The following is a 115,343-nucleotide window of genomic DNA, read 5'->3' on the forward strand; positions in this document are numbered from 1 at the left end:
AATACTTGTTTGTCCACCTCCTGATACGATTTATAATCGACCTGTAGTATTCGATTCTTTAATTGTTGAAATAATTGCAAGCTGTCCATCTTAAAATGCGAAGGATTTATCAGATAAAACAGCTCTAACAAGGCGTTCTGATCTTTGGGCTGCAAGGCGTAAGAATTATCATTTACCGATACGGTATGAGATTCATCCTTAAGGCTAAATATGGCCTGGCCAAGCAGAATATTCTGCACCTTTTGGAAATCGAGCTCAACCCCTGCGAAATCACTTAGTAAATCGTAATCTCCATCAAAATATTCGTTGTCGAGCTTACTGTAAAATCGCACCTTTTCGGGTGTGATCATCATTCGGGCTAGGCCTAATTTTGCACTTAACCAAATCACTTTATCCTTTTCAATTCTCAGGTTGAAGGTAGAGCCTTGTTCCTTTTGATTTTGAGTTATATCGATTCTTACTTTAGCCTGAAGTGTTTCGAAATCGGTATCATTTTTTTGATGCTGTTTTATAACCTGCTTAGCAGATAGCTTATCACTTGCTTCGCCTGAAGCAATTACGCTTTTAGCCGATTTACAGTTAACCAGCAAAAGCATAAGTATGAAAATGGTCGCTATTTTACTACTTTGAAGTATTCGGTTATACGTCATTTATTGTTGGGCTTTTATGGCTTGCGCCTTTTTAGCAAACGTTTCAGATTTACTAATATTATTTAGGGCTCGGTAGGCTATACTCAATTCTGAATAGAAGTCTGCTTCCATTTGTGGATTGTCTATAAGAAAATCTAATCCTATTTCTAAACTCTCTACAGCCTTATTAGAATTGCCTTGCTTATTATTGGCTACAGCGTTCACAAGATACAAAATGGGTTGGGCCGGATAAAGCTCTAAAGCCTCTTCACTACCATCTATTACAGCGTTATAATCTTCAATATCGAGTTGTAAGAGCAGCACATCTTTGATTAGCTTAAAATCGTTCGGATTCTGTTTTAAAGCTTCTTTAAAATTTGCCAAGGCCTTCACCTTGTCGCCTGCTTTTAAATAATATTGCCCCAAATCACTATGTGTTTGAGCGTCTTTGTTTTCATCAACCAAGGCAGTAATATCAATCAAATCTTTTTCATACTCTGGATTTCTTGATACAAAATTCACAAAGTCCTTTAACACCTTAGCCTTCGCTTCGGCATTAATTTCTGGACTCGTTAGTGCAATTTTCACGGAACTAATAGCGTCTTCAACCTTGTCGTCTTCGAGGTAAAATTTATAAAGTGCCAAATGAACAAACTTCGAATCTGGTTTTACTTTTAATAGGTTTTGTGCTGCCTTATAGGCCTTCTTTTTGTTTCCGGTTTGGCTATATCTATAGATGAGTTTTAAATGATTCTCCTCGTTATTTGGGTTATTAGCAATGCGTTGTTCTAGATTATCTATGCGGTCATCAGCGTTACCTGTAATGCTATAAATCTCGTTTCTCATCGCATCTCTAACCTCACTTACACCGAGTTCTTCATCAAGTTCGTCTAGGAGATCGAGTGCTTGTTTGTAGCGCTTTTCGCGAATATACAACGTGGCAAGATCCTCCTTGTAATCAGGATGATACTTCACCAATTGTTTTATCGTTTTGATGGCATTATTAATGTCTTCTTGTTGAAAATATACATCGTACAGCTCATCTAAAAACCACTCATTATCGGGCTGCATATTAATGGCTTTCTTAAGATTATCTTCTGCGGCTCCGAAGTTTTTCAGCTTATTGTAGTTCTTACCAAGTTCGAAATAAATAACAGGACGTTTACTATCTAAGTTTAAACATTTGTGAAGCGCTTCAACTGCTCTGTCATAGTTTTCTATGCCTTTTTGTTTTAAAGCTTCAAAAAAGTACTCTTGAAATTCGTCTTCAACATTACCCAAGTCATCATCTGGTCGTTTATTAAAATCGACCTGAGCAAATGTAGGTTGTGGAATAAGGAGTATTCCAATTATAAAAAACAATATGTGTATTGTTTTTTTCATGAGTGCTTAGTGTTCTTGTAGATAGGACGAACAATTTTTATTCCAAAACTGAATAATCGCCGATACTAATTTTGGTAAAGCCGCCGTCATACTTTACAAAATTACCAATCATTGCTTCATCTAAATTAGCGTTTTTGATCATAGTTTGGTTTTGAATTAAGCTATTTTTAACGCTTGAATCCTCGATGACACAATCTTTACCGATAGAAACGTAAGGGCCAACTGACGTATTGCGCAGAACGGTTCCTGCTCCTATAAAACATGGTTCAATGATCGTTGAATCCTCTAAAACCACAGAATCGTGTATCAATTGTTCTTCATCGTCTGAATGTAAAAACCCTAACATCTTAGCGTTAGTCTCTAGGGTAACATTCTTATTTCCACAGTCCATCCATTCGTCCACTGTTCCTGTTTTAAATACTTTACCATCTGCCATCATGCGCTTTATACCATCGTTGATCTGGTACTCTCCACCATTCATTACATTTTCATCCAAAACTTCCTGAAGTTTTTCTTTTAAAACTGCCACATCCTTGAAATAATAAATTCCAATCACGGCCTGGTCGCTCACAAACTCACTAGGTTTCTCTAAAAGTTCAACGATGCTATTGTTAGCATCGAGTTTAACAACGCCATAAGCTTCAGGATTATCAACACGTTTAGTCCAAATCACACTATCCGCTGAAGGGTCTAGGTCGAATTCTGCTCGGATTAATGTGTCTGCATAAGCAATTACAGCAGGACCGGAAAGTGATGGCTTTGCACTCATAATAGCATGGCCTGTACCTAGAGGTTGGTCTTGTCTATAAATTGATGCTTTGGCACCTAAATCTTCTGCTAATTGCGATAAACTTTCCACAACATCGTCACCAAAAAATGCAGGATCTCCTAAAACGAAGGCGATCTCATCGATAGGCTGTTTCAATACCTTAGCAATATCTTTTACTAAACGGTGTACAATGGGTTGTCCTGCAACGGGAATTAATGGTTTTGGAACGGTTAAGCTATGTGGTCTTAAGCGAGAGCCACGACCTGCCATGGGTACTATTATTTTCATAGGTATGGGTTGATTCGATTATTGATTTTAATTCAATTTGATGTTTTGTTCTTTACATATTTCTTTAAAACGATCTTCCTTGTTTTGTTCTTCGAACATATTATATAAATACTGCATCACTTTTTCGGCATCGGCAACATAAGGAGATCCGGCTTCTTTATAAAGTTTGTAAGCCTTTATAATGCTATTTAAAGAGGGCTCTAGTTTATTTGAATACATATACGACAATGAAAGTCCGTAGTGGCCTTCTGGGTTATTGGGATAGGCCTCTATTAACTTATTATACCAATATGAAGAACTTTCATAGTCTTCCTTATAATTATAAACTACAGCAATATTCATTAAGGGTGTTGGATTTAATGAATCTATCGCCATCGATTTCTTATAGGCCTCGATAGCTTTGTCATATTGGTGCAACTCTCTATACGTTCGCCCTAAATTATCCCAGGCAAAGACAAACTTATCATCGAGCTCAACGGCCTTTTTGTAGTTTTTTAGGGCCTTTTTGAAATTACCTTTTTCACTTTCGGAAATACCTTTGTTGTAGTACTCTGCGGCTTCTCTGTTTGACGAATAGGAAAATAACTTTTCTTCATCATTAGAAAAAGCAACTTTTTTAAGAGCCGGACAATCATTAACAAGTACGCGTTGTATATCAGAAATGATTCCCTTCATAGCTTCAACAGTGTTAAGCTCTAGATCTCGAATGGCCTTAGTATCAACAACACCTTGGGTAACACATTCTGATATATAGTTATTTTTTTCTTCCGTAGAAATGGTGGTTGGAATTTCATTTATACAAAGGCAAGCAGCATCAGCAGCCTTTCTCAAACCCTCATCATAACGTTGGTTTTTTGCAATTTGGTCATTATAGATCTCACAATTCTTTTCTAATAACTTCACCGCTCTTTTTCGGTCTTTATTAGTGATCTTATCTGAAGTTCCGTCAGTATTTAGAGTGATGCTCGAATCTTTATCCGTAGGAATTTCATTTAACAAAGCTCCTAGAACACTCGCCTTGTAGCAATCATTGAGTTTATCTTCGAAATTATTAGCAAGCTCATTTGCCTCTGCGTTTTCAAGGCATTCGCACATAATGGTTGCCATGATTTCCTCTTTTTTCAGCTTTTTTTCTTGACCTTGGACATTAATTGATCCAAGGAAAAAGATGAGTGTTATTATTTTAAAAATGTGCTTTGTCATATGATCTATTATTTGGTACCTGTGCTTCCAAAACCGCCTTCACCACGCGCTGTTTCTGAAAGTTCTTGCGTTTCATCCCATTCGGCGCGTTCATGTTTAGCAATAACCAACTGAGCTATTCGCTCGCCATTTTGGATGGTAAAATCTTCATTAGAAAGATTGACTAAAATTACGCCTATTTCACCTCTGTAGTCAGCATCGATAGTGCCTGGCGCGTTAAGGACTGTAATCCCTTTTTTGGCTGCCAAACCACTTCTTGGCCTTACTTGTGCTTCGTAGCCGATTGGTAGTTCAATAAAAAGACCGGTGCCCACTATTGTGCGTTCCAGAGGTTTTATAACGCGCGATTCTGTAAGGTTAGCTCTAAGGTCCATTCCGGCTGAAGCTATAGTTTCGTAATGAGGTAAATTATGTCTGGATTTATTAATTATTTTGATCTTCATGATATCACCTTTTAAACACTTTTCTTAGTTGGTTCTTTTCCAACAGAATAACCAATCCCAAAAATACAATTAACATAGCAATACCTGCAATATAAACGCCGCGATATTTGTAAAAAGATAAGATTGAGAATCCGATTGAAATTAACAGATAGAGTCCGATTTTTTTTAGGTTATATGGAATGGGGTAGTATTTCCTTCCGAAGTAAAAAGACAAAAGCATCATACTAGCATAAGCCACCAAGGTAGCGACTGCTGAAGCTTTGTAACTATATTCCTTAATAAACACCATATTGATCACCAAAGTAATAATGGCACCTATGACGGAAATGTAAGCGCCAAATTTCGTTCTGTCCGTAATTTTATACCATACTGAAAGATTATGATAGATACCCAAGCAAAAATTGGCCAATAAGATAATTGGCACGATCCACATGGCTTCCCAATAGGCATCACTGCGGATTATAATAGGTTTTATTAAGTCCGCGAATACCACAACAGTTAAAAGGATCACTGAACCAAACGCAACAAAAAATTCTAAAATATTAGCATAGTTTTTTTGTGGGTTTTTAGTTTTCGCATGGCTGAAAAAATAAGGTTCTATTCCTAAGCGATAAGCGGTAGCAAAGAGCGTCATAAACAGCGCTAACTTATAACATGCCGAATACATACCAATATCAGTTTCCGCCTTATCTGGTGGCAATAATTCTTTAAGTAAAATACGGTCGAACGTTTCATTGATAGAGAAGGCAACTCCCGCTATTAATACCGGAAAAGCATAGCGAAACATACGTTTCCAAAGGGCTTTATCAAACTGAAATTTGATCTTTGTATAAAATGAAATCATGGCCAGCAATGTTATCGCACTGGCTGCCAAATTGGCAATGAATATATAACTGATCTCAAAGTTTGGCTTATAAATACTTTCAAATATGCCTTCTGATTGAGCCAGGTTTTTAAGTGCCAATAGGAAGAATAAATTAAGACCAATATTAACGATTACGTTCAGAAGTTTAATGGCCGCATAGCGCATAGGCTTTTCGTTGGCCCTCAGCCAAGCAAACGGAATAATAACCAAGGCATCGAGTAATAGAATCCAAATGACAAGATTGATGTATTTCACATCGATATTTATGGTATTTGCTATTTGATCTTGCCCTAATAAAGCAATGGCAAAAAAACCAAACGACGATACAATTAATGAAATAGTACTGGTACTTATAACCTTGGCTTTATCATCTTCCTTATTAAAAAAACGGAAAAAAGCCGTTTCCATCCCATAGGCTAAAATCACATTAAATAAAACGAAATACGAAAAGATTACGGATACGGTACCATATTCGGCCGGATTTTCTAAAACAACCTCGCTTGTGTAAAGCGGTACCAACAGAAAACTCAACATTCGTGGTAGTACTGTGGCTAATCCATAAATAAAGGTTTGTTTAAAAAGAGATTTAAATCCGCTCAAGCTTTGTGATAATTGTAGGCCTTAAAAATATTAAATATAATGGCTTAGTGGGTGACTAAAAATAAAAAAGCCTTACCGCAAAGTAAGGCTTAATTTGTAGTTATTAAAACTAGTTATCGTCGTCTTCTTCATCTAAGGATGCCATTGTATCAGTACCACTTCTGGTGTAAATAGAAGGTGGTCCATTTTCGTAGTAGGTACCTGCAACCTCATTTAGAGTTTTGATTTTACAATATTTTGTTTGACCATTCTGAATATAACTGATCACACATTCATTATTATTAAGGTCGAATGGATAATCCTGTGGCTTATCAGCAATTCTAAATGTATAATGACGTGAAGGGTGCTTTAATACGGCCATGTATTCTTTTCCCTTTGGGGTAATTTTACCTTTAAGATTTCTGAAGTAGATCTCGTCTAATTCGATACCATTTTCAACATCTGAAATTGGAAGAAACAGATTAATCCCTGTGCCACCAACTTTGATACCTGCGTACCACTCTTGAAAGGTTATTGACTTAACATTAAAAGGAGTTTGATCTTCAAAATTAACAGCGGCTACTTTAGAACTGCCACATTGATATACTAATGACAATGTGAGCACCATAACAACGGCGTAGGTCGCCTTTTTTAGCTTTTTCATTATAGGTAGGTTAAGATTTGGAAAAGCAATATATATAAATTCAAATGAAATAATCGATGTTTTTCACTTGAATTCGATAAACGGTAAATCTTTGTAAGGTATTTATCAAAAATACCCGGCTCATAGAACCGGGTATCTCTTAAATTATGTTCTGAATTAATTATTCAGAAGGAATGTATTTTAATTATTTAAAGCCTCAGCACCACCAACGATCTCAAGAATCTCGTTAGTAATCGCTGCTTGTCTTGCTTTATTGTAGGTCAGTTTTAACTGATCTCTTAACTCGGTAGCATTATCGGTCGCCTTATGCATTGCTGTCATACGCGCACCATGCTCAGAGGCAAATGAATCTCTTATTCCTTTGAACAATTGCGTCTTTAATGACTTCGGAATTAAGGTCTCAACAATTTCTTGCTTAGAAGGCTCGAAGATGTAATCTAAAGCTACGTTTGAATCACTTTCAACTGGTGCAATTGGTAAAAACTGCTCTGTCATAACGATTTGAGTAGCTGCATTCTTGAAGCTGTTGTAGATCAATTCAACCTTATCATATTCACCTTCAACAAACTTATCCATGATCATCTGTGCAATCTCTGCAACATTATCATAAGTAAGATCATCGAATACTTCACTTTTGTTCGCGATTACTTTACCTGATTTACCAAAAGCATCATTAACTTTCTTACCAATTGCAAGAATCGATACTTCCTTATCAGCATAATCAGACATAAGTACATTAACCTGCTTGATAATATTTGAATTGAAGGCACCTGCTAATCCTCTGTTTGAAGATATTGCCACTAAAAGTACCTTATTCACCTCTCTTTGTTCAGCGAACTTACTTCCACTATCAGCGTCTAATGTTGCACTTAGACTTTGAAGTAATTCTGTTAACTTATTAGAGTAAGGACGCATTGCTGTAATAGCATCCTGAGCTTTCTTTAACTTAGCAGCAGATACCATCTTCATGGCACTGGTGATCTGCATCGTTGAAGATACCGAAGATATTCTATTACGTATTTCCTTTAAGTTTGCCATTTCTTTTATTTGTCATTCCACAGTTGTAGTGGAATCTTTTTTAATTTCAATTACGGTTTATGAGTCTTCCTACAGGAAATTTCAATTATACCGTATACTTAGATGACATTTCTTTAGCTACACTTGTAAGTGTATCGATCACCTCGTCAGTTAATTTACCAGACTTTAGTGTATCAAGAGCATCTCTATGCTTAGCGTTTAAGAATTCGATATAATCTCTTTCAAACTCTTTTACTTTCTCAACAGGAACATCTCTTAATAAGTTCTTAGAACCTGCATAAATAATCGCAACCTGATCTTCTACGGTAAATGGATCGTTTTGAGCTTGCTTTAAGATCTCAACGTTTCGTCTACCTTTTTCAATTACGTTTAATGTTGCAGCATCTAAATCAGAACCAAACTTCGCGAATGCTTCTAATTCACGGAACTGCGCCTGGTCTAATTTTAATGTACCTGCTACTTTCTTCATCGATTTGATCTGAGCCGAACCACCTACACGAGATACTGAGATACCTACGTTAATAGCTGGACGTACACCAGAGTTAAATAAATCTGATTCTAAGAAAATCTGACCATCTGTAATAGAAATTACGTTGGTTGGAATATATGCTGATACGTCACCTGCTTGCGTTTCAATGATCGGTAATGCTGTTAAAGATCCGCCACCTTTTACCAATGGTCGTAATGACTCTGGTAAGTCGTTCATATTTTTAGCGATATCATCATCTGCTATAACTTTTGCAGCACGCTCTAATAATCTTGAGTGTAAGTAGAAAACGTCACCTGGATACGCCTCACGTCCTGGAGGACGACGTAATAATAATGACACCTCACGATATGCTACCGCTTGCTTAGATAAATCATCGTAAACGATTAATGCCGGACGACCAGTATCTCTAAAGTACTCACCGATCGCAGCACCTGCAAATGGTGCATATACCTGCATCGGAGCAGGATCTGATGCATTTGCAGCAACGATTACTGTATAAGCTAAAGCGCCTTTATCTTCTAAAGTTTTAGCGATGTTTGCAACAGTTGAGGCTTTCTGACCAACAGCTACATATACACAGAATACAGGCTCACCTGCATCATAAAATTCTTTTTGATTTAAGATGGTATCGATACAAACTGTAGTTTTACCAGTCTGACGGTCACCAATTACCAACTCACGCTGACCTCTACCTACAGGGATCATGGCGTCTACCGACTTAATACCTGTTTGTAAAGGCTCATCTACCGGCTGACGGAAGATTACACCTGGCGCCTTACGCTCTAATGGCATTTCGTATAAATCACCACCGATTGGACCTTTACCGTCAATTGGGTTACCTAAGGTATCCACAACACGACCAACCATTTCTTCACCTACTTTGATAGAGGCGATACGGTTTGTACGCTTTACTGTAGCACCTTCTTTAATTTCTTTTGAAGGACCTAATAATACGATACCAACGTTATCTTCTTCAAGGTTAAGAACGATACCTTCTAATCCACCTTCGAATTCTACTAGCTCACCGTATTGTGCGTTCGATAATCCGTAAGCACGTACAATACCATCACCAACAGTTAATACTGTTCCTACTTCGTCTAATGAAGCACCTGCTTCAAAACCTGAAAGTTGTTGTTTCAAGATTGCTGATATCTCAGCTGGTTTTACTTCTGCCATCTCAATTTTAGATATTAGATGTTAGATTTAAGATGTTAGACATCTGATCTAAACTATTTATTTAAGCTTAATTTTTAGTTAAAAATCTTCGTTCTGATACATTATCAGAATATTTTTCTTTCAATCTTTTAATATTCTTCGTCGATAACTCGCCGTCAACGACAATTTTCGATTTATGCATCATTCTGATCAGTTCTTTTATACTGCCTTCATCAACTTCGAATGCTTCGTCTAAGTCTTCAATATCCAAAAACTTAAAAACTGAATAGTAATGATATATTTCTGTGTCTTGACCAGGAACTGGGTTTCTTACGGCCATATGTTTTCCTGTTCCAAACTTTTCTAACGATACTGAGAGAAACTCTACGTCATCTAAGGTTGAAAAAAAGTATTTTGATCCATTAACTTTTTCGACCTTTAAAAACTTCACCTTGTCTACATAGACAAACCCCTTTTTCATTTTTACTTTTTGAGCACTTGCATTGTAAGCAAATACCATTAATAGGGCAACGATGATTGTTTTAGTGAGTTTCATATTGATTTAGTTTAGTGTGAATTCTCTCTTCAATTTATTGAGCTTGTTAGCAATACTCGCGTCGTATTGTAAATCACCTACACGTAAAATGAAACCACCTAGTATAGATTCGTCTACTGTGTTCTCGATTTCTGTAGTTTTACCTGTTAGCTCCTTTACTTTGGCTAGTATTTTTTTCTCTAAAGCTTCCGTTAGTGGGGCCGCTGAAGTTACTTTTGCTACTTGCGTGTCTCTTAATTGATCGTATAATTGAATATACTTAGATGCAACATCTCCTAATAATGCAATTCTTTTATTTGCGATCAGTGTATCAATCAGGCTTGAAGTAGCTGCGTTTACACCAGAAAAAACTGATGTTAAAACCGCCTTCTTATCTGAAGATCTAATCACAGGGCTTTGAAGCATGGCGCCTAAATCACTGTTTTCTGCAATTACAGAAACGATTTGTTTCATGTCTGTATTTACAACTTCAGCAACCTTATTGTCTGATGCCAAGCTAAGTACTGCTTTTGCGTAGCGTATTGCTGCTCTAGACTCTGCCATTTATTATTAGTTTAATGTTGTTTCAACTAACATATCTTCAACAAGCTTCAGTTGCTTGTTTTTGTTAGATAATTCTCCTTGTACAACCTTTTCTGCAATATCAATAGATAAACCTGCAACATGGCTTTTTAATTCTGCCATAGCTACTTTCTTTTCTCTTTCAATTGCTTCCTGAGCTTTTTCAATAATCTTGCTTGCCTTTTCTTGAGCTTCTTGTTCTGCTTTAGCTATAGTTTGCTCTCTAATTTCACGAGCATCCTTTAATAGCTTTTCTCTTTCAACTAAAGCCTCCTTTAATAATCTTTCATTATCTGCAGTAAGATTCTCCATTTCGCGCTTAGCTTTCTCTGCTGAATCTAATGCATTCTTTATACCGTCTTCTCTTTCATTTAATGAATTGATAATTGGCTTCCATGCATATTTAGCCATTAAGAAAATAAGGATAACAAACAATACTGTTTGCTTAACAAAAAGGTCTAGAGAAAAATTTTCTAATAGTTGTTCCATAATTTTTTTTGTAATCTTTAAAATTAATTATCATTCCCTGCAACCAACCGTTACAGGGAATGACGTTTAGGATTATTTACCTAAGAAAATCGCAGCAAATGCAAGACCTTCTAAAAGTGCAGCGATGATAATCATCGCAGTTTGAATCTTTCCGTAAGACTCTGGCTGACGTGCTATAGCTTCCATAGCACCTTTACCAATTTGTCCAAGTCCGATACCTGCACCAATAACGATTAATCCAGCTCCTATTAAATTAAGAGTTCCAGTCATGATAATTGATTTAAATAATTAAACAAATTCTTCTTTTATTAATGATGTTCGTGCTCTTCAACGGCCATACCGATAAACAATGCTGATAACATTGTGAAAATGTACGCCTGAAGAAAGGCAACTAATAATTCTATTAGTGTTATAAATAATGACAATACTAATGACAACGCTGTTGATCCGTAGATCGTCATATCTTTTTGAAAGGTCATACCGATAGCTATTAAACTCATCAATACGATATGCCCTGCTGTTATATTTGCAAATAAACGTACCATTAATGAAAATGGCTTAATGATCAATGTACCTGCCAATTCGATAACCGCTAAAATTGGTCGAATTAAATAAGGTACACCTGGCATCCATAATTGGTGCATCCAGAAATCTTTAGTACTTGACGCTAAATAAATCACAAGTGTTAGCACTGCAAGTGCAGCTGTAACTGCTAACTGACCAGTTACGTTAAATCCGAACGGTAATAAACCTAATAAGTTTGAAATCCAGATAAAAAAGAACGTCGTCATTAAGAAGCCCATAAACTTTCTATACTTAGGACCGATGTTTGGCTTGGCGATCTCATCTCTTACGTAAACCACTAAAGGCTCTAATACTCTACCGAATCCTTTAGGAATATCTCTCTTTCTGTATTGCTTAGCTAAACCACCAAACATTAAAAACATAAGTGCACCTAATAATAAAATTCCGAAAACACTTTTTGTTATAGAAAGATCAATAGGTTTTGTGGCGTTCGTTGGATGGTGTTCTGCGTCGAAAGCAACAGTAGTTTCACCTTCCTTTAATTCGTAAATATGACCATGAAGATTTACAAAGTTAGACTCACCTTTAGTAACAATTGTTTTTCCTTCTTCATCATGGTGAAATTCTGAAGACATAAACATTGATAATCCGTTTTCCCCATAAAGAATAACAGGTAATGGAAAACCTACGTGATGTTCCTCACCGTCAGAGAAATATGAAAATAAATGGAAATCGTGAGAGTCTTTAACGTGATGCTTAATGTACTCATTAATTTCTTCAGGAGTGTTAACTGGATCGCCTTCTTTGTTGTCTCCTCCGCCTCCGTTTGCATCTGATGCAAAACCAATATTAAAAGCTGATAAAAATAATGCTGCTAATATTATGTTTTTAAAGGTGTTTATGCTCATTATTATGGTCTTAAAAATACCTTACTTTAAATTCGGTGCAAATGTACGTACATTATATGAATTGACAAACACTAAATTTGATATAATTTCAAAGTGCTTTTTTGTGCGTAAAATATCGACTTTTTAAGCCTTTTGAAGAAATTTGGAAATGGCATAAACTTCGAAAAAAAGATATAAGAAATACGGCACGAAAAAATTGAGAAAATCGGGTTGCGTATTCTCGAAATCTGACAACAAAAATGGAAGCAAAAATATGATGGATAATGCTATTTTTGAGAAGGTCAGAATCATGAATAAATTGATAATATTCTTTTGTCCGGCGGCGAACCTGTAGTTGATAATGCTGAAAAACAGTAGGGTTACAACAAAATGAAAGGCATAGATCTGCCATAGAGGAAAGAAGAATTCTACCGATGATGCAAATTGATATAACACATAGCTATGTGCTCCAAACAGAATACCGCTTACGATCAATAACTTAAGAATAAACGACAGTTGTCGTTTCTTAAATGTGCTCATTTAATTGTCTTTTGAAAAGATAGATTTTACCAAAAATGCATTCACAAATTAGGCCTGTCTTTCTGGTCTTTGAGGTGCTGTTCCGGCAGGTTTTTGTTGTACAGGTTCACTTGGTAAAGCTTTTACGGTACCCTTCATGCTACAGGTTGCATTAAATGTAGCGCCTGGTTCAACAGCTAATTTACTGGTGTGAACTTCGCCTTCAATATGTGCTGTAGATTTTAGAGATAATGTTCCCGACAGAATTAGTTTTCCTGAAAACTTTCCTTCGAAATCAGCGTTTTCACCTTGTAATGTGCCTTTTATATAACCCGATTTTCCGATCACTATTTTTCCTGAAGTCTTAACGTTTCCTTCTACGGTTCCGTCTATTCTAAATGGCCCTTGGCTGGCAATATCACCAACTATTTTTGTGCCTTTTGCTATAATATTCTGTTGCGTACTTGTTTCCATACTGTTCTGTTGTTTAGGTTTTTTGCTGTCTGAGGAAAACATCGTTACTATAGTTTTTTATTTATTCTAATTTGAGATAAGCATTCAAATTCTTATGGCGTTGAATAATAGCATAGTTAGGTGAAGAGATCGCAAAATACTCTTTGGTGATCTTAGGTTTAACCGGTCTTCCGCGGTCATCTTTTTCATCTGCTACCAACAATTGCGCAAATCCACTTGCACCTTGAATACTGGTTAGCCCGTGCACTACTACAAAGGTAGTATTTTCATCATATACATCTTTTGAAGTGCTTAAGTCAAAGTATGTTATCTTTTTCTCAATTTCTTCATCTAAGATCTTCATGAATTCGTCAATGTCTTCATCCGAGCCATTTTCAAACTGATAAACCACATTAAAATGCTTTGGCTTATCATCTGGAATGAATTCCTTTTTTGCTAAGGCCGGTATAGCATTCTCTAGTAATTCTTGTGCCTTTCTACCTTCTTCTGTATTGGCATAAGTTAATGCGATATAATCAATGCCTTTTTTATAGGCTTCGAATCCGTATAATCTACCACTGGCAGATGCTTTTAATATTTCGAACTTAGGCACAAAATCATCACCTTCTAATCGCTTGATCTGAACTTCAGCCTCTGCAATGACCTCAGCGTACTTTTGCTCATCGAACTTATTGTAAAGGTTGGTATAGATCACCTCTGGACTATTAGCATCTTTGGACAATTCTGATTCAGGATTTAATAGGATCTCAGCATAGCGTGAATCTGGATAATTCGCAATAATGTCAGCCTTCATGGCTTCGGCCTTTCTTGATAATCCAAGTTCAGAATATATTTTGTAGAGGTTATATTTTGAAGGCAATATAAGTCGCTCTTCCGGAGAATTCTGTAGTAAGTTTTCAAAGCGCGATTTTGACAACTGTAGCTCTCTAAATTTTTCTTTGTAGATAATTCCTAATTGATAATACGCGAAGTTTCTTTCTCTAGCCAGATCATCAATTACTTCTTGATCTGTTGGAAGTGTGGCGATATAGGTTTCAGGATTGTACTGTGCTTCGTTGCCAGTGATCTTCGTAATGCTGTCGTTACTTGTAACGCCTTTTAAGCCAGCACTCTCGTTTGATAGTCTCCAATTATCTTGAAGTTTACGATCACCCCAAATTTTTAAAAATTCATTCTTTCCGTAGGCTACTGTTGTTTGATTATAGAAGTAAAACTTACTAGTGCCTCCTTTATCTGTGAATTCTCCTGGTAATCCTTTAGGTGTTAATCCTCCTCTCTGATTAGGATTTGCCGCAACGGTATTCTGTTTTATTTCAGCTTTCTCACGAGCTTCTTCAAGTCGTTTTTCCTCTTCTAAGGCTTTCGCTTTTAGGTCTTCGGTATATTTAGTATAGATGGCTAGTTGTTCTTCTTTCGGAAGACTGATCATGTAGAGAATACTATCGTTTGTTTGAGCTATGCCTTCGTAATAAATAACATCATCTAAATTTTCACGCTTTCGCTTAATTACTCTAAAAGGCTTCGAATTAGGAACCATCGCGGTCATGGTACTATCGTAATATGCTCCAGCCGTTTTATAGATATTTCTATCGAAATACATGTTCCCAAGTGTTTCGTAATTGAGAGCGCGTAGATATTTATCTGAACTGATCTTCCTTAGGGATTTATTGTAGTATGCCTCGGCCAAACTATCGGATGCGCCATTGCGATGATATTCTGCAATGCGATAATATATTTTATCTAAAAATGGACGGTTTTCTCTGTTTTCCTCCATTTCAGTAAGGTATTCTTCGAAGGCTACCACATCACCATCTAACATATCGAAATTATAGGATTTCTGAAGATGCGCATTAATGTAAAATGCTCTTGGTATTTTTCGGTGCATATCGATAATGGCATCGAATTCTAAATTGGCGCTATCCTTTTCTTTAAACTCATTATAAAGTTGACCTCTAATAAAATGATAGCGTGCTTTCTCGCGTTTCACCTTCGTATTTTCTGCGGCAATACCGAGTAAGGCTATGGCACTATCCTTTTGCTTTAGATTAATATAGGCCTGAGCTAGTGCTGCAGTAGCGTCAGCCAAATCCTGACCCTTAATCACGCCTTCTTCTTCAACCAGTAATCGACTTAAGCGCTTAATAGCCACCTCATCGTTGTTGAGTCGCATATTGGTTTTTTCACGCCAGATCTTTACTTGATTGATCTTGTCGCTAGTTGGATATTTATTCAGAATATTATTGAATGCTGCCAAGGCTGGTACAAAGCGCTGATCGTAATAGCGTGCCTGACCTAATAATAGATAGGCTTCATCGATCTGAGGATTTTTTTCCTTACCGTCGATGTTCATGCCGTGTTTCTGAATGGCCTTAATAGCTTTTTCTTCAGCACGCTCAAAATCTGCATTTTTGGCCTGCCCCGGAAGAAAGACATCGTCGTTAACCGTCATTCTTTCAACGGGTAATAATTCCCAAAAATTTTCAGTAAACGCATTATTTACAGCGTCCTTGCCACGTTCAAGCGCAATATTACCATTGTAAAGTATGTTGTATTTGGTTCCTAAGGCATGAAAATTTCTGTTGATAAAAGTATTCTTTTTTCGAGAACAACTCTGAGCAATCATCGCCATTAAAAGGACTAGTAATATGGTGTTTCTGCGAATCTTCAACGTTGGTTCAATTTAGTTTATAGATAACTGAACTATTGGGGTTTTAGTGTGCTAAGTGGTAAAAATAAGCATCTTTTTGAATTTTCGATATTATTAAACTGTTTTTCGAGGAATTGCGTGCTATTGACAAATAAAAAAGCCCATGATTACTAATTAATCATGGGCTTCAATTAAAATTGATTGGCTGATTTACTCTTCTTCTTGAGAAACACTCATGTTACTAGCAAAATGTGCTTCTAATTCTTTCAAAGTAGTTGGGTTGGTTTCTAAATCTTTTACGACGTCACCTTTTTCTAACACCACAATGCGTTCACATACATCGGTTACATGCATAAGATCATGGCTAGAAATTAAAATCGTCACCCCTTGCTTTTCTGCTAAATCCTTTAAAAGTTGCTTTAACCGTATTTGAGTTGTTGGATCAAGGTTGGCAAAAGGCTCGTCTAAAATGATGACTTCAGGATTACCAATTAGGGCAGCTACAATACCTGCTTTCTTTTGGTTACCCTTACTTAGGTCTCTTAGGTATTTTTTCTTCCCAAGAATTTCACCATTAAAGAAGTCTTCAAATTGAGAAGTTAATGCATCGACATCAGCTTTGTTCTGACCGCGTAGATCACCAATAAAATAGAAATATTCGTCTGGCGTTAAATACCCAATTAAAAAACTTTCGTCTATAAATGACGAAGTAAAGGGTTTCCAGTCTTCACTTTGATCTACCACCACGCTGTTGTTGGTAATATTACCTGTAGTTGGTTTTATAAGGTCTAATAACAGGCTGAAATATGTTGTCTTACCAGCACCGTTATTTCCAACCAAACCAAAACTTTGGCCTTTTGGAATACTTAATTCCTCTATATTTAAAACAGTTGTACCGTTATAGGATTTTGAAAGGTCTTTTGTATATATCATGTTATGAAATCTTTTGTTATTAATTGTCTTGACTAAAGGCGTCAATCATTTTGTATTTTGAATCTAAATAGCGCTTGGTTATCATTTTCATCAGTCGCTTATGAAGCACGATCCCCGCGACTCCCATAAGAATCAGTAGTGCTATTCCTGCCTCGAAACCAACTAACCAATTCATTAAAGCGAATATAAGCATAGGTAAGATCATTAATGGCAAACCAATGATCCATTGTACGGCTCCCGTTCCTTGATAGTTAAAGGCTGCACGCTGGTTAAGGTCGATCTTTTTTCGGTTGAACGAACCACCATAGAGCATTACATGCGAATTAACACCTACATTATAAACTGCTGCTGCGAAATGAGCGATTAATATCTTCCAACCAAAATAAACATAAGGAATGCTCAATACGAACATAATACCCACACTAAGAACCATTAGCACAAATTTTGATCTCAAATATTGTTCATATTTAATATTCTGGCTCATCAGCATTTTGTAGTATCCACTATCCCATGCAGGAATAAACTGTCCGAAATTGATAAGGAAAATTCCGGTAACGAAAATACCTATGAACGGAAACAGCCAAACCATATCTTTATACATCGGTTGAGGATAGAAGAACAAACCGTAAACCAAACCGATAACCATAATAAATACCGATGATTTAGTGCGTTTATTTCTCCAAATAAGTTTCAGATCTAATTGCATAAATGGCGCTATATCTCCAAAACGTTTGGTCCACGATAAGTCTGCTGCTTTGACTTCCTGAACTTTCGATTTTAACGAGCTGTCAAGAAATAATTTGCTTTTCAATATTTTGAAATTGTACCAATAGCAAACCAATAAAAAACCAATGGGAATTAAAATTAAAATCGGATTATTGGCCACTGCTATCAAGGCATTACCAATAGTAGCCTTAATTGGAACTACGTTAAAATAATCTAGGCCATATAAGGTTCCTACGATTGCTATAAGCGGTAAAAAGGATAATTCTGTTTCTGCTGAAAAAGCTTCAATAATAAAGTTTACGAAGTTAATGATCAGTACCAAGATGATCATGGTGAACATCCAGGTTAAGATCATTGAAGAATCTTTGCCATCTATCATTAACATTATACTAAACGGAATGATGGCAAACAGTGGTAAAAAGTTAAAGAAATTCAGCGCTGATTTTCCTAAAACATAATTAACAACCGTAGATCGTTTAATTGGGAGCGTAAGTAACGGCTTTACACTCATAACAGGTAGTTTCTGCAAAAAGAACCGCATCATGAGGTCTGCAATAATCCAGAAGAATAAAAACCCATTCGCCACAACGAAAGGGTCTTCATCGGGATATAATTTTTTCAGAATTGGGAGTAACCCAAAGCCTAATCCTAAAAATATCACGATAAAATAAAGTGCAAAAAATACTAAAAGAATATTGAGGCCTAAACTCTTTTGCCAATAAGAAGAACGGAAATACTGCTTCCATTCTAAATTAAGAAAGTGTTTTATCATAGCTTTTGGTTAGTGATTTTGTTGGGTTAGTATTAAATATTGGTAATTTGTTACAAGAGAACATAAAATTCTGTGGCAATCCCAGATGTATGTTTCTGTCTGCTAATTGATTATTCAACAAATTCAAAACGGTTTCTATAATATGCCACCATCTGCGTATAGACTTTCGCCAAAGCAAAAAGCAATACCATCGAGAAACCTGCGATTAGCGCTAGGACTATTGTTTTTTGTTCTAATATGTTCTTATAAAAGATAGAGACAAAATAGAATAGTTGAAAAAACATACCACAAACAAATCCCAATCGCTCTATTGACGAATATCGATCTAATTTGAAAAATTTCATACCCGAAAAATAGGTAATAGCAAATATTACGAAGCCTATAATAGGAGCTGACAAAATGTAAGGGACAAATACAACACTATTCACATTTATACTCATAAGGTAGATCGAAGCAAATGAAATTGCAAAAACCAGAATGCCATAAAATGATAGCATAGTGCGACCAATTGCTTTTAGAATTTTTATTTCGGCTGCTCTTAAAAATTTCTTGTTATTCTTTAGTAATAATGACTTGTTCTTTACCATATAATCCTTAAATATGAAATAAAAATCGCGCTTATCACCATTACTAATTCGTTCTTCAATGTTTGAAGCTACATGGTCTACCATCTCTAGACGAATATCGATATGGATAATATCAGAGTTTTCTAGATAATCATTTATAAACTGAATTTGTTCTCTACTCAACTTCATCTTAAGCTAATTTTGAGTTTACCAATACCTGCATGGTTTTAATATATTCTGCAAGTTCTGTCAACTTATTTACGGTTTCGCGATTACCCATCGAAGTAAGTTTATAATACTTCCTAAGACGATTATCAACTTTAGTAACTTCGACTTCTAATAATCCTTCAGCCTCTAATTTGTGCAAAGCAGGATACAAAGCACCTTCAGTAATGTTAAGCTCACCATTAGTAATGGCTTTCACCTTTTGTGTAATCTCATAACCATACATCTTATGATGCACCTGAAGCAATTTTAATATTATGGTATTGAGACTTCCTTTGTATAATTTTGAATTACTCATAAGAACTTCAATTTGAACAACAAAAATATACATAATTTTCTTATGCATAAATTTCTTATGTATATTTTTTACGATTTAGCTTCATTTTTAAGAAAAGATTAGGTTTAGTACAGACTAAATCCCCATGTGTTGATTAAGAGATTCATTATTTTTGCAAAAAAAATTTCGCTATGGCACAATTTCATGAGCTTCAAATAAAGTCTATAGACAAGGTTACAGACAAATCTGTAGCTATTTCTTTTGATATCCCAGAACACCTGAAATCTAATTTCAAATTTGAAGCCGGACAATATATTACCCTTAAAACACAAATTAATGGTGAAGACGTCCGCAGAGATTACTCCATCTGCTCATCACCAACTAGCGAAGCCCTCACCGTTGGTGTAAAGGCTGTAGAAGGTGGAACATTTTCGGTATATGCCAACGAAAAATTAAAAGCTGGCGACACTCTTGAAGTTGCTGAGCCAAACGGACGATTTACATTTGAAGCCAACGAAGTTAAAACCAGAACTGTTGCAGCCTTCGCTGCCGGCAGTGGTATTACTCCGATATTGAGCATTGCAAGAACACTTTTAGAAGGTGAACCTTTTAGCAATTTTATATTGGTTTATGGTAACAAGACCTTATCCGATGCCATGTTTACAAAAGAACTTCTAGAGCTTAAAGAAGCGCATGGTAATCGTTTTCATATTCATTTTATATATAGCCAGGCACAAGAAGAAGATGCGCTTTTTGGACGTATTGAAAAAAGTACGGTAAACCTCATCGTCAAAAACAAATACAAAGGAGTTACAATTGAAAAGTTTTACCTGTGCGGACCAGAAGCAATGATTCATACCGTGAAAGATGTATTGCTCGAAAATAATATTAAAGAGAAAGACATTCTATTTGAATTATTTACAGTTCCTGTGGAGACTTCAAATGATTCTAATGTTGAAGTGTTAGATGGCCATTCAAAAATTAAGGTGATTGTTGATGAGGAAGAATTTGAATTTGAAATGTCTCAGGAGCAATCTATTCTTGAAGCGTCATTAAAAGAAGACATTGATGCACCTTACTCTTGCCAAGGTGGTATCTGCAGTAGTTGTATTGCACGATTAACCGAAGGCGCAGCCACTATGCGCCAAAACAACATTTTAACGGACAGCGAAGTTGCGGAAGGTTTAGTGCTAACCTGCCAGGCGCATCCAACAACTGCAACTATTACAGTTGATTATGATGATGTGTAGGTTGGATGGTTAGAATGTTGGATCGTTGGATCCTTAGATCTTTAGATTATTAGATTTTTGGATACTTTCAAATTATCCTTAGTTTTAGTCGTAAAATAGAATTGGCTTCAAATTTGAATAATCAAAGAACAATAGCGAAAAAGCGATTTCGCATTTTAGCATTTTTCATGGACTTTATAATTTTTATAGCCATTGGATGGGTCATCGCCTATTTAACTGACAGTTTATATGATGATGGCTTTGGTTTTGAGCTCTCTGGCTTGCCAGCTTTACTGATGTTTTGTATTGGTTTTTTTCTTTGGCCCATAAGTGAAGCCATTTTTGGTCAAACTATTGGAAAACGATTTTTTGATCTAAAAGTGGTTAGTGATAATTTAAAACCTATTGGTTTCGGACAGGCCTTTGCACGTTTTTTTCTCGGATTTGTAGATTACTGTTTTCTTGCCGGTATAATCGTTGCTGCTTTTAACAAACATAACAAACGAATTGGTGATCTTGTCGCAAACACTGTGGTTATAAAGTATAAATATTCTAGTTAACTACAGACTGTATTTTCTTTACGATATCCTCCACAACAACACTTCCAGCAGCATTTTCATAACCTTCTGGATATTTATTTCCGTATACAGACGTTGGTATCTTCGGATACTGTGTTCTATCAGCAACCAAAGCATAATCTTCTGGTTGATTGAAAGGTGTAAAACCAGCATAAGGATGGGTTACGCCCCAAATGGTAATGACCTTCACACCAAGCATAGCCGCTAAATGGCCATTCCCAGAATCCATAGACAACATCACATCGAGATTAGAAATCAATGCTAATTCTTCTTCTAAACTTAATTTGCCGGCCACGGATTGCGTATTTTCAAACGTCGCTTCAACCGTTTTTAAGTATTCTACTTCTTTTCGACCACCACCAAAAAGTATAATATTATAATCTTTCGAAAGTTGATCAATAACAGCTTCCATTTGTACCAAAGGATACATCTTGCTTTCATGCGCTGCAAATGGCGCGATTCCAATAGTTTGCTTTTCAGAATTTGAAATAAAAGTACTGAGATTTGAAGTCAGATTTACTTTTTCAGGAAATTTTGGAACAGACAGGTCAATAGGAAAACCCAATTTTCCAAAGACATCAGCATAGCGTTGATGGGTAGTTTTTAGTGGTTCAAACTTTTTTCCTGTTGTAAGTGCTTTTTTCTCAGGACGTCCTTTATCAATTTGAACTAATATCTTTCCCGCAAAGAAGAATTTTAAAATCTTCGTTCTTAAGACATTGTGCAGGTCGGCAACCACATCAAATTGTAAGGCTTTGAGTGATTTTGAAAGTTTGTATAAACCAAAAATACCTTTGTGTTCTCCTTTAAGGTCTGCCTTGTAAAAGTTGACATTTTGAAGACCACTGAACATAGGTTCAAAAAAACCTTTTGAAACAACCGTGATCTGTAGTTCAGGGTGTTGTTCGGTTAACGCTCTCAACACAGGCACTGTCATAGCTACGTCTCCCATTGCTGAGAATCTTATGACCAGTATGTGTTTTGGTTTAGGCATTTATTTCAGAATGTGAGATCCTGAAACACGTTCAGGATGAGCTATTATTTCTGTCCTCTAAGTACAGGATTAAGCTCATCATCGTTGTACATCTTCATTTGCTTATACACTTTCATATACTTATCGCCATTAGCAATGTCATTAAGCAAATCATCAATAGCCGTACTTAAATCTACACGCTGCTCTAACAAGACGTCTAATTTCTTTTGGCAAGCAGCCTTGTGTGCGTCTGTAGCATCTTCTCTAACGGTTTCGAGGTGCATATGATAGATCTTCAGTGCTAAAATTGAAAGACGATCTATAGCCCAAGCCGGACTTTCAGAATTTATTTTAGCATCGGCTTTTACTTCAACGTCCTTGTACTTGTCTAGGAAATAACTATCAATAAACTCAACGGTGTCTGTTCTGTCTTGATTTGATGCATCGATCATACGCTTTAACTTTAAAGCCGCCTCTGGATCGATATTTGGATCTCTAATGATGTCTTCATAAGCCCACTGAACAGTATCTATCCAACATTTTCTATAAAGTAAATGAGCGATAAGGTCGTCGTTTCTGTCGTACTTATTGGTAAAAGGCTGATCTACGGTATTTAAAACCTTGTAGGTTTTAATAACATCCTGAAATATCGTATTGGCTTTTTCTGAAAACATATTTTGAATCATTTTAGAATATGCAAATATACTTTGAATTATTAACTTAGCCATTGAACTAATTGACCATTTATGCATATTCATAATCTTTCTGAAACGCCTTCGATATTAAATTCATTTATTTCTGAAATTCGGGATAAAAACATACAAAATGACAGCATGCGATTCCGAAGAAATATTGAACGCATTGGCGAAATCTTAGGTTATGAGTTAAGCAAATCTCTTAACTACGAAGCACATCAGGTTGAAACACCTCTTGGCACTTCAGATACCGTATTGCATAAAAAAGACATTGTGTTGTGCTCAATTTTAAGAGCTGGTGTCCCACTTCATAATGGGCTGCTAAATTACTTTGATTCCGCCGAAAACGCTTTTATTTCAGCATACCGCCAGCACAAACATAATCCTGAAAGTTTCGAAATCGTAGTAGAGTATTTAGCTTGTCCAAGTTTAGAAAACAAAACCTTAATTCTGGCCGATCCTATGTTAGCCACCGGACAATCTATGGTAGCAACATTTGAAGCGCTAAAACCATTTGGCACTCCTAAAGAAGTACACCTAGTCAGTGTTATCGGAGCTCAAAAGGGGGTTGATCTGGTCACCGAAGAATTTGGGTCGGATTCGCATCTTTGGATTGCAGCTATCGACGAGACTCTAAATAACAAAGGCTATATAATCCCAGGATTGGGCGATGCGGGTGATCTGGCCTTCGGAAATAAATTACAACAGTAAGCTTAAAATAGGCGCAATAAGTAATAAGGTAACAAACACTTCCTTAAACCAACTGTCTGAAATGACTTCGATATAATTCGCCATGATTATTGAAAACGGCACAAATAAGAACAAAAACTCACTTCCGTTTTTTAACGGCGCAATGATCGCCACTAAAATGGCAATTATTGCTGCCCAGGCTATGAGGAAAAAAGATGGACGAAGCTTTTTGTTTTTGTCTGGAAGTATTCTGAAAAAATAAATTAGCGTCCAAATAAACGCCGTAAACAGTATAGTGAATATAAGTATATGGTCTATGCTGTTATATACTGTGAAATCTAAGCTTGCATAACGTTGAAAATTTGTACCGGTAACATAGGTGTCGTGAACAATGATGTTGTAAGCTACCAGCATTAACACTACTGAAATCAACCCAACAAATGGAATGATGGTATTTTTAATGTCATTTTTTGAATGGTAGATCAATGCTACTATGACCAACGCAAAGAACAAAATGGCCCAAAAATAAAATAGCGTTGCCAGCATGATCCAAAAGCCAGCATCAAAAAGTTTCTTTTTAACATGAAGGTTAGAGTGCAAACTTATAAGGCGTCTCAGCGCGAAGAGGACTAGTAAGTTGGCGCATAGCAGCTCTAAATGTTTCAATGCTTCGGGGAACATCCCAAATAACAAACCAAAGGTCATTATAGCATAGCTATTCTTTTTGGTTAAGGTATTTTTTGAGATAATAAAATCTAAAATGAAAAGCGAAAAAAAAGCAATAAACAGCTTTGCAACCGCCTTTAAAGATTGATCTAATTCATTAAAAAGCAGGGCAAAATTTGAAATCACGAAAACGATCAGAATGAAAACTGCAACTATAATAATATTTATAGGCTTAGATTTACTAAAAACACTTGTAATCATTTACTGTTTTTGTATTTTTGCATTCGATCGTGCAGTTTCATTAATTCTTCGGAATGCTAAAAACTGCTGATTTATTTAAATCATGAACGTTAAACTCGTACTTGCGAGTAAATTTATAAAGTTATGAAAGATTTCTTTTACGGAATACAAGATTTATTTGTTGATTATCTTTTCGCTCCATTCGATGCCTTAAGAGCATTTGAATTAGAGAATTGGTTTGGTGCCAATATTATGTCTTGGATATTCTTATTAATTGGTATGGTTGCCTTTGTTTATTGGATGATGCAACTTGCCAAGTACAACGCCAACAACGAAGAAGATAAAAGTGTTACGGCACACTCTTACCTATAAGGTTTAGAGGTCGAATCCGATATCTTTACGATAATACATCTTATCGAAGCATAACAGATTTATGCTTTGATAAGATTTTTTTATGGCCTCTTCGTAATTACTGCCATAAGAAGTAATTGCCATTACACGGCCGCCTGAAGTTACTACTTTACCATCGCGAGACTGTGCGCCAGCATGAAAAACAATAGAGTCTTTTACTTCATCTAGGCCAAAAATCTCTTTACCCTTCTCGTACGCTTCAGGATATCCACCAGACACAAGCATTATGGTAGTTGCTGCGCGATTATCAATTTCGATTTCGATTTCAGATAGAGTTCCTTTCGACATAGCTTCGAAAATATCTACCAGGTCATTTTTAAGTCTGGGTAATACAACTTCTGTTTCAGGATCGCCCATTCGCACATTGTATTCTATCACCTTAGGATCGTCGCCCACTTTTATGAGACCAATAAATATAAATCCAACATAGGGCAGATTATCTTTCTTTAAGCCTTCAACCGTAGGTTTTACAATTCGGTGTTCTATTTTATTTAGAAATTCTTCCGAAGCAAAAGGTACAGGTGAAACGGCACCCATTCCGCCGGTATTCAAACCTGTATCGCCTTCACCAATACGCTTGTAATCTTTGGCTGTTGGGAGGATTTTATAGTCTTTACCATCCGTTAAAACGAAACAACTCAACTCAATTCCGTCTAAAAATTCTTCAATAACAACCTTGGCGCTTGCATTCCCGAATTTGGCATCAACCAGCATATTTTTTAATTCAGATTTTGCCTCGTCCAAATCCTGAATGATAAGTACGCCCTTACCTGCAGCTAATCCGTCGGCTTTCAAAACGTAAGGCGGCTGTAGAGTTTCTAAAAATTGGTAGCCTTCTTCAATATTGTCTTTGGTAAAACTGCTATAGGCTGCAGTCGGAATTTCATGACGCTTCATAAATTCTTTAGCAAACTCTTTACTTCCCTCTAATTCGGCAGCGGCCTTTTGCGGTCCAATTACTGAAATCGATTTTAGGTCCTCGTCTGCTAAAAAATAATCATGAATGCCTTGTACTAACGGATCTTCCGGCCCTACAACAACAAGATCGATATGGTGTGTGATTACAGCATTTTTTATGCCTTCAAAATCAGTGACAGAAATATTAAGGTTTGTTGCTATTTCGGCGGTTCCGGAGTTTCCTGGGGCTACAAATAACGAATCACATTTTTCACTTTGTGCAATCTTCCAGGCAAATGTATGCTCTCTTCCTCCAGAGCCTAGTACTAAAATATTCATGGCTTAATTTTGTTTGGGCAAAAATAATTGGTTTTGATTTGAAAAAAGAATTAATTTTCGGAAACCTTTTTAGGCCTTAAAGATCTTGCAGTTATTCGATTTATCTCTTAAACTAAACGGCTTTGATATTGACAAAGCCAAGCGTGCTTTGTCTGATATTCAGGCGCTAAGCGATCTTGAATTCACCGAATACGTCGCTAACAAAAAAAGAGACATCGTTGCCTTTCATTTAGAGCATAATGACTTTTATAAGGGCTTTGCTAAAAATGCTAATGCTAACGACTGGCAATCTATACCTGTGATGACGAAACGTCACTTGCAACAACCCTTAGAAAATAGATTAAGCACTGGTTTTCATAAGAAAAACATCTACATAAATAAGACCTCGGGGAGTTCTGGAGATCCGTTCATTTTTGCTAAAGATAAGTGGAGCCACGCGTTGACTTGGGCAGAAATTATCAACCGATTCTCTTGGTATGGTATTGATTTCAATGCTTCAAAACAGGCGCGTTTTTATGGTATTCCATTAGATAAGAAAGGTTATTATAAGGAGCGTTTCAAGGATTGGTTGAGTAGTCGCTATCGGTTTTCTGTTTTTGACCTGAGCGATGCTGCTTTTTCACGAGCATTAAAAATCTTTAACTCCAAAAAGTTCGATTACATCAACGGGTATACGAGTCCGATCGTTCAATTTGCGAAATACCTTCAGCGGAACAATATTGTTCTAAGTACGGTTTGCCCAAGTTTGAAAGTGGCTATTGTTACTTCGGAGATGTTATTCGATGATGACAAAGCTCTTTTGGAAGCGCAATTTGGTGTTCCGGTTGTTAATGAATATGGGGCTTCTGAATTAGATCTGATCGCGTTTCAGAATCCTTCAGATGAATGGCAAATGAATAGTGAAACCTTATATATTGAAATTTTAGATGATAAGGATCAGGTATTACCTTATGGTGAAGAAGGTCGAATCGTAATCACTTCGCTCTACAACAAAGCGCACCCATTTATCAGATACGATATAGGTGATATTGGTGTTCTTGATGAGCAAAGTACGCTCAGAAAACCCATTTTAAAGAAGTTGATTGGTCGTACCAACGATATAGCTATTCTCCCAAGTGGAAAAACAGCAGCGGGTTTAACTTTTTACTACATCACCAAGAGTGTGATTGAAAATGATGGCAATGTTTCTGAATTTATAATTGAACAAACAGCTTTAGATCAATTTGTCGTTAAATTTGTTAGTCGAGAGCCTTTGTCTGACGAGCAAAAAACCAAAATATCAAAAGCCATGGAGCAGTATTTAGAACCAGGCATATTCATTTCATTTGAGCGCGTAGATGTTCTAGACCGATCGAAGTCGGGAAAATTAAAGCAGTTTACCTCCTATGTCAGCTAAAACCAAAGAAGATTTAATGATCATTACGAGTTATTTTCCGCCCGAAATCGGTGCGGCATCAAATCGTATTTTTCATTTGGCTGACGGTTTAAAAAACAGCTATAATGTGCATGTGGTAACACCGTTACCTAATTATCCTACCGGGAAAATTTTCAAAGATTATAAAGGAAAATTCAAAGCAAAATCAGAGGAGAACGGCATTATTATTAGCCGAATTTGGTTGTACGCTAGCAAGTCGAAAAATAAGTTCTTGAGGCTATTTGCGATGCTATCTTACAGCTTCAGTTTGATGTGGTTTTTTATGTGGAATAGAATTCCTAAAAAGGTCATCATTCAGTCTCCGCCATTACTTGTAGCATTTACTTGTGTATTCTTTTTAAGGTCTAAAAAAAGAAAAGTAATTCTGAATGTAAGTGATCTTTGGCCAAGTGCAGGTTACGAATTAGGCGCGCTGAAACTAAACTTTAGTTATAGGTTATTGCAAAAACTTGAAGCCTTCAATTACAAAAACGCAGATCTAATATTAGGACAGAGCAATGAAATACTAGCGCACATTAAGTCCATTACCAAAAAACCTGAGCTTTTTCTTTATCGTAATTTCCCTGATATTGAATTCAAGGAATTAAATGAATCATCCTCGGGCACAAACAGATTAAAAATTGTTTATGCCGGTCTATTAGGAGTAGCTCAAGGCATATTAAAAATGTGTCAAAATTTAAACTATGAAGGCATAGAACTTCATATTTATGGATCGGGAGCTGAAGAAGAAGCATTACAAAGTTTTATTGCTATCAATAAGGAACTCCCTATTGTGTTTCATGGACGCGTCGACCGATCAGAATTGCATAAAGAGCTCCTCAAATATGACCTTGCAATAATTCCACTACTTAATAGAATTTATGGTTCTGTGCCTTCAAAAATCTTTGAATATGCTAAACTAGGCTTACCTATGCTATATTTTGGTGGTGGAGAAGGCGAAACCGTTATTACTGATCATCAATTAGGTTGGGTGGCTGGAGCTACAAATTATGAGCAATTAAATACAACAATCAAATCTATAGATAGGTCTCAGATCAACCTTCAAATGAAAGAGCGCATTCAGAAAACAGCTTATGAAAACTTTGATTTCGGGGTTCAATTAAAAAGCCTACAAACAGTACTTTAATACGCTTTGTCCTCGCCTTTTATCGCATTAATAAAGGTTTGAAAAATAATCTTGAAATCGAGTAGTAACGACCAATTTTCGATGTAAAAGATATCGTATTTAACTCTTCCGATTATATCTTTATCTGTTTCAACCTCACCTCTAAATCCACTTACTTGAGCCAAACCAGTAATACCAGGTTTTACAAAATGACGTACCATAAACTTATCGATCTTCTTAGCATACATGTTTGTATGACTCACCATGTGAGGTCTTGGGCCAACCACAGACATATCACCAAAAAGCACATTAAAGAATTGAGGTAGTTCATCTATGCTTGTTTTTCTGATAAACTTGCCCACTTTGGTAACGCGCTGATCGCCTCTGGTTGCCTGATACAGATGTGCGTCCTTATTGGGGGTCATTGAACGAAATTTATAGCAATCAAATTCTCGATAGTTAAACCCATTTCGAGATTGTTTAAAAAATACAGGGCCTTTTGATTCTAATTTGATCAGTATAGCAATTAACGGGGTTAGCCATGATAAAACAAAGACTATCACAATACTTGAGAAAAGGATATCGAAAACACGCTTAATTATGGTGTTCACGGAGTCCTCTAATGGGATTGTTCTTAAGGTTAGAATTGGTATATAATCGTAATATTCGTAGCGTAGCTTTTTTGAATAGATCTCTTTACTGTCTGGAATAAATTTCAGGATCTTAAGGTTGTTATCTGCGAAATCAACGAGATCAGCAATTTGAGAATTTGTAAGTTCAGAAATTGAACAATAGATTTCATCTACACGTTCGTTAAGAACAAATTCGAAACATTCTTCTAGGGATAATTCTTTGTCTTTAAAGTTGAATGTTTTTTTATGCAGATACCCATACTCAGGGTTTTTATTGAAGAAATTTTCTAAGGCTAAGGTTTTTTTGTTGAGTCCAAAAATCACTGTTTTCCTGTAGTTTCCACCAAAAGAGACCCTATATTTCTGTAATAAATAATAGATCGCAAATTTAAAAATGGTGATAAGTAAAAAACAGAATAATGTGTATTTTACTATAGGTCTGGGGTAAATATCTAGTTCATGATAAAGCCCAGAAAAGGCAAAAACGAAAAGTGAGAACAAAATGGCCTGACCCACAATTAGTGCCAAAATATTTATTGGCCTTGTGTATCTATAAACTTGATAAAACTTAGAATATATGGACAACAGAACCCAGCCTAACGAAATGAAAACCACAAATATTAAGGGCTCTTTGTCATTTACTAAATATAAAATTCCAACAGCGTTAATTATACTTAGATCAATTAAGTATGAAATAGGTCTTAAATATCCTGAGTATCTACCGTGTTTAAATAAGCTCAAATCCTGAAACTAATTTGAAGAATGATTTGCTTGGCCAAAATCGCCTGACTAAATATAATCTAAAATAAGGCTTAAAAAAACTTATTCTACTAAATGTTTAAATATAGAATAGAAGGCTGCTTTATCTTCCTATTGAGCTGTAAACGAAACCTTCCTTTTCCATATCTTCCAAATCATATAAATTTCGACCATCAAAAATTACATGATTGTTCATTAGAGACTTCACCTTATTGAAGTCTGGCGTTCTAAAAATACTCCACTCCGTACAGATTACTAAAGCGTCTGCATCATTTAAGGTATCGTACATGTTACTGGCAAAGCTAATTTTATCACCAAGTTTACGCTTAACATTTGGCATCGCTTCCGGATCAAACGCTGTGATCTCAGCACCTTCATTCAATAACTCGTCAATCATATATAATGATGGCGCTTCTCTTATGTCGTCTGTTTCAGGTTTAAAGGCCAATCCCCAAACAGCAATTTTCTTTCCGTTTAAATTTTGATCAAAATAATTTTTGATTCTCGGTACTAAAATTGTTTTCTGTTTGTGATTAACATTAATTACCGAATCTAATATTTTGAAATCGTAGCCAACATCCTGACCAGATTTGTGAAGTGCTTTTACATCTTTCGGGAAACAGGATCCACCATAACCAATACCAGGAAACAAAAAGCGTTTACCAATTCTTGAGTCAGTGCCCATACCAATTCTAACCTTGTCTACATCAGCGCCAACCATTTCGCAAAAGTTAGCAATCTCATTCATGAAGGTAATTTTGGTAGCTAAGAAAGAGTTCGCTGCATATTTAGTAAGTTCAGCTGATCTTTCGTCCATCACAATTATTGGGTTCCCCGATCTTACAAAAGGCTTATATAGCTTTTTCATGACCTCAGTAGCGCGTTCAGAGCTCGAACCAATAACGATACGTTCAGGCTTTAAAAAATCATCCACAGCAAAACCTTCTCTTAAAAATTCAGGGTTTGAAACGACATCAAACTCTATATCTGTATGCTTAGCAATAGTTTCTTTTACTTTATCTGAAGTCCCTACAGGAACGGTACTTTTATCGATGACTACCTTGTAATTTTTAATCATCTTACCGATGTCTTCGGCAACACCTAAAATATACTTTAAATCAGCAGAGCCGTCTTCATCTTCAGGTGTAGGAAGCGCTAAAAAAATAACATCGGCAAATTCTAGTCCTTCGGCTAAAGAAGTTGTAAACGTTAAGCGTTTTGCTTTAATATTTCTTTCAAATAATACATCTAAGTGCGGTTCATAAATTGGAACTTCACCAGACTGCATTTTTTTTACTTTTTCTTGATCAATATCTACACAAAGGACTTCGTTACCAGTTTCTGCTAAACAAGTACCTGTAACTAATCCTACATAACCTGTACCTACTACTGAAATTTTCATGTTATGGTTTTAATTTGAGTTCGGGGCAAATGTAATGAAGTAAAGTTATTTTTTAGAAATCTTTATCTTTATTTCGATTAACTATAAGCTTTTATAGTTCTTGCAACTTGCTAAACATCTTCGAAAGGATTTTATCTTTAGAAAATTGGTCGATAACAAAATTTCTACAATAATCACCCCTGTTTTTCGCCTCCTCTTTGGTTAGTGATGTAAGCTTGTCTAAATGCCCAACTACGGCATTGGAATAGTTGGAAAAATAATACCCTCCTTTAGAGGCTTCAAAAATAGATTTCACCTCAGATTTATCGTTTCCGATAATAATTGATGGTTTTGCACTAGCCATCATTCCTAGAACCTTTGAGGGCATTACAGAATCTATGATTTCTGTCTTCTGAAATAAAATATGAACATCTGCACTGCAAAGTAAATCTGAAAGTTCATCGTAAGGAACCGGTGCATAAATGCTTACATGCTCTAACTCTTTTATCCGATCTGCAAGCCACTCTCTTTTAGATCCGTCACCGACTACAATGACCTCATATTTCTCGCTATCTATATCATTACAAAATTTCAAGAATACGCTCCAGTCTTGCTTATCTCCAATATTGCCCGAATATAGAATTGTTAGTTTTGAAGATTTAAGATACCTATGTTGTTTAGATTGCTGAGGATCAATTTTATCTTCATCAATCCAATTAGGTAAATAGTATTGCTCAACAGACGTCTTATCTGATAATTTAGCCAACATACTTTGGCTAATGGTACTAACGACATCAGCTTTAGAAAAAAGTCGTTTTTCTAATCTAAAAAGCAGGGAGGCGATGCCTTTTATTTTTTTACCCAATCCTGTTTGAAACGCAGCATCAACCTCAAAGTCCTGAACATGCACCCATAGTTTTGCCTTATGTCTACGCTTAAGACGATTTCCTAACCATATATTGCTGGTAAATGGCACAATGGCTATAATTACATCGGCTTCCTTTAGCTTTCTTAAATTAAAGTAAGATCCAAATGTGAAATCTAAAATGTGGATTATTCTTTTAAGAAACGTGGGGTTATTGGGCACATATTGTTTATATCTGAAAACCTCTATACCATCTATATTTTCTCTTAAAAATCGTTTCTTGTTTCTGTAATTGTCATTAATCCTCCATTGAGGATAGTAAGGAAATCCCGTAATTACATTAATTTGGCACCCATGCTTTAGTAGATATTTTACCAGATCGGCATTATACAGCCCAATTGCTGTATCTTCTGGATAATAATTTGGAGAGATTAATGCAATTTTCAATATACTAGTTTAAATTTTTGGGTGCGAAACTTATTTAGTTTCTCGACCATTCTTTTTCAAATGACATGATCTCATTTTCAGTATAAAAGAACTTTACAAATTTAGAGTTTAGCATTTTATCAATATAGCCTTTCTCCAACTTTATATTCTGTTTAAATTCTTTATACTCGCTGTAGTAATTTTTTTGAGCACCAACATTCTTGTTCTTTAATTCAAATTGTTTTAAGCCTAAAAACTCTTTTATGATTTTTTCTTTTGCTTGATCCTCCAAGTCGACTCGTAATAGAAGAATGTTATAGTTATTCGATTTTAGGATTTGATATTTTTTTTCTTTCGGAAAAGCAGTTTCGTAAATATCGGTATTTAAGCTCTGATTAAACTCTTTATCAAACCACAACAAAGGTGTTTCGTGATCGTAAATATTATAAAATAAATCAATTAATTCTTCGGTATTAGAATAGTTGACTAATCTGGTGTAATGTTCTTTATTTTGAAAGAAGGCAGAAATGTTTCTTTCTATTGGGTTTCTTACCATAGAGATCACATAAACTGGGCGTTTATTTGATTTAATAAACATATTGAATAACCTTATGCCTCTTTTGTCGACGACCTTAGATTCTACCTCTCCTGTTTTTTTATAGATGGATTCATGAACCTCTTGAATATATTTTTTGTTGAGGCGGTGAACGTGATAAACAATTAAATTCTTTTCCTTTAGGCTGTAATAAATCGAAGAAGAAGCGACCTTTCCCATTTGATAAATTAGGACCAGGTCTTTTTTCAAAATATTATATTTAAGATAATTAAGAATATCTTGAAGAAAAAAACCTACTGCCCTTAGCCACGAGTTTCTTAATTTGTCTTTTAGTTTCTTGTTCATTTTCATTTAAGTAATCAAAAAGTATTGAATACAAATCTCTTTCGAAAGAGGCTTAATAACAGTATTTAAAACGTATTGGCGGGGCATACAAGTATAATAATCAGGTAATAAAAACGGTCCTTGTGCTAAATAATTTGTCTATTTGCTATACGCTCATTTAGATTTCGCTTAACAAAAACTTCTAGTTTTCCACCAACAGTATAATCTATAATTTCTATTCCCTTTTCATCAAAAGTTTGCTTTGCAATTTCATATTGTACTTCGCTGTGCTCTAGATTTGGCGTTCCCCAAATTTGATTTTTAAAATAGTCTTTAGAGAAATGATTCATATCCTCACCTTCAAATTTTTTGTAAGTCTGATTTTTACCTTCAAATTTATAGCTGTGATCGATACCTACAATTGAAACTTTTTGTGGATTCAAATAATTAGCGATTTGAAGACAAGGGTAAGACACGGTTACACCATTAGCAATTGTCTTTTTTATATCATCAGAAAAATCATCCTTGCTATGAAAATTTAATACAAATACATTTTTCCGCTTTTTAATGCCCAGATATATCGCACGAGGTGGGACAAACAAAATGGTGTCCGTGGTATTAAAGAACTCTTTGTTTTGCCATAAAACACTGCCATTAACACAAACTATTATATCTGGCCTCCAGGCTGTTTTATCGTAAATTAAGTTAATCTTATTCATCCCAATACTAATGTGGTCGGAAAAGGCTTCAAAATCTGTTTGGTTAAGACTTGGCCCATTACCAACAATAAGCACTGGTTTATTTAACATATTATCTAATAAACTCCACTGATTGCGCTTTTTAAGAAAAGAAAAAATTACTTTATCAACAATATCCCTAATCGGTTTACTCTTCTTTACAAGTTTATCAAACAACTTCATTCTTTAACTTTATATATTATTACTAATAAGGGAATAAATATTAGTGTCGGGGTAAAAGTATAATAACTAGGTACCGATTCCAAACAACCAAATAAAAAAAAGGTGACAAAAATAATCATCAAATTATTGTCTTTGTGTTTTAGCAAGACGGTCATTGTTTTATACAAAAAGAAGATCAATATGGTTAATCCAAAAATCCCATAATCATAGAGCACCTGAAGAAACACATTGTGGGTTGTGCTTAGGGATTTTTCATACTGAGAGATCATTTCTTTAAACGAATTTAAACCGTGGCCAAATAAAAACCGAAAATCTTCAAATGAACTCGTAATTGCTAACTCCCATATTTTAGGTCGCTTAAAGAAGTTTTCTTCAAGCTCGCCTGGCCTTTTAAAACCAATAAAAATATCTGTATTATAAAAAATGTAAACAGCAAAAATTGCAGATACCGCAATTATTGCCCAGTAACGCGTAATGAAATAGACAATGGTTTTAATCCCCATTCCGACCACAAAGCCTAACAATATCGAAATGATCAGTGGTGATCTAGAATCTAGAACCACTAGAAGATATAGATTCCAAACATATAGTATGGTTAAAAAATACTTAAGCTGAAGTTTATTTGTATTCTTAATTAAATACAAGGTCAGCAATGATGTAATACCTATCTGTACGGAATTCACAGTAAGACCACTAGCCATAGGAAAGTTAACTCTATAGGCTACGATATTAAAAAGCCCTAGCGTTGTATTGATCCCTGTTCTTAAATGTGAATATTCTATCTCATACCAAATGAAATTGATCAAATTATACACCGTAAGGCTGTAAACCAGATATTTAATGGCATCAAATTTTGATAAATTCTTAAACTTGTTTTTAACAAAGAAATACCACAATAAATAAGAGAAAAGTATACCTACAATTTGCAAAGTTACCTGTGAAAAAATAAGAGTATGTGCCAGCATAAATACAAGCACAAGAATGGGCAACACGTCTTCTTTTTTTAGTCTAATCTTCCAGTTGTTAAACCATAAAATATGAGTAATTAGGACTAGAAACAATATAGAAGTTGCTATGATCTTACTGCTATCTTCGAGATAGGATATCAGTCTTAAAAAGAAAACATAGAAAATATCCATTACTTTTTGAGATGAATTAAACTGGTAATAGACACGAGTAACGGAATAATTACTAAAATTGAGATTATTGAAAAGAACCAAATCCAATAATTTTCTACTATCAATCCAGAAAGCACTACAGCGATTAAAATGAAATAGCCCAGAATAATGAAGTTTTTAAAGTTCCTTATTTCCTTATTCATATAAAAGAAGTAAAAAATTGGATTTATAATAAAATACAATAATACTAATATAATCATACAAATGAATTGGGTTTCTAGATAGGCAAAATCTGGCGCAATCAAAAGCAATATTTTTTCTGAAAAGACAATTAGAATAAGTCCAAGTAAAAACACAAAATACAGGATAGGAATGGTTAATTTTTTATAAACTTTTAAAAAGGTCTTTCTGTTTAAAACCATATCCTTATGCAATACTATTTCATTTTGAAATGCTCCAATAATAGAATTGGAAATCAGCATAAATACATTTATAAAGATGATGAGTAGATGCGTCTCTGCCACCATTTTATCACCGTAATAGAAGTCGCCAAATTGTCTTGATAGATAAAGTACAAATACTGTAATTCCCTTTAATAACGTAAACTTATTAAGAAACCAAAACCTTGAAATACTAAAATTAAATTTTTTGAAAGAGAAGAAGTTAACGTTAAGGTGTTTTCTAAAATGAATCAGCGCATAAATAATAGTGAGCAACCCGCAGATACTTACAGCTAACGCTAAAGAAAAAATAGGGTCATTGAAGAATCGCATAAATGCAACACTCAAGAAAATAAACCCAAATGTAAAGAACACATCTTCAATAATTATTGATGCTTTAATTGTATTATTTACTCTCGAAAAATCCGCAAATAACCGAATTGCAGAGAACGCAAAAGCCACAACATTTACGGCAATAACAATCCCAATTTCATCGAAAATAAAAAAGCTTATAACTAGCAATAATAAATGAGAAACAAAAAGATGCGAGATAATCCTATCAATAACATCTTTATTCTCATTGGTTCTAAGATGAATATCTCTCACTTCAGAGAAGTAGGTAATATGCATGCTATCAACACCAAAGAATGATAAAAATCTTGCTGTTGTATAAAAAATGGAAAAGCTGGCTACATCAGAAACAGAAAAAGTATTTATTATATACAAATTGAAGAGAAAAAAGCACCCTTTTGCCAAAGCTTTCATTGACAAATTCTTTATCCCTTTATTGTTATAAAGTGATTTTGTTAACTTTTTAACTCTACTAATCTTCATTCCTTCCGTTTAAATATCAATAAAACAGACACCACAATAATAATGGAAATTCCCATTTGTCTAAATTGTATGTTTTCAAAAAATGAGTTCACTATAATAGCTACCACATATAAGGTGAGTACCTTATCTGCAGCATTTACGCCTAAGAATACAAACCATCCATATAATAAAATTATAGATAGAAGACCGATAATTCCGCCTATGTAATACTCTTGTAAAAAAAAATTATGTGCATTAATTCTGGAACCCAAAAGATTTCTTTCATTTTTTGACAACCCTCTTGCGTACGATGTTTGGTCCGAACCTACTTCTAATTGTGGAGATTTTAAATCAAAAAAATTATTCTCATCACAATGATTGTACTTATAATCCGCACTTACAAACCCAATTAAGGCAATATTTCTGGATTTTGTAGCTTTAGTAGTAATGGATAGTCTGTAGTAATCATCGTTTTCCTTTATAAGTTCATGATTTATTATGCCTTGGCCAATATGTGGAAAGGTATTGGAATTGACATCAAAAACCACCATCTGAGAATTAATCTCACCTAATCTAATGACCACATTGGCCTTATTTGGTTTTACGCTTACCGAAAACGCGTATGTTTCATCAATTTTAAGGTCGTCTAGTATTTGAAAAACGGTGTGAGATTTACAACCGTTATTCTTTGAAAAAACGCGAAATGAATTGTCCTTGTTGCTTTCTATAGAGGCTCCATTTTTCTTCCATATTAAGCTCTCTAATTGATCGGTATTGATGAGAAGGTTTTTCGCAAAGTCAACCCCGTCGTTTGAGGTAATACTTTCTTCCACTATCTGGGTGACCGTTTTTTTACCTCCACAGTAACCATATCCAAGTAATGGCACCTCGTCGATCTTATTTAATAGTGCTGAATAAATTATCTTTCTCGGATTGTATTGGTTGGCTTTGTGTTCTTCTTCATTGCCTTTTAGATTATCCATAACGAATACAACATCTTCCGTTATATCTATATTTTTATATTTAAAACTATTATACAATACCAACGAAGTAATACCTATAACTACGACTGCCATTAAGCTCGAAAGTAAAATTTTCTTTTTCTTGTAAAGGGTGAAAATAAGGTATAATAGGTAGGCAAAAACAATAGCTATATTAGGTAAGGAAATTGGAAAAATTACAGCTATCAGAAAAAAGAGTGTGAGAAAAATGTTAAGTGTATTGAATTTTTCGTCAATCAATTTCTTGGTCGTAAAAAACAAAGCCAATAATATAATCAACGAAAAGTACGGTTTATGATAGTTGGAGTCTAATACGTCTATAGTTGGTTTCAAAAAATTCATTATATCCGAATAGAACAAGAACTGCTTTTGGGATACCACCTCCAATTGACCACTATAGACTTCTTTTATAACGATGTAAGCAAACCTTAAAACATATAAGACGGCTCCAACTATATAAACGTTTTTAAAGGTGTTTGCTTCTTTTTTGGTTATATAAGAGGGTGCAAACAATAATAAAACAGAAGGAATATATAATGGTGCTACCTTTTCTAGCCAATAAGTAATCGAACACTCAAAACTACTCTGAAACAGAGGTATGAGTGTAAGAAGAAATATCAGAATTACAAAGTAAGCTTTCTTTGGGTTAGTTTTTGAAAAGGTCTTAAGATCAAACGGAAGTGATACAAAAAACAGAATCGTAATGATATTTATTATTGCAAAGTCTAATATGGGGAATAAGGCCAATGCATAAAATAAATATCTATTAAGTCGTCTCATGTATCATTTTAGAGCGCCATTACAGAGATTTTAAAACATTCTTTATGGCACAAATTCCTTGTTTTTCAATATTCTCATAGGTTCTAGATGCAATATGCGGCGTAATTATGATTTTTTCATTTCCTAAAAAAGGGTGATTATCAATCATAGGCTCTTTTTCGAGCACATCGGCTAAATAATAACCTAGGTTATTCTCTTTTAAGGCCTTTATTATTTCAGCATTATCGACGAGCTTGCCTCTAGAGGTGTTAACTAATATTTTACTGCTATTTGAACTTTGTTTGAGTAATTGATAGTTAACAATTCCTTCCGTATGTCTATTGAGTGGTAAATGTAATGAAATGATGTCTGATTTTTCAAAAAGTTCTTCAGCATCTGCACATATCTCATAATCTGGATTTACCTCATCCTTATAAAATAAATCCAAAACATTAACTTTCATTCCTAATGCGGCACATTTTTCCGCTGTAGCTCTTCCAATATTACCAAATCCCCAGATACCTATACTCTTACCGTTTAACTCGTTGCCTACTAGCCTTTTCCATTGACCATCTTGTACTAAATTGTGTTGCGGAATCAGGTTTTTACTTGCAAGGAATAATAAGGCAACAACATGTTCTGCAACAGTATTAACGTTAATCCCTGGACAATTACAAACCGTAATATTTAGGTCTTTTGCAGCCTCGAGATCTACAGAATCTAGACCTACTCCATATTTAGAAAGCACCTTGAGACCTCTTTTCTTGTACTCGGTTAATACCTTCTCAGTGTACTCATCATCTCCACAAATAATAGCATCAAAATTGTGGTTAAGAGCTAGTAATTGGTCCTCGGTTAGTGGTCCTCTTTCTTTCACAACATCCCAATTCTGATCTTTTAAAAAACTCTGATGGTTTCCACTAGAGTCCTGAAACGATGTGCTTGTGAGTAAAACTTTCATTATAAATATTTTTGTATTTCTTTTTCTAGCTCAGTAAACGTCTTAAATCTAATCCCATTAAAATCTTTAAAAACTTCCATGTTTTCGTGATGCTCTCTTAAGGCAAAGTGTATATTAGAGAAATCAGCGGCATCATAATCTGTAGTAGCATCTCCAAGAAATAAGGTTTCATGGCGTTTCAAATTGTTTTCCTTAATGATGTATTCTGTCCAGTATCTTTTGTTTTTTGGGGAGCCACAAAGAGCTTTAAAATGGTTTTCAATACCTCTTTTTTCAACAATTTGCTCTATTTCTACAGTGGGTGTTCCTGTAATGATCCAAAAATTAAGTCGTGTTGAGTATTTATCTAAAAAATTGCTACAGCCAACAACTTCTTCGGCATTAATTACTTTTTCTAATACTAATTTTGAAAACGTCTGTGCTAGATCGTTCAATTGATCTTGAGAAATATCCTGATTTAAAAATTGTTTATGGTAAATCTTAAACTTTTCATATCTCGAAACACCGCCATTATGGATATGGTGGTCTACTACCTTATCGGCAATTTTTTCTCCATACGGAAGGTACATTTCTCTAAATGCCTCCGTCTTTACATCCACCGATTCGGCAATTACACCATCAAAGTCAAAAAAAATATTCTTAAAAATTGTACTGTCTTTTAAACTCATCAAAATCCGTTTTAGTAGCAAAGGCAATTATATTTCCCCAATCATCAGTTTCAATCTCTTCAATATCTGTAGATAGTTTTTTCCAATCGTGCTGTATGCCATATTCTTTAATGGGGTGCCATATCGAGTATACTAAAAAATAGCCTTGTTCTATTAAGAAATTACCCATGTCTTTAACTGTATAGTCTAAAAGCACTGTTTTTTTGTCTTCGAATTCGCACATGATTACTCGCGGTTTAAATTTGGAAAAATCAAACCCTTCAAGCACCATTAAGTCGTACCCTTCAACATCAATTTTTAAAAAGTCAATAGCACTAATATTATTATCTATTACAAAGTCCTTCAGTGTAATAGTATCTACCTCATAAGAAGGAACTTGACTATTATTAAACTTTAACAGGCTGGGAATTCCTTTTGAAGAAGTACTCGTATAAAACGTTTTGGTTTCTTTAATATTTGAAACTGCATTCTTATGCAGACTAGCTTTTAAATTCCATTTTTTTAGGTATTTGGAAATTCCTTGGTAATTGTTCTCGTCTGGTTCAAAGGCAAAAACTTTCCAATTTTTTAATAAAAATGGCATAAATGAAAATCCATTTAAGGAACCAACATCAAACATTACGCCATCTTTATAATCGAGAAAGTCATTTATTAGTAAGATTTCATCAAAATGCTTTTTCAGCTTTTGCCTAAAGAAAAAAAACATTCTCGGTGGCAAAACTTCTTTTATTAACTTCTTCATCATATTAATTTAAGATGAGGTCAATTTGCGGAATTATTTTTGAAATTGGGTAATTATTATTAAAAATATTATCTAAGACTTTTTTCTTCTCTTGTCCGGGAGCGATTAAAACGATTTTCTTTGCATTTAATAACAATGGATAGGTCATAGTTATGCGCTCTGTTTTTAGCTGCGGAACATGGTTTAAAACAACTAAATCGCTCATGTTGAGTAAGGCTTTCGTATCCGGGAAAAGGGATGCCGTATGCCCATCTAGACCCATACCAAGAATAACAAGATCTAATTGAGGCATACCATTGGCAAACGAAATATTGGTCTTAATGATTTCTTCATATTTTGAAGCACATTCGTGATAATTTAAATTTTCTACGACCATCGAAAAACTCTTGGATGCAACTTTATCAAACAAAAGCTTTCTGATATTGCCATAATTACTTTCAGAATGATTAACGCTTACGCAACGTTCGTCAACAGAGAAGAATTTGATTTTATCCCAGTTTATATCTAGAGTACTTAGCTTTTTATAAATCGGAAGCGGCGAATTTCCGCCAGAGAGTGCAACAGATATTTCACCTTTTTCTAAAATAAGATCTGCTATAAGGTCTTTTATAAGGTCTGATGATTTATCTACAAAATCCTTGTCATCAAGGGTGATAATTTTTATCGAATCATTCTTCATTACTGTGAACAGATCTTATGCATTCAAGCAGTCCTTGCCCCATATCTATGTGAGGGTTGGCTATGAGTTTTTTACTGACTGATGGCTCAAATGAATAAGGCGTGAATTTATAATGATTTGTATATCCACTATTATTATAAACGATATCGACCTTATCATTCATTATCTCATTTATCATATTGAAAAGGTCAGAACGCTTCATGCGCTCAGTTCCTGTTAATATAACATGGAGATTGTTGAATTCATCAGATTCTATGACATCAACAGATAGCTTGGCGGCATCTGAGGCATGAATATATTCACGTAACTCCTCGCCAGATCCTGAGTGTTCTATTTTTTTGTTTAAAACTGCCTCTTTAACCAAATTATACACGTAATTGTTGTCGTATGGTCTTTCTGAATAAACAGATCCATACCTTAAAATTACGAAAGGAAGGTTGTATCTTTTGTGGTACTCCTCGATAATTTTTTCTGAAGCAAGTTTACTTATACCGTAATAGGATCCTTTATTACTCATGGCGTAAGCACTACTGGCATATACGAAATTTGCAACGCCTTTTTTTATGCACTCTTCGAGGATGTACATGTTGCCCATTACATTAAGCTCTATGGTCTTAATAGGAAACTTAATGGCATTATCTAAATTAGCAAAGCCTGCTAAATTATATACAACATCAAAATCTGATTGGCTAAATACATTGGTCACATCCTCTTTACTTAGAATGTCGCATTTAATAAAATCTGCATAACCTTCAAATTCATTGTTCTCGGAAATATCTGCAACCGTTACTTTATAATTCCTCTTCAACAATTCTTCAACTAAGTAATGGCCCAAAAAACCATGACCTCCAAAGACTAAAACCTGCTTCATTTTTTTTGGCTTAATTTACTTTTTAATGATTTCATTTCATCTCTTGCCTTATCGCCAAGAAAGAAAAAGTCCAAGCTAAATGCCAAAAAAGAGTATCCCTTATCTACTTTTTCTATGATCTTAGCATGATTTGAGTCGATAACGTGGAAGCCAAGTGGTTTGTTTTTTTCTAAGGTAATTTTATCTATTCTGTTCAAAACCTCTTTAACGTCATCATCATCAAACATTCCTGGTTTACTCATCGATGCTGAAAGATCGTATGGACCAACAATTATTCCGTCTACACCTTCCACATCGAGTATTTCTCTTAGATTATTTACCGCATCAATATGCTCAACCTGAACAATAACTATAGACTCTTCTTGGACCCACTGCTTGTAAGACTCAAAACTAACGCCATAATGCTGCGCTCTAGATAGTCCAACACCTCTTTTTCCAATTGGCGGGTACTTTACATAGGATACAGCCTCCCGAGCCTCTTCGGCGTTTTTTACCATGGGTACAATAATGCCGTTTGCACCGGCATCCATAACTCTTTTGATGATGACCTCATCATTTTTACTTACACGCACCAAAGCCTCCATATGGTTACCTTGGATATGGCCAATTAAATTCTGAACTGTCTCTATATTAATGGCTGAATGTTCAATATCTATGGTCAACCACTCAAATCCTGATGTACCTAAGATTTCAACAACTCCTTGATGCGGAATAGTTAGCCAAGAGCCTATACTGAGTTCATTATTGCGAAGCTTAGACTTTAATGGACTTTTATTGTGTTCAAAATTTTTCATTCAGTGGACTCCTTTCTTAATGTTTTATACAATGTTTCGGCGATTAAAAAATCTTGTGGGTCATCAATATCTATGGCTTCTAATTTGTCTATTTCGAACATTTTTGGCTTCTTTCCAATACGTTTTAGACCACTTTCCATAAAAGATTCTTTAGTAAAAATAAAGAAATTGGAGTTTTCTTCAAATAAAGGTGGTAAGTCTTGTGTTCTTATGAGTTTTTGGGGATTATGGTTAAACGCTTTTCCATTTTCGTCATAGAGCCTAGTTTGAATCTTTGTAACCGAAAATATAGAATCGTAGTTGTCTTTAAAGTCTGGCTCTAAAAATAGGGCTATTGCATTGTCTATTGAAGCTGTGGTAAGTAAAGGATTTGTACTGTGGGTCTGAAGGTAGATATCAGATTCAAATCTTAATACATCATTTTCAATGACTTTATTCATTGACACTAAATCCCCTTGTATTTCAATGGGCCTATCGTGGATAACTATTTTATCGCCATAGGATTCTAAGGCGTCTTTTTTAATCTTTTCACTATCCGTATTTATAACTACTGCTGAAATGTATTTAGAATCTAAAAGAGTGTCTAAAACTCTGTGATAAAGAGGTTTACCGCTGAAATCTTTTAAATTTTTATTCGGAACTCTTTCCGAGTTGCCTTTCATGGGTAGAAGTGCCGTGACTTTGATCATATATGGAATCTAAAATTTTACATTTAAATCGTCCCACAGCTTTTTTCTGACATAAAGTCTAGGGTTGTGTTGATTATCAACCCTAATCGTTTTTATTTTATAGGTTGTAGAGTCTAATAACGAGAATTTACTGAAGCCAAAATATTCACTTAATTGCTCTGGACCAATATTAACGCTACTCTGACCGTATTCAAAATTGATTGATATTATTTCTACCTCTTTAGGTTCTTTTCTACCAAGAGAAATAATCATTTTGTTCGAAATATTACTAGGCCCAAAATTACCTATTATTTGATCAGTCGTTGAGGTAGGAGACACTTTTTCTACTAAATGAATATTTTTGGTTTGAAATTCATCAACGCTGATTTCATTCATCATAAAAGTAAACTCGTCTTTTTTGTTTGTTTTAAACTTCATAGTAAGCTTAAGCTCTTTTTCATTCGGCTCAGCTTGCTGTTGATTGTTTGTAACTTCTGCCTTAGAGGATTTATTTTCCTTGGTATTATTACAAGCAATAATAGTCATTAACATTGCGCAAAATAGCAGTCTCTTCATATAAAAATAGTTAGACGATCATTCCAGCGGCTACAGTTTCGTTTGTGGTGTCGTCAATTAAAATGATGCTTCCCGTTGTTCGATTTTCTCTGTATTCGTCAATCATTAAAGGCTTAGTTGTTCTAATTTTTACTTTAGAAATGTCATTCATGTGAAGCGTTTTATCTTCCTTGTTACGCTCTAAAGTCTCTATATCGATCTTATAAACAATTTCCTTAATCATTGCCTTTTGATCATTACTTGTATGCCTTATACTATACTTAGTTCTTGGGCGCGATGGACTATTATTTAGCCAACATAGCATCACCTCAATATCTTGTGTTGCTTTTGGCTTATTGTTAGATCTTACAATCATATCGCCTCTACTGATGTCTATATCATCTTCGAGTGTAATTGAAACAGACATTGGAGCAAAAGCTTCCTTCAGCTCTCCTGAATAATTATCGATAGATTTAATTTTGCTGGTAAATCCAGAAGGCATTACTGTAATTTCATCCCCAGGTCTAAATATACCACCTTCAACACGTCCGGCATAGCCTCTGTAGTCTCTATTTTCATCGTCACTTTGAGGCCTAATTACCGTTTGAACCGGAAATCTTGCATCTACTTTATTGATATCACTACTAATATGCATGGTCTCGAGCGTATGAAGCAACGGTGCACCTTGATACCAATCCATATTTTCTGATCGATTAACAACGTTATCTCCCAATAATGCACTAATAGGAATAAATCGAACATCCTTTACCAGCATTTTAGAGGAGAACTCTTCAAACTGATTAATAACATTATTATACGCATCTTCAGAGAAATCTACCAGATCCATTTTATTAACGCAAACAATAACATGTGGAATTTGAAGAAGCGATGCAATAAAAGAATGGCGCTTTGTTTGTTCTATTACACCATGTCTTGCATCTACTAAGATAATGGCAGCATTGGCTGTTGAAGCTCCGGTTACCATATTTCTAGTATACTGAATATGACCAGGTGTGTCGGCAATGATGAATTTACGCTTAGGTGTTGTAAAATACCTGTAGGCCACATCTATGGTTATACCTTGCTCTCTCTCATCTCGTAATCCGTCAGTAAAGAGTGCTAAATCAACGCCTTCATGACCTTTCTTTTTACTAGTGTTTTCAATGGCTTCAAGCTGATCTTCAAAAATAGATTTTGAGTCGTATAACAAACGCCCAATTAATGTACTTTTTCCGTCATCAACACTTCCTGCTGTTGTAAATCGTAATAATTGATTATTATCTATCATTATGGTTAATTTCTTTAAAAATATCCTTGTCTTTTTCTATCTTCCATAGCTGATTCAGAGCGTTTATCATCGCTTCTGTTTCCGCGTTCTGTTTGTCGCATCCCTGAAACTTCATTTGCAATTTTTTCAAGCGTGTCTGCGTCAGATTCTATGCCTCCTGTGATGGTAATATCACCAAGGGTTCTAAAACGTACTTTTTTAGTAACAATCTCTTCGTGTTCCTCTAATATCAAGAATTCTGAATTTGGTATCCAGCTGTTCTGTCTCCAAACAACTTCTCTTTCGTGAGCAAAATAAAGAGAAGGAATAGCGATATTTTCGCGTTGAATGTAATTCCACACGTCCATTTCTGTCCAGTTACTAATTGGGAAAGCTCTAAAATGCTCTCCTTCAAAGTGTTTACCATTAAAGATATTCCACAGTTCCGGTCTTTGATTTTTAGGGTCCCATTGTCCGAAGTCATCCCTGTGCGAAAAGAAGCGTTCTTTTGCTCTGGCTTTTTCCTCGTCACGTCTACCACCACCAATAGCACAATCTATCTTATTAGTTTCTATGGCATCGAGCAGTGTTGTAATTTGAAGAGCATTACGTGTGGCATTTTTCCCTTTTTCTTCCGCAACTCTACCCTGATCTATAGATTCTTGAACAGAACCTACGATAAGTTGTACACCAAGCTCTTTAATTATATCATCTCTAAATTTGATGGTTTCAGGAAAATTATGTCCTGTATCTACGTGCATTAAAGGAAATGGAATCTTAGCGGGGGCGAAAGCTTTTTTAGCTAAATGCGTTACCAAAATTGAGTCTTTTCCACCAGAAAATAAGATTACTGGATTATCAAACTGCGCCCATACTTCGCGTAAAACAAATATGGCTTCGCTTTCTAACTCGTCTAGATAATTTAAATAATATTTACTCATAATTGAGTTTTAGTTTTGGTTTTATATAGTCAATAATTCTAGCAACAGCATCTTCAACAGATTCTGTTTCGGTCTTTATTTCAATGTTAGGGTTTTCGGGTGCTTCGTAAGGCGCAGAGATCCCTGTCATGTTCTTTATTTCACCTGCTCTTGCCTTTTTATACAAACCCTTTACATCCCTGCGTTCACATTCTTCTATACTCGTATTTACATAGATCTCAACAAAGTTAAAATCTTTAACGATAGTTCTTATATTATCCCTGTCTTTTTTATAGGGCGAAACAAATGCTGCTAAAACCACCAAGCCAGCATCAATCATTAGGTTAGAGACTTCTGCAATTCGTCTTATATTCTCCGTTCTGTCTTGGGGAGAAAATGAAAGATCATTGTTAATTCCCTTTCGGATATTATCACCATCTAATGAATAAGTTTTAATGCCAAGCTTAAACAATTCCTGTTCTACTACATTGGCAATCGTAGACTTACCAGAACCAGATAAACCCGTAAACCATAATAGAAATGAATTGTGATTATTGGCCGTTATTCTGTCTTTTTTTGAAACCTGATAACTATGGGGTATAACATGTTTTGCCATATTAGTTTTTTTTACCAATGAAAAATTGCCTTACTTTTCCAAGTGGAAGTTTTAGCCATAATCTCTCGTGTAAATAATACAGCACAAATTTCGTAAATAATTCTGTTAGAGCAATAAACATCGCTATCTCGTCAAAAGTTTCGAGGATCGTACCTGAAATTAGAAAAGTCATGGTCGTTGCGATTATTCTCCAAGATATAGTTTTATGAAGTGTCTGTTTTTTATTTACTTCCTTGTTTTGTAAAATATTCTGCCATACACGTTCGTGCAGATAATAAACAAAGAATTTTATGAAGAATTCTAGAGCGCCAATTTTAATGGCATTTTCGAGGCTACATTGACCGTTGAGACAGGTAACTAGTAGTACAACGACAATTGTGTCTGTAGTAGCAACAATGCGCCAAGATACTCCCTTAAGGATACTCCTAATATGTGATTCTTTTTTATAAGTAGGCATGGGGTTTAAATTCTAAGAAACTACGAACCAGGGATTCAGTAGGTTCTCTTTGTTATAAGTGAGTGGTTTTTCGGTTTCTTTTGAGATCACCTCAACTCCTACTGCATTGCAAATGGCTTGACCCGCAGCAGTATCCCACTCCATTGTTGGCGCAAATCTTGGGTAAATATCAGCATTCCCTTCTGCGACCAGACAAAATTTTAGTGAGCTCCCTTTAGACACTATTGAAACCTGATTACCTTTCTTTTCAAGTTGGTGTACAAATGAGAGGGTTTCGTCGTTCATGTGCGATCTGCTTCCCACAACTTCTAAAGCATTGGTTCTTTGCTTTGGTTGAAGTGGCTGCAGTAAATTCAATATGTTTTCAAAGGTTGTATTGTGGTCTGAAAGCTGTGCCTTGTAAGCTTTACCATTTGGCACGTCTCCAATATATAATACTTTAATTGCCGGAACATATATAACACCTAATCTTGGCTTTCCTTCATTGACTAAAGCTATATTTACGGTAAACTCACCATTTCTTTTTATAAACTCTTTTGTACCATCAACAGGGTCTACAATCCAACAGGTACTCCATTCCTTGCGGCTTATGTAATCGATCTGCTTATTCTCTTCGCTAATAATCGGAATGTTTGTAGGAATCAAAAAGGTATTAATGATGTCATTCGCATTTTTATCAGCAATTGTTAAAGGGGATTTATCGTCTTTGATTTCTACATCAAATTCGGAATTATAAACCTCCATAATGGCTTCGCCTGCTTTTAATGAGGCTTCTATAGCTGTGCGTAGTTCTCTATTTTGATCTATACCAGTCATACATTTCTTTTATACCGTTTTCTAAACTCATACTGTGTTGCCACCCAAGGTCGTGTAATTTTGAAACGTCAGTTAATTTTCTAGGTGTACCGTCAGGTTTATCGGTGTTATAAACAAATTGGCCACTAAATCCGATGATCTGCGCAATAATTTGAGCTAATTCAGCAATAGAAATGTCTTCTCCTGTGCCAATATTGATATGTGTATTACGAATTTCTTTTTGATGTGCTTCAAAAGTGTCTTTGAAATTTCGATTTTCCATTATGAAAACACAAGCATCGGCCATATCTTTCGACCACAAAAATTCGCGCCTAGGATTTCCAGATCCCCAAATTTCAACACTATTTTCGCTTACACCAAAACCTGAAAGATATGCTTTGGCTTTTTCAATTGTTGAATGCCCCGTATCTTTCATTACAGCTTCAGAATTACCTTCGTGTAGCATTTTAGCAAGATGTATCTTTCTGATTAATGCTGGCAATACATGTGATTTTTCCAGATCAAAGTTATCGTTTGGCCCATATAAATTTGTTGGCATAACCGAAATAAAATTGGTGCCATACTGCAAATTGTAACTCTCACACATTTTGATTCCGGCAATCTTTGCTATTGCGTAGGGTTCATTTGTGTACTCTAAGGAATTTGTGAGTAAATAGTCCTCTTTCATGGGTTGAGGGCAATTCTTAGGATAAATACAAGTGCTACCAAGAAACAACAACTTCTTTACACCGTTAGCATAGCTCTGGTGGATTACATTGTTTTGAATCATTAGGTTATGGTAGATAAAATCTGCTCTGTAACTATTGTTTGCAATAATACCACCTACTTTCGCAGCTGCTAAAAATACATATTCTGGTTGCTCTTCTTTAAAGAATTTTTCAGTTGCCTTTTGGTCAGCAAGATCAAGTTCGGCAAAGGTTCTTGTTATAGTATTTGTATAACCTTTTTGATGAAGATTTTCGAGAATAGCGCTCCCAACAAGGCCTCTATGGCCCGCAACATAAATTTTAGAATCCTTTTTCATATATAATTCTACTCAAAATAATTCTTGATTCTGAAACCACCTTCTTTAAGGTACTGTTGCTTCTTCATAAGTTTTATGTCACTACTCATCATATCTTCAACTAGGGCAGGTAAATCGTACTTTGGCACCCATCCTAATTTATTCTTGGCTTTTGATGCGTCGCCGACAAGAAGATCAACTTCTGTAGGCCTAAAATATTTAGCATCTACTGCAATGACTTCCTTGCCAATTTCCAATTGATATTCTGGATTGCTACAAGACTTCACAAAGCCTTTTTCTTCGGTTCCTTCACCCTTGAATTCTAATTCAACGCCTATGTGTGCAAAGCACATTCTGATAAAATCTCTAACTGTGGTGGTAATTCCTGTAGCAATAACCCAATCTTCAGGTTGATCAGCTTGAAGGATCATCCACATCATTCGAATATAATCCTTTGCGTGTCCCCAGTCTCTTTGAGCGTTAAGATTCCCTAAGTACATTTTATCTTGCATTCCTAATGCAATTCTGGAGGTAGCTCTGGTAATTTTTCGCGTTACAAAAGTTTCTCCTCTGATTGGCGATTCATGATTAAACAAAATTCCGTTGCACGCAAACATTCCGTATGCTTCACGGTAATTTACAGTAATCCAATAGGCATATATTTTTGCAACCGCATAAGGACTTCTCGGATAAAATGGCGTTGTTTCCGTTTGAGGAACTTCCTGAACTTTTCCGTACAATTCAGACGTAGATGCCTGATATATTCTTGTTGACTTTTCTAAACCAAGCATTCTCACTGCTTCGAGAATTCTCAATGTTCCTATGCCGTCAGCATTGGCTGTATACTCTGGTGTTTCAAAAGAGACATGCACATGACTCATGGCTGCTAAGTTGTAAATCTCGTCTGGTCTTACCTCTTGTATAATTCGGATAAGATTGGTACTATCGGTAAGGTCTCCATAATGCAAGAAAAAATTCTGGTTTTCTTCATGTGGATCTTGATACAAGTGATCTATTCGATCTGTATTGAATAATGAAGACCGACGCTTTACACCGTGAACTGAATAGCCTTTCTTTAACAAAAATTCACTTAAATAGGCCCCATCTTGTCCAGTAACTCCAGTGATTAATGCAACTTTTTTCTTCATCTTATTTTTTTAAATTTTGTACTATCTTTTGTTCATCAGCAAAAATAACTTTTTTTAACTACTAGCTAAGAAAAATTAAGTTATTGATTCTTGCGACTTAAATAGGTTAATCGTTTCTGATAAAGCCGCTTGCCAAGTCTTTAAGCTTTTGTTGTATATAGCTTCTGTATTACTGATATCCAAAACGCTATATTTTGGTCTTTTTGCTTTTGTTTTAAAGGATTCTACAGAATTTATATTGTTTATTTTACGCGAATCGTAGCGCATTGCAATTTCGCGTGCAAAACCAAACCATGTTGTACTACCTCGGGCAGAAAAATTGTAGATTCCACACGGAATATTCTTTGAAGTTGCGAGATATAATATAAACCTTCCTAGCTCTAGACAACTTGTTGGTGTTCCGGTTTCTTCAGTAGTTATATTCACCACCTTATCTTCTAAAATCCAATTGATGATAGTTTTCATGAAGTTTTTGCCATAAACTGAATAAAGCCATGACGTTCTTATGATATAATAGTCTGCCAAAATCTCCTTGATGTGCTTTTCACCCTTTAATTTTGATCTGCCGTATTGACTAATTGGGTTGGTAGTGTCATTGGCGAGGTAAGGTTCATTTTTAGTGCCATCAAAAACATAATCTGTAGATATGTGAATTAGTTTTATTTTAAGATCCTTACAAACTTCAGCAACGTTTTTAACGCCAGTGGCGTTAACCAAAAATGCGTTTTGAATATCGCTTTCTGCAGCTTCAACATTTGTGTAGGCAGCACAATTAATACAAAAATCGAACTGATTTTTTTGAAAAGTATTTTCAATACTGCTTTTATCTGTTATGTCTACCTCGTCACTTGAGAAGAACTGAAATGATCCATCGGCATCCTTTACTAAATAATTTAGTGTTTGACCCAATTGACCCGAAGCTCCTAAAACTGCAACAGATTTCATAATTGCGCATTTTTTAGACTTGGAAGCAATAAATCCTTTTCAGAAATAATTAGATCACCCATTGGAAAATTCCAATCGATATTTAATTCTGCGTCATTATAAATAATTCCGCCTTCAGCTTGCTTATTATAATAATTATCGCATTTGTAGTTAAAAATGGTATGGTCTTCTAGTACTAAAAACCCATGAGCAAAGCCTCTTGGCACATAAAACTGAGTTTTATTTTCTTCGGATAAAACTATAGAAAAATGTTCGCCATAAGTAGAGGAATCAGGACGAAGATCAACAACCACGTCCAAGACTTTCCCTTTTATAACCCGAACCAATTTTGCCTGAGCATACTCGCCTCTTTGATAATGAAGCCCTCGGAGCACTCCTTTCGAGGACAGCGACTCATTATCCTGTACGAATTCTACCTTAAGACCTGTTTTATCTTCAAAGGTTTTTTTATTAAAACTCTCTATGAAATACCCTCGTTTATCTTCAAAAATCTGAGGTTGTAAAATGTAGCTCCCTTTTAATTTAGTCTCTTGTACTGTCATATCATTCAGAAAGTAAACTCAGAAGATGCTTGCTATAGCCACTTTTTGTAAGCGATTTGGCAACCTCTCTAAGTTGGTCTTCGTCTATAAATCCCATTCTGTAGGCAGCCTCTTCAATAGCGCCAATTTTTAAGCCTTGCCGTTCTTCAATAACCTGAACAAATTGCGAAGCCTGCATTAAAGAGTTAAAGGTGCCCGTGTCTAGCCAAGCCGTACCTTTATCTAAAACACTCACTTTTAGTTTACCGCGCTCGAGATAAGTTTTATTAACGTCTGTGATTTCTAATTCGCCTCTCTTGCTAGGCTTAATATTTTTAGCAATTTCAACAACCGAATTATCGTAAAAGTATATTCCCGGTACTGCATAATTAGATTTTGGGTCCTTTGGCTTTTCTTCGATAGAAACAACTTTGCCAGATTTATCAAATTCAACGACACCATAACGTTCTGGGTCATGAACATGGTAAGCATATATAATGCCACCGTCAGGGTCGTTGTTTTGCTGAAGAAGATCTGATAAGCCTGTTCCGTAGAATATATTATCTCCTAAAATGAGCGCTACCTTATCGTCTCCGATAAATTCTTCTCCAATGATGAAGGCCTCGGCCAATCCATTGGGTGCTTCTTGAACCGCATATTGAAAATTACAACCGTATTTTTTACCATCTCCCAATAGCTTTTCGAAAAGAGGGATATCCTGTGGCGTAGAAATAATAAGGATATCCTTTATCCCTGACCACATCAATGTAGAAATGGGATAATAGATCATCGGCTTATCGTATATTGGCATTAATTGCTTACTGATAGCCAATGTTATTGGGTGTAATCGTGTGCCCGAACCTCCTGCTAGAACAATTCCCTTCATTGATTTTCGTACTTGTTTAAATACCAGTTTATTGTTTTTACAATTCCTGATTCAAAATTCTCTTCCGCCTCCCAGTTCAGTTCAGTTTCAATTTTTGAAGCATCTATAGCATATCTGAAATCATGACCAGGTCTATCCGTTACAAATGTAATTTGTTCGGCATATTTTGAACTTTTTGGTTTTAATTCATCTAAGATACCACAGATTTTGTGAGCGATATACAAATTATCTCTTTCGTTTTTTCCTCCAATATTATACGTTTCTCCTGATCGTCCTTTTTGATAAACTAGATCAATACCTCTACAATGATCATCAACGTAAAGCCAATCTCTAATATTTTTACCATCGCCATAGATCGGAATAGCTTCATTAGTTAAAGCCTTTCTGATAATTGTTGGAATTAGTTTTTCATCGTGTTGTTTAGGCCCGTAATTATTGCTACAGTTAGTTGTTACGACATTCATTCCGTAGGTGTGGAAATAGCTCCTAACGATAAAATCTGATGATGCCTTTGAGGCACTGTATGGGCTGTTTGGTGCATAGGGCGTCTTTTCAGTAAATAATCCTGTTTTACCTAAAGTTCCGTAAACCTCGTCTGTTGAAATATGGTGAAATCTGTTATTCTCGCAGCCAGATTTAAAAGAAAACGGAGCATCCATCCAATGGTTCTTCGCGGTATTAAGCAAATTAAAAGTTCCATAAACATTTGTATTTATAAATGCGTCTGGATTGGCAATAGAATTGTCTACATGAGACTCAGCAGCGAAATGAACAACCCCTGAGAAATTGTGCATTCTGAATAATTCATCTACAAGGGTTACATCGCAAATATCCCCTTTTACAAACGTGTAATTTTTATTTTTTTCGTGTTCTTTTAAATTAGAAAGCTCACCTGCGTAGGTAAGCTTATCTAAATTAACAACTTCGATGTTTTGGTATGTTTTTAAAAAGTATGAAATAAAATTTGAACCAATAAATCCAGCGCCACCTGTTATAAGTATGGATTCGTGGTTATTCATAGTTCTTTATATATTTAAATGTATTAAATAGGAGGTATACCGCCGCCATTATAATCAGTGCAAGAGCTGGAAAAACCACAGAAAATCTTTGAAAAAAGTCCTTTTCTAAAGTACCGACTTCTTCAAAGCTCGATAATATGTCATAATATTCCCTTTCCTCTAGTTCGCTCATCTCAAGAGCTCTAAGTGCGTTTCTGATCTTCAATTCTTCCTGAAATAATTCGTATTCTTTGGTTTCGGTCTTTTCTTGTATCAGTGGCATTATGCCGCCCACGCCAAGCTTCGCCTCATCTTTTGTCGACTCATTTTGCTTGATTTCCAAATATGTTTTCTGTAAATCCTCTACTCGTTTTAACTCTTGGAGATAGGTAAGCCTTTGAACATTGCGAATAGAATCTGTACGCGCTTTTAACTTTATAGAGTACTCATTCTTGAATGTTTTTATAAAGCCTTGCTCTAAGCTAGGAAAGATTTCATTGTTTGTTGCTTTGGCTTTAACGGAAAAAATATTTCCGGCTAAAATGTCTCTATTTTCAATAAAATCCTCATAGGTAAGATCTACCGCAATGGTACTATCTAGGGATTTTATATATTCATCGTATTCTTTTACTAGGTCATTTTGGGTTTCTGGGCCGATCTCAATTTCGAAACCTAGTAATTGTTTAGCCGTAGTTGTGCTGTCAATTTCAAAAATGTTAGACAATTCGCTGTAGTTCTCAGAGCTTATGAGCGCGTTAAAATAATCAACATTGTTAGCTAATTGGTATTTAGAGTCATAATATGGCCTCACTAACATATCTGAAACATAGATAGGGCCTTTTAACTTTTCAATACCAAAACCAACCAATGCTGCAACCATTAAAATTATAGCTACAAGCTTAAAATTATTTACTAACGGTTTTAAAGCAAGTATTAAGGTAACAAATAGGCCTTTTCCAATTTTGCCAATAAATAAGAACAGTTTTTCAAAAAGTCTGCCAATAGCATTAAATAATTGTCCTAAGTCTACTTCTTCAGTTTTGTCTTTTTCTGGTAGGTTATCACCCATTGTTCTAAGAATTAAATATTTGTTCTAATATCTTTTTTGTAATCACATAAGTTGGTCTAACACCCGAGGTGCCAAGACCCCCAGAAGCCAATGTGCTTCCGGTTTCTAGCGGATTATCACTAGCGTAATAGGCATATCTTACTTTTACATCTTCATTAATACTTCCTCTTACCTTTGATGAAGCCTGAATGGCTTTCTGATAATGTGCACCCTCCATTTCTAGGCCTATTACATTCCATGTAGAATTTTTAAAGAACTTTAATATTTCTTTGTTTTGTAATGAGGTCCCTAATACAGTAATCATTGTTCCCTCATAAACATCTACGCCGCAATCTACTAAATCGTTTTTACTTAGTTCATTTTTAAACGGATAATTATCCGCGGTGCCTTCAAAAATATGCGCTGAAGGAATCATAACGTCGCCTTTGCCTCCTTCGAGAATACCAGCTTTACCCATAATTGAAATAGATTTCACATCTAAGTGAACTTTTTTACCTCCTGCTTTAATAGGTTTCAAAAACTCATCTAAAGTCTCATAAGCTTGCTCACCAAAGGCATAGTCCATAACAAAAATAACGGCCTTTTCGTCTTTCGTAGATTGGGAGTATTCAAAGTCTGTTTTAGAAAAATCTATTTTATCAGTATCAAAAATCTGAACGTCAATGTTGGTTCCTGAAGTATCTTTTATATAGATCATTCCATTTTGCAACGCTGACTTTTCAACTTTATTGCGAATGGCGCTATTGTTTGGATTGCTCAGCGTTTCAAAAACCTCAAAAATGTCCTTTTTAGCATCGGCCCCTTTTAGAGTTCCTTTTGCAAAAAGAGAATTCATTACACTATGCATGTTAGCACTGATGATATGAATTGGGCGTTCTAGTAAGCCGTGTTTGTGCATTACTGCCTTAATGTTATCAGCCCAAATCTCACCATGAATGTGATGTCCAATGCGCTCTCGTAACACAGGGCTAAAGGTGATGGTTCTTTTTGTGTTGTTTATGACTTCTTCAATGGCTAATTTTCCTAACCAATAAACAATATGTAATAAACGCTCTGGTTGATCTGGTGTTGCAAATTTTGGATAGGCTCCCGTTAGTTCGTTAAAGGTTCTGCCTAAAATATTTGCCGTATGTGTAATGGCGATCTCGCGTTCTTTTTGTGTTAATTTCTTTGAGGATTTAACCGCGCTTTCAAGTTTCTGCCAATCTCTAATTGTGGATCCTTCTTCATTAATGAGAACACGCTTACTAATTTTATGAGATTCCACAAACAAAAATGTAAGATGCGTTAGAATATCGTAGATCTCAGAGCGACCTCTAGTGATTTCAATATTCATTTGCTCGTCATCAATACGGTAGCAGTTTCGTCTTCGTTTTGGAGGAATTATTGGCTTAAAATGAGAATTAGCGTAACCTTCATCACTTGTTAAATTAATGAATGTACATTCTTCGATTCCTTGAGGTAAACGATCAATCACATAAAGCAGGCCTTCTAATTCGGCTTTCTCTTCTGCAATAGAACCATAGATTTCTGGTCGTAGAAGTAATAAGGCTTCGCGAAGCGTTTCTCCTGAAACACCCATTGGTTTATAAAATCCACGATTAAACAGGTGTCGCATGGTAATATACATACGTTCAATTGCGCTAGAGCTTTCTTGAGCTCTTGTTCTTTCGTGTTTCTTATTGGTTGTGCTCATACGTTGTTTTAACCTGCAAATATAGCCTTATTTCGTTAATTGAAGCTCGTACATCTTATCGGCAATTTTTCGGTCATTCGCCAATCTAGGGATTTTATTCTGCCCACCGAGCTTCCCGATTGACTTCATATAGGTTTGAAATCCGTCTTTCTTCACGTGTGTAACAATCAATGGTCTTAAGACTTTACCCTCAATTAAATCAAAATAATAGCTGTTTTGTTTTTGAAGTGACTGCTCTAAGTCTTCAATGAATTTAGATTCATTTTCAGGCTCATTTTCAAACTCAATAAACCACTCGTGATACGGTAGGCCTTCCGAAGGGTTTATTTGTGGTGCCACTGTAAACTCATTGACTGCAATTGTGGTATTCTGAGAGGCTTCTTTTAAGGCTTGCTCGACTTCCTTTCCAATAACGTGCTCGCCAAAAGCAGAAATAAAATGTTTTATGCGACCACTAACGATAACGCGATACGGACGCAGTGATGTAAATTCCACAGTGTCGCCAATATTATATGCCCAAAGACCTGCGGTGGTAGAAATGATCATTACATAATTAACACCAAGTTTAACGTCTTTTATAGTAATGCGTTCGGGGTTTTCTTCGAAAAAATGCTCGGCCTCAATAAACTCATAAAATATCCCTGAATCGAGCTGAAGCAACATGCCGCGTTCGTTTTGTTTATCTTGAAAAGCAAAAAACCCTTCACTCGCAGGGTAAAGTTCTATGCTGTCGACGGATCTACCTATTAAATTTTCAAATTTTGCCCGATAAGGTTCGTAGTTAACGCCTCCGAATATAAACAGGTTGAAATTCTTGAAGATTTCACCAACCTTCTGTTGTTTCTTTTCGATCAGTTTTTCAAAATACATTTGCACCCACGACGGAATTCCGGAAATGATGGTCATGTTCTCATCTACCGTTTCTTCAACAATAGCGTCTACTTTTGTTTCCCAATCATCAATGCAATTGGTCTCTAAGCTTGGCATTCTGTTTTTCTGAAGATATTTCGGTACGTAGTGGGCTACAATGCCTGAAAGCCGCCCAAGTTTAATCCCATTCTTTTCTTCTAAAATGGGACTTCCCTGAAGAAAGATCATTTTTCCATCAACAAATTTTGAATTTCCTGTCTCATGAATGTAGAGCAAAATGGCATTTCTAGCTGCCTGCACATGAGTTGGCATGCTTTCTTTGGTAATCGGAATATATTTTGAACCCGAAGTGGTGCCTGATGTCTTTGCGAAATAGATCGGTTTGCCCTTCCAAAGAATGTTTTCTTCGCCAGCAACAACGCGCTCAACATAAGGTCTTAACGCCTCATAATCTCGAATTGGCACTCTAGATCTAAAGTCTTCATAGGTCTTGATCTCATGGAACTTATGATCTTTTCCGAAGACGGTAGAACTGGCTTCTGAAATCAAATTCTGAAATACACGTTCTTGCGTCTTTACAGGTTGTGTTGCCCATTTATTAATGCGCTTCGCAATATATTTAGCAAATGGTTTTGAGAGTGCGGCTTTGATCGATGGCATTACTGAAAATCGATAAAATTAGTAGGGTTTACAGGATATCCGTTGCTCCATAATTCGAAATGAAGGTGTGGCCCTGTGCTAAGTTCGCCAGTATTCCCAGACATGGCGATTACCTCACCGGCTTTCACCAAGTCGCCTTGGGATTTGGTTATGGATGAGTTGTGCTTATAAACGGAGATCAGTTCTTGGTTGTGTTCAATTATGATAACGTAACCTGTTTCAACCGTCCACTCGGCAAAAATAATGGTGCCGTCTGCTGTGGCCTTCACGGGAGTGTTTGCTGCCACAACTACATCTACGGCGTAGTGCTTGTCTTCAATATTATAGCCTTCAGAAATAGATCCGTTAACAGGTGGAAAAAGCACGAAGTTGTTTTGATCTGCAGAGCCTTCAAACAGATTGTACTTATCCTCTTTTTCGACTTTTTCCCTTAAGAGCGAGTCTTCTTTATTCGTTGAAACCTGTAAAATATCTAAATCGCTTTTTGCAGCTTCAATAACTGAATCTCTATTAAAATCTTCAGAAGCCACATCGCCAGTAAGTACTTTACGGATTGAAGCATAATACCGTTTATTTAATTCTAATTCCTGAACCAAAGAATCGGTTTTATAGTTAAGGAAGGTTGCTTTTTTCTTTAAACTGGTTGAAGAATATCCAGGGATATATTCGCGTAATGGTGTATATGCAATGATTAGAGCTGTCAGAAACACTAAAAATATTGCAGACAGTGAAGTCATCACAAATACGTTTAGCCTCGTTAGTTTTATGGCAAAACGCTCCTCGAAAGTATCTTCATTTAGTATAACCAGACGATACTTGTGAAGTAACTTTTTTGTGAATTTCTTTTCTTTTTTGTTCTTTTTCGCCATCGAAACAAAATTAGTTAAAATAGTGAAATACCCGTATCAATACCTACTAAAGTTAGGTTAACAACGCTGTAATTCAAGTTTAATTACTAACTTTGTACTCTAAATTTGAACGTATGATTTCGAGTAGTATATTTTTAGCATTGGGTCCATGGCAAATCGTTTTGATTGTAGTTGCCATTTTACTGCTGTTTGGTGGTAAAAAAATCCCTGAATTAATGCGCGGTTTGGGTAGTGGTATTAAAGAATTTAAAGATGCCAGTAAAGAAGACCCAGCAGAAAATAAGGACAAAGAATAACCTTTTTGAACATTATAAAAAAAGCCAACTAAATTTTATAGTTGGCTTTTTTTATTATTTGATTTCAATTGATTTTATAATCGATTCGAGCTCAAAAACATAATCTCGTTTCCTTAGCGACGGTGCATAAACATAACCATCTGCTACGAGATAGCGTTTATTAACCTGGTCTTCTATGGCGTACATAATAAACGGACCTCCTTGGGTAAATCCTACCGTTTCCCAAAGCCCTCTTACTTCATATGCTGGTTTATTATCGATAATTGTTTTGAACATTGCTGGTGCATAAGCGTCTTCAATAACCATATAGATGTCATCTTCTCCCGGTACTTTCGTTTTTGTAACTCGGTTTCTTAATCGCATGATATCTACAATTGTGCTGTCTCCTTTAGAAATACTATCTATCGGAATTTCATAAAACATAATGTCTATGGTTTTGGTTTGGTCTAATCCTTTCCTTAACCAATAAAAGTCATCTTCAGCTTTTCCGAATCCATAGGCCGACGGAATATTTACAGTAAAGCCCAATTGGTTTTCCATTTGTTCATCCTTTAGCAAGGATAAATTAATCCGTCTTTGCTTTTCGGTAACTTCCTCTTTATTAAAAGCGGCAAGGATCTTGTCTTTATTTTCTTCGAGTTGGGTAATGATCTCTTTAATCGTTTTACCGCCTACTACCGCAACTGTTTGTGGTTTTGCAAAGGCATTAGTGGCAATTTTGGTTGTTGGTTCTAAATTTCCTTTTTCAATTTTAAGAACCACTCTGCTTCGGGTTGCAAATCCATCAAATACCTGCGGAGGAATTTGACGTAACTTAAATTTTGGTTCGTCTACAGGAAGTCCATTTAGTGGTGCTGCAAAAATAGATCGGATAGTCTCACCTACGGTGCCTTCCCAAAGGTCGCTATCAACCACTACTGAAATGCTATTCAGATTACCATTTGAAGCTGGAAGATAAGTTGTTTTATCTCCATCTTTTTTATTATCACATGCTGTCATTAGCACACAAAACAATAAGACGTATAACGTTCTCATACAAATATTTTTTGTTGGTTTATTACTCAGACACAATGAGTGTCATTCCTACTTTGAGTTTATTACCACTAATATCGTTCCAATCTTTAAGATTTTGAACAGAAACTCCAGAAAATTTTTGAGCAATGCTCCAAAGGGAGTCTCCAGATTTTACCTTGTAGGTTTGTTTCCCTTCGGAATTTACTACTTTTTTAATGGATTTTGGTTTAGTCTGAATCTCGGGGTTTCTGGGGTAAATTGTAAGGCGCTGGCCGATCCTGAGATTATTACTTCGAAGGCCATTCCAGCGTTTAATTTGACTTACTCTAACACCATAACGTCTCGCAATTTTACCTAAATAGTCGCCGCTTTTCACTCGATATCTTATTCGGGTATCTGTATTAAAAAGTTGTGGCAGTGGCTTTTCACGTTTATCAAACTCAGCCTTAGCATAAGCATAAATTTTATCTTCATTAGAAGTAAATATTCCAACGGCTTCTCTCGGTAATCTTAGAGCATAAGTTTTGCCTTCCACCTTCGGAATAATATCGAGTTTATAAGACGGGTTTAAAAACTGAAGTTCTTCAATATTGACACCTGTAGTTTCTGAGACCTGATCTAAGGTAATCATCTGTTTCACATGAACGGTGTCTGTTTGAATGTGCTGAAAAGGAGGTCGTTCTGGCTTAAAGCCGTGTTCTTCGGCATATTCAAAAATATACATGGTGGCGAGAAATGCAGGAACGTAACCAGCAGTTTCTCGCGGTAAATGAGGTCGAATGTTCCAGTAATTCTGATAGCCTCCAGAACGTCGGATCGCCTTATTTACATTTCCCGGCCCTGAATTATAAGCAGCGAGTGCCAAATCCCAGTCACCAAATATTTTATACAATCTTGAAAGATATTGCGCAGCAGCAGTAGTGGATTTAATCGGGTCGCTGCGGTCGTCTACATAACTACTTACATCTAATTTATACTCTTTTCCTGTGGTAAACATAAACTGCCAAAGTCCGGTGGCGCCTACGCGAGACCGAGCTCTTGGTTTTAGGGCAGATTCCACAATAGATAAGTATTTCATCTCAAGAGGAATGTTGTAATTGTCGAACTCTTGTTCAAACATTGGGAAATAAAAATGACTTAATCCCATTAAGCGCTCTAATGATTTGCGCCTATGTTTCAGATAGCGTTTAATAACACTTTCAAGAGAAGGATTGTATTCAACATTAAATGGCGTTTTGGCGTTTAGTCGTGCTAATCTTGCTTTCAATGTATCTGTAGGAAGTTCAGGATAATCAACGGGTTCGTAAGTCATTTCGGTAACAGACTTATAGATAGTGTCGTATAACGAATTGCTATAAAGTTCTTCTAACCATTTTCTGTCTAATTCGGCAGCTTCAGGAAGATCCTCAAGATTTTTAATATTTAGTGAATCAATTTCCGCAGGAATTATTTTTGAAGTACTAATAACCTTGCCATCAATAAGAGAGTCTTTTGATCTATCCGTTGCACGAACGGAATCGGTCTTAGTTTGCGAGAAGCTCAAAGCGGCAACTGCTAAACAGCAAATTGATATGGTTAATTTTATGTGCATAAATGCCTGATTAGATCTTAAATGCCTAACGCTTCAAAAATAAGAAATCGTATGTATTTGAAAAGCTTAGTCTAAAATAGCTGCAATTCCGGGTAAAGTCTTTCCTTCTAAACTCTCGAGCATAGCACCGCCACCAGTACTCACATAGCTCACTTTTGTTTCGAAACCAAATTGCTTAACTGCTGCAACAGAATCTCCTCCACCAACTAGTGAAAATGCACCATTCTTTGTTGCATGAGCAATAGAATGCCCTAAGGCTATTGTGCCTTCAGCAAAGCTTTCCATTTCGAAAACACCTAGTGGTCCATTCCATAATATGGTTTTAGAATTATTGACAACCGAATCAAAATGCTCTAAAGATTTTGGCCCTGCATCCAGACCTTGCCAACCGTCTGGTATGTGCGTTACGTCAACAACCTGCTTATTTGCGTCGTTGCTAAATGCATCAGCAGCAATTACGTCGACGGGTAAATGGATTTTTACGCCTTTGGCCTCGGCTTGCTTAAGAATGTCGAGTGCCAATTCCATTTTGTCATCTTCACAGATCGAATCACCTATACTTCCACCTTGGGCTTTTATAAAAGTGAAGGTCATACCACCACCAATAATGAGGTGATCTACTTTATCTAAAATATTTTCTATAACTGTAATTTTAGAAGACACTTTTGCGCCTCCAAGTACGGCTAGTACTGGTTTTTCACCATCCTCTAGGACCTTTTTTATGCTTTCAATTTCTTTTGCTAACAAATGGCCAAAGCATTTGGCTTCAGGAAAAAACTGAGCAACTATTGTCGTTGATGCGTGTGCTCTGTGTGCCGTTCCAAAGGCATCGTTCACATAAATGTCTCCAAGTTTTGAGAGCTGTTCTGCAAACCCTTGGTCGCCTTGTTTTTCTTCTTCGTGAAAACGTAAATTCTCTAACAACAGAATTTGACCCGCCTGAAGTGCATTAGCCTTTTCTTCAGCTTCAGCGCCAACACAGTCAGAAGCAAATTTTACTTCAACACCCAAAATATCTTCGATCTTAGAAATAATATGTTTTAAAGAAAACTCCTCTTGAACACCTTTAGGACGCCCTAAGTGCGACATCAATACACAGCTTCCGCCATCTTCTAAAACCTTTATGATGGTTGGCTTTGCTGAGATAATTCGAGTGGCATCGGTAACTTCAAAATTTTCATTTAGTGGCACATTAAAGTCCACACGAATTAATGCTTTTTTATCTTTAAAATTAAAATCGTTGAGTGTCTTCATTTTGTAAAATTTGAATGACAAATATAAGTCCATAAAGGGCATTTGGCAAATAGAAACATTATGTGAATATTAAATCTTTTCCTGAGATTTATTCATGACGGATAAAGTTTTGTGGCGCTAAAATATTGCATAGTTTTGTGATATGCTTTTTTCAGACATCTTAGGACAAAAACATATCAAAAATCACCTTACAAAAAGTGTGGATTCTGGGCGTATAGCTCATGCTCAACTTTTTGTTGGTCCTGAGGGTTCTGGAACATTACCCATGGCCTTAGCTTATGCGCAATATATATTGTGTGGTAATTCTAATGGCGAAAATACTGGTGGTAATGAGGCTTGTAATATTAAATTTAAAAATTTCTCGCATCCAGATCTTCATTTTGCCTTCCCGGTAACTACGAGCGATAAAGTGAAAAGTAAGCCAGTGTCTAATTTCTATCTTGAAGAGTGGCGCCAACTTTTAGACCAACAACCTTATGGTAATTTATTCGACTGGTACAAGCTTCTCGGTGTTGATAACAAACAAGGGCAAATTGGTGTTGATGAAGCTTTAGAGATTGTTAAATCGCTCACTTTAAAATCGTATGAAGGCGGTTATAAAGTGATGGTGATTTGGATGGCTGAAAAAATGAATACTGCCGCTGCCAACAAGCTGCTAAAACTCATCGAAGAACCACCCGAAAAAACCATATTCCTATTAATTGCTGAAGACGAAGAGCAGATTATAAGCACTATTCGCTCGCGGTGTCAGGTTTTACATTTTCCGCCCTTGGCAGAAGAAATCATTACCGAAGCCTTGGTGAAAAATTACCAGGTAGAAAAAGCAGTTGCGGCAAAAATTGCCCATCAGTCTAATGGTAATTATAACAAAGCTTGCGATCTCATTTATCAAGACAGTGAGGATATTCAGTTTGAAAAATGGTTTGTGCTTTGGGTGAGATCTGCGTTTAGGGCGAAGGGCAATAAAAGTGCGATCCACGATCTTATTTCCTGGTCTGAAGAGATTGCAAAAACCGGACGCGAAACCCAGAAAAAGTTTTTAAGTTTCTGTTTGAATTACTTCAGGCAGGCCATGTTGCTTAATTATAAGGCTGACGATTTAGTGTATTTAGAGCCAAAGTCTAACGGTTTCAAGCTTGAAAAATTTGCGCCCTTTGTTCACGATTCAAATATTTTGGAAATATCTGATGAGCTTCAAGACGCCATTTATCATATTGAGCGCAACGGAAACTCTAAGATTATTCTTACAGATCTGTCTATTAAATTGACGCGTTTATTGCATAAAAAAAGCCAGGCATAATCTGGCTAGATTTTTATGATGTTTTGAAAGTCTACTGTTCAGCAGTCTTTTCGTCTTCATATTTTTTATTCAGCGCTTCTAAAACAACTTCTGTAATATCAGTGCCTTCAGTACCATATAAAACGCTACCGGCTTCATTAGCTCCAAGAATAAAAGTGTAGCCATTCGTTTTACCATAGTCTTTTATGAATGCCTTCACCTCTTTAACAAGGGTATCGATATTTTTTTGTCCTTCAGCTTGCAGTGCTTTTTCTTCACTTCCGATCTGATAGTCTTGCATCTGTTTTTTAGAAAGTAAAGCGTTATACTCCTGCTCAGCTTTCGTTTTGTTCATCGTTGCTGCTCTATTTTGAAAAAGTTGTGCTTCAATTTTAATTGCTTGATCTAAACTATCAACCTTTTTATTAAATGTATTGATCTTTGCTTGAAACTTAGCTTCAAACTTTTTCTTCTTCTCATATTCATTTACAACTTTTGAATTATCCACAAAGGCTATTTTATGTTGTTCTTGGCAAGATGTAAATCCGACTAAAAGGATTAATGCTACGATTAATTTTTTCATGTGTGCTTTAAAATTAAATTTTTGCAAATGTATAAAAGTTCGGGTGCCGAAGTCTTAAAATTTATTGTATTTATAAAATCTATTGTTAATACAATTCACAATATAAATAATTTATCGAAAGCTATTCGAAATAAAGCCATTTAAGCGCGTTTCAAAATTCACCCATGTGATTAGCCCTTGTTAATTGAGATGTGCCTTGAACGTTATTTAAATTAAGAATTCTTATGATTTAGAAAATAAATATGGGAAGAGTGCTCTTTTGAGCGTTTGGCCTTAAGATTTGATCGCCATCCCACCCAAAAAGCTTTGAATGGATTCATAAATCCGGACTTATATTTTTCCGAAAGTAAACTCACATAATAAGCATCAAAGACCATTGGTAAAATTTCTTTGAGTATAAGATTTTCCTTTTTAAATAATTCAGAAATGGAAGTTTTAGAAAAATGCCAAAGATGTCTGGGTGTATCATAAGCCGCCCAAAATTCTTTGTAATGCGCCGCATCATAACTTTTAAAATTTGGAACTGCGATGACCAAGGTTCCGTTTGGTTTTAAAAGATGCTTTAAAATTTTTATATGCAATTCTAATTTCGGAAGGTGTTCTAAAACATGCCAAAGTGTAATAACATCGAAACTGTTTTCTTCGAGATTTTTAAGATGCCCAATATTGTAGGCGGCATTATTAGTTTTTGTGTTTGCAATTTCACGAGCCTTTTCATCAGGTTCAATTCCTGTGATCTTCCAATTATCTTTCTGAGCTGTTTGCAAAAAATCACCCGTTCCACAACCAATATCTAAAAGACTTTTCTCTTCAGAACGGAAAGAATTGATAAGCTTTAGTTTTTGCTTTAAGGAGCGTTTTCTTACTAAGTGATATGCTTTTTCTAAGAGATTTCGTTTGCTGTCTGTATGCGAAATATAGTCTTCGCTCTTATAGTATTTTGAAAGATCTTCTTCCTTGGGTTGCGGAAATGTCTCCAACATATCTAAAGCCTCATTGTACAAAAGTTGGAATGTTTCGCCAGATACTGAGTGATCTTTTACGGTTAAATATGTTGGTTTGTTATTCATTTAATTAGGGCCTTAATCAGGCAAAGTAATGGTGTTTGCTTATGAATTTACAAAGGTTAAAAATATCCATAATAGATATAATACGAAGAGTAGTCCTGACACATACAATACAAATACGAGTAATAAAGAAATTGTACTTAGGCCTTTTAAAAACAGTTTAAGCTTGTTCATTTTAATTATTTGTTCCACGTGGAACACTTAAAATTACCTCCCTAAATAAACTAATAAAACTGAAATATCGTTAGGCGATACTCCGCTTATTCTTGAAGCCTGCGAAATAGTAACTGGCTGAATTTCGCTCAGTTTTTGACGAGCTTCCATGCTCATTGACTTCAACTTTGAATAATCAAAATTAGAAGGGATTTTTACGTTCTCTAAGCGATTTAGTTTGTCGGCATTATTCTTTTCCTTTTCAATATATCCAGCGTATTTAACTTGAATTTCTGTTTGTTCAATGACTTCATTATCTAAATCGTTATCCAAAACATATTGATCTACGGAAGTCACTTTACGCATATCTTCAATGGTAATATTTGGTCGTGCATACAGCTTAAACATCTTGTCTTGTTGTTTAACCTTAGCTGAATTTTTAGATTCAAGAATAGGATTTATCTCTTCTGGTTTGACACTTGTGTCTTTAAAGAATTGAACAAAAGCACTAGATTTTGATTCCTTTTCTTCCATACGCCTTAAACGCTTTTCGGAAGCTAAGCCTAACTCGTACCCTTTTGGAGTTAATCTGAAATCTGCATTATCTTGTCGTAATAACGTTCTATACTCGGCACGTGATGTAAACATTCTATATGGCTCTTCTGTACCTTTTGTGATAAGATCATCTATTAAAACGCCTATATATGCTTCATCTCGCTTTAAGGTAAAAGCATCTCGCTCTTGAACTTTAAGACTCGCATTTATTCCAGCTATTAAACCTTGAGAAGCTGCCTCTTCATAGCCTGTAGTACCATTAATTTGACCAGCAAAAAATAAACCATCAACAAGCTTGGTCTCCAATGTGTGTTTTAATTGTGTCGGTGGAAAATAATCATATTCTATCGCATAACCAGGTCTAAAGAACTTCACATTTTCAAAACCTTTAACGGATCGTAAAGCTTTATACTGAACATCTTCTGGTAGTGACGTGGAGAAACCATTCACATATACCTCAACAGTATTCCAACCCTCAGGTTCTACAAATAATTGGTGTCGATCTTTATCCGCAAATCGATTGATCTTATCTTCAATCGACGGACAATACCTTGGTCCCACGCTTTTAATTCTGCCATTGAACATAGGTGAACGATCAAAGCCTTCACGTAGCAATTCATGCACTTCAGGACTCGTATAGGTCATATGACAAGAACGCTGTTCTATCAAAGGCTTTGTAACATCTAAATAGGAAAACTTTTCAGGGTTGTCGTCACCTGGTTGTTCAATCATCACAGAGTAATCTAAAGAACGCCCATCAACTCTTGGTGGTGTTCCGGTTTTCATTCGACCCGAATCAAAACCAATGTCAATAAGTTCTTCTGTAATTCCTGTTGCTGCTCGTTCACCTGCTCTACCACCTCCAAAATTCTTGTCGCCAATATGTATAAGACCATTTAGAAAAGTTCCGTTTGTAAGAACTACTGTCTTTGCTTTAACCTCAATACCAAGTGATGTTTTTACACCGACCACTTTATCTTTTTCAATTAATAGCCCTGAAACCATTTCCTGATAGAAATCAAGGTTAGGCGTATTTTCAAGGAGTAACCTCCAGTCTTCAGCAAAACGCATTCGGTCAGATTGTACTCTTGGACTCCACATGGCAGGACCCTTAGACTTATTCAGCATTTTAAATTGAATAGACGAGGTGTCCGACACAATACCAGAGTATCCGCCAAGTGCATCAATCTCTCTAACGATCTGTCCTTTTGCAATTCCACCCATAGCAGGATTACAGGACATCTGTGCAATATTTTGAAGGTTCATTGTAATCAACAATGTTTTACTTCCCATATTCGCAGCTGCAGCCGCAGCCTCGCTTCCTGCGTGGCCAGCACCTACAACTATAACATCATATACATCGTTAAACATGATACTCTTTTATTGTTCCACGTGGAACGTTCTAATTGTCAAAAATTTTCAGTTTGCAAATATACGCCGAAATTGGCTTAATCACTAACGCTTACTCAAGTAGTAGTCTTCTTTACTGCGCATTAACGAAGCGTCTTCTTTTGTCTTATCCTTGTAGCCGCAGTAATGTAGAATACCGTGAATCATTACTCGGGCTAATTCATGTTTGAATGGCACCTCGAAATCTGAAGCATTTTCTTTAACTCGATCCACCGAAATATAGATATCGCCATGTAGTTCCTTTCCTACAGTATAATCAAAGCTAATTATATCAGTAAGTGTGTCATGCTCCAGAAATTCAACATTAATTTTATGAAGATAATCGTCAGAACAAAATATATAATTGATCTCCCCTTCTGATTTCTTTTCTTCAATTATTGAATTAGAAATCCAAACGGATAGTTCTTGTTCGTCCTCTAATTGAAAATTGGTCTCGTAATTGAAATTAATCATTCGTCTTTTTGAAATACTCCTGAATCTTCTTCTTGTAATGATTCTGCAAAGGTAAGGCTTGACGATTTAAAATTTCAATAGTGTTGAAGTATTGTTTTGCGTTCGGAATCTGACTCGGATTGGCCTTATCGAATTTCTTTTGATTTGTTTCAGACTCGCGCTTTGTGTCCTGACCCTGCATGAAGGTGGCGTTTTCTAATTTTAATAACTGATGCTGAAGATCCATCATCTTTTGTAGGGTCTGATTGGTAAATCCATAATTCAACAAATCGAGTTCTACCTCCTCCATTTGCTTGATCAATTCCCCAGCCGATTCAATTCTTCCTTCTTTAGCCAGTCGATCCTCTAAAGCTTGACGAAGCTGCTGTTGTCGTTGATAGATTTTGAACAGTTCAGCATTTTGTTCTTCGTTTCCGCCTTCACCGTATCCGTCATTTTTGTTTTCATCGCCATCTCTACCGTCTCTTCCATCCTTTCCATTCTGCCCATTGTTACCTTCATTCCCTTCGCCATTTTGTTTGCCTTCACCCTCTTGTCCGTTTTGATTACCTTCTCCCTGCTGTTTTCCATTTTCACCACTTTGACCTTCTTGGCCTTGCTGTCCTTTATTGCCTTGTTGGCCTTCTTGTTCGCCTTCTCCTTCTTTACCCTCTTTACCTTCTTCGCCAGGTTTTTCACCTTCGCCTTGTTCGCCCTCTTCACCTTCCTTGCCTTCTTCAGCCTTTTTGACGCCCTCTTCCATTTGTTTATTGAGTTCTTCCTGACTCATAATAATATCGGGCAATTGTTCACCTTCTCCTGAGCCTGGAGAAGGATTCATAGACATTTCCATATTATCGAGCACATCACTCAAGAAACTCGCTAGTTCGTTGCTCGCTGTAATGGCATATTGCTGTGAAGAAATACCTTGATATAATCGATTTTCTGTAAGTTGATCTAGCGATTTATCAATATTGAAATAAACTTCGGTAATCTGAGAGTTCACTTGTTCAGAGATTTTTGGTTGTCGCAATGACAAGGCAAAAAGACTGTCGTCAATGTGCTCAAAATGTTCTCTTAAGTTACTTTGTTCTATGATGTACTTGCCATATTTGTTATTGTCAATATCTATACTCTCGAAGGTATTCATCAACTCCTCCTGATCGAAAGAATACAATAGTAAGTTCTCTAATATTTGGCGTAGCGTCTCTGCATCTTCTTGCATTCCGCCGCCACCGCCTCCGCCACCGCCAAGCATGGATTTCATCTTTTCACCCAGTTCTTTCATTTTTTTAGCGGCCTTCTTTTGTTTTTCAGAAGCACTTTTCTGCTGCTCCTGTGCTTCTTGTGGCTTTTGCTCTTGTTGACTTTTTTCTTTTTGTTCTAGTGACTTTGTGGCTTCCTTTTGATCATATTCTATACCGTCTTTTAAGAATTCATCCACCGGTACATTCATTGGTTTTTGAAGGCGTCTGTCTTCTTGTTTTAGGTCTTCAATATCTTTCTGAAGCTTTTCAAACTCTTTATTGAGTTCTTCTTGCTTCTCCTTAGTGTTTTCTTTATCCTTCTTCGCTAAATCCTCCTGTTTTTTAGATAATTCATCTAGCTGATTGGCAATCTTTTCAGCCTTTTTCATAACGTAGAAGCGCTTGGTTAATTCTAACAATTGCTTCATGCTACGCTTCTTGTTTTTATTCTGTTTTGCTAATTCTTCAAGCTTCTGAGTGAACTCTTCTTTATTGATCTTGTCTTTTAGTTCTTCTAATTCTTCTAAGAGTTTTTCGTCTTGTCGCAGTTGCTCCTCGTTTTCCTTAAGACGTTTTTTAAGGTCTTCCTTGAATTGATCTTCCTTTTTTTCGTCCTGAAACTCTTCTAAATTATCCTGAAGCTTTTTATTGAAATTCTTCATTAATTGCTCCTGCTGCTTTTGGCGCTTTAAGAAATCTTCGAACTTCTTTTTATCGTTAAAATTAAGTTCAGGCTTTTCCTTTTGGGTTTTCGAAAACTCTTCAAGTTTTTTATCCTGCTCCTGAAGTTTCTCGAAAGTCTTGCCAATATCCTTAATGGTTTGGTTTTGCTCCTGAAGTTGTTTCTGCTCTTCTTCATCCTTCGTGAGCTTTCTATAACTAAACACACTACTTTTTGTACGCTTATAATTATGTATAGCGTCATTATCGAAAACCTCAAAATAAAGTTGGTAGCTAATGCCTTCCTCAAGATTAAATTGGTCTGGGAATGCAGAAACAAATTCACTGAAGTTAGACTTCGAAATTGCAATTGGCGATCTCACTGCATTCTCTTCGTCGTCAACAGGATAGTATACTAAGTTTAGTTTTGACAGCCCAAAATCGTCACTCGCCTGTCCGTAAAAGTATAGGCTTTGCTGATCGAGTGTGTCCTTCTGAACTTTGATGTCTAGCTCTGGATTAAGGTCCTTTACAACGCTAATGCTATAAGACAGGTTCTCGTAGTCTTTGAGATTTTCATTGCTTGTAGAAATGCTGTAATTATAATTTCTGAAAAGTCTTTTGGTGGCCTCAAATTCACCCATTTCATTTTCAACAAAACTTAAAGTGTCATTCGCATAAATATTAACAGCCTTGGTAGACTTTGTTAGTGCTTTCCAAGTTACCTTGGTGCCTTCAGGAATAACCGCTGAGCCCGTGCTTTTAAGAATCTCATCTTGTTTTTTAGTGTAGGTTGGGTAATCTAAAACCATTTCAAAATTCACCAAGTTAGGTGTATTTACAACTTCCAACTCATAAGTTTTGGAATTCACCTCATTTGCTGATAATGAAAATTCTATGTTTTCCTTGGGTAAGTTGAATGTATACTGAAACTCACCAGGTGCCAACTGCTGTAAGTAGTAAGATTGTCCGTTAAATTGAATTTGTGCACTTTCAGGAATCACATCTCCAACCGCTGAAATATTCAACTTAAAATCTTTGCCTTCAATTGCTTTTAATGATTCATTCAAAACAAAAAATTGAAAGGGCGCTGGCGGCTCGTAGGCTGTTTGATAATTTACAACACGCTCATAACTATCACTAAACCAGTTGATTTTGCCTGTTACTACGGATAATAAAATTATAGCTACAGGTATGGCCGCATACTTCAGGTATTTAGTGTTGGATCTAAAATTGATTGCCGTCTTAAACGGTATGGGTTTCAATTCTTTTGACTTCTGCTCAATACTGGCGATTAACAAGTCTGATTGCTTCGGGTTTTGTTCTAATTGCAAAACATTAAGCAGCTTGTCATTGACCTCTGGAAAGTGATTACCGATGAGTCGCGAGGCTGTTTCAAAATTAATGCCTTGGCGCAAGTTGAATAAATGCGAAAGTGGAATAGCGATAAACCGAATGAATAACCCAAGTTCAACGACAATGAAGGTCCAGAATAATATGGTTCTGGCTGTTGGGTTAAGCCAAAGCATGTATTCTACAAACAGGGTTACCAGAAAATAGAGTAAGCCGGCTGCAAAAAACAAAATGGCGCCTTTAAGAAGTTCGTTTGTGTAGTACTTCTTAATAAACTCCTGGAGTTTGGTTTTTATGGTCTCAAAATTACTCATACACTATTCTAACCAACTAAACTACGATTTATTTTAATTGTCAATTCCTTAAATTTGGTAAGATTCTGTTAATTTAGGAGCTTTTACTGTTAAATAAGACCTCAAAATATGAAAGATCTAAAATATCTCGCAGCATTTTCAATCCCAATTGTCGCTTTTTTAGGCTTAAGTTTGAAAGGTTACTGGGTATGGGCAACGCCAGTTTTTGCCTTTGTGTGTATCCCCATTTTAGAACTCATTTTTCCTGTAGATACAACAAATCTTGAAGTAGAAGAAGCAGATAGCAAACTAAAACGCAAGGTGTTTGACTGGCTCCTTTATCTAAATTTACCCATTGTTTATGGCTTAGTCATTTATGCCCTGATCTTAGTAGCAAAAGCACCTTTGCAAACTTATGAATTCATCGGGCTCATTTTTACTGTTGGGATTGTGCTCGGTGTTAACGGTATTAACGTAGGTCATGAATTAGGTCACAGACAAACGACCAACGAGCGCTTTGTTGGCAAGACCTTGCTCCTACCGTCTTTCTATATGCATTTTTATATTGAACACAATTACGGCCATCATTTACATGCTGCAACTCCTGAAGATCCTGCAACAGCGCGCTATAATCAGTCGGTGTATTCATTTTGGTTTACCTCGACTATTAGGCAGTATTTCAGTGCTTGGCGCATTCAAAAGAAATTATTAGAAAATAACAAGCAAGGTTTCTTTTCTAAGAAAAACGATATGTTTTGGTATATCATATTTCAAGCTATATATCTTGCGCTTGTTGGGTTTCTGTTAGGAACAAACGCATTGGTCTTTGCATTTTTTGCTGGTATTATAGGGTTTATACTTTTAGAAACCGTTAATTATATAGAACATTACGGATTACTTCGTTTGAAAACTAAATCTGGTCGTTACGAACGTGTGAAAGAAATGCATTCTTGGAATTCTAATCATGTTATTGGCCGTATTGTGCTCTATGAATTAACGCGCCATAGTGATCACCATTATAAATCTTCGAAGAAATATCAAATCCTCGATTGCCATGACGAAAGCCCACAAATGCCTTTTGGCTACCCAACATCAATGGTTTTGGCAATGGTGCCTCCGCTTTGGTTTAGCATTATGAACAAACGCGTACCTAAGGAAATGGTTGTTTCTTAAATCATTCATTTACCAATTATAATTCTTGGTTCTTGTATCTTGAATGCAATCAATCTATCTTTGCACTTTAATTTTTGATCATGTCTAAAAATGTGCGTGTGCGCTTTGCGCCTAGTCCGACCGGACCTTTACATATCGGTGGTGTAAGAACCGCTCTTTTCAACTATTTGTTTGCTAAAAAGCATGGTGGTGACTTTGTGTTACGAATTGAAGACACTGATCAAAACCGCTATGTTGAAGGTGCTGAAAAATATATTGTTGACGCCTTAAATTGGTGTGGCATTCCGTTTGACGAAGGCCCTGGGAAAAACGAAAAATTTGGACCTTACCGTCAAAGTGAGCGTAAAGACCTTTACAAGCAATATGCAGATCAGTTAATTGCTGAGGGCAAGGCCTATTATGCGTTTGACACTCCCGAGCAACTCGATGCGCACCGTAAAGATCATGAGGCAAACGGAAAAACATTCATATACAATTGGCATAATCGCGAAAAAGGGCGTTTAGTCAATTCACTTGTGCTTTCTGAAGAAGAAACTAAAGCAAAGATCGATGCTGGTGAACATTTCGTGGTTCGGTTTAAATCTCCTAAAGATGAAACTTTACACCTAAAGGACATTATTCGTGGGGATATTTCAATTGATACCAATGTGCTCGATGACAAGATCTTATTTAAGAGCGATGGCATGCCAACCTATCACTTAGCAAATATTGTTGATGACCATTTAATGCAAATTACGCATGTAATCCGAGGTGAAGAATGGTTACCATCTCTTGCCTTGCATCAACTTTTATACAATGCTTTTGGTTGGGAAGCACCTCAGTTTGCACACCTACCCTTAATTTTGAAACCAGAGCCAACTACTTATGTCAATAAAAATTCAGCTGAGAAATTCATAGACATTTACACTAAAGAGGCTTTGGAAGAATTCGATTATTCGGAAGCTGAGATAAAAAAACTGATTAGATTAATTTTTGAGAATCCAAAAAATATTTCTCAATCTATTAGAATAAACGAGAAAAAAGACTCTAAAATAAAAAAAGATATAAAAGGCTTATTGAAAAAGGGACTTTATGGAAAATTATCCAAACGTGATGGAGACAAAATTGGGTTCCCAGTGTTTCCTTTAGCGTGGACTGAACCTAAAACCAATGAGGTGTCGAGAGGTTATAAAGAAGATGGTTACTTCTCGGAAGCTGTTGTAAATTTCTTGGCATTCTTAGGTTGGAATCCAGGTACGGAGCAAGAAATCTTTAGCTTAGAACAACTTGTTAATGATTTTGATTTAGAACGCGTTAATAAAGCTGGAGCGCGCTTCGACCCTGATAAAACCAAATGGTTCAACCATCACTACATGCAACAGCAATTAGATCTGGCTCTGGCTGAACAGTTTAAATCTACCCAACCTGAATTACAGGACATAGATATTAATTATATCGCCTTAGTGATAGGCTTAATAAAAGAACGCGCCACATTTGTCAACGATTTCTGGGGATTGAGTCACTTCTTCTTTGTTTCACCTGAATCCTATGACGAAAAAGCTTCGAAAAAAGCGATCAAAGAAGGAACCATTGAATTGATGCAAAAAGTGATCGATATTGTTTCAGTGACTCGAGAATTTACAGTCCAAAATCTGCAGTCGAAATTGAAAGGCTGGATTACAGAAAACAACATTGGCTTCGGAAAAGTAATGATGCCTTTACGATTGGCTTTGGTTGGGGAGCTTCAGGGTCCGGATGTATTTGAAATCATGTTCTTGATCGGCAAAAACGAAACGGTAAAGCGCATAGACGCCTTGGTAAATTCGATCAAATAGTATCCTTAAAAGGTAATCAACGCTGAGAAAACCAACATGGATTGATTGCCTTTAAAGTTTGAATCTGTCAAATTTTTGTCGTTGAGCTTGTTCAGCATATTGGTGAACCCGTAAATGTATTGTGCGCGCAACTTCAAAAAGCGTAAGCCTAATGTAGCACCTACGGCACCGTTGACGTTAAATTGCGAAATATCTTCTAATTCAGCAGCTGCAAATGGTGAATTATCGACATCAACAAATAAGTTTTCCTGGTTGTCGTCTTGCAATTCAAGCTTACCGTTGTATTGAATCATTGGTCCAACATCGAGGGTAATAAGATTCTTTACAGCCTTCACGTGTAGTAACATCGCCAATTGAGCAGTAAATACTTTGTACTCTAATTGCTCACTGATAAATACAACTCCGTCAGCGGATCGAAGCCCGGAGATTTCAATATTGTTTTCAGAAAGTTGCATTCCAAAGCTAATATTATACCATTTATGAGGAATATCTGCAGTGGTTGATGCGCTGATTATCCAGCCGTTTCCTGATGTGGTTTCTAACTGGTCTGTAAGGATATCGAACTGCGTAATGCCGCCGCCTAGTGCAAAGCCATTTTTAATAGTGTAGCGCCTGTGTTGTCCGTGGCTAAGTGTAACGAAAATAACACTGAATGCTACTAATAATAAGTAATTGGTTTTTTTCATGAGATTTAAGAGCTAATTGCAACAAACCTAAGTAAAATAATTTAATATTACTTAAATTTAAAAACACGTAATCACTAACCTTTAAAAAACTTGTTATGGGTCAATATGTATTAATTCCAATTATTTTTTTCAGCCTAATCATTCTAATTTCTGCTTTTTTCATTGTGAAACAACAAACGGCTGCTATAATAGAACGCTTTGGTAGATTTGATGCTGTGCGGCATTCTGGTTTACGGGTGAAAATACCCTTAGTCGATCGCATTGCGGGTCGTTTAAGTTTGAAAATTCAACAGCTCGACGTACTTATAGAGACGAAAACCTTAGATGACGTATTTGTGAAACTTAAGGTCTCTGTACAGTACAAAGTAATTAGAGACAAAGTCTATGACGCTTTTTATAAACTAGAATATCCACACGATCAGATCACGTCATTTGTATTTGACGTTGTGCGTGCTGAAGTACCAAAAATGAAACTCGATGATGTCTTTGTGAAAAAAGATGATATCGCTATTGCGGTTAAGCGTGAATTACAAGAATATATGTTGGAATACGGTTATGACATCATTAAAACCCTTGTTACCGATATTGATCCTGACGCACAGGTGAAAGCCGCCATGAACCGTATTAATGCGTCTGAGCGTGAAAAAATTGCAGCTCAATTTGAGGGTGATGCCGCACGAATTCTTATTGTTGAAAAGGCGAAGGCTGAAGCAGAAAGTAAGCGTTTACAAGGTCAGGGTATTGCAGATCAGCGTCGAGAAATTGCGCGTGGATTAGAAGAATCTGTTGAAGTTCTGAATAAAGTAGGAATCAATTCACAGGAAGCCTCTGCATTGATCGTTGTGACGCAGCATTATGACACTTTACAGTCCATTGGACAAGAGACCAATAGTAATTTGATCTTATTACCAAACTCGCCTCAAGCCGGAAGTAATATGCTTAACGATATGGTAGCTAGCTTCACCGCTAGTAATCAGATTGGAGAGGCTATGAAAAAAGCTAAGGAAAGAGGCGAATAATTATTTTAATACATAAAATAAAACCCCAAAGCCCTCAAATTTGAGGGCTTTTCATTTACTATTTCCAGCCACAAATTATGGCCCCCATTGCTGCTAGGGTAATTACCCAATAACCGACATTAATGAGAATATACTTCCAGCCTTTTCGTTCAAAAAGGGCATTTATACCCAATACAGGTAGAACAAAAAAGAGTCCTCCTATAGCACCATGTAGAGCACCATGGCGAAAATTACGATGAGCGTTGCCAAATTCGGCCATAAAGGCCTTATAAGTTTCTGCTTCCATATCTGGATATACAATCTGAGACGCTGCAACCTGATGTATTACCATACCGTTTACGGTGAAAGAGAGCAATACAGATAAGATAAGTGTAACGCCGAAAATAACAGCGATATTACCACTTTTCATTTTTTCTTCAGTCATACCTGAAGCTTTCATCCAGGCCGTTCCGAGTACTTTTGGATTATACCAAATGGCTCCGATTACCAATGGCACAATGGCAGCCACAATTATGGCTAAAATGTTCATTTCCATATGTAATTTGATTTATAGTTAGTGCTTTAAAAGTACAAAAAAACCTCTAAGTCAAAGTCTTAGAGGTTCAAGGGTTCGGCTATTAATCAATTAACTGTTCTTAGATTTTCTTCTTTTTCAATATTGATTTTGGTTCTTTTTTAGTCTCTTCTTCGGAAGGTTGATTAAACGGAAATGACAATCCTGTACTGGCAAAAGTGGTTCCGAAATTGACATTTGCATTATAAACCTGACTAATTGCATCCTTAACTTGGTGTTCTGATAACTCTTTTAATGGATGAATAAAAACCGACCATAAAATACCGTCAGCAATCGCATACTTTACATCTAAAGCGGTGTGAAAATTGGCAATCAAAGCGGCTCTTACCACATCTTCACTCAAAGTACTAGCGTCTGTAATTGGGGAGATAATTCGCATTCTATTGTGAAGACTATCCGTTATTGAAATCATCTGCACTTCTTTAATATAGAATTGCCAAGCGTTAGATTTTCCCTGAATAGAATCACTTACCGATGTATAAATCACATCGAGCTTTTCATTCGTCATGTTTTGTGAAAAAAGGGTAACGGAATAGAAGCTTATCAGAATTGCTAAAAGTGATTTCATGACTTCTTGGTCGTAAGACCTTTTGAATCACTACAGCAAACCGCTAATTTTTTCAAAAAACTAGATCGACTGCGCCTCGGCTACCAATAATTCGTTTTTATCCTCTAGGGCCTTTGAGATAAATGCGTCTATGGCATCATTGCGTTCTAGGCCATTATTGAGTAGTTCTTTCAACGAAATCATTACGGCAATGCGAGTGCCTGCTTTTTTTACAGCAGTGCCAAATAAAGGCTCTAAATCCTCATAGCTCACTTCGGTAGCAAGCTGCTGAATTTCGGCTTTTGCCTTTGCTTGTTTTTCAGCGGGTAAATTGGTGTATTTCTTACCTAATTGCTGAATTACACTTATTGCGGGACGCTTTTGCTGAGGTTGCTTTGGTTTGTTTTGAGAATTGTTGTTCTGAGGTTTCGGCTTTTGCTTTGACCAATTATCACGCAAACCAACTGTTTTATTAAAGATTAGCTTGCTCGAAGTTGAGTCTTCATCAACCACAAAGTAACCCAGGCGCTGAAACTGAAACCGCTCTCCTACTTTAGCATCTTCTAAACTAGGTTCTAGATAACCTGTTCTCACTTTCAAAGAATTTGGATTTAAAAACTCTATAAAATCTTTATCCTTGTCGCTATCTGGAGCTTCGTGCATAAACAAACGATCATACTCTCTTATTTCCGCTGTTATTGCATGTTTAATAGACACCCAGTGCAGCGTTCCTTTAACCTTTTTAGAAGTATCTGTATCGTAGGTACAGTGTATTTCTGTGATATTGCCGTCTGCATCCTTAACAACGTTGTGTGCTTTGATAATATAGGCGTTCTTCAAGCGTACTTCGCCACCAAGTTTAAGTCTGAAAAACTTATTTCCAGCCTCTTCTTTGAAGTCTTCCTTTTCGATATATAATTCTCTTGAAAACGGAACTTCTCTATACCCAGCTGAGTCATCTTCCTGATTGTTCTCAGCCTGTAACCATTCTTCTTTATCTTCAGGATAATTGGTAATCACCACCTTCACTGGATCTAGAACCGCCATAACACGATTGGCAGTTTTATTAAGATCTTCTCGAATACAAAATTCCAGAAGGGAAACATCGATAACATTTTCGCGCTTAGCGACACCAACCTTTTTAATAAACTCACGAATAGAGCTTGGTGTGTAACCGCGACGTCGCAATCCTGATATGGTTGGCATCCGTGGATCATCCCATCCAAAAACTATACCCTGTTTTACTAAACGCAATAGATTACGCTTACTCATAATAGTGTAGCTTAGGTTGAGTCGGGCAAATTCGCGTTGTTTTGGTCTTATATTTCTACCCTTATAATTTGAGTTTATTAAAAGATGTACATCGTCAGCAAAACTTCTCATATCCGAGCTATGAATAATTATTTTTGCTCTTTTTTCTCCTACCCCCCTAATGGACTTTAAAGGTTTTATTTTCTGATAATTGATTGCATTAATTATTTCAAGATCAGAAAGGTGCGAAATTACTTTTAAAGCAGTTTCTTTACCCACCCCATGTGTTTTTAACAACGCGTTAAAAGATTTTTCTCTGTCATACATAAAAACGTGGTCTCTAAACCAATTATACAACTTACGATGTGGCTTAAACTCAAGAGAACATAAGGAGTGTGAAATTTGCTCGATATAATCACTTTCGCCGTGTGTCCAATCGTACATAGGATAAATGCACCACTTATCTCCAGTTCTGAAATGGTGAGCATAGAGAATTCGATACATAATCGGATCTCTCATAAGCATGTTAGGATCTGCCATGTCGATCTTAGCGCGAAGCACATGTGTGCCAGCTGGGAATTCACCAGCTTTCATACGTTGGAAAAGATCGAGATTCTCTTCAATGCTTCGATCTCTATAAGGACTGTTGGTTCCTACTTGCGTAGGCGTACCTTTTTGTTCAGCCATTTCCTCAGAAGTCTGACTGTCTACATAGGCTTTTCCGTCCTCAATGAGTTGTAAAGCCCAATTGTACAATTCATCGAAATAGTCTGAAGAATACAGCTCATTCGCCCATTTATAGCCCATCCAGGCAATATCGCGTTTTATAGCGTCTACATACTCTTGTTCTTCCTTAGCCGGATTGGTGTCATCAAACCTTAGGTTGACTGGTGCATTGTATTTTTCACCTAGACCAAAACTTATTCCAATGGCTTTGGTGTGCCCAATATGAAGGTAGCCATTTGGTTCTGGTGGAAAACGAAAACGGAGTTTTTCCTTAGGTAAACCATTCGCTAAATCTTCTTCTATAATTTGCTCTATAAAATTGAGAGGTGTGTACTCTGACATTTCGAAAAATTAAAGAGCAAAATTACACAAATTGTAACATTAATGCACTATATGACACCTATAGAATGTGAATATCCAAAACCAAAAAACTATGAATTACAGATGTCCAAAATGCGATAATACCACTTACGAAATCAGCGAAATGAGAGCTACTGGCGGTACTTTATCAAAAATATTTGATGTGCAAAACAAAAAGTTTACTTCAGTTACTTGTAAAAAGTGCACTTATACCGAGTTTTTTAAAGCTAAAACTAGCGCCATTAGTAATATTTTTGATTTTTTCACGAATTAAAGATTCCTGCTTTCGCAGGAATGACAGAAGGGTTATTTTTGCATTATGGGAATAATTAAGGTTGAAAACATTAGGGTATACGCACACCATGGCTGTTTAAAAGAAGAGACCATAATTGGGAGTGATTATCGTGTAGATGTAGAAGTTAAAGCTGACCTATCAACGTCCGCAAACACCGATGAACTCAATGACACGGTAGATTACGTGTTTTTAAACCGCGTGGTTCGTGAGGAAATGGCCATACCTTCAAAACTATTAGAAACTGTAGCGCAACGCATTCTAAATCGTTTCTTTAATGAGGATCAATTAATTCAAAAAGCAACTGTTTCTGTGAGTAAAATTAATCCACCAATTGGTGGTGATGTGGAAATGGTAACTATAGTCCTTTCCGAAGAACGAAAAAACTAAGCCTATATAGGGTAAAACGTATATAATTTATATATTTGCCCTCTCAATAAGGTGTCGTGGCCGAGTGGCTAGGCAGTGGTCTGCAACACCATCTACAGCGGTTCGAATCCGCTCGACACCTCAAGAAACCTTCAACATAAGTTGGGGGTTTTTTATTTAATGTGTGTCTTTAATCGGATTTACTTTATCGATCTGCTCTTTGCCTTTTTCATAAAGATCAGGAAACAATCCTTGTGTTAGAAGTAATAAACCAAACCCTAGAATTACTAGTGCAACGATCTTTTTGGTTTTAAAAATTCGCCTTGGTGTAAGTTTACTTTTAAGTCGCTTAGCTGCCGCAATCTTGAAAAGATCACAAACAAAATAAGAAACAAGCATTGTAACGATAAATACAGAAACACCGTTATCGGAGGTGGTTAGTGAAGTACCAAGTACAATGAAGCCCAACCAACCTAACAGAACTCCAATGTTTATGAAGTTGAGTAAAAATCCTTTCACAAAAAGTTTACCGTAATCTTTCTTTGGGAGTTTAATACTATGGTGCTCTCTAACTATAGAGCGAAATGATTTCGACACCTTAATAAAGGAAATAATTCCGTAAACCACGAGAAGTACGCCACCAAACACCAAAAGTTTTGGATCATCTTTGATTTTATCGAGCAATGTATCGGTGCTCATAAAAATCAGAAGAATAAAAACAATATCTGCAAGAATAACACCTAGATCAAAAATCAAGGCGCTGGTAAAGCCTTTTGTCGCACTGGTTTCTAGTAATACAAAAAAAACCGGACCAATAGTAAAGGCTAAAATAATCCCAAATGGAATAGCTGTTAAGATATCATCTAACATGTAAACTTGCGGTTTACACAAATGTAGTAAACTGAAAGGAATTTACATACGTTTAATTCTACCGCCGAGGACACGACTTTCGTCTACCAGTTTTGGTTTTCCGTAGATAAAAACATCACCACCAGCTTTGATTCTAACATCTACGTATTCCGTAGCGTTAACATAAGCTTCTCCCCCAGCATTAATACTCACCTCTGTGTCTTCAGTTACGAGGTCTTCACCATTAAAAATGCCTCCGGTATAAATTGAGATATCTTGGTTTTTTGAGGTCCCGGTGACATTAATAATTCCACCGGTAACAGCTCTAATGTTGGCATAATTGGTTTTTAATTCGGCTGTGATCTCTCCACCTTCCTGAGTTTTTAGATCGATTTCGAATTGCTTTATAGGATCTTCAACTGTAACATTAGCACCTTCGTTAGCATCAATGACTTCAACAGAAGTGTAATGAAGAATAACAACTGTATCGTTACCATCGTAACTTTCTTCAAGCTTCATTCTAATTTTAAGCTTTCCGTTTTTATTAATCACTTGCACATCCTTCCTGTTTTTACCAGAGATGGTTACTTTATTTTCGTCGGATTTCTTCATTTTAAGGTTAATGAGATCATAAACCTTAACGGTCTTAAATTCACCGATAGATTTTTCAATAGTTTGCTGTGCGTTGATGTTAAAGCTCACGGCTATAACAAGCAGAATAAGTATATTTTTCATGGATAATTAATGTTATGATTAATTTAATTTAAGCTGCAACTTTTACTGCGGTTCCGGTGACCGAAACCATGGCATAATTATGCGTTGTAAGTTCTATTTCAACTTTAATACCAACGACCGCATTTGCATTTAATTGCTTTGCATTTTCACGTAATTGCTGAAATGCTTTTTCTTTCACTTTATCAATACTATCTCTAACCGCACTAAAGTATTTAGACATACTAAAGCCCATGGCTAATTTTTCTTCATTGATAGCAACACCAGTAACGATCCCTAAATAATCGACGATCTTAAAGTTTTCTATAGAATTTGTTGTTGTTAATATCATAGTAAAATTTTGGTTGTATTTTGAATTACAAATTTAATCTTCTGAAACTGCCTTTCCAACTAAGTAAAAGTCTAAATGTTTTTTAACTAAATCTGTTGATTTCACTTTTACTATTACCTCATCTCCAAGCTGATACATTTGGTGTGTATTTCTACCGATCATTGCGTAATGTGTCTCATCAAAATCATAAGTGTCATCTTTCATATCACGAAGGCTCACCATACCTTCACATTTATTCGAAATAATTTCAACATAAATGCCCCAATCTGTAACTCCCGAAATAACACCTAAAAATTCTTCATCCTGGTGATCTTGCATGAACCTGATCTGCATGTATTTGATGGAGTCGCGCTCTGCTTTGGTTGCGAGATATTCCATATTGCTAGAATGTTTACATTTTTCTTCGTAGATCTCCTCACTAACAGATTTTCCACCATCTAAATAGTGCTGCAATAAACGATGAGCCATCACATCAGGATAACGTCTAATTGGTGATGTAAAGTGACTGTAATAATCGAAAGCCAATCCGTAATGCCCAATATTTTGGGTAGTATACTCGGCCTTAGCCATGGTTCGAATCGCTAAGGTGTCGACTAGATTTTGTTCCTTTTTACCAACGACATCAGTTAATAATTTATTTAAGGATGATGAGATACTCTTTCTGTCTTTAAAAGTAAGCTTATGCCCAAAGCGCCCCACAACTGTTTGTAGTTGTGCTAATTTGGCTTCGTCGGGTTCATCATGCACTCGATATACAAAGGTTTTTTTTGGATTTTGTTTTCCAATAAACTCTGATACTTTTTTATTCGCTAACAACATAAATTCCTCAATGAGTTTATTAGCGTCTTTACTGGTTTTAAAGAATACACCAGTTGGATTAGCGTCTTCATCTAGATTGAATTTTACTTCAACCTTATCAAATGAAATTGCTCCAGAGCCCATACGTTTTCTACGCATTTTCTTTGCAAGACGATCTAAAACCAATACCGCTTCTGCAATTTCTGGCTTTGTTTTGTATACTTTTCCTGTTAGAGATACATCTTGCGGAATTGTTGTATTTAGTTGAGATCCATCGACGGTACTCAGCGTTACATCTGGATTATTTTCAATTATTGATTGTGCTTCTTCGTATGCAAAGCGCGCATCAGAATAAGTCACTGTTCTGCCGAACCATTGGTGTTTAATTTCTGCTTTATCATTCATTTGAAACACCGCTGAAAACGTATACTTTTCTTCGTGTGGCCTTAATGAACATGCTCCGTTTGATAATATTTCAGGAAGCATAGGAACGACGCGATCCACGAGGTAGATTGATGTTGCTCGCTCGTAAGCTTCGTCATCTAAAACTGTTCCAGGTTCAAGATAATGTGAAACATCGGCAATATGAATTCCGATCTCATATAAACCATTATCTAAAACTTTATAGGATAAAGCGTCATCAAAATCTTTTGCATCTTTCGGGTCAATGGTAAAGGTTAGATCTTTACGCATATCGCGGCGCCTTGCTATTTCAGCTTCGGTAATAGAGGTATCTAGCTTATTTGCATACTGTTCAACTTCGTATGGAAATTCGTATGGAAGACCATATTCAGCTAGAATAGAATGAATTTCTGTACTATGCTCACCAGGTTTACCAAGAACCTCAACTACTTTACCATAAGGTGAATCGGCATTATCTGGCCAATCGGTAAGTTTAACTAAAACCTTATCACCATCTTCGGCCTTTTTAGTTTTATTAATTGGTACAAAAATATCTTTGTACATCTTACTGCTATCCGCTACAACAAAGGCGTAGTTTTTATTCTCCTTGATGAGAATAGTACCTACATAATCACTTTTTGCACGATTTAGTATATTGGTAATTTCTCCTTCAATTTTACCACGTTTTCTGCGCTTGTAAGCATAAAATTCTACCTCATCACCATCTAAAGCTTTATTGATATTATTTGAAGCAATAAAAACATCTTCTTCAAAATCATCGCTAATGATATAACCACTTCCTCGCGACGACATGTCTAATATTCCGGTGTAATAATCGGCAGTAACAATAGCCTTAAACTTTCCACGGTCTACCTGTTCAATTTCTTGTTTTGCCGCGAGCTTTGCTAAAGTTTTTATGATCTGATTACGACTACTAGCATCGTTTACACCGATTATAGCAGCTATTTGTTTATAGTTAAAGGATTTGTTTCGTTCTTTCTTTAGTATACTTAAAATTGTATTTGTAAGGTTTGAAATCTTATTCTTTTTAGATTTCCTTTTTTTCTTTCTTGTCATTTAATTTTTTAATCATATTCATTTCCTAAAAGTGTTAGGAATTCTTCATTTTTTTAACTTAACCAAGGTGAAGGTGAAGGTGTTAAGTTTCATACAAAACTACACTATTAAAATTTAATAATGTTTCGATAGTATTAAATAATATATAAACCAACACAAAAATTCACTTATTCACATTTATATAATACTCTATCATTTTTCTTTTAAATTTTAAAAAAATAAATAATGGTTATTATAGTGTGTTAATAGTTAGTATAACTTTTTTAATTTTTACTTTGAAAAGATGAAATTTACAGTTAGTTACGGTTTAGTTAACATTAATTTTACATCTAAGCTATTGAAAATAAAGACATGTAATTTTATTGTAAACAACTGTTGATAACTGTTGTTAATAGAAATTACTCATATGTTTTTAATAGAAAGCTGTTAATTTCGTCTACAATGGGTATGAATAACTTCCTTGAAAAAAGTGATTAATTAATTTTGAAATTCAATTTGAATTTTGGTTTGAAAAATATTCTGAATAATCCTAAATAAAATTTTAATTAGTTCTGAACAGTTATTAACATGTCTTTCATAAGACTATTAACTGGATGTTATTTTCTGTAATTTTGCAGAACAAAATAAATATCTTTTTAACATGACTATATCTATCGGTAACGATCACGCGGGGCCAGAATACAAAGACGCAATTGTAAAACACCTAGAAGCTAAGGGTTATACAGTTACTAATTACGGAACAAATACTTTAGATAGTGTTGATTACCCTGATTTTGTACATCCGGTGGCTAGTGATGTTAATGATGCTAAAGTAGACTGTGGTATTTTAATTTGTGGTAGCGCAAACGGTGTGGCCATGACAGCTAATAAATATCAAAATGTGAGAGCTGGAGTTTGCTGGACGAGCGAAATCACCGAATTAACACGTCAGCATAATAATGCTAATATTATTTGTATACCAGCCAGATTCACATCGATTCCGCAGGCTATTAAAATGGTTGATGTGTTTTTAAATACCGAATTTGAAGGAGGTCGCCATCAACGCCGTGTAGATAAAATTCCTTTATCATGTTAAATGGGTCATTCGCACTCGCATAAACATTCTCATCATCACGATCTTCATGGTCGTAATTTGTTAATATCAATAATTCTCAATATTGCAATAACCGTAGCACAGGTTATTGGAGGTTTAATTTCTGGAAGTTTAGCACTTTTAAGTGACGCATTACACAATTTTAGTGACGTAATATCTCTGATTATAAGTTATGTAGCGAACCGTTTAGTTAAACAAAAAGCTTCACTAAAACGCACTTTTGGTTATAAACGCGCCGAGATTTTAGCGGCTTTTGTAAATGCAGCTACTTTAATGATTATTGCGATTTTTTTAATTATTGAAGCTATTGAACGATTTCAGGATCCTCAAGAGATATCATCAAATCTTGTAATCTGGTTATCAGTAATAGCAATTTTAGGAAACGGATTTAGCGTATTGTTACTTAAGAAAAATGCGGATGATAACATGAATATGAAAAGCGCCTATCTTCATCTCCTTACAGATATGATGGCCAGTGTTGCGGTATTGATCGGTGGTATATTAATGAAGTTCTATCAGATCTGGTGGATCGATAGTGTGTTAACCTTTGCAATTGCGATTTACCTGGTGATTATGGGTTGGAATTTATTAAAAGATTCCTTTAGAGTATTAATGCTTTTTACTCCAGCATCCACTTCGGTAGACGCTATCGTTGAAGATATTCAAGCAATTGATGTGATAAAAAATGTGCACCATGTACATATTTGGCAGCTAAATGAAGACGAAATTCATATGGAAGCACATATTGATTTTCATAAGGATATCACTTTATCAGAATTTGATGTTATTTTGAATCAGATCGAAGAACTTATATTTCATAAGTACGATATCAATCATGTGAATATTCAACCTGAATTTGGTAAATGTGACGCCAAAGATGTTATTGTTCAAGATTAAATAAAAGAATGTTAGAAACGAAGTCAAAATCCTTTAATGAGTTAAATACAACTGAACTTTATGATCTACTTCAGTTACGAAGTGAAGTTTTTGTAGTGGAACAAGATTGCGTTTATCAAGACATAGACGGTAAGGATCAAAAAGCGCTGCATATTTTAGGTTATGTGGATCAAAAGCTCGTTGCCTATACTCGAATTTTCAAACCAGGCGATTATTTTGATGAAGCTAGCATTGGTAGGGTTGTAGTTAAGGAAAATGAGCGTCAGCACCAATATGGTTATGCAATTATGACGGCTTCAATTAATGCTATTAAGACTTATTACAGCCAAGAAAATATCAGAATCTCGGCACAAACCTATCTCACAAAATTTTACAATAATCTGGGATTTAAAGCTGTAGGCGAGGAGTACCTAGAAGATGGTATTCCGCATGTAAATATGATAAAATCTTAGTTTTTCGGCTTTACGATTCGGGTTACAAGTATTTCAACGCGCCGGTCTAATTCAGGTTCGCCTCCCAAAGGAAATTTTCGTCTTTGACCCACAAATTTCATACGATAACGTTTCACACCTTTTTCAGCTAAATAATCGTAAACAGTCTTTGCTCTAGCTAATGATAGATTCCGCTTTTTTGTTTTTCGATCTATAGCATCACGTGTCCCGTGCGTACAGCACACATGCCCTTCAATTGTAAAGTAAATATCGGTACGCTCTACCAAAATTTTAGCAATATCATCTAAAACTACTTTCGATTCTTTAGTGAGATAGCTATAACCTGTTCGGAATAAAATATTCTCTAACTGAATTTTATCTCCTTCTTGAAGCTCGCCTTTAAGTAATTCTTCAGTGCTTTCCTTTGCCGGTGGCTCAACCTTTTCACGTGGCGGATCATAAGGTTGAACAATAATTTCAACTTTTCGATTTAACCCTCGTATTCTGTAAAGGTCATTATCGTTAACCACGTTAAGTAGTATCTCTCCTTTTCCGTCCACATTAGTGATCACAGATTCGTCAAATTCATTGTTTGAAAACACTTCCTTAATAGCATCTGCGCGCTGTTGAGACAACACCATATTATAAGAATCGCTACCTCTATCATCGCAAAATCCGTAGATAGAGATCTTCTCAATATCCATGTTTTCAATTTCTGATAAAAATAAAAGGAGTCGGCTTTCTTCGGTCTCTGGAATTTGGTACTCATCAGTCAAAAAATATACCTGGTGCTTTAGTTCTTTTTGAGCAAAAGCAAACTGAAAAGTAAGGCATATGACAATGAGTAGGGACTTCATTATTGTTGAATTTTCTTATAATTCTGAACAATTCTAGTATTTAAATATAGATAATTTTCTGTTTTTATCTTAAAATACTTGAATATTGTCGCGGATTATTTAGAACGCTAAGTGCTTTTTTAATCTCAGGATTATTTGCGGTATAATAGGTATATAAGCCTTCACTATAAAAATAACGTTTAATAATCTCGTCTGTTAATAACGATTTTAAAAGCACTTTATTACCATCAACAGCATTAGATTTATAGGCCTGAAGTGCAGTAGATAAATTATGATATTCTGAACTCACCACATCTTCTAATTCTTCTTCTGAAGCAATAGCCATTGCTTCACTGAGTGCTCTTTCGGTTTTGGTTTCAAAATTAAATCCAGTGGTTTTTAGATAATTTTTAAACGATTTGAAGTCGCTATCTGAAAGTTGAAAAGTTTTCAAATCCTCAACAGTATTATTGTAATAATAGTCCGTTGCAAAATTAAACACTAAGTTTTCATTCAGAATAGCTCTTGTTATTGGCGTTTGCTTTGAGGTTTCAACCTCTATATCTGGCGCAACACCTCCACCGTCAAAAACAGGTCTACCGTTACGCGTTTTAAATTCGTTATAGTTTTCTTTTTTTACCCTCGTAGCTTTGCCATTTTCGTCACGATTCCAGTAATCTAATGCCTGAATACAACGTCCTGAAGGCGTATAATAACGTGAAATGGTAATCTTCATTTGGGTGCCGTATGTTAGAGGTTTAGGACGCTGCACTAATCCTTTACCAAAACTACGTGCACCAACCACTACAGCTCTATCCATATCCTGAAGCGCACCCGATACGATCTCACTTGCAGAAGCACTTCTGTCATCTATTAAAACAACTAGAGGTATTTCTGTATCGACGGCATCGCGCCTTGTATAATAGGTTTTATTGTACTTTTTTACCTTCGATTTGGTTGTTACTACCAGTTGGTCTTTAGGCACAAAAATATTAGTAACGTTAACTGCTTCATTGAGTAATCCACCTGGATTTCCTCTTAGATCTAAAATAAGCTGTGTTGCTCCTTGATTTTTTAAGGCCCTGAGAGCGCCAAGAGTTTCAGCTGACGCTTTTTCATTGAACTTTCTCAGTACAATGTAACCTGTTTTATCGTCAACCATAGAATAATGAGGAACAGCTTTGATCTCCAGAGATTCGCGCACAATTTTAACAGTATTGGTTTTACCCTGGCGGATGTAGGTGACATTAACTTCAGAACCTGCAGCACCTTGTAGAAGATTTGCAGCATCGTCCTTAAAGTCTGCCACAACCACATTATCCACTTTTATAATTTCATCCCCGGCCTTTAAACCTGCTTTGTCAGCCGCGTAATCTTTGTAAGGCTCAACGATTACTAGTTTATCTTTTAGAGTTAGGACTTTAGCGCCAATTCCGGTGTAATCTCCTGCGTTGTTTATACGCGAAGCTTCAACATCTTGTTCATTGTAAAACTGAGTATAGGGATCGAGATCGTTCAGCATACTTTTAATAGCTGTATCCATCAGATCACCTGGGTTAGTGTCATCAACATAGTTCATGTTGAGTTCTTTGAACAAGGTGGTGAAGATCTCAATTTGCTTTGCAATTTCGAAGAAATCTGTTTTAAATGCTGTGGTACTCATAAAGATGACTACAGCAAGTGCAGGTATAATTAATTTTTTACGTAGATACTTTTTCATGATTTGAAGTTTTATCCAAGAATTTCTCAAACAACTGTTTCATCTTGGTATTAAGCGCGTCAAAAGTCGTTCCATCTTTGCTAAGGTATAAAATCATAAACGCATAAGATGTTGTACTATTGTTAAAGTATGAAGGCTTATTTAAGCGGTACGCCTCTCGTAATAGGCGCTTAATTCTATTTCTTGCAACCGCAGTTTTATGAAGTCGTTTACTCACCGAAACACCAGTTTTTAAGGTAGATCCGTCATTAAAATCTGTTTGAAGATAAATGAGTTTAAGCGGATAAACAGTGACTGATTTACCCTCACTGAAGAGTATTTCAATTTGTTTTTTACTTTTTAGTTTATCCTTTTTACCGTAGTTGAATGGCATCCTTAAAAATTAGTAGTTGGTTTATTTTTTAGTTCGAAGTACAGTTTCTAAATCTACAATTTTCTGTTCTATATTAAACAAACGATCATTGATATCTAAAGGCTCTGGAATTTGTTTTGAAGCATACATCTTTACCTGCCAAAGCTCTTCTAGATCTTCAACATTAATGGTGTAAGTCGGGTAATTACCATTTTGATTATCGCTTTTTAAAATTAGTGTTTGGTTATCGTTTATTTTATTGAAAACACGTTTAAGCACAACGCCTTCAGATTTACTTACTACCACATACACCTCACCATCTTTGATGTCATTAAGCTGTTCAACGTAGATTCCAAAAACTAAATCACCATCAACAAAGGTTTTCAGCATAGAATCACCTTTGACTTCAAAGCAGCGGTAACTATTGTTAGCTAAATAAGGCATATGGAATGAAGGCAAAGATTCAATATATTCAGGATCTCCGTAACCATCTAAGTAACCAGCACGCGCCTGAACAGGTACAAAAACCACATTCTCTTCACCATGATCATTTACAGAAACTACCTTGGGTATTCCCGAATATGTTGGATAATTTCCCTGGTCCGGCCTAAGCATCACTTCACTCTTTCCAAATAAATAATCAGGATTAATATTAAACGTATCAATAATTGCCTTTAAAACGTCGTATCCCGGTTTGGTTTTTTTACGCGAACCATCCTTTTGGAGTCGGCCGTTTACAATACTATCTACCGTTGTACTCGTAACACCAACACGTTTAGAGAACGAAAAATTGTTAAGTTGAAAATGATCGATGATTGCTAATATTTTTTCATCTATCCCCTTCATATTTTGAAAAATTAAAATTAAAACCAAGACGAAGGTTGATCTATCCTTCGCGGTAAATTTAAACATTTGTGGCATTATTATGGAACGCAAACCAAAAGATAAATCGGAACGAATAGACAAAACTTGAAAGCCTTGCCATTACTGGGCTGGCAGAGTACAGGTGATAAATGTCATATTTTAAGCCTATTATTTGGAGTACCTTAGATAGAATAATCAACACCTCGCTTTAATTATGGGACATTTAGAAGTAAAACAACTTAAAAGCCCTAAGGATAAAGCATTGTACATTCATCACCTCATTAGAGATCTTGAGGCTTTAGATATAATGCTTAAAAACGACCTCATTGAGAAGGAACCTATTAGGATTGGTGCAGAACAGGAGTTTTGTGTTACTTCTAACCATTATTTCCCTAATAATAACAATCTTCAGGTTTTAGATGCTATCAACGACGACCATTTTACCACTGAAATAGGTCGTTATAATTTAGAGATCAATTCTGATCCGTTATTACTTAAAGGCCATTGTTTTTCAGAATTACAAAACCAGCTAAAAGCATTACTAGACAAAGCTGAAGAAGGGGCTAGATCACAAAATTCAAAAGTAGTTTTAACAGGTATTTTACCCACACTGAGACTGAAGCATATTGGAGAGAATTATATGACCAATATGCCCAGATATCATGTATTGAATAATGCCCTTAAGGCGTCACGCCGCGAGTGTTTTAGTATCCATATTAAAGGTGTTGACGAGCTCAACCTCATTCACGATAATGTAATGCTCGAAGCATGTAATACCAGTTTTCAGACCCACTTACAAATCCACCCAGATGAGTTTGTAGAAAAGTATAACTGGGCACAGGCTATTGCAGGACCAGTTCTTAGTATCTGTACCAATTCGCCTATAATCTTCGGAAGAGAACTTTGGGCAGAAACACGTATAGCCTTGTTTACACAAAGTATAGATACACGAGCAAATTCGTTTATACATAAAGAGAAGCAATCGCGCGTAAGTTTTGGTGCCGATTGGGAAAAAGGCACCGTTACAGATATTTTTAGAGATCATATATCGCGATTTAGAAGTTTATTAGCTTCCGACGAGCACGATGATAGTTTAGAAAAACTCGAAAACGGAGAAATTCCGAAACTCAGAGCTTTACAACTTCATAACGGAACTGTTTACAAATGGAACCGCGTGTGCTATGGTGTTGGTGGAGGTAAACCGCACTTACGAATTGAGTGTAGATATATTCCATCCGGGCCAACATTAACCGACGAAATTGCCAATATGGTATTTTGGGTGGGGCTAATGCTCGGTCAGCCTGAAACTTATAGAGATATTGATAAGAAAATGGATTTCAAAGATATTAAGAACAATTTCTTTAAGGCTGCTCGAAACGGAATGGAAACGCAGTTTATTTGGAACAACAAATTAATATCTGCACAAGAACTTATTCTGGACGAACTTCTACCCATCGCCAGAAAGGGATTAGAGAAGGCGAAAATCTCGTCAGACGATATTGAAAAATACTTATCGATAATTGAAAGACGAGCCGTTTCAAACAATGGGTCTCAATGGATGGTGGCGAACTACCGAAATCTTCAAAAAAACAAAACCAATTTTGAAGCGCTTCAAAATATAACCGCCTATATGCACAAACATCAACTGGAAGATAAAACAGTAGATCAATGGGATCTTTTTGATCCTGATGAAAATTTAAAGATCGATGTTAGCCGAATAGTGAAACACAATATGAATACTAAGATGTTATTGGTAGATCAAAATGATAGTTTAGAATTAGTAAGCCATATTATGCAATGGAAAAATATTCATCATTTACCGGTGATTAATAAGAAAAAGGAATTGACAGGTTTGCTTACCTGGACAGACTTAATAAAACTAGGGGATAAGGAATTACATCTTCGTGTTAAAGATGTAATGACCAAAGACCTCATTACAATTTCGCAAGAAGAGCCATTAGAGGAGGCCAAACGGCTAATGAAATTTCACAACATCAACTGTCTTCCTGTTGTAAGAAACAAAGAGCTTCTAGGTATTTTAACCTCAAGTGATTTTTAAAACATGCAAATTAGCCTGAGAAACGATACAAAGCACATGAGTGAATCAGACCGAGTTTTTCATCATATTAGAGGAAAAAAGCCTGGCGCAACTATAGTTTTCTTTGCGGGTATTCACGGTAATGAATTTGCGGGTGTTGATGCCCTAAATTCGGTTTTGTCTAACTTAGATGAAGCCAATATTTCTGGTGAGATCATAGGCGTTTATGGTAATATTCAAGCACTAAAGGAAAACCGACGATTTATCGAAAAAGATTTGAATAGATTGTGGACCACTAATCAATTACAAGAACTAAAAAACGAAAAAAATCCAACCCACGAACTTCTAGAACAAAGGGATATTTTCAAATTTATTGAAGGCTTATTAGCTTCAACCGATCGACCGATCTATTTTATTGATTTGCATACCACGTCGAGCCAATCCTTACCGTTTATAACGATTAATGACGCCATGATTAATCGAAAATTTTCTTCGTGTTTTGGGATTCCTGTTGTTTTGGGTATTGAAGAATACCTCGAGGGACCACTCTTAAGTTATTTAAATACCTTAGGTTATGTTTCATTAGGTTTTGAATCTGGTCAGCATATAGACCCGGCAGCCATCAAAAATTGTGAAGCTTTTGTTTTTTTAGCATTATGGCACACAGGAATTTTGAAGCAACCCAATGAAGAGAAAATTCAACATTACGAAAGCCTGTTAAAGTCTGCTACAAAGGATATTAATTCAACCTTTGAAGTAGTTTACAAATACCACATTCAACCTGAAGAAGATTTTAAAATGCTCAACGGATTTGAAAGCTTTCAATATGTAAAAAAGGGGACGCATCTTGCAAATTCTGATGGCAAAGCCATTTATTCTGATTATTCAGCGAAGTTATTTATGCCCTTATATCAGAAAACGGGTAGCGATGGCTTTTTCATTATTAGACATATTCCGAAGTTCTTTTTAAAATTGTCTCAATTTTTAAGACGCATAAAAGCGGATCAACTTTTAACTTATTTACCTGGGATTACCTGGCACAACAAAACCCAAGGTGTCCTGAAGGCCAATCTTAGAGTTGCACGGTTTTTAACGAAGTCGATCTTTCACTTATTTGGTTACCGAAACAAACAGATAGATCAAACACATTTATTGCTTTACAATAGAGAGCGTGTTGCCAGAAAAAAGATGTATAGGAATGAAAAATGGTATTAAAAAAACCCCAGTGTATACTGAGGTTTTTTCTTATTGGTGTTTGGTTATTATTCCAAAGTCAATTTATTATTATCACGTTCAACATCAGCCATCATCTGAGATGCATCAATTTCAACGGATTTTACGGCTTTTTTGGCACTAAACGTATATGTTGGCATTGCCCAAGCCCAATCGCCTACTATAGTTGCTGAGGTTGGTTTTTCTCCACGCATCATTTGTAGTGGAATGTAATAATCCTCTGTTGTACCATCGGTGTAGGTCACAGTAAGATCAATAGGCATTGGCATAAGACCAATTCTTTCAAGTGTAATAGTGTTATTATCAATAGACTTAACACCATAGTCAATGGTATTGGTCGTTTGTGCAAAATCGATCAAGTACCAGTCTAGTTCAAGATTTGTTACGCGTTCAGCAGTGCGAACAACATCCATCGGTTTAGGATGCTTAAATGAAAAGTCAGCAAAGTATTTTTTGATCGTTTTCTTCAAGTTTTCTTCACCAATAACATAACCTAGTTGCGCGATAAAAACCGCACCCTTACTGTAGGCCGCAGCACCGTAAACCTGATTGTATTTATAGCGATCTGCATGAGTGGTTAATGGCTGTTCGTAGCCAGAATTTGCTAGTCCAATATACCCGCGATATGAACCGCTAAGTGGATTTTCTCTTTTGTTTTCGCGCATTTCATTTACCGCCAAACCAGAGATATAGCTTGTAAACCCTTCATCCATCCATTCGTGCTTTGCTTCATTGGTTGCGAGAAGAAATTGAAACCATGTATGTGCCATTTCGTGCGCAGTAACACCTAATAAACTACCGTAATTACGTTTTCCAGTAATTAATGTACACATGGCGTATTCCATACCGCCATCACCACCTTGAATAACTGAATATTGATCATAAGGATATTGGCCAATATTTTCACTAAAAAAGGTCATTAATTCAGCGGTATCTGCTTGCAGTTTTTTCCAGTTTTCAAGATACTGTGGTTCTAAAGTCTTCTTATAATAGAAATGTAGTTTCGGCCCATTTGGCATTTCATAAGTATCATGAATAAAATCAGGATCTGCAGCCCAAGTAAAGTCATGAACTTTTGGTGCCTTAAAATGCATGGTCTTTTTAGTTCCCTTTACTTCAGGCTCACTTTGAAGATATCCTGTTCCACCAACGACGTAGTCTTTGTCTATTGTTAATTTGACATCGAAATCACCCCAAACACCATGAAACTCTCTTCCGATATAAGGGTCTGCGTGCCACCCTTCATCATCATATTCTGCTAATTTTGGATACCACTGCGTCATAGATAGCGCAACACCTTCTTTATTATCCCTTCCTGAACGACGAATCTGAACCGGTACCTGCGCATCAAAGTCCATTTCAAACGTTACTTTTTCACCGGGCTGAATCGGTTGAGCTAATTGAACCTCTAAAACCGTCCCCACAGTTTCGTGAGAAATAACTTTTCCGTTTTGCTTTAAGGACTTCACCTTAATATATCCGATCTCGTTAGGTCTTAGTTTGCTAATGCGGTCCTTAACTCTTGGGTCTGGATCTTGAATAGTACGCGATCTGACATCCATTTCGCTTCCTGGTTGAAACGCGTTGAAGTACAGGTGATAGTACACACGGTTTAAAACATCAGGAGAATTATTAGTATAAACTAGTTTTTGTTTTCCTTTGTATTGAAAGGTATTAACATCCATATCGATCTCCATAGAATAATCGACGTGTTGTTGCCAATAGCCAGGATTTGAATTCAGCACTCCATCCGTGCGACCAGCTTTTTCTGTAGCGCCACAAGAATAGATTATAACTAAACTCAATAGATTTAAGACAATTCGTTTCATGTTATTTAATTTTTGAGGCCATTATCAATGCATTGTAAGCATTGGCTATTTTACCTGATTTTGAAAGATCTGCAAACGGCTTCACATTAGACGCATCACCGCCAACAACAACTTTCGTATTTAGAGGTAAGCCAGAATCTAGAATAACTTGTTTTACCTGAGCTGCAGATAAATCAGGATATTGAGAACGTATTAAAGCTGCTACACCAGCAACACCAGGAGCAGCCATAGACGTACCACCTTTAAAATCATATTCGTTTTCTGGTGTGGTTGAATATACTTCTGAACCAGGCGCAAAAATATCTACATTCTTAATCCCATAGTTTGAGAAGCCAGAAACCATCTTAGAACCATATTTTTGAGTTAAAGAACCAACTCTTATGTATGTGTTCGAAATCTCAACAAAATTTACATTATCGTCTGGGAAATTAGGTTCTACATCAATATCATTACTATCGTTACCAGCCGCATGAACGAAAACCACATCATTATCAGAAGCATACTTAATAGCATCTCTTACCCAAGCAGAATGTGGAGAGAATGATTTCCCGAAACTACCATTAATAACTTTTGCACCGTTATCTACTGCATAGCGAATGGCTAATGCTACATCTTTATCGTACTCATCACCGTTTGGTACAACTCGCAATGCCATAATTTCAACGTTGTTTGCCACACCATTAGCACCTAATCCATTGTTTCTTTCAGCAGCGATAATACCTGCAACATGTGTACCGTGAGCTTCAGATTTTTTAACGTGCTTTACGTTTCCATTTCCATAACCTGTGTCTGACAAATCATTAATATCATCTGAGGTTTTTCTACCAGAAAAATCAATATTAAGATTATAGTTAAGACGCTCATTAACCTGCTCTTGGATGCTTTTAATTTCTTTTACAGCCTCTTGAAGTGTTAAACCGTTAGCTTCAATATTGTTTGCAATTTGAACCGCTTGCTGTACGCTTTGTTCTTGAGATGTAATTTTGTTGACGTCTTCTAATGTATAGTCTTCTTTACCAATTTCTTTTTTTAAAGTTTCATGGGCATTGTTCACTGCTTGACCGATTTGATCGTATTGTGTTTTTCTACCAGACCATTTTTCGTATTCTTCCGCATGAAGTTTTTCAGCTTCGGCATATCTTGGATTTGAAGTGTCTTTATTGGCTAGCATACGCACATACTCTAATTGTTCATCGTAAGCATCTCCTAAAAAGTTCCAGCCGTGAATATCATCAACATAACCATTGTTGTCGTCATCTTTTCCGTTATTAGGCACTTCTTTCTTGTTCGTCCAGATGACGTCGTCTAAATCTTCATGATCGATGTCAATTCCTGAATCGATAACAGCAACAATAACTTTTTTACCTTTTTTACCTTTAATGATCTCTTCATAAGCCCTATCAACAGCCATACCTGGAACTGTATCTCTTTCCAAATCTAAATGACCCCAATTCTTTTTCTCAGCCTCTGTGAGTTCTGTCACCTTAAGTGGTGAAGAGTCGATATTTTCAATGGGAGTTGATATGATTTCAGCCGGACCACCACAACCTAGGAATAGTATAGCTGAAAACAAGTATAAACAGTGTTTAATGTTGATTTTCATAGTATCTACGTTTAAATTTTAATTAAATATTTCGTTACATGTATAAATTTCATTGAGTCGAACCCCTTTTTCTGTATGCTGCACCGTTATGATTTCATGGTGAGCATCATGCTCTAAAAAGAGATAAAAATTTTCATCTGCGGCCATATTCAAAAACACTTCTTTTTCATCGAGCGTTAACAACGGCCTGGTATCATATCCCATAACAAATGGTAATGGCAAATGCCCCATTGTTGGTAAAAGATCTGCCATAAAACAGATAGTTTTTCCTTTGTAATTAATCATAGGGATCATTTGTTTGTCCGTATGACCATTTGCATAGAAAATATCGAAACCCAATTCAGAGTTTTTCAAAATTTTATCTTCTGGAAGTGCCGTAAACTTTAAATGTCCACTTTCTTCCATAGGTAAAATGTTTTCTTTCAAAAATGATGCCTTTTCTCTTCGATTAGGCTCCGTGGCCCATAACCAGTGATCTGCGTTGCTCCAAAAATGCGCATTCTTAAAGGCAGGTTCATATCCCGTTCTGTCTTTATTCCATTGAATACTTCCTCCACAATGATCGAAGTGTAAATGCGTCATAAAAACATCGGTGACATCGTCGCGATGAAACCCATATTTCGCGAGGGACTTATCTATAGAGTCGTCGCCCCAAAGGAAATAATAGCCATAAAACTTATCACTTTGTTTGTTGCCCATACCTGTGTCGATTAGAATTAATCGATCTCCTTCTTCAATGAGCAAACAGCGTGCCGCAATGTCGATCATGTTGTTCTGATCCGCAGGATTGGTGCGCTGCCAGAGCGATTTAGGGACAACCCCAAACATGGCTCCACCATCGAGCTTAAAATTGCCAGCATTTATAGGATATAATTGCATAGGCGCGCAATTTACCAAATTAGCTTGTAATACGTAAAAACCTTTTGATTTAATTAGGATTTTTTGAGTTGTAAAAAAAAACCTATTTTCGAAAGATCGTAAAAACAAAATAATGGTTGAATTAGCTGGAATTATCATTCTTGGAATATTAGCCCAATGGGTTGCTTGGAAATTTAAAATTCCTGCGATTCTGCCTTTAATCCTAATTGGATTATTAGTTGGGCCAATAGCTGCGGAGTTTATCAACGAGGATGGATCAAAGTGGATCGAACCTATATGGAATGGCAAAAAAGGGTTATTTCCGGGTGAAGGTTTGTTTTATTTTGTTTCTCTCGCCATTAGTATTATTCTGTTTGAAGGCGGACTTACCTTGAAACGGAGTGAAATAAGAAATGTCGGTCCGGTTATTACTAAACTTATTACGGTAGGAGCAGCTGTAACTTTCTTTGGCGCCGCCGTAATTGCTCATTATCTCTTTAATTTAAGTTGGGATCTATGCTTTTTATTCTCGGGATTGATCATAGTTACTGGTCCGACCGTAATTACACCAATTCTACGAAACATACCTTTAAAACGCGATGTTTCAACTGTTTTGAAATGGGAGGGAATCCTTATTGATCCTATTGGTGCTTTAGTAGCAGTATTAGTATTTGAGTTTATTTCAGTAGGAGGTGAGGTTGGATTTACTAAAACGGCCTTGATAGAGTTTGGTAAAATTGTTCTCTTCGGAACCACCTTCGGATTTACATTTGCTCATGCATTAGTTTTTGCGATCAACAAAAAATTCATTCCGCATTATTTACTAAACGTCGTATCCTTATCCGTCGTGCTTTTGGTATTTATTGAATCTGAAATCTTTGCGCACGAGTCTGGCCTTTTAGCTGTTGTGGTAATGGGAATGGTAATTGGCAATAGCAAATTAGACAACATCAAAGAACTCCTATACTTTAAGGAATCTCTAAGTGTTTTACTTATTTCAATTCTATTCATTCTTTTAGCAGCCAACATCAACTACCAAGATCTTATGCTGTTATATCGTTGGGAAACACTAGCCCTGTTTTTATTGGTTGTGGTAGTCATTAGGCCTATTGCGGTCTTTGTTAGCGCGCATGGTTCTAAGCTGAAAACAAACGAAAAAATGTTCATCAGTTGGGTAGGGCCAAGAGGTATTGTGGCAGCGGGTATTGCTTCCCTTTTCGGGAGTAAGCTAAGGGCAAGCGGTGTTGAAGGTGCCGAATATATTACTCCTTTGGTATTTATGATCGTTTTAGGAACGGTACTGTTAAATGCAACCACAGCTAGAATCTTTGCGAAGATCTCTGGTGTGTTTTTAACAAAGTCAGAAGGTATTCTGATCATTGGAGCCTCTAGAGTATCACGTCTTGTGGCGCAGTATTTAATAGACAACGGAAGGCATGTGGTGTTGGTGGACAGCAATCAAAATAATGTACAAGAAGCTGAGAGTATGGGAATAGAAGCTCATACCGAAAACATCTATTCAGACACGCTTAAAGACAATGTAGAGTTTAGTGATATTGGCTATCTATTAGCCTTAACAGGAAATGCAGACATCAACCGTTATGCCGTAGAAAAATTCGGCGCTCAGTTTGGTGAAAATGGTTCGTTCAGGCTAGCATCAAAAGCTGAATTAGAAAATGGGTCTATTTCTCCTGAGGATGGTGTGTTCACACTTTCAGATGATTTTAATAATCTCATGGAGGTTTCTGAGACCTATCCAAACATTCATGAAGCGCAGGTGAAAGATTTGGAATCTTACAACGCTTTGTTAGAATCGATCAAAGCCGATAAGGACCAAGTTCCGCTATTCCTTAAAACCAGTAAAGACGTTATTCATATTATACCGTCTCTAGATGATGACGTTGAAAAAGAGATCGACTCTAAAAGTAAGCTCGTATTTTTAGGAAAGGCGTTGGGTTAATCATTCAACTTAAGAACCGCCATAAACGCTTGCTGTGGTATTTCAACATTACCCACTTGTCGCATACGTTTCTTACCTTTTTTCTGCTTCTCTAAAAGTTTTCGTTTACGAGAAATATCACCACCATAACATTTAGCCGTTACATCCTTACGAAGTGCTTTAATTGTTTCTCGGGCAATAATTTTTGCGCCGATTGCCGCTTGTACTGGGATATCGAACTGTTGCCTCGGGATGAGCTCTTTCAGTTTTTCAGTCATTTTTTTACCGATCGTATAGGCGTTATCAGCATGAACCAAGGCCGAAAGGGCATCAACAGTCTGACTGTTAAGTAAGATATCTACACGTACTAATTTAGAGGCGCGCATTCCAATAGGTGAATAGTCAAAAGACGCATAACCTTTTGAAACTGTTTTCAAACGGTCATAGAAATCAAATACAATTTCGGCCAAAGGCATGTCAAAACTCAATTCTACACGCTCGGTAGTTAAGTAAGTTTGATTAGTAATTTGCCCACGTTTTTCGATACATAAACTCATTACTGGTCCAACAAAATCTGACTTGGTAATGATCGTAGCCTTAATATAAGGTTCTTCAACACGGTTTAAGGTTGAAGGTTCAGGTAAGTCTGAAGGATTATTTACAATGACAATTTCGTCTGGATTTTTATTAGTGAACGCATAGTAGCTTACGTTTGGTACCGTAGTGATCACTGTCATATCGAACTCACGCTCTAGGCGTTCTTGGATGATCTCTAAATGTAACATTCCTAAGAATCCACATCGGAAACCAAAACCTAAAGCCGCTGAACTTTCAGGCTGAAAGACCAATGAAGCATCATTGAGCTGAAGCTTTTCCATTGACGCCCTAAGTTCTTCGTAGTCTTCAGTATCTACAGGATAAATACCCGCAAAGACCATCGGTTTAACGTCTTCAAACCCTTCAATTGCATTGGTAGTTGGAGTTTTGGCGTCAGTAATGGTGTCACCAACTTTAACTTCACGAGCATCTTTAATACCAGTAATTAGATAACCAACATCGCCAGCTTTTATTTCTTGCTTTGGAACCTGTTTCAGCTTTAAAGTACCGACTTCGTCCGCAAAATAATTTTTACCTGTATTAATAAATTTTATATTCTGTCCCTTTTTAATAGAACCATTGATCACTCTAAAATAAGTTTCAACACCTCTGAATGGGTTATAAACAGAATCAAATATTAAAGCTTGAAGGGGTTCGTCGGGGTTACCTTCAGGAGCCGGAACACGCTCAATAATTGCGGCCAAAATATCTTCAACACCTAGGCCTGTTTTACCACTCGCAGGAATAACCTCTTCAGGATCGCAACCTAAGAGATCCACAATGTCGTCCGTAACTTCTTCAGGATTGGCACTAGGTAAATCTATTTTGTTCAATACCGGAATAATTTCCAGATCATTCTCTAGAGCCAAATAAAGATTAGAAATGGTTTGTGCCTGAATACTCTGAGCGGCATCTACTATTAATAAAGCACCTTCACAGGCAGCAATAGATCGAGACACCTCGTACGAGAAATCTACGTGGCCAGGTGTATCAATGAGGTTAAAGATGTAGTCTTCTCCCTTGTATTTATATTCCATTTGGATAGCGTGAGACTTTATGGTAATTCCCCTTTCGCGCTCCAAATCCATATTATCAAGTAACTGATCTTGCTTTTCTCTATCTGTAACCGAACCTGTAAAGTCGAGTAAACGATCAGCCAGCGTACTTTTGCCGTGATCTATGTGTGCGATTATACAAAAATTGCGAATGTTCTTCATTTATCTTTTTCTAAGCCAAGAATTTGGGTGCAAATATAATTTATTTCTTAGGCATTAAGGCACTAAATGCTATATTTAAACTTCGATAAACTGCGGTAAAACCATAGGATAAAATAAAAAACTATCTTTATATTGCAATTCAAACCTAACTAATGATTGCTCACTTACGTTCTTGCATCAGTATCTTACTGCTTGTGTTGAGCCTAAATACTTTTGCTCAGGATTATTCAATTTCCGGAAAAGTAGTTGACGCTGATAATCAGCCATTGTCATTAGTTAATGTTATTCTTACTAAATCAGCATCTGATGATTTAAAAGTTTCAAGCGGGTTTCATTATATAGAAGGCACGGCAACAAATGATGACGGAACATTCAAGTTTGAGGGTTTGGGAGCTGGTACTTATGTGGTTCGGGTTTCGTTTATTGGTTTTGAAACCTTCAGCCAAACCATCGTACTTACGGGTAAGCTCGATCTAAAAACTATTCAGCTATTTGAAGATTCTGAAAGCCTTGATGAAGTTACCATTATTTCAAAAAAGCCTACTGTAACTCGTAAGCCAGATCGTTTAATATTTAATGTTGAAAACACGGCGCTGTCTGAAGGCAGTACTTTGGGTGTTTTAAAAAGTACACCAGGAGTTTTTGTTAGTGAAGGAAGTATAAATATAAAAAGCGCTTCAGCTACTGTTTATATCAATAATCGTAGAGTTCAATTAACTTCCGAGGAATTAATTCAACTTTTAGAAAGTGCGCCCGCCAACTCCATTAAATCTGTAGAGGTTATCACTAATCCTCCTGCGAGCTACGAGGCCGACAGCGGACCAATCGTGAATATAATAATGAGTAAAAACCTAATTACAGGCTACAGAGGAAGTGTATTGTCTAGCTACACTCAAGGGGTTTTTCCGAGATACAACGCGGGTACAAGCCATTACTTTAAGAACAACAAGATTAACCTCAATCTTAATTATAGTTATAATAACAAGAAAATTAACAGAGGTCAGGACGAGACCTATAATTTTTTAGACGACACCAACGCCGTTGAAGAAATATGGCGTTCTGATATTAACAGAAACACATGGTCTGAAACACATAATCTCAACCTAAATTTCGATTATTATATTGACGACAGAAATACCTTAAGCATTACCAGTACGGCACTTTACATGCCGTATTTTAAGTATCGCATAAAGAATCAGACCAATATTTTTGACCCCGAAAATAATTTTTTATCAAGCTTTAGTGCCGACAATTTATCTCGAGACCAAAAGTATAATGTAGGTACGGATTTAATTTTTAAGCACGAGTTTGAAAATAGTTCTAGCCTTACGTTTGACGCCCATTATACCACTTTTGAATACGAACGTAATCAGGGCGTTTTTCAAGATGATTTATTTGAAGAAGATTCAGAATTCAACACCCTAGCAAATCAAGACACACAGATTATCACTGGGCAGGTTGACTATAATTTACCAATAGACGAAACTTCTACATTTGATGCTGGGGTGAAGTTTTCCAACGTTGTTACCGAAAGCGATATTACACGTACCGATATTGTAAATGGTATGGAAGTACCAAACCCGCAAAACACTGACGCCTTTAAATATGATGAAAATGTATTTGCCGCCTATACTAACTACAGTACATCCTGGGATAAATGGGAATTAAATATTGGTTTAAGAGCAGAGCAAACTAATATTGAGGGCGAATCAGCCTCATTAAATGAGACCAATACACAAGATTATCTTAATTGGTTTCCAAACGTAAGTTTACTGCGTCACTTATCCGATGACGTTAATGTTTATAGCAGCTACAAGCGCAGTATTAGCAGACCAAGTTACACGAACTTAAATCCGTTTACATTTTTTATAAACGAAAACACTGTTGTGCTTGGTAACCCCAACTTAGTGCCAACCTATAGAGATCATTATAAAATTGGGGTTAACTTTTTAAAATATTTTACTGTTGAAGCCTATTATATGAACTACGACGGCGATATTGTAGAGTTACCAAGACAAAACAATGAGACTAATGTTGTTGCTTTCACACCAGTTAACCTTGATAAGAAAGTAGATTACGGGTTTGATTTTTTGTTTGATTATTATGGAGCTAGCAATTGGAACATTTCATTTGTTACCTCTGTTTTTAATATTTCTGAGGAAACTGATTTCGGGGAAGGATTTGTAAGTCAAAATATTTGGTCTAATTACAGTGAGTTAACGGGAGGCGTATCGTTATTAAAGGACGGAAGCCTTAATATTAACTTGTCTTTGGTTTGGCTTGGCAAGAATTTGCAACAATTTCAAACTATTGAAAATAGACTATTCTCAGAGCTTAGCATATCTAAATCTGTTTTCAACAAAAGAGGTGTCATTTCTATTGGCATTGAAGACCTATTCAATCTGCAAGATTACGAAGCGACTATTAATTATTTAAATCAATCGAACAATAGATTTAACGATATTGATAATAGATTCGTAAGAATAGGGTTCCGCTATAACTTTGGTAACACTAAGCTTAATACTAACGAACGCGAAACCGACGTCGAAGAACGCGATCGTTTAAAGGACCTTAACTAATCTTGCCACTCTGCAATAAAAAGATTAGTATCTCTAGTGCCGCCGTTATTTCGGTTTGAAGAAAACACTAGATATTTCCCATCATTTGAAAATACAGGAAAGGCTTCAAAAGTTTTACCATGTGTCACTCTTCTTACATTCTTACCATCGATATCGATCATGTAAAGGTTGAATGGAAAACCGAGATCGCTTTCAAAATTTGAGGAAAATAAAACCTTTTCACCGCTAGGATGAAAAAACGGACTCCAATTGGCGTTACCTAAAAATGTAAGCTGACGTAAATCAGAACCATCAGCGTTGCAAATAAACAGTTCCATATCGCTAGGCTCTACCAACCCTTGAGCTAGTAAATCCTTGTATTCTTTTTTCTCTTTCTCTGTTTTTGGGCGTGATGCTCTAAAAATAAGTTTGGTACCATCAGGTGAGAAAAAAGCGCCGCCATCGTAACCTAATTCATCTGTAATCTGCTTCACGTCTGAACCATCAATATTCATAGTATACAATTCAAGGTCGCCACTACGAGTTGAGGTGAATACAATTTTATCGCCTTTTGGAGAAACAGTTGGTTCCGCATCGTACCCTGGTTCGTTGGTTAATTGCTTCACAATATTACCTTCAAGATCGGCTACAAAAATGTCGTAGCTGTCATAAATAGGCCAGATGTATTTTCCATTTTCTTTAGTTGGCACATCAGGGCAATTTTCACCTCCGAGATGTGTTGATGCATATATAATATGTTTGTTATCTGGTAAAAAGTAAGAACACGTTGTTCTTCCCATTCCGGTACTTAACATTGGAGGAGCAATACTATCCGATAGAGTTTCATTAGCATCCATCAAAAACATTTGGTCACATTCTACACCCCATTTCGTGTGGTTAGATTGAAACACTAATTGTTTGTCGTCAAAACTCCAATAGGCCTCTGCGTTATCACCACCAAAGGTCACTTGACGTAATGATTTAAAGTTTTTTTCTTCAGGAAATATTAGTGGGTCTTGATCTTGAGATTCCTCGATTTGGGTTTCAGAAGTGTCTTCTGAGGTCTTAGGTGTTTCCTTTTTGCAAGACGAAAATGAAATTAATAAAACAAGAATAAAGGCTAATTTCTTCATGTTAAAGGGTATAATAAGTGGCTATTTATGCCTAATTTTGCGCAAAAATAAGACATACTGATGAAAAAAATAGTGTTTTTATTGCTTTTAGCCGGACTCTTTTCCTGCAAGAAAGAACTTAAGGTTTCTGAGAATAAGATAAAAGAAGATGTTGCCTATTTGGCTGATGATAAATTAGAAGGTCGCCAAACCGGAACCGACGGTGAGGTGAAGGCTTCAAACTATATTTCTGAGCGTTTTAAGGAAATTGGTTTAGAGCCAAAAGGAACAGATGCTTTTTTACAGGCATTTTCGTTTAAACCAAAAACAGACCCGCATAAAGAGGTTGAGTTTACAAAAAACACAGATAGCACAATTACCGGTCACAATGTTATCGGATTTTTAGATAACGGTGCAGAAACAACCATTGTTATAGGTGCGCATTACGATCATTTGGGCTATGGCGGTGAAGGTTCATTATATCGTGGTGAAGAAAAAGCCGTTCATAACGGAGCCGACGATAATGCTAGTGGTGTAGCGGTAATGCTTAATTTGGCGAGCCGATTAAAAATGAAAAGCGACACTACCGAAGTTAAGGATAATAACAACTATATGTTTTTGGCGTTTTCAGGTGAAGAAATGGGTTTATTGGGATCTAATTATTTTTCTAAAAATCCCACAATTGATTCCAAATCAATAAACTATATGATCAATATGGATATGGTAGGTCGCTTAAAAGCTGACAGCACATTGGCGGTTTACGGCACCGGAACATCGCCTTTGTTCAGGCAAACCATTAAATCTAATAATGAAAAATTCAAACTGGTAGAAAATGAAAGTGGCGTAGGTCCAAGTGATCATACCTCTTTCTATCTTATCGATGTACCAGTTTTACACTTTTTTACGGGTCAGCATGAAGACTATCACAAACCTAGTGATGATGCCGATAAACTGAATTACGACGGAATGAATCTCATTTCAGATTATATTTTTGATATCATTAATGACCTGAATGATAATGGCGAGCTAGCATTTAGAACAACTAAGAATGAAAGTGAAGAAACTCCTCGATTTAAAGTTGGTCTAGGCGTTGTACCAGACTATTTGTTCGATGGAGAAGGCATGCGTATTGACGGTACGCGTGAAGACACACCAGCATTTAATGCGGGCCTACAAAAAGGCGATGTTGTAGTGAAACTTGGTGATAGCCTTGTCACAGATATGATGAGCTATATGAGAGCATTATCCGTTTTTGATAAAGGTGATGAAGCCGCTATAACGGTGGTGCGAGGTGACAAGAAAATTGACACCAAGGTGAAGTTTTAAGCTTTTAGCTACACATACAAAATCTTTCAAGTTGAAAGTTTAAAATAGGTCTATATAGCATGAAATTATCTCCCGCAGCAGTAATTACCAAGATTCATTTGGTCATTTCGATCTGCGTTGTTATTCCAGCTGCTATTATTTATGGCTTCGACTTTGGTGATTTTTTAAATCTGAATTTCAACACCATTGACGAGCAGAATTTTTCTAAAGCCGTAATGTGTCTTTACATCGGATTTTCGATTCTCTGGATCTTAGGAATTTTGAAATCCGCCTACTTGAAATCCGCCTTAATTTCAAATATGGTCTTTATGCTTGCCCTATCCTTTGGAAGAATTTTGAGCATCATTATTGACGGGCTTCCTTCCGAAGCCTATATCTACGGAACTTTTGGGGAGTTGGTACTTGGTAGCTATGGTGTTTGGCTTCTGAATAGTAAATACCTGAAAAAGTCTTAGCTTTGCATCAAAAATTTTGGCTTGGTTAAAATAGACAACATAGAATTAGGAGAATTTCCGTTGTTGCTAGCTCCTATGGAAGACGTTAGCGATCCGCCGTTCCGTGCGCTTTGTAAAGAGCAAGGGGCTGATGTGGTCTATACGGAGTTTGTGTCTAGCGAAGGCCTTATTCGTAATGCCGCCAAAAGCGTTATGAAGCTCGATATTTATGAAAAAGAACGTCCTGTTGGTATTCAGATCTTTGGTGCCAATATGGACAGCATGCTTCAAACGATAGACATCGTTGAGCGTTCTAACCCAGACATTATTGACATTAATTTCGGCTGCCCTGTAAAGAAAGTGGTGTCTAAAGGCGCAGGTGCAGGTATTTTGAAAGACGTTTGTCTGATGGAAAAGCTAACGGCCGAAATGGTTAAACGCACCAATTTACCAGTAACCGTTAAAACCAGGTTAGGCTGGGATCACGACTCTATAAAGATTGTTGAGGTGGCTGAAAGACTTCAGGATGTTGGGATTAAATCGATAGCTATTCACGGCAGAACCAGAGCGCAGATGTATAAAGGCAATGCCGATTGGAAGCCAATTGCCGAGGTGAAAAACAATCCAAGAATGCACATTCCTGTGTTCGGAAATGGTGATGTAAATACCCCAGAACGCGCGGCTGAAATGCGCGATAGTTATGGTCTCGATGGTGCGATGATTGGAAGAGCATCTATCGGAAATCCATGGTTTTTCAAGCAGGTAAAACACTATTTTAAAACAGGTGAGCATTTACCGCCAATTTCAATGCCAGAGCGCGTTGAAGCTGCAAGGCGCCATTTGCAAATGTCTATCGATTGGAAAGGGGAGAAGCTTGGTGTTTTTGAAACCAGAAGACATTACACCAATTACTTTAAAGGTATTCCAAACTTCAAGGAATACAGAATGAAAATGGTAACCAGTGACGATTCAAAAGACGTCTTCGATACTTTCGATGAGGTGTTAGAGAAGTTTGCTGATTATCAATTCGCTTAAGTCTGAATTAATTTTTTCGTTATACGTTGTGAAGCAATTCGCGAAGCAATGATGCCTAAAGCAAAAATTGTGGCTAGAACCAATACTATATTGAAAGCCTTTAAGCGCACCGGATAAGCCAATTCGGGAGTGAGCATAACGAGTTCAAAACTTTGTTGCAAGTAAACAATTAGAAGACCAAGAGTAACACCAATTACACCACTTACCATGGTCATTAAGCTACCTTGCCAAAAGAAAATCGACTTTATGGTTTTTGGCTCTGTTCCTAAATTGAAAAGGGTATTCAATGATTTCTTTTTATCGAGAATCATCATAATAATTGCGCCAATAACATTAAACAAAGCAATGATGATCACAAGGGTGAAAATTAAATAAATGGCTAGGTTTTCGGTATTTAGCATTTTGAACAAGGCATCATTAAGTTGTTCCCTGTTTTTAATATCAAACTGAAAATTAAAAGCCGCATTAATAGCCTCTCTTACTTGGTCTTCATCAGCATCGGGGTTGAGCTTTAATTCTAAGGCACTAATTTGATCGGTCTTGTAATTTAGCAGTTGTTTGGCTAAAGTAATATCTGAAAACACATATTCAGAATTTAGTTCTTCATTAATATCGAAGAGCCCTACATTATTCACAAATACTGAATTATAAGCGCTACTGACTGAACTTATTTGGCCCTTACCTGGTTTCGGAACATATAGTGAAAGCGACTTTCTGAAATCGAGAATTCCAAAAGACAGATTGTTTGAAATTCCCCAACCCGACACCACGTCATTACTTTCAGGCGAGAGCCAACCACCTTTAGTCACCATCGAATCTATGTTGGTGACATTCAAAAAGTTGGCGTCAACACCTTTTAAAGTGGCTAAAAGGTTTTTGTTTTCAGACTTAATTATGATACGCTCCTCAATAATTTCAGAATAAGAAGCAATACCAGCAATCTCATTTAGTTTTGACTTATCATCCTCCGAAAAGACAAAAGATTTTCCGGTAGTTGGTAATAATTTCAGATCAGGATCAACGAACGATGAGAATTGAAGGCTGTAATCTTTAAGTCCGGCAAAAACAGACAATACAATAAAGAGTGCTGCCGATGCAATTATAACACCTCCCGAAGCAATTAGAGTCATAATATTTATAGCATTACTACTGCTTTTAGAAAACAGGTAACGTTTTGCTATATAGAGTGGAAAATTCACTTAAGATTTTTTGCGCTTGTCTAGAAGGTCTGTATCGTCTAGCGGGTTTTCTTCCCCCTTGAGTGAACGCTCAATGCCATCGATATATTCTAGGGAATCGTCAATAAAAAACTCGAGTTGAGGCATGCGTCGCAATTGATGACGTGTGCGTTGCGCAAGCTCGTGTCTTATTAGTGGGGTATTAGACCTAATACCATCAATTAATTCTTGAGCCTTATTATTTGGGAAAATGCTTAGATATACTTTGGCAATAGATAGATCAACAGTAACATTTACTTTAGAAACAGAAATGATTACACCCTTTAATCCACCTGAAGACGCTGCGTGTTGCAACACCTCTGCCAGATCTTGTTGAATTATCCCCGCTATTTTTTTCTGTCTATTACTCTCCATGCTGCAAAAGTATAGGATATTTAAGGATTATGGTATTTTTATATAACAAAAATCATAGTTTTATATAAGAAGAATAACGTTCTTTGAGCCATAAATTATAAGAAAGTAATGAAGAAAATAGAACATATCGGAATTGCAGTAAAAGATATAGAGGCCTCTAATGCCCTTTTTGAAGCTTTATTCGGTGAGGCACATTATAAAATTGAAGAGGTTGAGAGTGAAGGTGTAAAAACCTCATTTTTTAAATGTGGCCCAAATAAGATCGAATTGCTTCAAGCCACCAATGAGGATAGTCCGATTGCCAAATTTATTGAGAAAAAAGGGGAAGGTATTCATCATATTGCTTTTGCTGTCGACGATATTGAAGCCGAAATTGAACGACTTACAGAAAAAGGCTTTTCGATGATTCATAAAGTGCCTAAAAAAGGTGCCGACAATAAGATAATTGCTTTTTTACACCCGAAGTCTTCCAATAGTGTTCTAGTAGAGCTATGCCAAGACATTAGGGATTAAAATGCTTGTAGAGTTTTAAAATATATAGTAATATTGCACACTCTTCAGAAATGAAGGGTTTGGCACAAGCCAATAGGTCCTATAACTCAGTTGGTTAGAGTATCTGACTCATAATCAGAAAGTCCCTGGTTCGAGCCCAGGTGGGACCACGAAGTGGTACAGACCTCAGCGTTAGCTGGGGTTTTTTTGTACAACAAAGTTGGGCGAGAAGTTTATACTGAGCGAAGTCGAAGTGAGCCCAGGTGGGACCACGAAGTGTTACAAACCTCAGCGTATGCTGGGGTTTTTTTGTGCAACAAAGTTGGGCGAGAAGCTCGATTTGTAAACAATGAGATTGGTACGATTGTGGAAACGTATATATGAAGAATAAGGAGACGACAAAAGCTTATATAGTCTCACTACAAATAGAGACTCAAGACTACTATTTAGATTTTTGCTTATAAAGTGTTAAACCACATATTAAAAACAAACATCCGAGACCAATCATGGTTAAAAATGCCGTGAAACGCCCCGAAAACTCCCCCCAGTTATACGAATTACTTTTTACATCAGCTGTGGAAAGAGAAGCAATAAGATCTGGCGCGGAAAATAACCCAAATAGAAAAATGAGACCACTTATAGCAAATAATACAACGCCTATTACTCTCTTCATTATGTAAGAAATTTGATGTTATCAAGGGATTTGAGTTGAAACAAAGAAAAATTATCATCATTTTGAGCACCGATGTAATAAGTGGTAAACTTGAATTAATAAGCGGAGATATTAGAAAGAAAAATTTGAATGACACCCCTATTTAAAGCCCAAGATCGCATCGATATCTTAGTGAGAATAGAATTGAAGTCAACATAGCTGTTTTGTGAGGTAATAATTGTACGCGCTTAGATTAATTTATACATTAATTATAAATAGCACAAACAATCTTAAGCTGGATTATAAATTAATATTATATTTGCGTTAAATGCTGATTAAAATTGTGCGTATCTTCCCTAATTTGAGCAGATTTTAGGCATTTCATCGACAATATTTACCGTTCAAAGACGTTTTTTTAATTAGATTTATTTTGTTAGGTCGGTTTTTTTTATACTTTTACACCATTATTAATAGCATGCAGAGAAAAAATATGTTAGCCTCAATCTTATTTTTCTTCATGAGCTTCGCCTCTATGGCTCAAGGAGCTACCCCGCCACCCCCTATGCCACCGCCTCCTCCAGGACTTCCTATTGACGGCGGAATACTAATGTTGTTTATACTAGCCTTAAGTTTAGGTATCTATAAAGCGTATAAGATGTCTAATAAAGCAGATTTACTGTCTTAGATCATTTAGGCGCTTTACGTATTTTCCGATGACATCGAATTCTAAGTTAACCTTATCACCAACATTTAAGGTTTTAAAAGTAGTATGTTCGTAAGTGTAAGGAATTATGGCTACCGAAAACTGATTGATTTTCGAGTTAACCACAGTTAGACTAACACCATTTACAGTAATAGACCCTTTTTCAATGGTAATGTTGCTGAGGTCTTTGTCATATTCAAACGTAAAAACCCAACTGCCATCTTCTTCAGAAATAGAAATACATTCAGCAGTCTGATCTACATGCCCCTGAACAATATGACCATCTAATCGATCGCCTAATTTCATGGCGCGTTCAATATTTACCAGGTCACCCACCTTAAGTGCGCCAATATTGGTTTTATCTAAAGTTTCCTGAATGGCAGTAACCACATAGTTGTCATTTTCAATATTAACCACGGTTAAGCATACACCATTATGTGCGACACTCTGATCTATTTTTAATTCAGCAGTAATAGACGAATTAAAAGTTAAGTGAAGGTTTCCGTTTTCCTTTTCTAATTTTTCTACTATGCCTAAATTTTCAATAATACCTGTAAACATTAAATCTACTTTATTTAGTTAAATTTGCAATGCAAAGTTAAGCACACAATTAGATACATTAATAGATTTTAATACAAAAATAGGATAACGGTTAAGAGCATGAAGAGAGAAGAGAAAGTTGTAGTTGGTATTTCGGTCGGTGACCTCAACGGTATAGGGCCAGAAATTATCATCAAAGCTTATGAAGACACGCGTTCACTCGAACTAAGTACGCCAGTTATTTTTGCATCGGGTAAAACCATGCAATTCTTTAAAAACCATTTTAAAAGTAAGATCAACTTTTTTAATATAGACCATCCTAAAAAATTGGTTCATGGTAAAGTGAATGTTGTTAACGTTTGGAAAGAACCCGTAAAGATTGAGTTCGGTAAAGAGGACCAGAAAATAGGTCAATATGCTATTAAATCTCTCGAAGCAGCAACCAACGCCTTGAAAGAAGGAAGCATAGATGTGCTTGTAACCGCCCCGATTAATAAACACAATATTCAATCTGATACTTTCAAATTCCCTGGTCATACCGATTATCTAGCAAAAGCCCTTAACGGAAAGAGCCTTATGTTTATGGTAACCGAAGGCTTACGGGTTGGATTACTTACAGATCATGTTCCACTTAAGGATGCAACAGACCATATTACAGAAGAGCTCATAAATGAAAAAATTGCTACCGTTACACAGTCTCTAAAACAAGATTTTGGTGTAAGAAAGCCCCAAGTTGCTGTGCTTGCTATTAATCCACACGCTGGGGATAATGGAGTAATTGGAAACGAAGATGACACCATTTTAAGACCTGCTTTAGAAAAAATTAGAGAAGAAGGCCACTTAGTATATGGACCTTATTCAGCGGATAGTTTTTTTGGATCGAATAGTTACAAAAGTTTTGATGCCGTTATAGCTTCTTATCACGATCAAGGTCTTATTCCATTTAAAACAATAGCGTTTGGAGGCGGTGTGAATTACACTGCAGGTCTGGCAAAAGTAAGAACCTCACCAGATCATGGAACAGCCTATGAAATTGCCGGAAAAGGAACTGCCAACGAAAATTCTTTTATTCAGGCTATTTACACGGCAATTAGAATCTATAAGAATAGATTAGACTATAGTCATTACGCTAAAAATCCTCTTAAAAAAGCTTCAAAGTAGATATTAACAAATTTTGTTGATATCTAAGCTTTAAATAAGTAAAATTTTATATATTTGCAGGCTCAAAATGAGTGTGGTAATGAAGGCATTAAAAGCATACACAATCCAATTTGTTGGGTTAAAAGTAGGAGAACACAGTTTTGATTACCAAATAGACCAAACGTTCTTTAATAATTTTGAATTTGAAGAGTTTAATGAAGCCGATGTAAAAATCGACTTAAAACTCATCAAAAAAACAACACTATTAGAGTTGTATTTTGACGCTTCAGGGCATGTTAATGTTAATTGTGACCTTACAAATGAACCTTACAATCAGCCAATTGAAGACAGTTTTAAGCTTGTTGTAAAGTTTGGAGCAGAATACAATGATGATAATGAAGATATACTGATTGTACCTCATGGCGAATACGAGATCAATGTTGCTCAATATATATATGAGCTTATTGTATT

General features: G+C 36.1%; 112 protein-coding genes and 2 tRNA genes (2 of these 114 running past the window's edge). 29 read left to right on the forward strand and 85 right to left on the reverse strand.

The features are described 5' to 3' along the window. From DDY94_RS05995 to DDY94_RS06095, 21 genes are all read right to left on the reverse strand, one after another. Positions 1 to 650, reverse strand: partial view of a DUF4292 domain-containing protein gene (locus DDY94_RS05995; RefSeq protein ID WP_111683150.1) — the 5' portion only. The gene continues 142 nt to the left of window position 1, outside the view; 650 of the gene's 792 nt are visible here — the first part of the coding sequence; its start codon is at positions 648 to 650; its stop codon lies off the left edge, out of view. Then, positions 651 to 2,012 carry a tetratricopeptide repeat protein gene (locus DDY94_RS06000; RefSeq protein ID WP_111683151.1) on the reverse strand — a complete coding sequence of 454 codons (1,362 nt, stop codon included), beginning with the start codon at positions 2,010 to 2,012 and terminating at the stop codon, positions 651 to 653. Positions 2,013 to 2,049: 37 nt separating this feature from the next. Then, positions 2,050 to 3,069 (reverse strand): sugar phosphate nucleotidyltransferase, encoded by a 1,020-nt coding sequence (locus DDY94_RS06005; protein ID WP_111683152.1) that lies wholly within the window; start codon positions 3,067 to 3,069, stop codon positions 2,050 to 2,052. Between the two features lie 27 nt (positions 3,070 to 3,096). Next, entirely contained in the window at positions 3,097 to 4,272 is a 1,176-nt protein-coding gene (locus tag DDY94_RS06010) for a tetratricopeptide repeat protein (RefSeq protein ID WP_111683153.1), read from the reverse strand. Positions 4,273 to 4,280: 8 nt separating this feature from the next. Next, entirely contained in the window at positions 4,281 to 4,715 is a 435-nt protein-coding gene (gene dut / locus DDY94_RS06015) for a dUTP diphosphatase (protein ID WP_111683154.1), read from the reverse strand. Between the two features lie 4 nt (positions 4,716 to 4,719). Further along, positions 4,720 to 6,180: an oligosaccharide flippase family protein gene (locus DDY94_RS06020; protein ID WP_111683155.1), complete on the reverse strand. Its 1,461-nt coding sequence runs from the start codon at positions 6,178 to 6,180 to the stop codon at positions 4,720 to 4,722. Between the two features lie 109 nt (positions 6,181 to 6,289). Continuing rightward, entirely contained in the window at positions 6,290 to 6,823 is a 534-nt protein-coding gene (locus DDY94_RS06025) for a hypothetical protein (RefSeq protein ID WP_111683156.1), read from the reverse strand. Positions 6,824 to 7,003: 180 nt separating this feature from the next. Then, on the reverse strand, positions 7,004 to 7,861 hold the full coding sequence (gene atpG / locus DDY94_RS06030; RefSeq protein WP_111683157.1) for an ATP synthase F1 subunit gamma: 858 nt from the start codon (positions 7,859 to 7,861) through the stop codon (positions 7,004 to 7,006). Positions 7,862 to 7,946: 85 nt separating this feature from the next. Further along, the gene (atpA, locus tag DDY94_RS06035) at positions 7,947 to 9,527 is read right to left on the reverse strand and encodes a F0F1 ATP synthase subunit alpha (protein ID WP_111683158.1); all 1,581 of its coding nucleotides are present in this window, start codon (positions 9,525 to 9,527) and stop codon (positions 7,947 to 7,949) included. 67 nt (positions 9,528 to 9,594) lie between these two features. After that, on the reverse strand, positions 9,595 to 10,062 hold the full coding sequence (locus tag DDY94_RS06040) for a hypothetical protein (RefSeq protein ID WP_111683159.1): 468 nt from the start codon (positions 10,060 to 10,062) through the stop codon (positions 9,595 to 9,597). Positions 10,063 to 10,068: 6 nt separating this feature from the next. Next, entirely contained in the window at positions 10,069 to 10,605 is a 537-nt protein-coding gene (gene atpH / locus DDY94_RS06045) for an ATP synthase F1 subunit delta (RefSeq protein WP_111683160.1), read from the reverse strand. Positions 10,606 to 10,611: 6 nt separating this feature from the next. Then, positions 10,612 to 11,112 carry a F0F1 ATP synthase subunit B gene (locus tag DDY94_RS06050; protein ID WP_111683161.1) on the reverse strand — a complete coding sequence of 167 codons (501 nt, stop codon included), beginning with the start codon at positions 11,110 to 11,112 and terminating at the stop codon, positions 10,612 to 10,614. 72 nt (positions 11,113 to 11,184) lie between these two features. Further along, positions 11,185 to 11,382, reverse strand: a complete 198-nt coding sequence (atpE, locus tag DDY94_RS06055) for an ATP synthase F0 subunit C (RefSeq protein WP_111683162.1) — start codon at positions 11,380 to 11,382, stop codon at positions 11,185 to 11,187. A 38-nt stretch (positions 11,383 to 11,420) separates the two neighbouring features. After that, entirely contained in the window at positions 11,421 to 12,545 is a 1,125-nt protein-coding gene (gene atpB / locus DDY94_RS06060; protein WP_111683163.1) for a F0F1 ATP synthase subunit A, read from the reverse strand. A 123-nt stretch (positions 12,546 to 12,668) separates the two neighbouring features. Beyond that, a complete protein-coding gene (locus DDY94_RS06065) occupies positions 12,669 to 13,064 on the reverse strand; it encodes a hypothetical protein (protein ID WP_111683164.1) in 396 nt (131 codons plus the stop codon). Positions 13,065 to 13,112: 48 nt separating this feature from the next. Then, on the reverse strand, positions 13,113 to 13,559 hold the full coding sequence (locus DDY94_RS06070; RefSeq protein WP_111683165.1) for a bactofilin family protein: 447 nt from the start codon (positions 13,557 to 13,559) through the stop codon (positions 13,113 to 13,115). Between the two features lie 19 nt (positions 13,560 to 13,578). Then, positions 13,579 to 16,185: a type IX secretion system periplasmic lipoprotein PorW/SprE gene (gene porW / locus DDY94_RS06075; RefSeq protein ID WP_317047178.1), complete on the reverse strand. Its 2,607-nt coding sequence runs from the start codon at positions 16,183 to 16,185 to the stop codon at positions 13,579 to 13,581. Between the two features lie 189 nt (positions 16,186 to 16,374). Next, positions 16,375 to 17,097 carry an ABC transporter ATP-binding protein gene (locus DDY94_RS06080; protein WP_111683167.1) on the reverse strand — a complete coding sequence of 241 codons (723 nt, stop codon included), beginning with the start codon at positions 17,095 to 17,097 and terminating at the stop codon, positions 16,375 to 16,377. 19 nt (positions 17,098 to 17,116) lie between these two features. Then, positions 17,117 to 18,595 (reverse strand): DUF5687 family protein, encoded by a 1,479-nt coding sequence (locus DDY94_RS06085; protein WP_111683168.1) that lies wholly within the window; start codon positions 18,593 to 18,595, stop codon positions 17,117 to 17,119. Between the two features lie 110 nt (positions 18,596 to 18,705). Next, entirely contained in the window at positions 18,706 to 19,350 is a 645-nt protein-coding gene (locus tag DDY94_RS06090; RefSeq protein WP_111683169.1) for a hypothetical protein, read from the reverse strand. A gap of 1 nt (position 19,351) precedes the next feature. Beyond that, complete coding sequence (locus tag DDY94_RS06095) at positions 19,352 to 19,684, reverse strand: PadR family transcriptional regulator (protein WP_111683368.1); 333 nt, start codon at positions 19,682 to 19,684, stop codon at positions 19,352 to 19,354. A gap of 170 nt (positions 19,685 to 19,854) precedes the next feature. Between DDY94_RS06095 and DDY94_RS06100 the strand changes: the two genes are divergently transcribed. After that, a complete protein-coding gene (locus DDY94_RS06100; protein ID WP_111683170.1) occupies positions 19,855 to 20,913 on the forward strand; it encodes a ferredoxin--NADP reductase in 1,059 nt (352 codons plus the stop codon). A gap of 113 nt (positions 20,914 to 21,026) precedes the next feature. Next, positions 21,027 to 21,452: an RDD family protein gene (locus DDY94_RS06105; protein ID WP_262627055.1), complete on the forward strand. Its 426-nt coding sequence runs from the start codon at positions 21,027 to 21,029 to the stop codon at positions 21,450 to 21,452. Here the strand turns inward: DDY94_RS06105 and DDY94_RS06110 are convergent. Both DDY94_RS06110 and DDY94_RS06115 read right to left on the reverse strand, forming a co-directional pair. Continuing rightward, on the reverse strand, positions 21,445 to 22,464 hold the full coding sequence (locus DDY94_RS06110; RefSeq protein ID WP_232817830.1) for a glycosyltransferase family 9 protein: 1,020 nt from the start codon (positions 22,462 to 22,464) through the stop codon (positions 21,445 to 21,447). The two genes, DDY94_RS06105 and DDY94_RS06110, sit on opposite strands and share 8 nt — an antisense overlap. A gap of 44 nt (positions 22,465 to 22,508) precedes the next feature. After that, complete coding sequence (locus tag DDY94_RS06115; RefSeq protein WP_111683369.1) at positions 22,509 to 23,117, reverse strand: DUF4254 domain-containing protein; 609 nt, start codon at positions 23,115 to 23,117, stop codon at positions 22,509 to 22,511. Positions 23,118 to 23,189: 72 nt separating this feature from the next. On the opposite strand from DDY94_RS06115, the gene upp reads away from it, so the two are divergent. Beyond that, entirely contained in the window at positions 23,190 to 23,849 is a 660-nt protein-coding gene (gene upp / locus DDY94_RS06120; protein WP_111683173.1) for a uracil phosphoribosyltransferase, read from the forward strand. Here upp and DDY94_RS06125 read toward each other — a convergent pair. After that, positions 23,838 to 24,755, reverse strand: a complete 918-nt coding sequence (locus DDY94_RS06125; protein ID WP_111683174.1) for a DUF6427 family protein — start codon at positions 24,753 to 24,755, stop codon at positions 23,838 to 23,840. The two genes, upp and DDY94_RS06125, sit on opposite strands and share 12 nt — an antisense overlap. Positions 24,756 to 24,878: 123 nt before the next feature. Here DDY94_RS06125 and DDY94_RS06130 point away from each other — a divergent pair, with 123 nt between their 5' ends. Beyond that, positions 24,879 to 25,106 carry a DUF6341 family protein gene (locus DDY94_RS06130; RefSeq protein ID WP_111683175.1) on the forward strand — a complete coding sequence of 76 codons (228 nt, stop codon included), beginning with the start codon at positions 24,879 to 24,881 and terminating at the stop codon, positions 25,104 to 25,106. 3 nt (positions 25,107 to 25,109) lie between these two features. Here the strand turns inward: DDY94_RS06130 and purD are convergent, their stop codons facing one another. Then, positions 25,110 to 26,381 (reverse strand): phosphoribosylamine--glycine ligase, encoded by a 1,272-nt coding sequence (gene purD / locus DDY94_RS06135; RefSeq protein WP_111683176.1) that lies wholly within the window; start codon positions 26,379 to 26,381, stop codon positions 25,110 to 25,112. An 85-nt stretch (positions 26,382 to 26,466) separates the two neighbouring features. Between purD and DDY94_RS06140 the strand changes: the two genes are divergently transcribed. Then, the gene (locus DDY94_RS06140) at positions 26,467 to 27,777 is read left to right on the forward strand and encodes a phenylacetate--CoA ligase family protein (RefSeq protein WP_111683177.1); all 1,311 of its coding nucleotides are present in this window, start codon (positions 26,467 to 26,469) and stop codon (positions 27,775 to 27,777) included. After that, positions 27,767 to 28,942, forward strand: a complete 1,176-nt coding sequence (locus DDY94_RS06145) for a glycosyltransferase family 4 protein (protein WP_111683178.1) — start codon at positions 27,767 to 27,769, stop codon at positions 28,940 to 28,942. The genes DDY94_RS06140 and DDY94_RS06145 overlap by 11 nt, the downstream gene beginning before the upstream one ends. On the opposite strand, the gene DDY94_RS06150 is transcribed toward DDY94_RS06145, so the two are convergent. The 31 genes from DDY94_RS06150 to DDY94_RS06300 all read right to left on the reverse strand — a co-directional run bounded on the left by DDY94_RS06150 (position 28,939) and on the right by DDY94_RS06300 (position 59,594). After that, positions 28,939 to 30,294 carry an undecaprenyl-phosphate glucose phosphotransferase gene (locus DDY94_RS06150; protein WP_111683179.1) on the reverse strand — a complete coding sequence of 452 codons (1,356 nt, stop codon included), beginning with the start codon at positions 30,292 to 30,294 and terminating at the stop codon, positions 28,939 to 28,941. The genes DDY94_RS06145 and DDY94_RS06150 overlap by 4 nt on opposite strands. 121 nt (positions 30,295 to 30,415) lie before the next feature. Then, positions 30,416 to 31,714: a UDP-glucose dehydrogenase family protein gene (locus DDY94_RS06155; protein ID WP_111683180.1), complete on the reverse strand. Its 1,299-nt coding sequence runs from the start codon at positions 31,712 to 31,714 to the stop codon at positions 30,416 to 30,418. A 91-nt stretch (positions 31,715 to 31,805) separates the two neighbouring features. Then, the gene (locus DDY94_RS06160) at positions 31,806 to 33,005 is read right to left on the reverse strand and encodes a WcaI family glycosyltransferase (RefSeq protein ID WP_232817831.1); all 1,200 of its coding nucleotides are present in this window, start codon (positions 33,003 to 33,005) and stop codon (positions 31,806 to 31,808) included. Between the two features lie 34 nt (positions 33,006 to 33,039). Beyond that, complete coding sequence (locus tag DDY94_RS06165; RefSeq protein ID WP_198658921.1) at positions 33,040 to 33,885, reverse strand: putative capsular polysaccharide synthesis family protein; 846 nt, start codon at positions 33,883 to 33,885, stop codon at positions 33,040 to 33,042. Between the two features lie 125 nt (positions 33,886 to 34,010). Continuing rightward, the gene (locus tag DDY94_RS06170) at positions 34,011 to 34,784 is read right to left on the reverse strand and encodes a 6-hydroxymethylpterin diphosphokinase MptE-like protein (RefSeq protein WP_111683183.1); all 774 of its coding nucleotides are present in this window, start codon (positions 34,782 to 34,784) and stop codon (positions 34,011 to 34,013) included. Beyond that, positions 34,781 to 35,923 (reverse strand): O-antigen ligase family protein, encoded by a 1,143-nt coding sequence (locus tag DDY94_RS06175; RefSeq protein WP_111683184.1) that lies wholly within the window; start codon positions 35,921 to 35,923, stop codon positions 34,781 to 34,783. The genes DDY94_RS06170 and DDY94_RS06175 overlap by 4 nt, the downstream gene beginning before the upstream one ends. Next, on the reverse strand, positions 35,923 to 37,176 hold the full coding sequence (locus DDY94_RS06180) for a hypothetical protein (protein WP_111683185.1): 1,254 nt from the start codon (positions 37,174 to 37,176) through the stop codon (positions 35,923 to 35,925). Before DDY94_RS06180 ends, DDY94_RS06175 begins: the two co-directional genes overlap by 1 nt. After that, complete coding sequence (locus DDY94_RS06185) at positions 37,173 to 38,936, reverse strand: phage head spike fiber domain-containing protein (protein ID WP_111683186.1); 1,764 nt, start codon at positions 38,934 to 38,936, stop codon at positions 37,173 to 37,175. The genes DDY94_RS06180 and DDY94_RS06185 overlap by 4 nt, the downstream gene beginning before the upstream one ends. Before the next feature lie 19 nt (positions 38,937 to 38,955). After that, complete coding sequence (locus DDY94_RS06190; protein WP_111683187.1) at positions 38,956 to 39,876, reverse strand: NAD(P)-dependent oxidoreductase; 921 nt, start codon at positions 39,874 to 39,876, stop codon at positions 38,956 to 38,958. Continuing rightward, positions 39,876 to 40,544 carry an HAD family hydrolase gene (locus DDY94_RS06195; protein ID WP_111683188.1) on the reverse strand — a complete coding sequence of 223 codons (669 nt, stop codon included), beginning with the start codon at positions 40,542 to 40,544 and terminating at the stop codon, positions 39,876 to 39,878. The genes DDY94_RS06190 and DDY94_RS06195 overlap by 1 nt, the downstream gene beginning before the upstream one ends. Further along, on the reverse strand, positions 40,516 to 41,286 hold the full coding sequence (locus DDY94_RS06200) for an FkbM family methyltransferase (protein ID WP_157957263.1): 771 nt from the start codon (positions 41,284 to 41,286) through the stop codon (positions 40,516 to 40,518). Before DDY94_RS06200 ends, DDY94_RS06195 begins: the two co-directional genes overlap by 29 nt. A 4-nt stretch (positions 41,287 to 41,290) precedes the next feature. Next, entirely contained in the window at positions 41,291 to 41,965 is a 675-nt protein-coding gene (gene pgl / locus DDY94_RS06205; RefSeq protein ID WP_111683190.1) for a 6-phosphogluconolactonase, read from the reverse strand. Continuing rightward, the gene (locus tag DDY94_RS06210; RefSeq protein ID WP_111683191.1) at positions 41,955 to 42,836 is read right to left on the reverse strand and encodes an NAD-dependent epimerase/dehydratase family protein; all 882 of its coding nucleotides are present in this window, start codon (positions 42,834 to 42,836) and stop codon (positions 41,955 to 41,957) included. The genes pgl and DDY94_RS06210 overlap by 11 nt, the downstream gene beginning before the upstream one ends. After that, entirely contained in the window at positions 42,833 to 43,630 is a 798-nt protein-coding gene (locus DDY94_RS06215; protein ID WP_111683192.1) for an HpcH/HpaI aldolase family protein, read from the reverse strand. Before DDY94_RS06215 ends, DDY94_RS06210 begins: the two co-directional genes overlap by 4 nt. After that, positions 43,627 to 44,319, reverse strand: a complete 693-nt coding sequence (locus tag DDY94_RS06220) for an acylneuraminate cytidylyltransferase family protein (protein WP_198658922.1) — start codon at positions 44,317 to 44,319, stop codon at positions 43,627 to 43,629. The genes DDY94_RS06215 and DDY94_RS06220 overlap by 4 nt, the downstream gene beginning before the upstream one ends. Before the next feature lie 9 nt (positions 44,320 to 44,328). Beyond that, entirely contained in the window at positions 44,329 to 44,874 is a 546-nt protein-coding gene (locus DDY94_RS06225; RefSeq protein WP_157957264.1) for a hypothetical protein, read from the reverse strand. Positions 44,875 to 44,884: 10 nt separating this feature from the next. Further along, positions 44,885 to 46,141: a sulfate adenylyltransferase subunit 1 gene (locus DDY94_RS06230; RefSeq protein ID WP_111683194.1), complete on the reverse strand. Its 1,257-nt coding sequence runs from the start codon at positions 46,139 to 46,141 to the stop codon at positions 44,885 to 44,887. A gap of 14 nt (positions 46,142 to 46,155) precedes the next feature. Further along, complete coding sequence (gene cysD, locus DDY94_RS06235) at positions 46,156 to 47,061, reverse strand: sulfate adenylyltransferase subunit CysD (protein ID WP_111683195.1); 906 nt, start codon at positions 47,059 to 47,061, stop codon at positions 46,156 to 46,158. Further along, the gene (cysC, locus tag DDY94_RS06240; RefSeq protein WP_111683196.1) at positions 47,054 to 47,656 is read right to left on the reverse strand and encodes an adenylyl-sulfate kinase; all 603 of its coding nucleotides are present in this window, start codon (positions 47,654 to 47,656) and stop codon (positions 47,054 to 47,056) included. The genes cysD and cysC overlap by 8 nt, the downstream gene beginning before the upstream one ends. A gap of 1 nt (position 47,657) precedes the next feature. Next, positions 47,658 to 48,113, reverse strand: a complete 456-nt coding sequence (locus tag DDY94_RS06245; RefSeq protein ID WP_111683197.1) for a DUF2061 domain-containing protein — start codon at positions 48,111 to 48,113, stop codon at positions 47,658 to 47,660. A gap of 12 nt (positions 48,114 to 48,125) precedes the next feature. Then, positions 48,126 to 48,929 (reverse strand): 3'(2'),5'-bisphosphate nucleotidase CysQ, encoded by an 804-nt coding sequence (cysQ, locus tag DDY94_RS06250; protein WP_111683198.1) that lies wholly within the window; start codon positions 48,927 to 48,929, stop codon positions 48,126 to 48,128. Beyond that, a complete protein-coding gene (locus DDY94_RS06255) occupies positions 48,907 to 49,953 on the reverse strand; it encodes a GDP-L-fucose synthase family protein (protein WP_111683199.1) in 1,047 nt (348 codons plus the stop codon). The genes cysQ and DDY94_RS06255 overlap by 23 nt, the downstream gene beginning before the upstream one ends. Before the next feature lie 8 nt (positions 49,954 to 49,961). Next, positions 49,962 to 51,080, reverse strand: coding sequence for a GDP-mannose 4,6-dehydratase (gmd, locus tag DDY94_RS06260; RefSeq protein ID WP_111683200.1), 1,119 nt, complete (start codon positions 51,078 to 51,080; stop codon positions 49,962 to 49,964). A gap of 75 nt (positions 51,081 to 51,155) precedes the next feature. Then, positions 51,156 to 52,025 carry a dTDP-4-dehydrorhamnose reductase gene (gene rfbD, locus DDY94_RS06265; protein ID WP_111683201.1) on the reverse strand — a complete coding sequence of 290 codons (870 nt, stop codon included), beginning with the start codon at positions 52,023 to 52,025 and terminating at the stop codon, positions 51,156 to 51,158. Beyond that, positions 52,022 to 52,567 (reverse strand): dTDP-4-dehydrorhamnose 3,5-epimerase, encoded by a 546-nt coding sequence (gene rfbC / locus DDY94_RS06270; RefSeq protein ID WP_111683202.1) that lies wholly within the window; start codon positions 52,565 to 52,567, stop codon positions 52,022 to 52,024. Before rfbC ends, rfbD begins: the two co-directional genes overlap by 4 nt. 1 nt (position 52,568) lies before the next feature. Next, positions 52,569 to 53,432: a glucose-1-phosphate thymidylyltransferase RfbA gene (rfbA, locus tag DDY94_RS06275; protein ID WP_111683203.1), complete on the reverse strand. Its 864-nt coding sequence runs from the start codon at positions 53,430 to 53,432 to the stop codon at positions 52,569 to 52,571. After that, on the reverse strand, positions 53,429 to 54,451 hold the full coding sequence (rfbB, locus tag DDY94_RS06280; protein WP_111683204.1) for a dTDP-glucose 4,6-dehydratase: 1,023 nt from the start codon (positions 54,449 to 54,451) through the stop codon (positions 53,429 to 53,431). The genes rfbA and rfbB overlap by 4 nt, the downstream gene beginning before the upstream one ends. Beyond that, on the reverse strand, positions 54,444 to 55,499 hold the full coding sequence (locus tag DDY94_RS06285; protein WP_111683205.1) for a hypothetical protein: 1,056 nt from the start codon (positions 55,497 to 55,499) through the stop codon (positions 54,444 to 54,446). Before DDY94_RS06285 ends, rfbB begins: the two co-directional genes overlap by 8 nt. Positions 55,500 to 55,503: 4 nt before the next feature. Next, complete coding sequence (locus tag DDY94_RS06290; RefSeq protein ID WP_111683206.1) at positions 55,504 to 57,195, reverse strand: DUF6909 family protein; 1,692 nt, start codon at positions 57,193 to 57,195, stop codon at positions 55,504 to 55,506. 27 nt (positions 57,196 to 57,222) lie between these two features. Further along, positions 57,223 to 58,725 (reverse strand): GH3 auxin-responsive promoter family protein, encoded by a 1,503-nt coding sequence (locus DDY94_RS06295; RefSeq protein WP_111683207.1) that lies wholly within the window; start codon positions 58,723 to 58,725, stop codon positions 57,223 to 57,225. After that, the gene (locus DDY94_RS06300) at positions 58,725 to 59,594 is read right to left on the reverse strand and encodes a M23 family metallopeptidase (RefSeq protein ID WP_111683208.1); all 870 of its coding nucleotides are present in this window, start codon (positions 59,592 to 59,594) and stop codon (positions 58,725 to 58,727) included. The genes DDY94_RS06295 and DDY94_RS06300 overlap by 1 nt, the downstream gene beginning before the upstream one ends. 113 nt (positions 59,595 to 59,707) lie before the next feature. Between DDY94_RS06300 and DDY94_RS06305 the strand changes: the two genes are divergently transcribed. Next, entirely contained in the window at positions 59,708 to 59,890 is a 183-nt protein-coding gene (locus DDY94_RS06305; protein WP_111683209.1) for a twin-arginine translocase TatA/TatE family subunit, read from the forward strand. 54 nt (positions 59,891 to 59,944) lie between these two features. On the opposite strand, the gene DDY94_RS06310 is transcribed toward DDY94_RS06305, so the two are convergent. The 3 genes from DDY94_RS06310 to DDY94_RS06320 all read right to left on the reverse strand — a co-directional run bounded on the left by DDY94_RS06310 (position 59,945) and on the right by DDY94_RS06320 (position 63,749). Continuing rightward, entirely contained in the window at positions 59,945 to 60,925 is a 981-nt protein-coding gene (locus DDY94_RS06310; protein WP_111683210.1) for a DUF4837 family protein, read from the reverse strand. A 22-nt stretch (positions 60,926 to 60,947) separates the two neighbouring features. After that, on the reverse strand, positions 60,948 to 62,495 hold the full coding sequence (locus DDY94_RS06315; protein ID WP_111683211.1) for a LysM peptidoglycan-binding domain-containing protein: 1,548 nt from the start codon (positions 62,493 to 62,495) through the stop codon (positions 60,948 to 60,950). A 66-nt stretch (positions 62,496 to 62,561) separates the two neighbouring features. After that, positions 62,562 to 63,749 (reverse strand): phosphoglycerate kinase, encoded by a 1,188-nt coding sequence (locus DDY94_RS06320; protein WP_111683371.1) that lies wholly within the window; start codon positions 63,747 to 63,749, stop codon positions 62,562 to 62,564. 142 nt (positions 63,750 to 63,891) lie between these two features. On the opposite strand from DDY94_RS06320, the gene DDY94_RS06325 reads away from it, so the two are divergent. Beyond that, complete coding sequence (locus tag DDY94_RS06325) at positions 63,892 to 65,049, forward strand: DNA polymerase III subunit (RefSeq protein WP_111683212.1); 1,158 nt, start codon at positions 63,892 to 63,894, stop codon at positions 65,047 to 65,049. A gap of 31 nt (positions 65,050 to 65,080) precedes the next feature. On the opposite strand, the gene DDY94_RS06330 is transcribed toward DDY94_RS06325, so the two are convergent. The 5 genes from DDY94_RS06330 to DDY94_RS06350 form a co-directional block, all read right to left on the reverse strand. Continuing rightward, positions 65,081 to 65,611, reverse strand: coding sequence for an OmpH family outer membrane protein (locus tag DDY94_RS06330; protein ID WP_111683213.1), 531 nt, complete (start codon positions 65,609 to 65,611; stop codon positions 65,081 to 65,083). A 212-nt stretch (positions 65,612 to 65,823) separates the two neighbouring features. Continuing rightward, positions 65,824 to 66,681 (reverse strand): class I SAM-dependent methyltransferase, encoded by an 858-nt coding sequence (locus DDY94_RS06335; RefSeq protein ID WP_111683214.1) that lies wholly within the window; start codon positions 66,679 to 66,681, stop codon positions 65,824 to 65,826. A gap of 204 nt (positions 66,682 to 66,885) precedes the next feature. Further along, positions 66,886 to 68,757, reverse strand: a complete 1,872-nt coding sequence (gene mnmG, locus DDY94_RS06340; RefSeq protein WP_111683215.1) for a tRNA uridine-5-carboxymethylaminomethyl(34) synthesis enzyme MnmG — start codon at positions 68,755 to 68,757, stop codon at positions 66,886 to 66,888. Between the two features lie 84 nt (positions 68,758 to 68,841). Beyond that, a complete protein-coding gene (gene ybeY, locus DDY94_RS06345) occupies positions 68,842 to 69,249 on the reverse strand; it encodes an rRNA maturation RNase YbeY (protein WP_111683216.1) in 408 nt (135 codons plus the stop codon). Then, complete coding sequence (locus DDY94_RS06350) at positions 69,242 to 72,802, reverse strand: DUF4175 family protein (protein WP_111683217.1); 3,561 nt, start codon at positions 72,800 to 72,802, stop codon at positions 69,242 to 69,244. The genes ybeY and DDY94_RS06350 overlap by 8 nt, the downstream gene beginning before the upstream one ends. Positions 72,803 to 72,910: 108 nt before the next feature. On the opposite strand from DDY94_RS06350, the gene DDY94_RS06355 reads away from it, so the two are divergent. Continuing rightward, a complete protein-coding gene (locus DDY94_RS06355) occupies positions 72,911 to 73,954 on the forward strand; it encodes an alkane 1-monooxygenase (protein ID WP_111683218.1) in 1,044 nt (347 codons plus the stop codon). Positions 73,955 to 74,034: 80 nt separating this feature from the next. Further along, positions 74,035 to 75,768 (forward strand): glutamate--tRNA ligase, encoded by a 1,734-nt coding sequence (gltX, locus tag DDY94_RS06360; RefSeq protein WP_111683219.1) that lies wholly within the window; start codon positions 74,035 to 74,037, stop codon positions 75,766 to 75,768. A 5-nt stretch (positions 75,769 to 75,773) separates the two neighbouring features. Here gltX and DDY94_RS06365 read toward each other — a convergent pair whose 3' ends face one another. Further along, positions 75,774 to 76,454, reverse strand: a complete 681-nt coding sequence (locus DDY94_RS06365; protein WP_111683220.1) for a hypothetical protein — start codon at positions 76,452 to 76,454, stop codon at positions 75,774 to 75,776. Positions 76,455 to 76,549: 95 nt separating this feature from the next. Here DDY94_RS06365 and DDY94_RS06370 point away from each other — a divergent pair, with 95 nt between their 5' ends. Continuing rightward, positions 76,550 to 77,473, forward strand: a complete 924-nt coding sequence (locus DDY94_RS06370; protein ID WP_111683221.1) for an SPFH domain-containing protein — start codon at positions 76,550 to 76,552, stop codon at positions 77,471 to 77,473. A gap of 58 nt (positions 77,474 to 77,531) precedes the next feature. Here DDY94_RS06370 and DDY94_RS06375 read toward each other — a convergent pair whose 3' ends face one another. From DDY94_RS06375 to DDY94_RS16265, 3 genes are all read right to left on the reverse strand, one after another. Further along, positions 77,532 to 78,008 carry a DUF1761 domain-containing protein gene (locus DDY94_RS06375; RefSeq protein ID WP_111683222.1) on the reverse strand — a complete coding sequence of 159 codons (477 nt, stop codon included), beginning with the start codon at positions 78,006 to 78,008 and terminating at the stop codon, positions 77,532 to 77,534. A gap of 100 nt (positions 78,009 to 78,108) precedes the next feature. Next, complete coding sequence (locus DDY94_RS06380) at positions 78,109 to 78,555, reverse strand: hypothetical protein (RefSeq protein ID WP_111683372.1); 447 nt, start codon at positions 78,553 to 78,555, stop codon at positions 78,109 to 78,111. 120 nt (positions 78,556 to 78,675) lie between these two features. Continuing rightward, positions 78,676 to 80,913: a glutamate--tRNA ligase family protein gene (locus DDY94_RS16265; RefSeq protein ID WP_232817832.1), complete on the reverse strand. Its 2,238-nt coding sequence runs from the start codon at positions 80,911 to 80,913 to the stop codon at positions 78,676 to 78,678. A 91-nt stretch (positions 80,914 to 81,004) separates the two neighbouring features. Between DDY94_RS16265 and DDY94_RS06395 the strand changes: the two genes are divergently transcribed. The 3 genes from DDY94_RS06395 (at position 81,005) to DDY94_RS06405 (ending at position 81,734) form a co-directional block, all read left to right on the forward strand. After that, the gene (locus tag DDY94_RS06395) at positions 81,005 to 81,205 is read left to right on the forward strand and encodes a zinc ribbon domain-containing protein (protein WP_111683373.1); all 201 of its coding nucleotides are present in this window, start codon (positions 81,005 to 81,007) and stop codon (positions 81,203 to 81,205) included. A 45-nt stretch (positions 81,206 to 81,250) separates the two neighbouring features. Continuing rightward, the gene (gene folB, locus DDY94_RS06400) at positions 81,251 to 81,613 is read left to right on the forward strand and encodes a dihydroneopterin aldolase (RefSeq protein ID WP_111683223.1); all 363 of its coding nucleotides are present in this window, start codon (positions 81,251 to 81,253) and stop codon (positions 81,611 to 81,613) included. 50 nt (positions 81,614 to 81,663) lie between these two features. Next, positions 81,664 to 81,734: transfer RNA gene (locus tag DDY94_RS06405), tRNA-Cys, on the forward strand. A gap of 35 nt (positions 81,735 to 81,769) precedes the next feature. On the opposite strand, the gene DDY94_RS06410 is transcribed toward DDY94_RS06405, so the two are convergent. The 4 genes from DDY94_RS06410 to DDY94_RS06425 are packed head-to-tail and all read right to left on the reverse strand — an operon-like array spanning position 81,770 to position 85,781. Continuing rightward, entirely contained in the window at positions 81,770 to 82,462 is a 693-nt protein-coding gene (locus DDY94_RS06410; protein WP_111683224.1) for a LysE family translocator, read from the reverse strand. A gap of 42 nt (positions 82,463 to 82,504) precedes the next feature. Next, on the reverse strand, positions 82,505 to 83,176 hold the full coding sequence (locus tag DDY94_RS06415; RefSeq protein WP_111683225.1) for a head GIN domain-containing protein: 672 nt from the start codon (positions 83,174 to 83,176) through the stop codon (positions 82,505 to 82,507). 28 nt (positions 83,177 to 83,204) lie between these two features. Further along, the gene (locus tag DDY94_RS06420) at positions 83,205 to 83,504 is read right to left on the reverse strand and encodes a YbjQ family protein (RefSeq protein WP_111683226.1); all 300 of its coding nucleotides are present in this window, start codon (positions 83,502 to 83,504) and stop codon (positions 83,205 to 83,207) included. A gap of 33 nt (positions 83,505 to 83,537) precedes the next feature. After that, complete coding sequence (locus tag DDY94_RS06425; protein WP_111683227.1) at positions 83,538 to 85,781, reverse strand: ribonuclease R family protein; 2,244 nt, start codon at positions 85,779 to 85,781, stop codon at positions 83,538 to 83,540. A 640-nt stretch (positions 85,782 to 86,421) separates the two neighbouring features. Between DDY94_RS06425 and rpiB the strand changes: the two genes are divergently transcribed. From rpiB to DDY94_RS06440, 3 genes are read left to right on the forward strand one after another with little or no spacing between them, the layout of a single operon-like run. Continuing rightward, positions 86,422 to 86,856 carry a ribose 5-phosphate isomerase B gene (gene rpiB, locus DDY94_RS06430; RefSeq protein ID WP_111683228.1) on the forward strand — a complete coding sequence of 145 codons (435 nt, stop codon included), beginning with the start codon at positions 86,422 to 86,424 and terminating at the stop codon, positions 86,854 to 86,856. Next, on the forward strand, positions 86,857 to 87,771 hold the full coding sequence (locus tag DDY94_RS06435; protein ID WP_111683229.1) for a cation diffusion facilitator family transporter: 915 nt from the start codon (positions 86,857 to 86,859) through the stop codon (positions 87,769 to 87,771). A gap of 8 nt (positions 87,772 to 87,779) precedes the next feature. Beyond that, positions 87,780 to 88,223, forward strand: a complete 444-nt coding sequence (locus DDY94_RS06440; RefSeq protein WP_111683230.1) for a GNAT family N-acetyltransferase — start codon at positions 87,780 to 87,782, stop codon at positions 88,221 to 88,223. Here DDY94_RS06440 and DDY94_RS06445 read toward each other — a convergent pair. The 4 genes from DDY94_RS06445 to DDY94_RS06460 form a co-directional block, all read right to left on the reverse strand. After that, entirely contained in the window at positions 88,220 to 89,059 is an 840-nt protein-coding gene (locus DDY94_RS06445) for an OmpA family protein (RefSeq protein ID WP_111683231.1), read from the reverse strand. The genes DDY94_RS06440 and DDY94_RS06445 overlap by 4 nt on opposite strands. A 64-nt stretch (positions 89,060 to 89,123) precedes the next feature. Then, a complete protein-coding gene (locus DDY94_RS06450; protein WP_111683232.1) occupies positions 89,124 to 90,758 on the reverse strand; it encodes a S41 family peptidase in 1,635 nt (544 codons plus the stop codon). After that, positions 90,739 to 91,131, reverse strand: coding sequence for a ribonuclease P protein component (rnpA, locus tag DDY94_RS06455; protein ID WP_111683233.1), 393 nt, complete (start codon positions 91,129 to 91,131; stop codon positions 90,739 to 90,741). The genes DDY94_RS06450 and rnpA overlap by 20 nt, the downstream gene beginning before the upstream one ends. A gap of 21 nt (positions 91,132 to 91,152) precedes the next feature. After that, the gene (locus DDY94_RS06460; protein WP_111683374.1) at positions 91,153 to 91,956 is read right to left on the reverse strand and encodes a LexA family transcriptional regulator; all 804 of its coding nucleotides are present in this window, start codon (positions 91,954 to 91,956) and stop codon (positions 91,153 to 91,155) included. A gap of 232 nt (positions 91,957 to 92,188) precedes the next feature. On the opposite strand from DDY94_RS06460, the gene DDY94_RS06465 reads away from it, so the two are divergent. Together DDY94_RS06465 and DDY94_RS06470 are read left to right on the forward strand one after the other, a co-directional pair. Beyond that, positions 92,189 to 94,033 carry a CBS domain-containing protein gene (locus DDY94_RS06465; RefSeq protein WP_111683234.1) on the forward strand — a complete coding sequence of 615 codons (1,845 nt, stop codon included), beginning with the start codon at positions 92,189 to 92,191 and terminating at the stop codon, positions 94,031 to 94,033. A gap of 3 nt (positions 94,034 to 94,036) precedes the next feature. After that, positions 94,037 to 95,227: a succinylglutamate desuccinylase/aspartoacylase family protein gene (locus DDY94_RS06470; protein WP_111683235.1), complete on the forward strand. Its 1,191-nt coding sequence runs from the start codon at positions 94,037 to 94,039 to the stop codon at positions 95,225 to 95,227. Between the two features lie 47 nt (positions 95,228 to 95,274). Here DDY94_RS06470 and DDY94_RS06475 read toward each other — a convergent pair whose 3' ends face one another. From DDY94_RS06475 to DDY94_RS06485, 3 genes are read right to left on the reverse strand one after another with little or no spacing between them, the layout of a single operon-like run. Continuing rightward, the gene (locus tag DDY94_RS06475) at positions 95,275 to 97,074 is read right to left on the reverse strand and encodes a M1 family metallopeptidase (protein WP_111683236.1); all 1,800 of its coding nucleotides are present in this window, start codon (positions 97,072 to 97,074) and stop codon (positions 95,275 to 95,277) included. Between the two features lies 1 nt (position 97,075). Further along, on the reverse strand, positions 97,076 to 98,677 hold the full coding sequence (locus DDY94_RS06480; RefSeq protein ID WP_111683237.1) for a S8 family peptidase: 1,602 nt from the start codon (positions 98,675 to 98,677) through the stop codon (positions 97,076 to 97,078). A gap of 18 nt (positions 98,678 to 98,695) precedes the next feature. Beyond that, positions 98,696 to 99,556 (reverse strand): MBL fold metallo-hydrolase, encoded by an 861-nt coding sequence (locus tag DDY94_RS06485; RefSeq protein ID WP_111683375.1) that lies wholly within the window; start codon positions 99,554 to 99,556, stop codon positions 98,696 to 98,698. A gap of 112 nt (positions 99,557 to 99,668) precedes the next feature. Here DDY94_RS06485 and DDY94_RS06490 point away from each other — a divergent pair, with 112 nt between their 5' ends. Next, entirely contained in the window at positions 99,669 to 101,495 is a 1,827-nt protein-coding gene (locus tag DDY94_RS06490) for a cation:proton antiporter (RefSeq protein WP_111683238.1), read from the forward strand. On the opposite strand, the gene lepA is transcribed toward DDY94_RS06490, so the two are convergent. Further along, positions 101,492 to 103,288, reverse strand: coding sequence for a translation elongation factor 4 (gene lepA, locus DDY94_RS06495; RefSeq protein ID WP_111683239.1), 1,797 nt, complete (start codon positions 103,286 to 103,288; stop codon positions 101,492 to 101,494). The two genes, DDY94_RS06490 and lepA, sit on opposite strands and share 4 nt — an antisense overlap. Positions 103,289 to 103,440: 152 nt before the next feature. Here lepA and DDY94_RS06500 point away from each other — a divergent pair, with 152 nt between their 5' ends. After that, the gene (locus tag DDY94_RS06500) at positions 103,441 to 105,867 is read left to right on the forward strand and encodes a TonB-dependent receptor domain-containing protein (protein ID WP_111683240.1); all 2,427 of its coding nucleotides are present in this window, start codon (positions 103,441 to 103,443) and stop codon (positions 105,865 to 105,867) included. On the opposite strand, the gene DDY94_RS06505 is transcribed toward DDY94_RS06500, so the two are convergent. Further along, positions 105,864 to 106,979, reverse strand: a complete 1,116-nt coding sequence (locus DDY94_RS06505) for a TolB family protein (RefSeq protein WP_111683241.1) — start codon at positions 106,977 to 106,979, stop codon at positions 105,864 to 105,866. The genes DDY94_RS06500 and DDY94_RS06505 overlap by 4 nt on opposite strands. A gap of 60 nt (positions 106,980 to 107,039) precedes the next feature. Here DDY94_RS06505 and DDY94_RS06510 point away from each other — a divergent pair, with 60 nt between their 5' ends. The 3 genes from DDY94_RS06510 to dusB are packed head-to-tail and all read left to right on the forward strand — an operon-like array spanning position 107,040 to position 109,753. After that, positions 107,040 to 108,284, forward strand: coding sequence for a M28 family peptidase (locus tag DDY94_RS06510; protein WP_111683242.1), 1,245 nt, complete (start codon positions 107,040 to 107,042; stop codon positions 108,282 to 108,284). A gap of 59 nt (positions 108,285 to 108,343) precedes the next feature. Then, positions 108,344 to 108,739 (forward strand): DUF4345 domain-containing protein, encoded by a 396-nt coding sequence (locus tag DDY94_RS06515; RefSeq protein WP_111683243.1) that lies wholly within the window; start codon positions 108,344 to 108,346, stop codon positions 108,737 to 108,739. Positions 108,740 to 108,760: 21 nt separating this feature from the next. Further along, positions 108,761 to 109,753 (forward strand): tRNA dihydrouridine synthase DusB, encoded by a 993-nt coding sequence (gene dusB / locus DDY94_RS06520; RefSeq protein ID WP_111683244.1) that lies wholly within the window; start codon positions 108,761 to 108,763, stop codon positions 109,751 to 109,753. On the opposite strand, the gene DDY94_RS06525 is transcribed toward dusB, so the two are convergent. Both DDY94_RS06525 and rbfA read right to left on the reverse strand, forming a co-directional pair. Further along, a complete protein-coding gene (locus DDY94_RS06525; RefSeq protein ID WP_111683245.1) occupies positions 109,750 to 110,952 on the reverse strand; it encodes an ABC transporter permease in 1,203 nt (400 codons plus the stop codon). The genes dusB and DDY94_RS06525 overlap by 4 nt on opposite strands. Then, complete coding sequence (gene rbfA, locus DDY94_RS06530; protein WP_111683246.1) at positions 110,953 to 111,345, reverse strand: 30S ribosome-binding factor RbfA; 393 nt, start codon at positions 111,343 to 111,345, stop codon at positions 110,953 to 110,955. Between the two features lie 108 nt (positions 111,346 to 111,453). Between rbfA and mce the strand changes: the two genes are divergently transcribed. Beyond that, positions 111,454 to 111,858 (forward strand): methylmalonyl-CoA epimerase, encoded by a 405-nt coding sequence (gene mce / locus DDY94_RS06535; protein ID WP_111683247.1) that lies wholly within the window; start codon positions 111,454 to 111,456, stop codon positions 111,856 to 111,858. A 75-nt stretch (positions 111,859 to 111,933) separates the two neighbouring features. Then, a tRNA-Ile gene (locus tag DDY94_RS06540) sits at positions 111,934 to 112,007 on the forward strand. Positions 112,008 to 112,279: 272 nt separating this feature from the next. Here DDY94_RS06540 and DDY94_RS16105 read toward each other — a convergent pair. Next, positions 112,280 to 112,510: a hypothetical protein gene (locus DDY94_RS16105; protein ID WP_157957265.1), complete on the reverse strand. Its 231-nt coding sequence runs from the start codon at positions 112,508 to 112,510 to the stop codon at positions 112,280 to 112,282. Positions 112,511 to 112,979: 469 nt separating this feature from the next. Here DDY94_RS16105 and DDY94_RS06545 point away from each other — a divergent pair, with 469 nt between their 5' ends. Further along, entirely contained in the window at positions 112,980 to 113,174 is a 195-nt protein-coding gene (locus DDY94_RS06545; protein WP_111683376.1) for a PID-CTERM protein-sorting domain-containing protein, read from the forward strand. Here the strand turns inward: DDY94_RS06545 and DDY94_RS06550 are convergent. Further along, positions 113,163 to 113,753 carry a riboflavin synthase gene (locus tag DDY94_RS06550; protein ID WP_111683248.1) on the reverse strand — a complete coding sequence of 197 codons (591 nt, stop codon included), beginning with the start codon at positions 113,751 to 113,753 and terminating at the stop codon, positions 113,163 to 113,165. The two genes, DDY94_RS06545 and DDY94_RS06550, sit on opposite strands and share 12 nt — an antisense overlap. Positions 113,754 to 113,852: 99 nt before the next feature. Between DDY94_RS06550 and pdxA the strand changes: the two genes are divergently transcribed. Then, positions 113,853 to 114,893: a 4-hydroxythreonine-4-phosphate dehydrogenase PdxA gene (pdxA, locus tag DDY94_RS06555; RefSeq protein ID WP_111683249.1), complete on the forward strand. Its 1,041-nt coding sequence runs from the start codon at positions 113,853 to 113,855 to the stop codon at positions 114,891 to 114,893. 79 nt (positions 114,894 to 114,972) lie between these two features. Continuing rightward, a protein-coding gene (locus DDY94_RS06560; RefSeq protein WP_111683377.1) for a YceD family protein crosses the window boundary here: on the forward strand, positions 114,973 to 115,343 show its 5' portion. It continues 169 nt past the right edge of the window; only the first 371 of its 540 coding nucleotides appear in the window; its start codon is at positions 114,973 to 114,975; its stop codon lies off the right edge, out of view.

Origin of the sequence: Winogradskyella tangerina (assembly GCF_003260205.1) — a bacterium.
Lineage (GTDB): Bacteria > Bacteroidota > Bacteroidia > Flavobacteriales > Flavobacteriaceae > Winogradskyella > Winogradskyella tangerina.

Excerpts from the sequence above, each read along its gene's own strand:
- DDY94_RS06320 (WP_111683371.1), bottom strand. The coding sequence starts at position 63,749 with ATGAAGACACTCAACGATTTTAATTTTAAAGATAAAAAAGCATTAATT.
- DDY94_RS06130 (WP_111683175.1), top strand. The coding sequence starts at position 24,879 with ATGAAAGATTTCTTTTACGGAATACAAGATTTATTTGTTGATTATCTT.
- DDY94_RS06125 (WP_111683174.1), bottom strand. The coding sequence starts at position 24,755 with ATGATTACAAGTGTTTTTAGTAAATCTAAGCCTATAAATATTATTATA.
- rfbC (WP_111683202.1), bottom strand. The coding sequence starts at position 52,567 with ATGACAGTACAAGAGACTAAATTAAAAGGGAGCTACATTTTACAACCT.
- rfbD (WP_111683201.1), bottom strand. The coding sequence starts at position 52,025 with ATGAAATCTGTTGCAGTTTTAGGAGCTTCGGGTCAATTGGGTCAAACA.
- DDY94_RS06470 (WP_111683235.1), top strand. The coding sequence starts at position 94,037 with ATGCAAATTAGCCTGAGAAACGATACAAAGCACATGAGTGAATCAGAC.
- DDY94_RS06335 (WP_111683214.1), bottom strand. The coding sequence starts at position 66,681 with ATGAATAACAAACCAACATATTTAACCGTAAAAGATCACTCAGTATCT.
- DDY94_RS06115 (WP_111683369.1), bottom strand. The coding sequence starts at position 23,117 with ATGTTTTCAGAAAAAGCCAATACGATATTTCAGGATGTTATTAAAACC.
- DDY94_RS06195 (WP_111683188.1), bottom strand. The coding sequence starts at position 40,544 with ATGAGTTTAAAAGACAGTACAATTTTTAAGAATATTTTTTTTGACTTT.
- upp (WP_111683173.1), top strand. The coding sequence starts at position 23,190 with ATGCATATTCATAATCTTTCTGAAACGCCTTCGATATTAAATTCATTT.
- DDY94_RS06510 (WP_111683242.1), top strand. The coding sequence starts at position 107,040 with ATGAAAAAAATAGTGTTTTTATTGCTTTTAGCCGGACTCTTTTCCTGC.
- atpE (WP_111683162.1), bottom strand. The coding sequence starts at position 11,382 with ATGACTGGAACTCTTAATTTAATAGGAGCTGGATTAATCGTTATTGGT.
- DDY94_RS06225 (WP_157957264.1), bottom strand. The coding sequence starts at position 44,874 with ATGAAGAGACTGCTATTTTGCGCAATGTTAATGACTATTATTGCTTGT.
- mnmG (WP_111683215.1), bottom strand. The coding sequence starts at position 68,757 with ATGTTTAACGATGTATATGATGTTATAGTTGTAGGTGCTGGCCACGCA.
- DDY94_RS06475 (WP_111683236.1), bottom strand. The coding sequence starts at position 97,074 with ATGAAACGAATTGTCTTAAATCTATTGAGTTTAGTTATAATCTATTCT.
- ybeY (WP_111683216.1), bottom strand. The coding sequence starts at position 69,249 with ATGATTAATTTCAATTACGAGACCAATTTTCAATTAGAGGACGAACAA.
- DDY94_RS06500 (WP_111683240.1), top strand. The coding sequence starts at position 103,441 with ATGATTGCTCACTTACGTTCTTGCATCAGTATCTTACTGCTTGTGTTG.
- DDY94_RS06110 (WP_232817830.1), bottom strand. The coding sequence starts at position 22,464 with ATGCCTAAACCAAAACACATACTGGTCATAAGATTCTCAGCAATGGGA.
- DDY94_RS06145 (WP_111683178.1), top strand. The coding sequence starts at position 27,767 with ATGTCAGCTAAAACCAAAGAAGATTTAATGATCATTACGAGTTATTTT.
- mce (WP_111683247.1), top strand. The coding sequence starts at position 111,454 with ATGAAGAAAATAGAACATATCGGAATTGCAGTAAAAGATATAGAGGCC.
- gltX (WP_111683219.1), top strand. The coding sequence starts at position 74,035 with ATGTCTAAAAATGTGCGTGTGCGCTTTGCGCCTAGTCCGACCGGACCT.
- DDY94_RS06425 (WP_111683227.1), bottom strand. The coding sequence starts at position 85,781 with ATGACAAGAAAGAAAAAAAGGAAATCTAAAAAGAATAAGATTTCAAAC.
- DDY94_RS06465 (WP_111683234.1), top strand. The coding sequence starts at position 92,189 with ATGGGACATTTAGAAGTAAAACAACTTAAAAGCCCTAAGGATAAAGCA.
- DDY94_RS06210 (WP_111683191.1), bottom strand. The coding sequence starts at position 42,836 with ATGAAGCAGGTTTTAGTCTTTGGAGGTCATGGTTTTTTGGGCCATTAC.
- pgl (WP_111683190.1), bottom strand. The coding sequence starts at position 41,965 with ATGAAGAATGATTCGATAAAAATTATCACCCTTGATGACAAGGATTTT.
- cysQ (WP_111683198.1), bottom strand. The coding sequence starts at position 48,929 with ATGACTGGTATAGATCAAAATAGAGAACTACGCACAGCTATAGAAGCC.
- DDY94_RS06095 (WP_111683368.1), bottom strand. The coding sequence starts at position 19,684 with ATGAGTAATTCAAAATTATACAAAGGAAGTCTCAATACCATAATATTA.
- rpiB (WP_111683228.1), top strand. The coding sequence starts at position 86,422 with ATGACTATATCTATCGGTAACGATCACGCGGGGCCAGAATACAAAGAC.
- DDY94_RS06460 (WP_111683374.1), bottom strand. The coding sequence starts at position 91,956 with ATGAAGGGGATAGATGAAAAAATATTAGCAATCATCGATCATTTTCAA.
- DDY94_RS06450 (WP_111683232.1), bottom strand. The coding sequence starts at position 90,758 with ATGAAAAAGTATCTACGTAAAAAATTAATTATACCTGCACTTGCTGTA.
- DDY94_RS06410 (WP_111683224.1), bottom strand. The coding sequence starts at position 82,462 with ATGTTAGATGATATCTTAACAGCTATTCCATTTGGGATTATTTTAGCC.
- DDY94_RS06285 (WP_111683205.1), bottom strand. The coding sequence starts at position 55,499 with ATGGGTGATAACCTACCAGAAAAAGACAAAACTGAAGAAGTAGACTTA.
- DDY94_RS06190 (WP_111683187.1), bottom strand. The coding sequence starts at position 39,876 with ATGAAAGTTTTACTCACAAGCACATCGTTTCAGGACTCTAGTGGAAAC.
- rbfA (WP_111683246.1), bottom strand. The coding sequence starts at position 111,345 with ATGGAGAGTAATAGACAGAAAAAAATAGCGGGGATAATTCAACAAGAT.
- cysD (WP_111683195.1), bottom strand. The coding sequence starts at position 47,061 with ATGAGTAAATATTATTTAAATTATCTAGACGAGTTAGAAAGCGAAGCC.
- DDY94_RS06310 (WP_111683210.1), bottom strand. The coding sequence starts at position 60,925 with ATGAGAACGTTATACGTCTTATTGTTTTGTGTGCTAATGACAGCATGT.
- DDY94_RS06175 (WP_111683184.1), bottom strand. The coding sequence starts at position 35,923 with ATGGATATTTTCTATGTTTTCTTTTTAAGACTGATATCCTATCTCGAA.
- pdxA (WP_111683249.1), top strand. The coding sequence starts at position 113,853 with ATGAAGAGAGAAGAGAAAGTTGTAGTTGGTATTTCGGTCGGTGACCTC.
- DDY94_RS06435 (WP_111683229.1), top strand. The coding sequence starts at position 86,857 with ATGGGTCATTCGCACTCGCATAAACATTCTCATCATCACGATCTTCAT.
- purD (WP_111683176.1), bottom strand. The coding sequence starts at position 26,381 with ATGAATATTTTAGTACTAGGCTCTGGAGGAAGAGAGCATACATTTGCC.
- DDY94_RS06515 (WP_111683243.1), top strand. The coding sequence starts at position 108,344 with ATGAAATTATCTCCCGCAGCAGTAATTACCAAGATTCATTTGGTCATT.
- DDY94_RS06005 (WP_111683152.1), bottom strand. The coding sequence starts at position 3,069 with ATGAAAATAATAGTACCCATGGCAGGTCGTGGCTCTCGCTTAAGACCA.
- DDY94_RS06550 (WP_111683248.1), bottom strand. The coding sequence starts at position 113,753 with ATGTTTACAGGTATTATTGAAAATTTAGGCATAGTAGAAAAATTAGAA.
- DDY94_RS06300 (WP_111683208.1), bottom strand. The coding sequence starts at position 59,594 with ATGGCGAAAAAGAACAAAAAAGAAAAGAAATTCACAAAAAAGTTACTT.
- DDY94_RS06305 (WP_111683209.1), top strand. The coding sequence starts at position 59,708 with ATGATTTCGAGTAGTATATTTTTAGCATTGGGTCCATGGCAAATCGTT.
- DDY94_RS06000 (WP_111683151.1), bottom strand. The coding sequence starts at position 2,012 with ATGAAAAAAACAATACACATATTGTTTTTTATAATTGGAATACTCCTT.
- DDY94_RS06255 (WP_111683199.1), bottom strand. The coding sequence starts at position 49,953 with ATGAAAAAGGATTCTAAAATTTATGTTGCGGGCCATAGAGGCCTTGTT.
- DDY94_RS06245 (WP_111683197.1), bottom strand. The coding sequence starts at position 48,113 with ATGCCTACTTATAAAAAAGAATCACATATTAGGAGTATCCTTAAGGGA.
- lepA (WP_111683239.1), bottom strand. The coding sequence starts at position 103,288 with ATGAAGAACATTCGCAATTTTTGTATAATCGCACACATAGATCACGGC.
- DDY94_RS06395 (WP_111683373.1), top strand. The coding sequence starts at position 81,005 with ATGAATTACAGATGTCCAAAATGCGATAATACCACTTACGAAATCAGC.
- DDY94_RS06365 (WP_111683220.1), bottom strand. The coding sequence starts at position 76,454 with ATGAAAAAAACCAATTACTTATTATTAGTAGCATTCAGTGTTATTTTC.
- DDY94_RS06165 (WP_198658921.1), bottom strand. The coding sequence starts at position 33,885 with ATGAACAAGAAACTAAAAGACAAATTAAGAAACTCGTGGCTAAGGGCA.
- DDY94_RS06350 (WP_111683217.1), bottom strand. The coding sequence starts at position 72,802 with ATGAGTAATTTTGAGACCATAAAAACCAAACTCCAGGAGTTTATTAAG.
- DDY94_RS06290 (WP_111683206.1), bottom strand. The coding sequence starts at position 57,195 with ATGAGCACAACCAATAAGAAACACGAAAGAACAAGAGCTCAAGAAAGC.
- DDY94_RS06330 (WP_111683213.1), bottom strand. The coding sequence starts at position 65,611 with ATGAAAAAATTAATCGTAGCATTAATCCTTTTAGTCGGATTTACATCT.
- DDY94_RS06025 (WP_111683156.1), bottom strand. The coding sequence starts at position 6,823 with ATGAAAAAGCTAAAAAAGGCGACCTACGCCGTTGTTATGGTGCTCACA.
- DDY94_RS06200 (WP_157957263.1), bottom strand. The coding sequence starts at position 41,286 with ATGAAGAAGTTAATAAAAGAAGTTTTGCCACCGAGAATGTTTTTTTTC.
- DDY94_RS06010 (WP_111683153.1), bottom strand. The coding sequence starts at position 4,272 with ATGACAAAGCACATTTTTAAAATAATAACACTCATCTTTTTCCTTGGA.
- DDY94_RS06180 (WP_111683185.1), bottom strand. The coding sequence starts at position 37,176 with ATGAAGATTAGTAGAGTTAAAAAGTTAACAAAATCACTTTATAACAAT.
- DDY94_RS06220 (WP_198658922.1), bottom strand. The coding sequence starts at position 44,319 with ATGATCAAAGTCACGGCACTTCTACCCATGAAAGGCAACTCGGAAAGA.
- DDY94_RS06315 (WP_111683211.1), bottom strand. The coding sequence starts at position 62,495 with ATGCACATAAAATTAACCATATCAATTTGCTGTTTAGCAGTTGCCGCT.
- DDY94_RS06080 (WP_111683167.1), bottom strand. The coding sequence starts at position 17,097 with ATGATATATACAAAAGACCTTTCAAAATCCTATAACGGTACAACTGTT.
- DDY94_RS06040 (WP_111683159.1), bottom strand. The coding sequence starts at position 10,062 with ATGAAACTCACTAAAACAATCATCGTTGCCCTATTAATGGTATTTGCT.
- DDY94_RS06230 (WP_111683194.1), bottom strand. The coding sequence starts at position 46,141 with ATGATAGATAATAATCAATTATTACGATTTACAACAGCAGGAAGTGTT.
- rnpA (WP_111683233.1), bottom strand. The coding sequence starts at position 91,131 with ATGCCATTCAACTACGGTAAAAAGGATAAACTAAAAAGTAAAAAACAA.
- DDY94_RS06155 (WP_111683180.1), bottom strand. The coding sequence starts at position 31,714 with ATGAAAATTTCAGTAGTAGGTACAGGTTATGTAGGATTAGTTACAGGT.
- DDY94_RS06380 (WP_111683372.1), bottom strand. The coding sequence starts at position 78,555 with ATGACGAATGAAAAGCTCGATGTGATTTATACATCGGTAAGTGATTCT.
- DDY94_RS06545 (WP_111683376.1), top strand. The coding sequence starts at position 112,980 with ATGTTAGCCTCAATCTTATTTTTCTTCATGAGCTTCGCCTCTATGGCT.
- DDY94_RS06185 (WP_111683186.1), bottom strand. The coding sequence starts at position 38,936 with ATGAGACGACTTAATAGATATTTATTTTATGCATTGGCCTTATTCCCC.
- rfbB (WP_111683204.1), bottom strand. The coding sequence starts at position 54,451 with ATGAATAACCACGAATCCATACTTATAACAGGTGGCGCTGGATTTATT.
- rfbA (WP_111683203.1), bottom strand. The coding sequence starts at position 53,432 with ATGAAGGGAATTGTTCTAGCAGGAGGTTCGGGCACACGATTACACCCA.
- gmd (WP_111683200.1), bottom strand. The coding sequence starts at position 51,080 with ATGAAGAAAAAAGTTGCATTAATCACTGGAGTTACTGGACAAGATGGG.
- DDY94_RS06445 (WP_111683231.1), bottom strand. The coding sequence starts at position 89,059 with ATGAAGTCCCTACTCATTGTCATATGCCTTACTTTTCAGTTTGCTTTT.
- atpA (WP_111683158.1), bottom strand. The coding sequence starts at position 9,527 with ATGGCAGAAGTAAAACCAGCTGAGATATCAGCAATCTTGAAACAACAA.
- dut (WP_111683154.1), bottom strand. The coding sequence starts at position 4,715 with ATGAAGATCAAAATAATTAATAAATCCAGACATAATTTACCTCATTAC.
- DDY94_RS06480 (WP_111683237.1), bottom strand. The coding sequence starts at position 98,677 with ATGAAAATCAACATTAAACACTGTTTATACTTGTTTTCAGCTATACTA.
- DDY94_RS06440 (WP_111683230.1), top strand. The coding sequence starts at position 87,780 with ATGTTAGAAACGAAGTCAAAATCCTTTAATGAGTTAAATACAACTGAA.
- DDY94_RS16105 (WP_157957265.1), bottom strand. The coding sequence starts at position 112,510 with ATGAAGAGAGTAATAGGCGTTGTATTATTTGCTATAAGTGGTCTCATT.
- DDY94_RS06485 (WP_111683375.1), bottom strand. The coding sequence starts at position 99,556 with ATGCAATTATATCCTATAAATGCTGGCAATTTTAAGCTCGATGGTGGA.
- DDY94_RS06050 (WP_111683161.1), bottom strand. The coding sequence starts at position 11,112 with ATGGAACAACTATTAGAAAATTTTTCTCTAGACCTTTTTGTTAAGCAA.
- DDY94_RS06505 (WP_111683241.1), bottom strand. The coding sequence starts at position 106,979 with ATGAAGAAATTAGCCTTTATTCTTGTTTTATTAATTTCATTTTCGTCT.
- DDY94_RS06490 (WP_111683238.1), top strand. The coding sequence starts at position 99,669 with ATGGTTGAATTAGCTGGAATTATCATTCTTGGAATATTAGCCCAATGG.
- folB (WP_111683223.1), top strand. The coding sequence starts at position 81,251 with ATGGGAATAATTAAGGTTGAAAACATTAGGGTATACGCACACCATGGC.
- DDY94_RS06215 (WP_111683192.1), bottom strand. The coding sequence starts at position 43,630 with ATGAAAAATTTTGAACACAATAAAAGTCCATTAAAGTCTAAGCTTCGC.
- DDY94_RS06100 (WP_111683170.1), top strand. The coding sequence starts at position 19,855 with ATGGCACAATTTCATGAGCTTCAAATAAAGTCTATAGACAAGGTTACA.
- DDY94_RS06170 (WP_111683183.1), bottom strand. The coding sequence starts at position 34,784 with ATGAAGTTGTTTGATAAACTTGTAAAGAAGAGTAAACCGATTAGGGAT.
- DDY94_RS06375 (WP_111683222.1), bottom strand. The coding sequence starts at position 78,008 with ATGGAAATGAACATTTTAGCCATAATTGTGGCTGCCATTGTGCCATTG.
- DDY94_RS06085 (WP_111683168.1), bottom strand. The coding sequence starts at position 18,595 with ATGATAAAACACTTTCTTAATTTAGAATGGAAGCAGTATTTCCGTTCT.
- cysC (WP_111683196.1), bottom strand. The coding sequence starts at position 47,656 with ATGGCAAAACATGTTATACCCCATAGTTATCAGGTTTCAAAAAAAGAC.
- DDY94_RS06325 (WP_111683212.1), top strand. The coding sequence starts at position 63,892 with ATGCTTTTTTCAGACATCTTAGGACAAAAACATATCAAAAATCACCTT.
- DDY94_RS06420 (WP_111683226.1), bottom strand. The coding sequence starts at position 83,504 with ATGATATTAACAACAACAAATTCTATAGAAAACTTTAAGATCGTCGAT.
- DDY94_RS06295 (WP_111683207.1), bottom strand. The coding sequence starts at position 58,725 with ATGCCATCGATCAAAGCCGCACTCTCAAAACCATTTGCTAAATATATT.
- DDY94_RS06370 (WP_111683221.1), top strand. The coding sequence starts at position 76,550 with ATGGGTCAATATGTATTAATTCCAATTATTTTTTTCAGCCTAATCATT.
- DDY94_RS06415 (WP_111683225.1), bottom strand. The coding sequence starts at position 83,176 with ATGAAAAATATACTTATTCTGCTTGTTATAGCCGTGAGCTTTAACATC.
- DDY94_RS06065 (WP_111683164.1), bottom strand. The coding sequence starts at position 13,064 with ATGAGCACATTTAAGAAACGACAACTGTCGTTTATTCTTAAGTTATTG.
- DDY94_RS06070 (WP_111683165.1), bottom strand. The coding sequence starts at position 13,559 with ATGTTTTCCTCAGACAGCAAAAAACCTAAACAACAGAACAGTATGGAA.
- DDY94_RS06355 (WP_111683218.1), top strand. The coding sequence starts at position 72,911 with ATGAAAGATCTAAAATATCTCGCAGCATTTTCAATCCCAATTGTCGCT.
- atpH (WP_111683160.1), bottom strand. The coding sequence starts at position 10,605 with ATGGCAGAGTCTAGAGCAGCAATACGCTACGCAAAAGCAGTACTTAGC.
- DDY94_RS06090 (WP_111683169.1), bottom strand. The coding sequence starts at position 19,350 with ATGAAGTTGAGTAGAGAACAAATTCAGTTTATAAATGATTATCTAGAA.
- DDY94_RS16265 (WP_232817832.1), bottom strand. The coding sequence starts at position 80,913 with ATGTCAGAGTACACACCTCTCAATTTTATAGAGCAAATTATAGAAGAA.
- atpG (WP_111683157.1), bottom strand. The coding sequence starts at position 7,861 with ATGGCAAACTTAAAGGAAATACGTAATAGAATATCTTCGGTATCTTCA.
- atpB (WP_111683163.1), bottom strand. The coding sequence starts at position 12,545 with ATGAGCATAAACACCTTTAAAAACATAATATTAGCAGCATTATTTTTA.